This window comes from Sphingopyxis sp. BSN-002, assembly GCF_022024275.1.
Classification (GTDB): domain Bacteria; phylum Pseudomonadota; class Alphaproteobacteria; order Sphingomonadales; family Sphingomonadaceae; genus Sphingopyxis.
Genome location: NZ_CP091804.1, coordinates 1,116,996 through 1,232,338, shown reverse-complemented (window position 1 = coordinate 1,232,338; position 115,343 = coordinate 1,116,996). Strand labels below are relative to the sequence as shown.

At 65.7% G+C, this 115,343-nt stretch carries 103 protein-coding genes, 2 tRNA genes and 1 riboswitch (2 of these 106 cut by a window edge); of the genes, 85 read left to right on the top strand and 20 right to left on the bottom strand.

The features are described 5' to 3' along the window. The 17 genes from L7H23_RS06130 to L7H23_RS06050 all read left to right on the top strand — a co-directional run. On the top strand, positions 1 to 141 hold the 3' end of the coding sequence (locus L7H23_RS06130) for a hypothetical protein (protein WP_237838466.1). The gene continues 1,572 nt to the left of window position 1, outside the view; 141 of the gene's 1,713 nt are visible here — the last part of the coding sequence; its start codon lies beyond the left edge, outside the window; the stop codon is at positions 139 to 141. A gap of 15 nt (positions 142 to 156) precedes the next feature. Then, a complete protein-coding gene (locus L7H23_RS06125; RefSeq protein ID WP_237838465.1) occupies positions 157 to 1,359 on the top strand; it encodes an XrtA/PEP-CTERM system-associated ATPase in 1,203 nt (400 codons plus the stop codon). 45 nt (positions 1,360 to 1,404) lie between these two features. Further along, positions 1,405 to 2,265, top strand: coding sequence for an XrtA system polysaccharide deacetylase (locus L7H23_RS06120; protein WP_237838464.1), 861 nt, complete (start codon positions 1,405 to 1,407; stop codon positions 2,263 to 2,265). A gap of 26 nt (positions 2,266 to 2,291) precedes the next feature. Beyond that, a complete protein-coding gene (locus L7H23_RS06115) occupies positions 2,292 to 3,329 on the top strand; it encodes a FemAB family XrtA/PEP-CTERM system-associated protein (RefSeq protein ID WP_237839134.1) in 1,038 nt (345 codons plus the stop codon). After that, positions 3,329 to 4,534, top strand: a complete 1,206-nt coding sequence (locus tag L7H23_RS06110; RefSeq protein ID WP_237838463.1) for a TIGR03087 family PEP-CTERM/XrtA system glycosyltransferase — start codon at positions 3,329 to 3,331, stop codon at positions 4,532 to 4,534. The genes L7H23_RS06115 and L7H23_RS06110 overlap by 1 nt, the downstream gene beginning before the upstream one ends. Next, entirely contained in the window at positions 4,531 to 6,042 is a 1,512-nt protein-coding gene (gene xrtA / locus L7H23_RS06105) for an exosortase A (protein ID WP_237838462.1), read from the top strand. Before L7H23_RS06110 ends, xrtA begins: the two co-directional genes overlap by 4 nt. Before the next feature lie 11 nt (positions 6,043 to 6,053). Further along, entirely contained in the window at positions 6,054 to 7,949 is a 1,896-nt protein-coding gene (locus L7H23_RS06100; protein WP_237838461.1) for an XrtA/PEP-CTERM system amidotransferase, read from the top strand. A gap of 78 nt (positions 7,950 to 8,027) precedes the next feature. Beyond that, entirely contained in the window at positions 8,028 to 9,212 is a 1,185-nt protein-coding gene (locus L7H23_RS06095) for a GNAT family N-acetyltransferase (RefSeq protein ID WP_237838460.1), read from the top strand. Further along, positions 9,209 to 10,075, top strand: a complete 867-nt coding sequence (locus L7H23_RS06090; protein WP_237838459.1) for a cupin-like domain-containing protein — start codon at positions 9,209 to 9,211, stop codon at positions 10,073 to 10,075. Before L7H23_RS06095 ends, L7H23_RS06090 begins: the two co-directional genes overlap by 4 nt. 80 nt (positions 10,076 to 10,155) lie before the next feature. Then, complete coding sequence (gene infA / locus L7H23_RS06085) at positions 10,156 to 10,374, top strand: translation initiation factor IF-1 (RefSeq protein ID WP_010162480.1); 219 nt, start codon at positions 10,156 to 10,158, stop codon at positions 10,372 to 10,374. Between the two features lie 29 nt (positions 10,375 to 10,403). Further along, positions 10,404 to 10,976, top strand: coding sequence for a Maf family protein (locus L7H23_RS06080; RefSeq protein ID WP_237838458.1), 573 nt, complete (start codon positions 10,404 to 10,406; stop codon positions 10,974 to 10,976). Continuing rightward, entirely contained in the window at positions 10,969 to 11,946 is a 978-nt protein-coding gene (locus L7H23_RS06075) for a ribonuclease (protein WP_237838457.1), read from the top strand. Before L7H23_RS06080 ends, L7H23_RS06075 begins: the two co-directional genes overlap by 8 nt. Continuing rightward, positions 11,936 to 12,121 carry a DNA gyrase inhibitor YacG gene (gene yacG / locus L7H23_RS06070; RefSeq protein ID WP_237838456.1) on the top strand — a complete coding sequence of 62 codons (186 nt, stop codon included), beginning with the start codon at positions 11,936 to 11,938 and terminating at the stop codon, positions 12,119 to 12,121. The genes L7H23_RS06075 and yacG overlap by 11 nt, the downstream gene beginning before the upstream one ends. A 96-nt stretch (positions 12,122 to 12,217) precedes the next feature. Continuing rightward, positions 12,218 to 12,293: transfer RNA gene (locus tag L7H23_RS06065), tRNA-Phe, on the top strand. Between the two features lie 91 nt (positions 12,294 to 12,384). Next, the gene (gene gnd / locus L7H23_RS06060; RefSeq protein WP_237838455.1) at positions 12,385 to 13,368 is read left to right on the top strand and encodes a phosphogluconate dehydrogenase (NAD(+)-dependent, decarboxylating); all 984 of its coding nucleotides are present in this window, start codon (positions 12,385 to 12,387) and stop codon (positions 13,366 to 13,368) included. A 94-nt stretch (positions 13,369 to 13,462) separates the two neighbouring features. Beyond that, positions 13,463 to 14,218, top strand: coding sequence for a Crp/Fnr family transcriptional regulator (locus L7H23_RS06055; RefSeq protein ID WP_237838454.1), 756 nt, complete (start codon positions 13,463 to 13,465; stop codon positions 14,216 to 14,218). A gap of 246 nt (positions 14,219 to 14,464) precedes the next feature. Continuing rightward, on the top strand, positions 14,465 to 17,119 hold the full coding sequence (locus tag L7H23_RS06050; RefSeq protein ID WP_237838453.1) for a TonB-dependent receptor: 2,655 nt from the start codon (positions 14,465 to 14,467) through the stop codon (positions 17,117 to 17,119). 113 nt (positions 17,120 to 17,232) lie between these two features. Here the strand turns inward: L7H23_RS06050 and L7H23_RS06045 are convergent, their stop codons facing one another. Then, positions 17,233 to 20,178 carry a TonB-dependent receptor gene (locus tag L7H23_RS06045; RefSeq protein ID WP_237838452.1) on the bottom strand — a complete coding sequence of 982 codons (2,946 nt, stop codon included), beginning with the start codon at positions 20,176 to 20,178 and terminating at the stop codon, positions 17,233 to 17,235. 437 nt (positions 20,179 to 20,615) lie between these two features. Between L7H23_RS06045 and folE the strand changes: the two genes are divergently transcribed. Further along, positions 20,616 to 21,212: a GTP cyclohydrolase I FolE gene (folE, locus tag L7H23_RS06040; RefSeq protein ID WP_237838451.1), complete on the top strand. Its 597-nt coding sequence runs from the start codon at positions 20,616 to 20,618 to the stop codon at positions 21,210 to 21,212. A 7-nt stretch (positions 21,213 to 21,219) separates the two neighbouring features. Here the strand turns inward: folE and L7H23_RS06035 are convergent, their stop codons facing one another. From L7H23_RS06035 to L7H23_RS06005, 7 genes are all read right to left on the bottom strand, one after another. Then, the gene (locus L7H23_RS06035; protein WP_237838450.1) at positions 21,220 to 21,876 is read right to left on the bottom strand and encodes a Fe2+-dependent dioxygenase; all 657 of its coding nucleotides are present in this window, start codon (positions 21,874 to 21,876) and stop codon (positions 21,220 to 21,222) included. Between the two features lie 8 nt (positions 21,877 to 21,884). Further along, on the bottom strand, positions 21,885 to 22,910 hold the full coding sequence (locus tag L7H23_RS06030; protein ID WP_237838449.1) for a hypothetical protein: 1,026 nt from the start codon (positions 22,908 to 22,910) through the stop codon (positions 21,885 to 21,887). A 92-nt stretch (positions 22,911 to 23,002) separates the two neighbouring features. Further along, positions 23,003 to 23,629, bottom strand: a complete 627-nt coding sequence (gene rplI, locus L7H23_RS06025; RefSeq protein WP_237838448.1) for a 50S ribosomal protein L9 — start codon at positions 23,627 to 23,629, stop codon at positions 23,003 to 23,005. A 13-nt stretch (positions 23,630 to 23,642) separates the two neighbouring features. Continuing rightward, the gene (gene rpsR, locus L7H23_RS06020) at positions 23,643 to 23,867 is read right to left on the bottom strand and encodes a 30S ribosomal protein S18 (RefSeq protein ID WP_037554562.1); all 225 of its coding nucleotides are present in this window, start codon (positions 23,865 to 23,867) and stop codon (positions 23,643 to 23,645) included. A 12-nt stretch (positions 23,868 to 23,879) separates the two neighbouring features. Continuing rightward, positions 23,880 to 24,245, bottom strand: coding sequence for a 30S ribosomal protein S6 (rpsF, locus tag L7H23_RS06015; RefSeq protein ID WP_237838447.1), 366 nt, complete (start codon positions 24,243 to 24,245; stop codon positions 23,880 to 23,882). Positions 24,246 to 24,380: 135 nt separating this feature from the next. Beyond that, on the bottom strand, positions 24,381 to 25,067 hold the full coding sequence (locus L7H23_RS06010) for a hypothetical protein (protein WP_237838446.1): 687 nt from the start codon (positions 25,065 to 25,067) through the stop codon (positions 24,381 to 24,383). After that, positions 25,067 to 26,455: a Mur ligase family protein gene (locus tag L7H23_RS06005; protein ID WP_237838445.1), complete on the bottom strand. Its 1,389-nt coding sequence runs from the start codon at positions 26,453 to 26,455 to the stop codon at positions 25,067 to 25,069. The genes L7H23_RS06010 and L7H23_RS06005 overlap by 1 nt, the downstream gene beginning before the upstream one ends. A 50-nt stretch (positions 26,456 to 26,505) precedes the next feature. On the opposite strand from L7H23_RS06005, the gene L7H23_RS06000 reads away from it, so the two are divergent. Genes L7H23_RS06000 through fabG form a run of 4 tightly spaced genes read left to right on the top strand, consistent with a single transcriptional unit; the run spans position 26,506 to position 29,694 of the window. Then, a complete protein-coding gene (locus tag L7H23_RS06000) occupies positions 26,506 to 27,333 on the top strand; it encodes an LD-carboxypeptidase (protein WP_237838444.1) in 828 nt (275 codons plus the stop codon). Positions 27,334 to 27,378: 45 nt separating this feature from the next. Continuing rightward, positions 27,379 to 28,317 (top strand): ACP S-malonyltransferase, encoded by a 939-nt coding sequence (gene fabD / locus L7H23_RS05995; RefSeq protein ID WP_237838443.1) that lies wholly within the window; start codon positions 27,379 to 27,381, stop codon positions 28,315 to 28,317. 4 nt (positions 28,318 to 28,321) lie between these two features. Then, complete coding sequence (locus tag L7H23_RS05990) at positions 28,322 to 28,900, top strand: hypothetical protein (protein ID WP_237838442.1); 579 nt, start codon at positions 28,322 to 28,324, stop codon at positions 28,898 to 28,900. Positions 28,901 to 28,953: 53 nt separating this feature from the next. Beyond that, on the top strand, positions 28,954 to 29,694 hold the full coding sequence (gene fabG, locus L7H23_RS05985) for a 3-oxoacyl-[acyl-carrier-protein] reductase (RefSeq protein WP_237838441.1): 741 nt from the start codon (positions 28,954 to 28,956) through the stop codon (positions 29,692 to 29,694). Positions 29,695 to 29,752: 58 nt separating this feature from the next. Here fabG and L7H23_RS05980 read toward each other — a convergent pair whose 3' ends face one another. After that, the gene (locus L7H23_RS05980; RefSeq protein WP_237838440.1) at positions 29,753 to 31,822 is read right to left on the bottom strand and encodes a TonB-dependent receptor; all 2,070 of its coding nucleotides are present in this window, start codon (positions 31,820 to 31,822) and stop codon (positions 29,753 to 29,755) included. A gap of 196 nt (positions 31,823 to 32,018) precedes the next feature. On the opposite strand from L7H23_RS05980, the gene L7H23_RS05975 reads away from it, so the two are divergent. The 34 genes from L7H23_RS05975 to L7H23_RS05810 all read left to right on the top strand — a co-directional run bounded on the left by L7H23_RS05975 (position 32,019) and on the right by L7H23_RS05810 (position 67,682). After that, a complete protein-coding gene (locus L7H23_RS05975) occupies positions 32,019 to 32,990 on the top strand; it encodes a cysteine synthase A (protein WP_237838439.1) in 972 nt (323 codons plus the stop codon). Then, positions 32,987 to 33,373 carry a hypothetical protein gene (locus L7H23_RS05970; protein WP_237838438.1) on the top strand — a complete coding sequence of 129 codons (387 nt, stop codon included), beginning with the start codon at positions 32,987 to 32,989 and terminating at the stop codon, positions 33,371 to 33,373. The genes L7H23_RS05975 and L7H23_RS05970 overlap by 4 nt, the downstream gene beginning before the upstream one ends. A gap of 32 nt (positions 33,374 to 33,405) precedes the next feature. Next, complete coding sequence (locus L7H23_RS05965; RefSeq protein ID WP_237838437.1) at positions 33,406 to 34,524, top strand: GldG family protein; 1,119 nt, start codon at positions 33,406 to 33,408, stop codon at positions 34,522 to 34,524. Between the two features lie 300 nt (positions 34,525 to 34,824). After that, positions 34,825 to 35,325, top strand: coding sequence for a division/cell wall cluster transcriptional repressor MraZ (locus tag L7H23_RS05960; protein WP_237838436.1), 501 nt, complete (start codon positions 34,825 to 34,827; stop codon positions 35,323 to 35,325). Then, positions 35,322 to 36,299 carry a 16S rRNA (cytosine(1402)-N(4))-methyltransferase RsmH gene (gene rsmH / locus L7H23_RS05955; RefSeq protein WP_237838435.1) on the top strand — a complete coding sequence of 326 codons (978 nt, stop codon included), beginning with the start codon at positions 35,322 to 35,324 and terminating at the stop codon, positions 36,297 to 36,299. The genes L7H23_RS05960 and rsmH overlap by 4 nt, the downstream gene beginning before the upstream one ends. Next, the gene (locus tag L7H23_RS05950; RefSeq protein WP_237838434.1) at positions 36,293 to 36,886 is read left to right on the top strand and encodes a hypothetical protein; all 594 of its coding nucleotides are present in this window, start codon (positions 36,293 to 36,295) and stop codon (positions 36,884 to 36,886) included. Before rsmH ends, L7H23_RS05950 begins: the two co-directional genes overlap by 7 nt. Further along, entirely contained in the window at positions 36,883 to 38,574 is a 1,692-nt protein-coding gene (locus tag L7H23_RS05945; RefSeq protein ID WP_237838433.1) for a penicillin-binding protein 2, read from the top strand. Before L7H23_RS05950 ends, L7H23_RS05945 begins: the two co-directional genes overlap by 4 nt. Next, positions 38,574 to 40,013: a UDP-N-acetylmuramoyl-L-alanyl-D-glutamate--2,6-diaminopimelate ligase gene (locus L7H23_RS05940; RefSeq protein ID WP_237838432.1), complete on the top strand. Its 1,440-nt coding sequence runs from the start codon at positions 38,574 to 38,576 to the stop codon at positions 40,011 to 40,013. Before L7H23_RS05945 ends, L7H23_RS05940 begins: the two co-directional genes overlap by 1 nt. Then, positions 40,010 to 41,386 carry a UDP-N-acetylmuramoyl-tripeptide--D-alanyl-D-alanine ligase gene (gene murF / locus L7H23_RS05935; protein WP_237838431.1) on the top strand — a complete coding sequence of 459 codons (1,377 nt, stop codon included), beginning with the start codon at positions 40,010 to 40,012 and terminating at the stop codon, positions 41,384 to 41,386. The genes L7H23_RS05940 and murF overlap by 4 nt, the downstream gene beginning before the upstream one ends. Next, positions 41,386 to 42,456, top strand: a complete 1,071-nt coding sequence (mraY, locus tag L7H23_RS05930) for a phospho-N-acetylmuramoyl-pentapeptide-transferase (RefSeq protein ID WP_237838430.1) — start codon at positions 41,386 to 41,388, stop codon at positions 42,454 to 42,456. The genes murF and mraY overlap by 1 nt, the downstream gene beginning before the upstream one ends. Continuing rightward, positions 42,453 to 43,760 carry a UDP-N-acetylmuramoyl-L-alanine--D-glutamate ligase gene (gene murD, locus L7H23_RS05925; protein WP_237838429.1) on the top strand — a complete coding sequence of 436 codons (1,308 nt, stop codon included), beginning with the start codon at positions 42,453 to 42,455 and terminating at the stop codon, positions 43,758 to 43,760. Before mraY ends, murD begins: the two co-directional genes overlap by 4 nt. Positions 43,761 to 43,785: 25 nt before the next feature. Next, positions 43,786 to 45,000, top strand: coding sequence for a putative peptidoglycan glycosyltransferase FtsW (locus tag L7H23_RS05920; RefSeq protein ID WP_237839132.1), 1,215 nt, complete (start codon positions 43,786 to 43,788; stop codon positions 44,998 to 45,000). Positions 45,001 to 45,010: 10 nt separating this feature from the next. Continuing rightward, positions 45,011 to 46,195: an undecaprenyldiphospho-muramoylpentapeptide beta-N-acetylglucosaminyltransferase gene (gene murG / locus L7H23_RS05915; protein ID WP_237838428.1), complete on the top strand. Its 1,185-nt coding sequence runs from the start codon at positions 45,011 to 45,013 to the stop codon at positions 46,193 to 46,195. Beyond that, entirely contained in the window at positions 46,195 to 47,625 is a 1,431-nt protein-coding gene (gene murC / locus L7H23_RS05910; RefSeq protein ID WP_237838427.1) for a UDP-N-acetylmuramate--L-alanine ligase, read from the top strand. The genes murG and murC overlap by 1 nt, the downstream gene beginning before the upstream one ends. Continuing rightward, positions 47,622 to 48,554: a UDP-N-acetylmuramate dehydrogenase gene (gene murB, locus L7H23_RS05905; RefSeq protein ID WP_237838426.1), complete on the top strand. Its 933-nt coding sequence runs from the start codon at positions 47,622 to 47,624 to the stop codon at positions 48,552 to 48,554. Before murC ends, murB begins: the two co-directional genes overlap by 4 nt. Continuing rightward, positions 48,551 to 49,477 carry a D-alanine--D-alanine ligase gene (locus L7H23_RS05900; RefSeq protein WP_237838425.1) on the top strand — a complete coding sequence of 309 codons (927 nt, stop codon included), beginning with the start codon at positions 48,551 to 48,553 and terminating at the stop codon, positions 49,475 to 49,477. The genes murB and L7H23_RS05900 overlap by 4 nt, the downstream gene beginning before the upstream one ends. Then, positions 49,474 to 50,415, top strand: a complete 942-nt coding sequence (locus L7H23_RS05895; RefSeq protein WP_237838424.1) for a cell division protein FtsQ/DivIB — start codon at positions 49,474 to 49,476, stop codon at positions 50,413 to 50,415. The genes L7H23_RS05900 and L7H23_RS05895 overlap by 4 nt, the downstream gene beginning before the upstream one ends. 3 nt (positions 50,416 to 50,418) lie before the next feature. Then, positions 50,419 to 51,675 (top strand): cell division protein FtsA, encoded by a 1,257-nt coding sequence (gene ftsA / locus L7H23_RS05890; protein WP_237838423.1) that lies wholly within the window; start codon positions 50,419 to 50,421, stop codon positions 51,673 to 51,675. A gap of 153 nt (positions 51,676 to 51,828) precedes the next feature. Then, entirely contained in the window at positions 51,829 to 53,298 is a 1,470-nt protein-coding gene (gene ftsZ / locus L7H23_RS05885) for a cell division protein FtsZ (protein WP_237838422.1), read from the top strand. A gap of 95 nt (positions 53,299 to 53,393) precedes the next feature. Then, positions 53,394 to 55,292 (top strand): SPOR domain-containing protein, encoded by a 1,899-nt coding sequence (locus L7H23_RS05880; RefSeq protein WP_237838421.1) that lies wholly within the window; start codon positions 53,394 to 53,396, stop codon positions 55,290 to 55,292. After that, positions 55,289 to 56,461 carry a deoxyguanosinetriphosphate triphosphohydrolase gene (locus tag L7H23_RS05875; protein WP_237838420.1) on the top strand — a complete coding sequence of 391 codons (1,173 nt, stop codon included), beginning with the start codon at positions 55,289 to 55,291 and terminating at the stop codon, positions 56,459 to 56,461. The genes L7H23_RS05880 and L7H23_RS05875 overlap by 4 nt, the downstream gene beginning before the upstream one ends. Continuing rightward, on the top strand, positions 56,454 to 57,098 hold the full coding sequence (locus tag L7H23_RS05870) for an NAD(P)H-binding protein (protein WP_237838419.1): 645 nt from the start codon (positions 56,454 to 56,456) through the stop codon (positions 57,096 to 57,098). Before L7H23_RS05875 ends, L7H23_RS05870 begins: the two co-directional genes overlap by 8 nt. A gap of 59 nt (positions 57,099 to 57,157) precedes the next feature. Next, a riboswitch (glycine riboswitch) is annotated at positions 57,158 to 57,255 on the top strand. Between the two features lie 174 nt (positions 57,256 to 57,429). Continuing rightward, complete coding sequence (gene gcvT, locus L7H23_RS05865) at positions 57,430 to 58,563, top strand: glycine cleavage system aminomethyltransferase GcvT (RefSeq protein ID WP_237838418.1); 1,134 nt, start codon at positions 57,430 to 57,432, stop codon at positions 58,561 to 58,563. A gap of 3 nt (positions 58,564 to 58,566) precedes the next feature. After that, positions 58,567 to 58,938: a glycine cleavage system protein GcvH gene (gcvH, locus tag L7H23_RS05860; protein WP_237838417.1), complete on the top strand. Its 372-nt coding sequence runs from the start codon at positions 58,567 to 58,569 to the stop codon at positions 58,936 to 58,938. 39 nt (positions 58,939 to 58,977) lie between these two features. Beyond that, positions 58,978 to 59,793 (top strand): glycosyltransferase, encoded by an 816-nt coding sequence (locus L7H23_RS05855; protein ID WP_237838416.1) that lies wholly within the window; start codon positions 58,978 to 58,980, stop codon positions 59,791 to 59,793. Between the two features lie 3 nt (positions 59,794 to 59,796). Continuing rightward, positions 59,797 to 61,155 carry an aminomethyl-transferring glycine dehydrogenase subunit GcvPA gene (gene gcvPA, locus L7H23_RS05850; protein WP_237838415.1) on the top strand — a complete coding sequence of 453 codons (1,359 nt, stop codon included), beginning with the start codon at positions 59,797 to 59,799 and terminating at the stop codon, positions 61,153 to 61,155. After that, positions 61,152 to 62,744: an aminomethyl-transferring glycine dehydrogenase subunit GcvPB gene (gene gcvPB / locus L7H23_RS05845; protein WP_237838414.1), complete on the top strand. Its 1,593-nt coding sequence runs from the start codon at positions 61,152 to 61,154 to the stop codon at positions 62,742 to 62,744. The genes gcvPA and gcvPB overlap by 4 nt, the downstream gene beginning before the upstream one ends. Positions 62,745 to 62,789: 45 nt before the next feature. Beyond that, the gene (locus L7H23_RS05840; RefSeq protein ID WP_237838413.1) at positions 62,790 to 63,707 is read left to right on the top strand and encodes a nuclear transport factor 2 family protein; all 918 of its coding nucleotides are present in this window, start codon (positions 62,790 to 62,792) and stop codon (positions 63,705 to 63,707) included. Positions 63,708 to 63,716: 9 nt separating this feature from the next. Continuing rightward, on the top strand, positions 63,717 to 64,061 hold the full coding sequence (locus L7H23_RS05835; protein ID WP_237838412.1) for a hypothetical protein: 345 nt from the start codon (positions 63,717 to 63,719) through the stop codon (positions 64,059 to 64,061). 27 nt (positions 64,062 to 64,088) lie between these two features. After that, a complete protein-coding gene (locus L7H23_RS05830; protein WP_237838411.1) occupies positions 64,089 to 64,535 on the top strand; it encodes an ABA4-like family protein in 447 nt (148 codons plus the stop codon). A gap of 7 nt (positions 64,536 to 64,542) precedes the next feature. Further along, the gene (locus L7H23_RS05825; protein ID WP_237838410.1) at positions 64,543 to 65,049 is read left to right on the top strand and encodes a CcdC protein domain-containing protein; all 507 of its coding nucleotides are present in this window, start codon (positions 64,543 to 64,545) and stop codon (positions 65,047 to 65,049) included. Beyond that, entirely contained in the window at positions 65,046 to 65,681 is a 636-nt protein-coding gene (locus L7H23_RS05820) for a DUF938 domain-containing protein (protein WP_237838409.1), read from the top strand. Before L7H23_RS05825 ends, L7H23_RS05820 begins: the two co-directional genes overlap by 4 nt. 99 nt (positions 65,682 to 65,780) lie before the next feature. Further along, a complete protein-coding gene (locus L7H23_RS05815; RefSeq protein WP_237838408.1) occupies positions 65,781 to 67,340 on the top strand; it encodes a fatty acid--CoA ligase in 1,560 nt (519 codons plus the stop codon). Positions 67,341 to 67,361: 21 nt separating this feature from the next. Continuing rightward, positions 67,362 to 67,682 carry a ribonuclease E inhibitor RraB gene (locus L7H23_RS05810; protein ID WP_237838407.1) on the top strand — a complete coding sequence of 107 codons (321 nt, stop codon included), beginning with the start codon at positions 67,362 to 67,364 and terminating at the stop codon, positions 67,680 to 67,682. Positions 67,683 to 67,707: 25 nt separating this feature from the next. Here L7H23_RS05810 and L7H23_RS05805 read toward each other — a convergent pair whose 3' ends face one another. Further along, positions 67,708 to 68,325, bottom strand: a complete 618-nt coding sequence (locus L7H23_RS05805; RefSeq protein WP_237838406.1) for a glutathione S-transferase — start codon at positions 68,323 to 68,325, stop codon at positions 67,708 to 67,710. Then, positions 68,322 to 69,257 carry a DMT family transporter gene (locus L7H23_RS05800; protein ID WP_237838405.1) on the bottom strand — a complete coding sequence of 312 codons (936 nt, stop codon included), beginning with the start codon at positions 69,255 to 69,257 and terminating at the stop codon, positions 68,322 to 68,324. The genes L7H23_RS05805 and L7H23_RS05800 overlap by 4 nt, the downstream gene beginning before the upstream one ends. Positions 69,258 to 69,350: 93 nt before the next feature. On the opposite strand from L7H23_RS05800, the gene L7H23_RS05795 reads away from it, so the two are divergent. After that, a tRNA-Trp gene (locus L7H23_RS05795) sits at positions 69,351 to 69,426 on the top strand. Positions 69,427 to 69,477: 51 nt separating this feature from the next. On the opposite strand, the gene L7H23_RS05790 is transcribed toward L7H23_RS05795, so the two are convergent. After that, positions 69,478 to 69,921, bottom strand: a complete 444-nt coding sequence (locus L7H23_RS05790; RefSeq protein ID WP_237838404.1) for a VOC family protein — start codon at positions 69,919 to 69,921, stop codon at positions 69,478 to 69,480. 399 nt (positions 69,922 to 70,320) lie between these two features. Here L7H23_RS05790 and L7H23_RS05785 point away from each other — a divergent pair, with 399 nt between their 5' ends. The 7 genes from L7H23_RS05785 to L7H23_RS05755 all read left to right on the top strand — a co-directional run bounded on the left by L7H23_RS05785 (position 70,321) and on the right by L7H23_RS05755 (position 78,574). Beyond that, a complete protein-coding gene (locus tag L7H23_RS05785; RefSeq protein ID WP_237838403.1) occupies positions 70,321 to 70,410 on the top strand; it encodes a potassium-transporting ATPase subunit F in 90 nt (29 codons plus the stop codon). A gap of 12 nt (positions 70,411 to 70,422) precedes the next feature. Next, on the top strand, positions 70,423 to 72,126 hold the full coding sequence (kdpA, locus tag L7H23_RS05780) for a potassium-transporting ATPase subunit KdpA (protein ID WP_237838402.1): 1,704 nt from the start codon (positions 70,423 to 70,425) through the stop codon (positions 72,124 to 72,126). Between the two features lie 12 nt (positions 72,127 to 72,138). Beyond that, entirely contained in the window at positions 72,139 to 74,172 is a 2,034-nt protein-coding gene (gene kdpB / locus L7H23_RS05775) for a potassium-transporting ATPase subunit KdpB (RefSeq protein WP_237838401.1), read from the top strand. Between the two features lie 10 nt (positions 74,173 to 74,182). Continuing rightward, positions 74,183 to 74,773 (top strand): potassium-transporting ATPase subunit KdpC, encoded by a 591-nt coding sequence (kdpC, locus tag L7H23_RS05770; RefSeq protein ID WP_237838400.1) that lies wholly within the window; start codon positions 74,183 to 74,185, stop codon positions 74,771 to 74,773. Further along, a complete protein-coding gene (locus L7H23_RS05765) occupies positions 74,770 to 77,439 on the top strand; it encodes a sensor histidine kinase KdpD (protein WP_237838399.1) in 2,670 nt (889 codons plus the stop codon). The genes kdpC and L7H23_RS05765 overlap by 4 nt, the downstream gene beginning before the upstream one ends. Then, positions 77,436 to 78,161 (top strand): response regulator transcription factor, encoded by a 726-nt coding sequence (locus L7H23_RS05760; RefSeq protein ID WP_237838398.1) that lies wholly within the window; start codon positions 77,436 to 77,438, stop codon positions 78,159 to 78,161. The genes L7H23_RS05765 and L7H23_RS05760 overlap by 4 nt, the downstream gene beginning before the upstream one ends. A 122-nt stretch (positions 78,162 to 78,283) precedes the next feature. Then, entirely contained in the window at positions 78,284 to 78,574 is a 291-nt protein-coding gene (locus tag L7H23_RS05755; RefSeq protein WP_237838397.1) for a hypothetical protein, read from the top strand. A 4-nt stretch (positions 78,575 to 78,578) separates the two neighbouring features. Here the strand turns inward: L7H23_RS05755 and rhaT are convergent, their stop codons facing one another. From rhaT to L7H23_RS05740, 3 genes are read right to left on the bottom strand one after another with little or no spacing between them, the layout of a single operon-like run. Next, on the bottom strand, positions 78,579 to 79,637 hold the full coding sequence (rhaT, locus tag L7H23_RS05750) for an L-rhamnose/proton symporter RhaT (RefSeq protein WP_237838396.1): 1,059 nt from the start codon (positions 79,635 to 79,637) through the stop codon (positions 78,579 to 78,581). 21 nt (positions 79,638 to 79,658) lie between these two features. Beyond that, the gene (gene lldD, locus L7H23_RS05745) at positions 79,659 to 80,801 is read right to left on the bottom strand and encodes an FMN-dependent L-lactate dehydrogenase LldD (RefSeq protein ID WP_237838395.1); all 1,143 of its coding nucleotides are present in this window, start codon (positions 80,799 to 80,801) and stop codon (positions 79,659 to 79,661) included. Continuing rightward, the gene (locus tag L7H23_RS05740) at positions 80,798 to 82,216 is read right to left on the bottom strand and encodes a carbohydrate kinase (RefSeq protein ID WP_237838394.1); all 1,419 of its coding nucleotides are present in this window, start codon (positions 82,214 to 82,216) and stop codon (positions 80,798 to 80,800) included. Before L7H23_RS05740 ends, lldD begins: the two co-directional genes overlap by 4 nt. Positions 82,217 to 82,331: 115 nt before the next feature. Between L7H23_RS05740 and L7H23_RS05735 the strand changes: the two genes are divergently transcribed. The 11 genes from L7H23_RS05735 to L7H23_RS05685 all read left to right on the top strand — a co-directional run bounded on the left by L7H23_RS05735 (position 82,332) and on the right by L7H23_RS05685 (position 101,188). After that, entirely contained in the window at positions 82,332 to 84,443 is a 2,112-nt protein-coding gene (locus L7H23_RS05735) for a bifunctional rhamnulose-1-phosphate aldolase/short-chain dehydrogenase (protein ID WP_237838393.1), read from the top strand. A gap of 21 nt (positions 84,444 to 84,464) precedes the next feature. Further along, positions 84,465 to 85,760, top strand: coding sequence for an L-rhamnose catabolism isomerase (gene rhaI, locus L7H23_RS05730; RefSeq protein WP_237838392.1), 1,296 nt, complete (start codon positions 84,465 to 84,467; stop codon positions 85,758 to 85,760). A 60-nt stretch (positions 85,761 to 85,820) separates the two neighbouring features. After that, on the top strand, positions 85,821 to 86,606 hold the full coding sequence (locus L7H23_RS05725; RefSeq protein WP_237838391.1) for a DeoR/GlpR family DNA-binding transcription regulator: 786 nt from the start codon (positions 85,821 to 85,823) through the stop codon (positions 86,604 to 86,606). Positions 86,607 to 86,815: 209 nt separating this feature from the next. Beyond that, complete coding sequence (locus tag L7H23_RS05720; protein ID WP_237838390.1) at positions 86,816 to 89,461, top strand: TonB-dependent receptor; 2,646 nt, start codon at positions 86,816 to 86,818, stop codon at positions 89,459 to 89,461. Between the two features lie 12 nt (positions 89,462 to 89,473). Beyond that, positions 89,474 to 92,731, top strand: coding sequence for an alpha-L-rhamnosidase (locus L7H23_RS05715; protein ID WP_237838389.1), 3,258 nt, complete (start codon positions 89,474 to 89,476; stop codon positions 92,729 to 92,731). Then, on the top strand, positions 92,728 to 94,194 hold the full coding sequence (locus L7H23_RS05710; protein ID WP_237838388.1) for a carboxylesterase family protein: 1,467 nt from the start codon (positions 92,728 to 92,730) through the stop codon (positions 94,192 to 94,194). Before L7H23_RS05715 ends, L7H23_RS05710 begins: the two co-directional genes overlap by 4 nt. Then, complete coding sequence (locus L7H23_RS05705) at positions 94,191 to 95,054, top strand: alpha/beta hydrolase (protein ID WP_237838387.1); 864 nt, start codon at positions 94,191 to 94,193, stop codon at positions 95,052 to 95,054. The genes L7H23_RS05710 and L7H23_RS05705 overlap by 4 nt, the downstream gene beginning before the upstream one ends. Beyond that, on the top strand, positions 95,051 to 96,649 hold the full coding sequence (locus L7H23_RS05700) for a tannase/feruloyl esterase family alpha/beta hydrolase (protein WP_237838386.1): 1,599 nt from the start codon (positions 95,051 to 95,053) through the stop codon (positions 96,647 to 96,649). The genes L7H23_RS05705 and L7H23_RS05700 overlap by 4 nt, the downstream gene beginning before the upstream one ends. Then, positions 96,646 to 98,322, top strand: a complete 1,677-nt coding sequence (locus L7H23_RS05695) for an AMP-binding protein (RefSeq protein WP_237838385.1) — start codon at positions 96,646 to 96,648, stop codon at positions 98,320 to 98,322. Before L7H23_RS05700 ends, L7H23_RS05695 begins: the two co-directional genes overlap by 4 nt. Continuing rightward, entirely contained in the window at positions 98,319 to 98,660 is a 342-nt protein-coding gene (locus tag L7H23_RS05690) for a hypothetical protein (RefSeq protein ID WP_237838384.1), read from the top strand. The genes L7H23_RS05695 and L7H23_RS05690 overlap by 4 nt, the downstream gene beginning before the upstream one ends. After that, complete coding sequence (locus tag L7H23_RS05685) at positions 98,660 to 101,188, top strand: glycoside hydrolase family 3 C-terminal domain-containing protein (RefSeq protein WP_237838383.1); 2,529 nt, start codon at positions 98,660 to 98,662, stop codon at positions 101,186 to 101,188. The genes L7H23_RS05690 and L7H23_RS05685 overlap by 1 nt, the downstream gene beginning before the upstream one ends. Before the next feature lie 62 nt (positions 101,189 to 101,250). Here the strand turns inward: L7H23_RS05685 and L7H23_RS05680 are convergent, their stop codons facing one another. Both L7H23_RS05680 and L7H23_RS05675 read right to left on the bottom strand, forming a co-directional pair. Next, positions 101,251 to 102,162 (bottom strand): DMT family transporter, encoded by a 912-nt coding sequence (locus L7H23_RS05680; protein WP_237838382.1) that lies wholly within the window; start codon positions 102,160 to 102,162, stop codon positions 101,251 to 101,253. 99 nt (positions 102,163 to 102,261) lie between these two features. After that, on the bottom strand, positions 102,262 to 103,032 hold the full coding sequence (locus tag L7H23_RS05675) for a fumarylacetoacetate hydrolase family protein (protein WP_237838381.1): 771 nt from the start codon (positions 103,030 to 103,032) through the stop codon (positions 102,262 to 102,264). A 141-nt stretch (positions 103,033 to 103,173) separates the two neighbouring features. On the opposite strand from L7H23_RS05675, the gene leuC reads away from it, so the two are divergent. Then, on the top strand, positions 103,174 to 104,592 hold the full coding sequence (leuC, locus tag L7H23_RS05670; protein ID WP_237838380.1) for a 3-isopropylmalate dehydratase large subunit: 1,419 nt from the start codon (positions 103,174 to 103,176) through the stop codon (positions 104,590 to 104,592). On the opposite strand, the gene leuD is transcribed toward leuC, so the two are convergent. Beyond that, positions 104,589 to 105,170 carry a 3-isopropylmalate dehydratase small subunit gene (gene leuD, locus L7H23_RS05665; protein WP_237839131.1) on the bottom strand — a complete coding sequence of 194 codons (582 nt, stop codon included), beginning with the start codon at positions 105,168 to 105,170 and terminating at the stop codon, positions 104,589 to 104,591. The two genes, leuC and leuD, sit on opposite strands and share 4 nt — an antisense overlap. Before the next feature lie 128 nt (positions 105,171 to 105,298). Between leuD and L7H23_RS05660 the strand changes: the two genes are divergently transcribed. Together L7H23_RS05660 and L7H23_RS05655 are read left to right on the top strand one after the other, a co-directional pair. After that, positions 105,299 to 105,805: a MarR family transcriptional regulator gene (locus tag L7H23_RS05660; RefSeq protein WP_237838379.1), complete on the top strand. Its 507-nt coding sequence runs from the start codon at positions 105,299 to 105,301 to the stop codon at positions 105,803 to 105,805. 67 nt (positions 105,806 to 105,872) lie between these two features. Next, complete coding sequence (locus tag L7H23_RS05655; protein ID WP_237838378.1) at positions 105,873 to 106,448, top strand: NAD(P)H-dependent oxidoreductase; 576 nt, start codon at positions 105,873 to 105,875, stop codon at positions 106,446 to 106,448. On the opposite strand, the gene L7H23_RS05650 is transcribed toward L7H23_RS05655, so the two are convergent. Continuing rightward, positions 106,445 to 106,879 (bottom strand): MarR family winged helix-turn-helix transcriptional regulator, encoded by a 435-nt coding sequence (locus L7H23_RS05650; protein WP_237838377.1) that lies wholly within the window; start codon positions 106,877 to 106,879, stop codon positions 106,445 to 106,447. The genes L7H23_RS05655 and L7H23_RS05650 overlap by 4 nt on opposite strands. 148 nt (positions 106,880 to 107,027) lie before the next feature. Between L7H23_RS05650 and L7H23_RS05645 the strand changes: the two genes are divergently transcribed. From L7H23_RS05645 to L7H23_RS05620, 6 genes are read left to right on the top strand one after another with little or no spacing between them, the layout of a single operon-like run. After that, positions 107,028 to 108,662 carry a long-chain-fatty-acid--CoA ligase gene (locus L7H23_RS05645; RefSeq protein WP_237838376.1) on the top strand — a complete coding sequence of 545 codons (1,635 nt, stop codon included), beginning with the start codon at positions 107,028 to 107,030 and terminating at the stop codon, positions 108,660 to 108,662. A 25-nt stretch (positions 108,663 to 108,687) separates the two neighbouring features. After that, entirely contained in the window at positions 108,688 to 109,818 is a 1,131-nt protein-coding gene (locus L7H23_RS05640) for a lysophospholipase (RefSeq protein ID WP_237838375.1), read from the top strand. A gap of 2 nt (positions 109,819 to 109,820) precedes the next feature. Then, positions 109,821 to 110,798: an aminoglycoside phosphotransferase family protein gene (locus L7H23_RS05635; protein WP_237838374.1), complete on the top strand. Its 978-nt coding sequence runs from the start codon at positions 109,821 to 109,823 to the stop codon at positions 110,796 to 110,798. After that, the gene (gene eno / locus L7H23_RS05630; protein WP_237838373.1) at positions 110,795 to 112,093 is read left to right on the top strand and encodes a phosphopyruvate hydratase; all 1,299 of its coding nucleotides are present in this window, start codon (positions 110,795 to 110,797) and stop codon (positions 112,091 to 112,093) included. The genes L7H23_RS05635 and eno overlap by 4 nt, the downstream gene beginning before the upstream one ends. After that, entirely contained in the window at positions 112,090 to 113,010 is a 921-nt protein-coding gene (locus L7H23_RS05625) for an NAD(P)-dependent oxidoreductase (RefSeq protein ID WP_237838372.1), read from the top strand. The genes eno and L7H23_RS05625 overlap by 4 nt, the downstream gene beginning before the upstream one ends. Continuing rightward, positions 113,010 to 113,702, top strand: a complete 693-nt coding sequence (locus L7H23_RS05620; protein ID WP_237838371.1) for an alpha/beta fold hydrolase — start codon at positions 113,010 to 113,012, stop codon at positions 113,700 to 113,702. Before L7H23_RS05625 ends, L7H23_RS05620 begins: the two co-directional genes overlap by 1 nt. A gap of 2 nt (positions 113,703 to 113,704) precedes the next feature. Here L7H23_RS05620 and L7H23_RS05615 read toward each other — a convergent pair whose 3' ends face one another. After that, the gene (locus L7H23_RS05615) at positions 113,705 to 114,757 is read right to left on the bottom strand and encodes a cobalamin-independent methionine synthase II family protein (RefSeq protein WP_237838370.1); all 1,053 of its coding nucleotides are present in this window, start codon (positions 114,755 to 114,757) and stop codon (positions 113,705 to 113,707) included. Between the two features lie 86 nt (positions 114,758 to 114,843). Between L7H23_RS05615 and L7H23_RS05610 the strand changes: the two genes are divergently transcribed. After that, positions 114,844 to 115,343 carry the beginning of a long-chain-fatty-acid--CoA ligase gene (locus L7H23_RS05610; protein WP_237838369.1) on the top strand. The gene runs 1,066 nt beyond the window's last position, so only the first 500 of its 1,566 coding nucleotides appear in the window; it begins with the start codon at positions 114,844 to 114,846; its stop codon lies beyond the right edge, outside the window.

Sequence of the window (115,343 nt, the reverse complement as noted above, 5' to 3'; positions counted from 1 at the left end):
GGTATCACGGCGTCCTATGGACGGCGTTTCTGGCGCGGCCTGACTGGGACAGCCGCTGCCAGCCTGACCGCTTTCGAACAGGATGGCTTCAACAGCCAGCTGATCGGATCGGCCTTGGTGGGACTGCGTTACAACTTCTGATCCGGGGAATACTCGATGTACGATCAATATTATGGTTTCACCGGCCGTCCCTTCCAGCTGACGCCCGATCCGGCTTTCTATTTCGAAAGCGGCACGCACCGCAAAGCCATGTCCTATCTGGGCTATGGTCTGGCGCAGGGTGAGGGCTTCATCGTCATCACCGGCGACGTCGGCGCAGGCAAGACGACGCTGGTCGGCCACCTGATGAACACGATCGACCCCAATCGCCTGACCGCGGTCAAGCTGGTGTCGACGCAGGTCGAGGGCGACGATCTTCTTCGCCTTGTCGCCGAACAGTTCGGGCTCGAATGGGAAGGCCAGAGCAAGGCCGAACTGCTCCGCTCGATGGAGGAATATCTCCGCGAACAGGCGCGCGCCGGCAAGCGCACCCTGCTGATCGTCGACGAGGGCCAGAACCTCGCCATTTCGGCGCTCGAAGAGCTGCGCATGCTGTCGAACTTCACGCTCGGCGGCCATTCGCTGCTGCAGATCTTCCTGCTGGGTCAGCCCGAATTCCGCCAGACGCTCTTCCACTCGCCGACGCTCGAACAGTTGCGCCAGCGCGTGATCGCGACGCACCATCTCGATCCGATGGAGCCCGAAGAGGTCGAGCCGTATATCCTCCACCGCCTGAAGAAGGTGGGGTGGACCGGCAACCCGAGCTTCGCGCCCGAGGCCTATGAGCTGATCTTCGATTACAGCGACGGCGTACCGCGCAAACTGAACGTGCTGGTCAGTCGTCTGCTGCTGTTCGGTGCCGTCGAGGAATTGCATCGCATTTCGGCACAGCATGTCCGCAACGTCATCGCCGAGGTCGAGGCCGATCGCGGCATCGACGAGGCGAGCCTTGCGCCGCTGCCGGTTGAGGAAGTCGTCGCACATGCCGCGGCTGCCGTCGAGGCGCCGGTCGAATGGCCCGCGCCGGTGAAAGATGCGCGCGCGCCCTTCGCGGCGCCGGTCGCCGCGCCGGCTGCCGAATCGGGCGAGGTGTTCGAACTCGCGGCCGAGGCCGCCGTTGCTGCGCCCGCCGTCGCCGCGGTGCCCGCGATCGACGAACAACAGGTCGCCGAGCTCCAGCGCCAGATCGCCAGCCTCGAGGAACGGCTCGTCGAACAGGATGCAGCGCTTCGCCGCGTGCTCGATCTGCTGATCGAATGGGTCGAGCGCGATCCCGACAACGCCCCCAATCCGGCGAAGTCGCAAGTCTGGGCCGCGTGACGCATCAAATATCATCGGCTAAGCTGCTGATGAAGGTGAGGGAAAATGCAGAACGGCCTGTCGGTCGATGTCGAGGACTGGTTCCAGGTCGGCGCCTTTGAGCGCACGATCGGTCGCGCCGACTGGGACGGGCTCGAATGCCGCGTCGAGGCCAATTGCGATGCGGTGCTGCAGATCTTCGCCGAGGCGGGGGTTCGCGGGACTTTCTTCACCCTGGGCTGGGTTGCCGAGCGCTATCCCGCGCTGATCCGCCGGATCGTCGCGGCGGGGCACGAGCTCGCCAGCCACGGCTATGATCACAAGCGCGTGTTCAACATGACCGCCGACGAATTTGCCGCCGACCTGAAGAAGACGCAGGCGATTCTGGAGGACACCGGCGGTACGCCGATCCGCGGCTATCGCGCGCCAAGTTTCTCGGTCGATACGCGCACGCCCTGGGCGCACGCGATCCTTGCCGAGCAGGGCTATGCCTATTCGTCGAGCGTCGCGCCGGTGGTGCACGACCATTATGGCTGGTCCGAAAGCCCGCGCCACGTCTGGCGGCCGCTGCCCGACAGCGATCTTGTCGAATGGCCGGTGACGACCGCGCGGATTGCCGGGCGCACGCTGCCCGCCGGCGGCGGCGGCTTCATGCGGATGCTGCCCTATGGCTTCACGCGCTGGGCGATCGAACGGATGAACCGCGAAGGCCATCCGGCAATCCTCTATTTCCATCCGTGGGAAATCGACCCCGGCCAGCCGCGCGTTGCCGACGCGCCGATCAAATCGAAGGTCCGGCACTACACCGGGCTTGCGGCGATGGCAGGCAAGCTGAAGAAACTGCTCGACGATTTCGACTGGACGCGCGCCGACGAACTGTTGCCCGCGCAGCAAGGCCGCGCCCAGTCGTGGCGCGCCGCGGCGTGAACGCGCCGGTGCATCCCGTTACCGACATGACGACTGCTGCGCCGCTCGACGATGCGGCGGGGTGGGACGCTTATGTCGAGAAGCACGCGCAAGCGACGCCCTTTCACAGCCGTGCCTGGTGTCAGGCGATCACGCAGGCGACGGGGCATAAATGCCATCTGCTCGCGGCCCGCGATGCGGGCGGAGCCATCGTCGGTCTGTTGCCGCTACACCATGTCCGCTCGCCGCTCTTCGGGCAGGCGCTCGTCGCGAGCGGTTTCGCGGTCGACGGCGGCCTGCTCGCCGACGGCGAAGCGGCCGCCCGCGCGCTCGCCGACGCCGCGGTCGCTCTCGCCCGGTCGCTCGGTGTGCCTTCGGTCGAACTGCGCGGCGGCCCGCTTCCCGGAGGCGCGGACTGGCACCGCGAGGAGGGCGTCTATGCCGGCTTCGCGCGCGACCTCGCTGTCGACGACGATGCCGAACTGCTCGCGATTCCGCGCAAGCAGCGCGCCGAGGTCCGCAAGGTGCTGGAAAGCGGCCTGACCGTCTCGACCGGCCGTTCCGGATCCGATCGCCGCGATCATTACCGCATCTATGCGACCAGCGTCCGCAACCTCGGGACGCCGGTATTCCCCAAAAGGCTGTTCGACGCCGTACTGGATGCCTTTGGCGAGGATGCCGATATCCTGACCGTTCGCGACGGCGACCGGCCGGTTGCGAGCGTCCTCAGCCTCTATTGGCGCGGCACCGTCATGCCCTATTGGGGCGGCGGTATCGCCGATGCGCGAAGGCTGCGAGCGAACGAGCTCATGTATTTCGCGCTGATGCGCCATGCGCGTGCGAAAGGCTGCACGCGGTTCGATTTCGGCCGCTCGAAGACCGGTACCGGGCCCTTCGCCTACAAGAAGAACTGGGGTTTCGAGCCGCAGCCGCTCGTCTATGCGCGCTGGCTCGCGCCGGGCGAGACGCCGCGCGACATGAACCCGAACAGTGCCAGATATCGGCTGCAGGTCGATCTCTGGAAAAAGCTGCCGCTGTGGGCGGCGAACCGCATCGGGCCGCTGATCGCACGCGGGCTCGGGTGATGGCTGAGATACTTTTTCTGGTCCATCGCGCGCCATGGCCGCCCGACCGGGGCGACCGGATCCGCAGCTGGCATATGTTCGAGGCGCTGGCGAAGCTCGCGCCGGTTCATGTGGCGGCGCTCGCCGACAATGCGGCCGATGCCGCGATCGCGCGCGAGAAAATGGCGCCGCTCTGCAAGACGCTGGCGATCGAGGTGCGCGAGGTTTCGCGGCCGGTCGCACTGGCGGGCGCCGTGTTGCGCGGCGAGCCGGTGTCGAACCGCCTGTTCCGCAACGCCGCGCTCGCCGAGCACGTCGGCGCGCTGCTCGCACTCCGGACGGTTACCCATATCGTCGCCTTCTCGGGCCAGATGGCGCAATATCTGCCGGCCGATTTCGCCGGCCGCGTGCTGATGGATTTCGTCGATGTCGATTCCGCCAAATTCGCAACCTATGCCGAGCAGGACAAGCGCCAGCCGCTGAACTGGGTCCATGCCCGCGAGGCTAGGAAACTCGGCGCGTTCGAGGCGAAGGTAGCGCGCACGGTCGACGCGAGCCTGTTTGTGAGCGAGGCCGAGGCAGCGCTGTTTCGCCGGCAGAGCGGGCTTGGCACCGACATGGTTCATGCCGTCGAGAACGGGATCGATACCGAACGTTTCGACCCGGCGCTGGCACTGGACGAGGCGGGCGAGGGCGAGGGGCCGCTCGCGGTCTTCACGGGTCAGATGGATTATCGCCCGAATATCGATGCCGTGCAGTGGTTCGTGGCCGAAGTCCTGCCGATCGTCCGCAAGGCGCACCCCGCGGCGCGCTTCGCGATCGTCGGCCGTGCCCCGGCGGACGAGGTACGCGCGCTCGCGGCGCTGCCGGGGGTGAGCGTCACGGGCGAAGTGCCCGACGTGCGGCCATGGCTCGCGGCGGCCGATGCGGTCGTCGCGCCCCTGCTGCTCGCGCGCGGAGTGCAGAACAAGCTGCTCGAGGCGATGGCGATGGCGCGCCCGGTGGTCGCGAGCGCGGCCGCCGCGACGGGGATCGACGCGACGGACGGCGAACATCTGCTTGTCGCCGACGATCCGGAAGCCATGGCGGCCGCTGTCGTACGGCTGTTCGACGAGCCCGCCGCCGCCGCGCAAATGGGCCGGGCAGCGCGCGAACGGATGATCGCGCGCTACGGCTGGGATGCCCGCCTTGCGCCGCTCGCCGGACTGCTGGGGCTGGCGGCATGACGGCAGACGCGCTCTCTACGCCGAAATCATGGTCGCGCTGGCAGCGCCACCTGATCGCGCTCGCCGGTCTGTCGGCGGCAATCCTTGCGATCTTCCATCGCGACGCCACCGACACGATCGGCATCTGGTGGCACAGCTCGACCTTTACGCATTGTCTGCTGATGGTGCCGATGATCGGCTGGCTGGTATCGCAGCGTACCGCGCTGCTGAAGCCGCTTACGCCCGTATATTGGTGGCCGGCGCTGATCTGGCTCGCGGGTGCAGGCTTCGTATGGCTCGTCGGCGAGGCGGCGGGCGTCGGCCTGTTCCGTCAGCTCGGGCTGATCCTGATGCTGCAGGGTGCAGTGGCCGCGACGCTCGGCGAAAAGCTGGTGCGCGGGCTGCTCTTCCCGCTCGTCTATGCGCTGCTTCTCGTTCCCTTCGGCGAGGAGCTGGTGCCGCTGCTCCAGACGCTGACCGCCTATATCTCGATGGCGCTCCTCCATCTGTCCGGCCTGCGCGCCGAGCTCGAAGGTGTGTTCATCACGACGCGCGCCGGCTTTTTCGAGGTGGCCGAGGCCTGCTCGGGCGTCAATTTCCTGATGGCTATGCTCGCTTATGCAGTGTTTGCCGCGCACCTCTGTTTCAAAAGCTGGACACGGCGGGTCGTCTTTGTCCTCGCCGCGCTCGCGACAACGATCGTGGCCAACGCGCTGCGCGCCTATGGTACGATGGTCGCGGCCGAAATCTGGGGGATCGAGGCCGCCGGCGGGATCGACCATGTCTTCTATGGCTGGGTCTTCTTCGGGCTTGTCGTGCTGATCGTGATGCTCGTCGCGAAGCGCTGGTTCGACCGGCCGGCGAACGATATCGCCGTCGATGTTTCGGGACTGAACGGCGCGGTGCGCCATTCCGGTCCGGCCGGGGCCGTGCTGTCCGCCGCAATGGCAATCCCGCTGCTGTTCATCGCCTGGGCGACCCTGATCGGCGGCCGTTCGGCGGTGCTGCCCGATACCATGCCGGTCGCGACGCCCGCCGGCTGGATAGCCGCCTCTTCCGGACAGATGGCCTGGAGCCCGCGCTTCGATGGCGCCGACCAACAGATCGTCCGTCATTTCGCCGATGCCAAGGGGCGCCGTGTCACCGTCGCGATCGGCGGCTACCGGCGTCAGGCCGAGGGGCGCGAGGTCGTCGCCTATGGGCAGGGCGCGGTCGATCCCGACAGCAAATGGGCGTGGAGCGCGGCGCTCGACCCCGTCGACGGCGCCAAGACCGACCGGCTGCTTCACCCCGGCCCGGTGCTTCGCGATGCCGCGACCTGGTACGTCGTCGACGGCGCCGCGACGGGCAGTCCGCGCGCCGCGAAGCTGGCGGGTTTGAAGGCGCGGCTGATCGGCGGCGATCCGCGCGCGCTGTCGCTGATCGTGTCGGCCGAAGAGGCAAGCGGCGGCCGCGATGCGATCGCCGATTTCGTTTCTGCGTCGGGTGGAGCGCAGGCAATGGCTGACCGCGCGCTCAAAACCCGCTAAGCCACAAGAATATGTGCGGGATCGCGGGCATTTATCATGTGGAGACGGCAAAGCCGGTCGACCCCGCGCGCGTCCGCGCGATGCTGCACCCGATGGCGCATCGCGGTCCCGACGGTTCGGGTGAATGGACCGCGCCCGGCGTCGGCCTTGGCCATCTCCGCCTCTCGATCATCGACATCGAGGGCAGCCCCCAGCCCATGGCGAGCGACGACGAGGCGGTCACGCTCACCTATAATGGGGAAATCTACAATTTCCGCGAGCTGCGCGCCGAACTCGAAGATCGCGGCCACCGCTTCCGGACGAGCGGCGATACGGAGGTGATCATCGCCGCGTGGCGGCAATGGGGACCGGAGTGCCTGTCGCGGCTGAACGGCATGTTCGCCTTCGCGATCCATGACCATAGGCGCGGTTGCCTGTTCCTCGCGCGCGACCGGCTGGGCGTGAAGCCGCTGCACTTCGTGCGGCTGTCCGACGGCTCGGTCGCCTTTGCGTCGGAGCTCAAGGGGCTTCTTCGCCACCCGCTGCTGCGGCAGGAGGCGAATTTGTCGGCGGTCGAGGATTTCCTGGCGCTCGGCTATGTTCCAGACGACAATTGCATTGTTGCAGGCGTCGAGAAATTACCCGCGGGACACTTCCTGTTGCTCGAACGCGGCAAGCCGGTTCCCGCGCCGACGCGCTGGTGGGCGCCCGATTTTTCGAAGCGTATCCGGGCGAGCGAGGGCGAGGCGGCCGAACATCTCGTCCACCTGATGCGCGCCGCGGTGACCGATCGCATGGTGTCCGACGTGCCGCTCGGCGCCTTCCTTTCGGGCGGCGTCGACAGCAGCGCGGTCGTCGCGCTGATGGCCGAGGCGAGCGCGAAGGCGGTGAAGACCTGCACGATCGGCTTCGATCAGGCGGCGCTCGACGAGACCGCCTATGCGCAGCAGATTGCCGAGCGTTTCGCGACCGATCACCGCACGCGCACCGTCGCGGCGGGCGACTTCGAACTGATCGACAAGATCGCCGACATGTTCGACGAGCCCTTCGCCGACGCGAGCGCCTTGCCGACCTACCGCGTGTGCGAACTCGCGCGCGAAGAGGTCACGGTCGCGCTGTCGGGCGACGGTGCGGACGAGGCTTTCGCGGGCTATCGCCGCCTCGTCTTCCAGCATCAGGAAGAGCGGCTGCGCGGGATGATTCCGTCCTTCCTGCGCAAGGGCCTCTTCGGCCCGCTGTCGCGCGTGTGGCCGCAAATGGACTGGGCACCGCGTCCGCTCCGCGCGCGCGCGACGCTGGCCAGCCTGTCGAAAAGCGGCGCGGAGGGGTATGCCGGGGCGGTCGGCGTCACCGGCCCGTCGCAGCGCGCGCGTCTGTTCAACGATGCGGCGGTCCATGCGCTCGGCGATCATATCGCCGAGGCGCGCTACTGGAAGGCGATGGCGGAAGCGCCCGCGCGCGAGCCGCTCGACCGCGCGCAATATGCCGATCTTCAGATATGGCTCCCCGGCGACATCCTGACCAAGACCGACCGGATGAGCATGGCGGTCAGCCTCGAGGCGCGCGAGCCTTTGCTGGACCATCGCCTGATCGAATTTGCCGCGTCGCTGCCCGCGTCGATGCGGGTGAAAGGCGGGACGGGCAAGGCGATCATGAAACAGGCGATGGAGCGCTATCTTCCCCACGATATTCTCTATCGCCCCAAGATGGGCTTTGTGACGCCGGTTTCGGCGTGGTTTCGCGGGCCGCTCGTCGAACAGGCGAAGGCGCTCGCGACCTCGTCGACGCTGGCGCGTTCGGGCTGGTTCGACATGGCCGAAATCGAACGCGTCGTCGCGCAGCATCAGTCGGGCAGGCGCGATCACGGGCGGCTGATCTGGCAATTCTTCATGCTCGAAAAGTCGCTGGCGAAGCTGTTCGGAATCTAGACTCCGCTCTCCGGTGGCGGGAGGGAAGCAGATGAATTGCCACCTCATTTTAACACCTCGCTGCTAGGTTCGCCGCCGATGACGGTTCACCCTGCCTTTCCGACCGCCGCTGCCGAGGCCGCGCCGCTGACCGTGCGCGTGGTCGACCCTCTCGCCCTGTCGGAAGAACTGGCGACCGCATGGGACCGGCTGGCCGACGATGCGAGCGAACCGAATCCCTTTGCCGAGCGCTGGTGCCTGCAATCGGCGCTTCATCTGCTCGATCCCGAACGGCATGCGCGGCTGGTGATCGTTCGCGACGGAAGCGCGGGACAGGTGATCGGCGTGATGCCGCTCGCGCCTGCCACACGATACGGGCGGCTGCCGCTGCGGCACGTGACGGGGTGGTCGCACCCGAACCAGTTTCACGGCGCGCCACTGGTGCGCGCGGGGATGGAGAATCTCTTCTGGTCGATCCTGCTTGGCTGGTGCGATGCGTCGGGATGGGCGCATACGCTGGTCCATGTGCCGCGGCTCACCGAGGACGGGCCGCTCCATCGTGCGCTGGTCGACGTCGCACGCGTGCGGGGAAGCGAGGCGGAGGTCGTCCATCGCGAGGAGCGCGCCCTGCTCGAACGCAGCCTGTCGCCCGAAGCCTATTGGGACGAGGCGGTGCGCGCAAAGAAGCGCAAGGAATTGCGGCGACAGGCGAACCGGCTTGCCGAACAGGGCGCGGTTTCCTTCCGCCGGTGGCAGGCAGACGATCCGCTCGAACCGTGGGTCGATGCCTTCCTCGATCTCGAGGCGCGGGGATGGAAGGGCAAGGCCGGATCGGCGCTGGCAAGCCACGGAGAGACCGAAGCGTGGTTCCGGGCCATCATCGCCGGGGCGGCCGAAGCGGGCAAACTCGATATGCGGTCGCTCGACCTCGACGGACGGCCGCTTGCGATGCTGATCAACTTCCTCTGCCCGCCCGGCGGCTTCTCGTTCAAGACCGCGTTCGACGAGGATTATGCCCGCTTTTCGCCCGGGGTGCTGCTCCAGCAGCACAATCTCGATCTGCTGGACGATGATCGCATCGCGTGGGTCGACAGTTGCGCCGCGCCCGGCCATCCGATGATCGACAGCGTCTGGCGCGAGCGCCGCCAGCTCGTCTGGATCAATGCGCCGCTCTCGGGCGGCTCCGATCGTCTGCGGTTCAGGGCGGTGGCGCGGATCGAGAAGATCTGGCGTCGCTGGAAAGGTGACGGAGGCGCGAACAATCAGGTACAGGACATGCCATGACCGCCCGTCAGACAATCGATCAGCCGGTCTTTCCGGCCGAAACCCTTGCAGCGATGGAAGCGCTCTATCCGGCGAAGGCGGGACTGCTGCGCCATCGGCTCCCCGATCACCCGTTGCTGTCGCTCGAGGCGCTGGCGCAATTGGGCGAGGGGCTTCCGGCCGGGCAGGTCGAGTATAATCCGGGGGATGTGCCGATCGGGATCAAGCCGGAGGACGTTCCCTCGAACGGCCTTTCCATCGGCGAGACCATCCGGACGATCGATACGAACCGGAGCTGGGCGGTGCTCAAGAATATCGAGACGGTGCCCGACTATCGCGAGTTGCTGATGGGACTGCTCGGCGAGCTCGAACCCGTCGTCGAACCCCGTACCGGCGCCATGCTGACGCCGCAGGGCTTTGTCTTCATCTCGTCGCCGGGCTCGATCACGCCGTTCCATTTCGACCCCGAGCACAATATCCTGCTCCAGCTTCGCGGGCAGAAGGTGATGAACGTCTGGCCCGCCGGCGACGAGCGCTTTGCGCATCGGGTGGAGCATGAACGCTACCACACCGGCGGCCACCGCAATCTGCCATGGGAAGAAACCTATCGCGAGGGCGCGCAGCAGGTGCCGCTCGCTCCCGGAGATGCAGTCCTGATGCCCGTGATGGCGCCGCATTTCGTCGCCAATGGCGACGCGCCTTCGATCTCGTTGTCGATCACGTGGCGAAGCGAATGGAGTTATCGCGAGTCCGAGGCGCATGCCGCGAACGCTGCGCTCCGCCGGATGGGGCTCGACCCGCAGATGCCGCCGCGATGGCCGAGCTATGCCTGGGCGAAGACGGTCGGCTGGCGTATCGCGAGACGGTTGAAACTCGTCTCCTGACCGCTGTTACAGATTGCTTTCAATTGCGTTGAATTGGCGTTATGGGCGCCCATCCCGATATTTTGAACTCCTGAGGATTGATGGCGAAAGAAGAACTTCTGGAAATGCGCGGCCAGGTGGTCGAACTGCTCCCCAACGCGATGTTCCGCGTGAAGCTGGAAAACGACCACGAGATTCTGGGCCACACGGCCGGCAAGATGCGCAAGAACCGCATCCGCGTTCTGGTGGGCGACGAAGTGCTCGTCGAACTCACCCCCTATGACCTGACCAAGGGTCGGATCACCTATCGCTTCAAGTGAGCGGCGCGGTACAACTTCCCGCGCCAAAAATGCGAAATCTGGTTCTCGCTTCGACTTCGCCGCGCCGGCGCGAATTGCTGGCGCGGATCGGCCTGACGCCGACGCGCATCGCCGCCCCTGAAATCGACGAAACGCCACTGAAGGGCGAGCTGCCGCGCGCCTATGTCGCGCGGCTGGCGGAGAGCAAGGCGCTCGCGGTCGAGCGCGCGGCGCACGAGGTCATCCTTGCAGGCGACACGACGGTGGCGGTCGGACGCCGCATCCTCGAGAAACCCGTCGACGAAGCCGATCTCCGGCGCATGCTTGGCCTGCTCTCGGGGCGGCGGCATCATGTCTGGTCGGGGGTCTGCGTCGTCGGCGCCGACGGCAAGCCGCGCGTCCGCGTCGCTGACACGATCGTCGCCTTCAAGGCGCTGAGCGATGCCGAGATCGACTGGTATGTCGAAAGCGGCGAAGGGATGGGCAAGGCCGGTGGCTACGCGATCCAGGGCAAGGCCGAAGTTTTCGTCCGCTTCCTGTCGGGCAGCCATTCGAACGTCGTCGGCCTGCCGCTCTTCGAAACCCGGAACCTGCTGAGCAGCGCCGGAGTACCGCTTGGCTGAGTGGCTTTACGAGGCCGGCATAGGAGAATGCCGTGCTGCGCTGGTCGAGGACGGCCATATCATCGAAGCGCGGATCGAGCGTGACGGCGAAGGGCCTCGCGCGGGCGCCGTGATTCCGGCGAGGCTGGCCGAGGCGGGAAAGGGCGCATCGGTCGCCCTCGACCTGCCCGGCGAGCCGCGTGCGACGCTGGCCTCCGTCCCTGCGGGTACGTCGATCGGCGCGCGGCTGACGGTCGAGATCACCCGCATGGCGCTGCGCGAACGCGGGCGCGACAAACCGGCACGCGCCCGGATCACCGACGCGGAGCTTACCGGCGGGCCTGATCTGCGCGATCGGATCGCCGCCACCGCCATGCCGGTCACCGACCTTGTCCCGACCGGAGTCGACCGGCTGGAGCAGGCCGGCTGGTCCGAGCTGATCGACCATGTCCGCTCGGGTCATTTCCCTTTCGACGGCGGCGCCCTCTGGGTCGACACGACGCCTGCGATGACGCTGATCGACATTGATGGCGAGGGCGACGCGCTGGCGCTGGCAAGAGCGGGCGCGGAGGCGGCGGTGCGTGTTATTCGTTGCTGCGACATCGGCGGGTCGATCGGAATCGATTTCCCCTCGCTGCCGGGCCGCGCCGAACGACTGGCGATCGATGCGCTCGTCGATACCCTTCTCCCGCAGCCGTTCGAGCGCACCGCTGTCAACGGCTTCGGGCTGATGCAGATCATTCGCCGGCGGACCCGGCCGTCGCTGATCGAGCAGGTGCGATTCGATACCGTGGCAACCGATGCAGCGCTGTTGCTGCGCCAGGCCGAACGGGCGCAGGGCACAGGAAGTCTGAAACTGGTCACACGGCCGGGTGTTGCCGACCATATCGCGGCCCATCCCGAATGGATCGCCGAACTGCAACGGCGCACCGGGCGGCCCGTCGAGATCGTCGCCGACGCGCTGATGAAAGGAGCGGGCCATGCCCAGTGAGACTGCCGCCAAATGTCCGCTCTGCGGCAAGCCGCGCGCGAAGGAATACCGCCCCTTTTGCAGCCGGGGCTGCCGCGACCGCGATCTCAACCAATGGTTCGACGAGGGCTATCGGATGCCCGCGCACGAGGGGCCCGACGGCGGCACCGACGACGACCGGTTCGGCGGCGATTGACGCGTAAAAATAGCGCAACAAAGCCACTGGACAGGACGAAAAGCCCTGCCTATAGCCGCCGCTCGCCAGCAGGCCGACCGGCCTAGCGAAGCCCGTGCCCGGGTAGCTCAGTTGGTAGAGCATGCGACTGAAAATCGCAGTGTCGGCGGTTCGACCCCGTCCCCGGGCACCATTTTCCTCTCCCGAAATCCTCGCACCCGAAGGTGCATAGGCATATCGCCGCCGTTGTGCGAAGGACTGGCTGAAGCGCCGGAGGAGGTCGTATGCAAATCGGAATCGTCGGGTTGGGTCGCATGGGCGGCAATATCGCGCGCCGGTTGATGCGGGCAGGGCATGAGGTCGTCGCCTATGACCGCAACGGGGAAGCCGTGGCCGGCCTCGCGGCCGAAGGGGCGATCCCCGCGGCCTCGCTCGACGATGTCGCAGCGCTGCTTCGGCCGCCGCGCGCCGTCTGGATCATGCTCCCCGCGGGGGATCCGACCGAGGAGACGGTGAGCCGGCTGTCGCTGCGGCTCGAAGCCGGCGACGTGCTGATCGACGGCGGCAACAGCTTCTACAAGGATGACATCCGGCGCGCGGCCGAACTCCGGGCGCTCGGGATCGACTATGTCGACGTCGGTACGTCCGGCGGCATCTGGGGCGTCGAGCGCGGCTATTGCATGATGATCGGCGGTGACGCGCGTACCGTCGACCTGCTCGATCCGGTTTTCGACGCGCTGGCGCCCGGCTACGGAACGATCCCGCGGACGCCGGGACGAAGCAAGCCCGCGAACGACGAGCGGGCGGAGCGCGGCTATATTCACGCGGGTCCGGCAGGCGCGGGTCACTTCGTGAAGATGGTGCATAATGGCATCGAATACGGGCTGATGGCTGCCTATGCCGAGGGTTTCGACATCCTCCGCAACAAGAATTCGGACCGGCTTCCCGCCGATGAGCGCTTCGAGCTGAACCTTACCGATATCGCCGAGGTGTGGCGGCGGGGATCGGTCATCTCGTCATGGTTGCTCGATCTGTCGGCGGCGGCGCTCGCGGGCAATTCCGAATTGTCGCAATATAGCGGCCGCGTGAACGACAGCGGCGAGGGGCGCTGGACGATCGACGCGGCGATGGAGGAAGCCGTTCCCGCCTATGTGCTTTCGGCCGCCTTGCTCGCGCGTTTCCGGTCGCGAACGGACAATACGTTCGGCGAGAAATTGCTGTCGGCGATGCGCGCGGGTTTCGGCGGGCATGTCGAAATACCCCAATAGCCCAAAAACGACGCGTCGACCGGCAAACTTAACCTGTGTGAATGTGAGGTAACGGCGCACCGCACATCACGCCTCTGTAACGGGGGCGTGCAGAGTGACATTTGGCCAGATTTCGAATCAACTGCTTTCACCGCGAGAACGAACGATTTGGGAGGCCAGTCTGGCGCGCAACGCGCGTGACTATCCGAAAGGTGTCGATCTCGTCCGCGAGGGGGAGCGCCCTGCGGCGCTGCGCGTCGTCCTGTCGGGATGGGCCCAGAAATACAAACAATTGCCTGATGGCCGGCGCCAGATCCTGGCGCTCGTCCTGCCGGGCCAGCCGTGCGACCTCGATCTGTTTACAGTGGGCCGGGCCGATCATTCGATCGCGGCGGTCCGGCGCATCACCATTGCCGAAATCGGGCGGCAGGATGCGAACGCGCTGCTCGATCAATGCCCCAACCTCGCGCAGGTCCTGTGCTGGAGCGAGATCGTCGGCGCGGCAATCCAGCGCGAGTGGACGATCAACCTAGGGCAGCGAAACGCGTTCGAACGCGTCGCCCAGCTGATGTGCGAAATCTTCGCGCGACAGCGCGGCGTGCCGGCCTCGGGCGGAGGGGAGTGCGATTTCCTTTTGACCCAGGGACAGCTGGCCGAGGCGACGGGACTGACGCAGGTCCACGTAAACCGCACCGTCCAGGAACTGCGCCGGCGCTGTTCGGTCGAGCTTCGCAACCTGCGGCTGTTCATTCCCGATTTCGCCGAACTAGCGGGGGTCGCAGCGTTCAACGCCAACTATCTGCACCTTGGCGAAACCGGGCTGGCGGCGGACAAGGCGGCAGCTCTGTTCGGGCGTAGCGATAATCGCTGACTGCCATATCGGCCGGCCGGGCAGCGATTGTCGAAGCCGGTAATATTGCACATGGCGTCATCCCGATGACGCCATGCCGTAACGTAAACTGTTGCTATTTAGCCACTAATCTCCAGAAAAATCGGCGATTTCGCGTGCGCGCGCGTTGACGCGGCGCAACGGTGGGGTAGAGCCACCAGTCACCGCGGGCATCTCCCACTCAGGCCTTTGGGCTGCGCCTTCGCGGTTTGGAGAGAGAGTATCATCATGACTTTGCGCAACATCCTGTTGGGCGCCACCATGCTGTGCGCCGCAACCACGCCTGCCTATGCCTTTGCCCAGGACGCCGCCCCCGCCGACGATACGGCGACCGCGACCGACGCCGGCAGCGACACCACCGATTATGGCAACGAGATCATCGTGACCGCGTCGAAGCGTTCGCAGACGCTGCAGGACACGCCGATCGCCGTGTCGGTGACCTCGGCGGCCGACCTCCAGAATTCGCAGATCCGCGACCTCATCGACCTTCAGTCGGCGGTCCCCAGCCTGCGCGTCTCGCAGCTCCAGTCGAGCGCGAACACCAACTTCATCATCCGCGGCTTCGGCAACGGTGCGAACAACCCGGGTATCGAACCGTCGGTCGGCGTCTTCATCGACGGCGTCTATCGTTCACGCTCGGCCGCCCAGATCGGCGACCTTCCGAACGTCCAGCGCATCGAAGTCCTGCGTGGTCCGCAGTCCACGCTGTTCGGCAAGAACGCGTCGGCGGGCGTCATCAGCATCGTCACGCAGAAGCCGCAGTATGAATTCGGCGGTTCGGTCGAGGCGAGCTATGGCAATTATGACGCCATCGTCCTGAAGGGCGACATCACCGGTCCGATCAGCGACAAGGTCGCCTTCTCGATCGGCGGCAACTTCAATCGCCGCGACGGCTATGCGAAGGACCTGAACCTCAACACCGACGTCAACGACCGCAACCGCTGGGGCGTTCGCGGCCAGCTGCTGTTCGAACCGACCGATGCGCTCTCGATCCGCCTGATCGGCGACTATGACAAGATCGACGAGAATTGCTGCATCGCCGGCAACGTCATCGCCGGCCCGACCATCGCGATCACCAACGCGCTCGCCGGCGGCCCCAGCGTCGACGCCAACAACCCCTTTTCGTACCGCGTGTACAACAACTTCCTGTCGTCGAACCTGATCAAGAACTACGGTGGTTCGGGCCAGATCGATTATGACCTTGGCAATATGTCGCTGACCTCGATCAGCGCCTATCGCGAGGTTCGCGCCAACACCAACCAGGATTCGGACTTCACCAGCGCCGACCTGATCGGCCAGAAGTCGGACGATACCGCGATCAACACCTTCACCCAGGAACTGCGTCTGGCGTCGGATTTCGACGGCCCGCTCAACTTCCTGGTCGGCGGCTATTATTTCAACGAGAATATCAAGCAGCACAGCCAGATCTATTTCGGCGACGATTTCCGCGCCTATGGCAACGCGCTGATCCAGGCCGCCAGCGGCGGCGCGCTCAGCGTTCCGCTGCTCGAGGGCACGCTCGGCACGCTCGAGGGCAATCCGGCGAAATATGCGGGCAGCTTCTTCCGCGCCGGCGACGGCATGGACGAATATTATCGCATGAAGAACACCGCCTGGTCGATCTTCGGCACGCTCGATTTCGAGATCACCGACCGGCTGACGCTGACCCTCGGTGGTAACTACACCAAGGACAAGAAGCGCTTCTCGACCGACGTCACCAGCACCGACGTCTTCTCGGGCATCAACCTCGATGCAGCGGCCTATGCACCGTTCCGCAACACGCTGCTCTTCCAGGGCGGTCTGGCGCAGCAGGTCGGTAACGTGCTTGGCCTCGGTCGTTCGGCAACCGCCGCTGAAATCCAGGGCTTTGCCGGCGCAAACCCGGCGGCGTTCGGCCAGATCTCGGCGGGCGTCCAGGCTTTCGCCAACGCCAACCAGAACAACCCGGCAGCGAACCCGCTCAACCCGCTGAAGGCGTTCCAGTTCCTGCCGCCCTTCCTCAACCTTCCCAACGCGGTTGAACCCGGCAAGACCAACGACGGCGACTTCAGCTATAGCGCGCGTCTGGCGTACAAGCTGACCGACACCGTCAACGTCTATGCGACCTATGCGACGGGCTTCAAGGCGAGCTCGGTCAACCTGTCGCGCGACAGCCGTCCGCTTGCCAGCGACCTGCCGGCGATCATTTCGGGCGGGCTCGGCACGACGAACCTCGTTGCCGGTACGCGCTTTGCGGGTCCGGAAGAATCGACCGTCTACGAGTTCGGCCTGAAGGGCCAGTGGTCGGTCGCGGCGGTGAACATCGCGGTGTTCAAGCAGGCGATCAAGGGCTTCCAGTCCAACGTCTTCACCGGAACCGGCTTCGCGCTCGCCAATGCGGGCAAGCAGTCGACCTTCGGTGTCGAGTTCGACGGTTCGGTGCGTCCGGTCGACGGGCTCAACCTGACGCTGGCGGTCACCTATCTCGATCCGAAGTATGACAGCTTCGTCAATTCGGCGTTCGGCGATATCTCGGGCACCAAGCCCGCAGGCATCCCCGACCTGTCGGTCGCGATGGGCGGTACCTACACCCACGAGTTCGCCGGCGGTACCAAGGCGATCTTCCATGTCGACTATCAGTATGAAAGCCCGGTCCGCGTGGTCGAGGGTCTGCAGGGTATCCCGCAGAACATCTCGGACTCGCTGAAGCGCGAAGTGAACCAGCTCAATGCATCGTTCACGGTCGCGCTGACCAACGGCTTCGAACTGGGCGTATGGGGCCGCAACCTCACCAACGCGCAGTATCTGACGACGGTGTTCCCCGCGGTTGCCCAGTCGGGCAGCGTCTCGGGCTATCCCAGCCAGCCGCGCACCTATGGCGTGACCGGCCGCTTCAAATTCTGATACGGTTCCGGGGCGGCCCGCCGCCGCCCCGGCCCGACCGAGGCATAAAAAAGGGCCCGGCCATTCGATCGAATGGCCGGGCCCTTTTTTGTCGGCGTTGCCGTCGGGGCGGTTTAGAATTTCACGCCGGCCGCGATGCCATAGCGGCGCGGTTCGAGCGTGAAGACGTTGGTGTAGTTACCCGACGACTGGTCGGTGATATATTGCCCCGTGACGCTGGCAGAATCGAAGATGTTCTGGATGAACCCCTTCACATACCATTTGTCGTCGGCGCCGTTCAGTTGCAGCTGGGCGTTGACCTGGGCATAGCCCTTGATCCGGTTCACATTGCCGTTGAAGATGCTGCCATAGCTTTCACCGGTATAGGCAAGGTCAAAGCGCGGGACGAGGGTCATATCGCCGAGGTGTGCCGTGTACTGGACGCCGGTGCTGAACTTGTAGTTCGGCGCCTGCGGCAGCTGGTTGCCCTTGATGTTGACGGGGATGCCGGCCGAGAAATACTGGATCCCGCCGAACGCCTGACCCACGGTCGCCGCGGTGGCTTCCATGACCGAACAGATGCTGAAGGCACCGCGCGAAGCGATCCCGCCATCGGACGGGAAGGCCGTCGTCGGCTGCAGGTTCGCGCCGGCGGCGACCCCCGGGATGGCCCCGGCGTTGATCAGCGTCTGGATCTGGTTGACGTAGCCGTTGACCCCCGCGACGCTGCCCGAGGTCGAGGCGACGGCGCAGTTCGCGGCGTTCGTGATGTCCTTGATGATCACCGCATCGGAGCGGCCGCCGCCAAAGTCACGCGGATTGCTGGTGAACTTGTCTTCGCTCACCTTGGTGTGCAGATAGCTGAAGCCAAGGTTGATCACCCAGTCCGGATCGGGGCGGACGATGCCTTCGACTTCGAAGCCGTAGATATTGGCGCTGACGTTGTCGTTGACCGCGGTGCGGGCGACGATCTTGCTGAGCTGCAGGTCCTTGTACTTGTAGTAGAAGGCCGTGACGTTCAGCTGGAGCGCGCCGTTGCCGAAGGTGTTCTTTGACCCGATTTCGAAGGCGTCGACCTGTTCGGGCTTGAACGATTCCGGCACCGCGAAGATCGGCTGCAGCGGCGGGTTAATACCGCCCGACTTGTAGCCGCGCGAATAGGACGCATAGAGCAGATTGTCGTCGGTGATCTTGTAATCGAGCACCGCGCGGCCGGTCAGCTTGTTGAACTTGACGCTGCGTGCCTGGATGATCTGGTTTCCGGGCGTGCCAGGGTCCGCGTCGAAGGATCCGACGAAGGGCGACGCGAAGATGTCGCCCGTCAGGCTGTGCGGAACGAGGAAGCTCGCCAGCGTCGATCGCGCCGTCACGCTCTTCTTGTCGTTGTTGTACCGCAGGCCCGCGGTCAGCTTCAGGCGGTCGCTGAATTCGAAATAGGCTTCGCCGAAGAGGCCATAGGACGTGATCTTGAGATCATCGGTGTTGTTGCGGAAGAACGGCGTCCCGAGGAACGACGGCGGCAGAGGGCCGCTGGCATTCGTCGCCGCCGTGAAAGCACCGAGGACGCCCGTCAGATAGTCGATCGGGAAGGCGTTCACATAATAGCTGTTCTCGGTCAGGTGATAGTCGGCATAGATGCCGCCGAGCAGGAAGTTGAACGGCCCGTCGAAATCGCTGGTCAGGATCGTTTCCGCCGACCAGCTGCTGTTATACTGGTTCGAACGGTCGAACTGGAGCGACTGGTCGCTACAGATCGCGTTCCCGCCATAGACGCCCTGGCCGGTCTCTTCAGCCAGCGATGTGCAGAGCTGGCCGGTCGGACCGTTGGGGATGATCGCCGCCGCTACCGGAGCGAAATAGGGCGTGAACGCCGGGCCAAGCGCCCCGTTGGCGGCCGCCTGCAGCGTCGCAAGGCCGGTAGCATAAAGCGCGCGGTTGCCGACGTTGCTGTTATAGTCCTGCGAGGCGTCGAGCTTGACCTTCTGGTACTGACCCGAAACCTGCAGCGAGATCGGCCCGAAATTATGCTCGATCTGGCCCTGCAGCGTCAGTTCGCTGGTGAAATAGCTCGGCGTATAGGCGGTGTTGACCGTCCGGGCGTCCTTCGGGATCGTCGTGTTGGCGTAGATGTCGGTGCCGTAGAGGCTGCCCAGCGCAAAACCCGCCGGAATGCCACGGATTGCCAGGAATTCGCGCGAGGTCAGCGCCGCGGTAAAGGTCGCGTTGGCGTTGAACGGCGAATTGTCGAGGCGGTTGTTCAGACAGCCGAGGATGCCGGTCGGGTCGCGCTGGCAAAGCTGCTTCTGGATGCGCGTACGCTGGTCGCGTTCGTGGAAATAGGAGGCGAGCAGGTCGACCGTCGTGTCGGGCGTCGGCTCCCAGCGGAACGAGCCGCGGACCGAATAGAGGTCGCGATCGTCGATGCGGGTGTTGAGGAAGGCGTTCTTCGTATAGCCGTCGCGGTTGAGATAGATGCCCGCGACGCGCAGCCCCATCGTATCGCCAAGGGGGATGTTGACCATCGCCTTGCCCTTGATCGAATCATAATTGCCATATTCGGCCTCGGCCGCGGCCTCGAAGGTGCCGAGCTTCGGCTTGGCGGTGATCACGTTGACCACGCCCGACGTCGCGTTGCGGCCGAACAGCGTGCCCTGCGGACCGCGCAGAACCTCGATGCGTTCCAGATCGAAGAATTCGGTTTCGAACAGGCGGGTGGAGAACAGCGGATCGCCGTTCAGGTGGATTGCGGTCGCGCTGTCGCAGGTCGTGCCCACGCAAAGGTCGCCGATACCGCGGATGGTAAAGCTGGCGCCGGTAAAGTTGGTCTTGGTGAAGGTGACGTTGGGCAGCGTCAGCTGAAGATCGGACGGTGTCTTGATCTGCTGGGCTTCGAGGGCCTCCGACGAGAAGGCGCTGACGGCGATCGGCACGTCCTGCAGGCGTTCCGCCTGGCGCTGTGCGGTAACGACGATTTCGCCGCCGAAAGCATCGCGTTCGGTTTCGGCCGAGTCTTGCGCATAGGCAGGTGTCGCCACCGCCATCGCCACGATCGACGATCCGATCAGTCCCTTGAACTTCATCTACATCCTCCCTTTTTCGAACCCGCTTTTACGGGGTCGCCCAAACTGAAAATTGGTCAAAGGGGAGGGGCAGCAACCAGACACGACAAGAGGCGCGGAGCCGGTATGGCCAAGCGCCTGTGGTTATCCCTCTTGCCAGCTGTGCTGGTCATCGTCCTCTCCCACCGGCGTCGGGGAAAAACGCGCGGCATCTCCGGATTACGGTCCGCTTGAGCGAACTCTGTAAGGCGTCAAAGGTGCGCCGAGTTGACGAAAGCGTCAAGTCACTTGTTACGGCTAAAAAAGCGCGGAATTCTGCGCGCGTCCCATTTTGAAAAAAGCACAGATTCCGCAACGTAAACTTGTCTGCGTCACGGAAATTCTTTCCCCGCCGGGGTTGCGCGCGCCGCATTTCGCGCCGAAATGTGCGACATGATAGCAACAGTGGAAGCAGGGTGATGACGAAGGTGGAACTGGGCGCGGACGGCAAGCCGGTCGTGCCCGACGAGGTCCTGGGGGCGGTACGCACCCTGATCGAATGGGCGGGCGACGATCCGTCGCGCGAAGGACTGATCGACACGCCGAAGCGGGTGGCGCGCGCGTGGCTCGAATATTGTCAGGGCTATGCCGACGACCCGGCTATCCATCTTTCGCGCACCTTCGAGGAAGTCGGCGGCTATAACGAGCTGGTGCTGCTGAAGGACATTCCGTTCCAGTCGCACTGCGAACATCATATGGCGCCGATCACCGGCAAGGCCTCGATCGCCTATATGCCGCGCGACCGTGTCGTCGGTATCTCGAAGCTTGCGCGCGTGCTCAATGGCTTTGCGCGGCGCCTGCAGGTGCAGGAGCGGCTGACCGCCGAGGTCGCAAAATGCATCTGGGACAATCTGCATCCGCACGGCGTTGCGGTCGTCATCGACGCACAGCACGGATGCATGACGGGCCGCGGCGTGCGCACGCCTGGGGTCGGTATGGTGACCAGCCGGCTGCTCGGCTGTTTCCTCGACGACGAGCGCAGCCGCAAGGAAGTGCTCGCGCTGATGGGTTATTGACCGGCGGCTAGCGCCGCCATTGCCTCAGCAGCTGATATTGCACCGCCTGAAGCCGGGTGAAATTCTCCGGCGCCATGTTGCCGCCTTCGAGTGCCGCGACCTCGTTGAGTTCGTACATCAGGTTGCGGTGCTGGACGTCGGGGATCAGGCTCTGGATGAAGGTGATCGCGACGAGCCGTTCGCCGCGCGTCACCGGCTCGACCTCGTGCAGCGTATGCGAGGGATAGACGACCGCTACCCCCGGCGCTTCCCTGAAGCGAAGGTCGGCGTTGCCGAGCTGAACATGCAATGCGCCGCCGTCATAATCGGCGGGGTCGTTGATGAAGACGGTGCAGCTGACATCGGTGCGGAGCTGGCCGTCGGGCAACGGGATATAGGCGGCGTCGGGGTGCAGCCCGTAATGCATCCCCGGCGTATAGCGGGTCAGCAGCGGCGGCGCGATCCGCGCAGGGAAAGAGAATTCCATGAAATCGCGGTTCTGGACCATCGCATCGAGCAGGATCTTCGACGAGCGCTCATAGGCGCCGGCATCGTGCAGCTGGAGGTTGTTCTTCACCTTCGAATGCGGGTTGCTGATCTTGCCGTCGACGAATTTGCCGCTGGCCGCGATTTCGCGCAGCGCGCGCACCTGCGTGTCATCGAGAAGCTGGACGAGCTTGAACATTCGGGTTCCTAACGGATCGGCAAATCGGCGAGATGTGTATAGCGCCGCGCGAGCGCTTCAACCCATGCGATGGCTTCGGCGATCGCGGGGGCGTGATCGGATGCCGCCTGCGCCTGCAACTGGCGGCGGAGATCGGGGCTGTAGCCATGTTCGGGCGCTTTGGAATATTGCTGCATGATCGGGCCGGCGATTGCGGCCTCGACGCTGGCGGCATCGACCGGCAGGCCGAAATGCGCGCTCTGCGCGGCAAGCGCGGCGGCGGGGCTGGCGAGCATCGCCTCGAAATCGACCCACAGCGTACGAGGGCCGGCAGGTAGCGTGCGCTGTGCACTTGCCATTTCGCAGAGCCAGCTCATCGCGACGCGCGTCACCGGTGGCAACTGCCACAGGGCATGCGGGAAGTCCGGGAGCAGCCCGGCGAGCCGTGCGATGCGGGCGGGCGCCTGCGCGAGTGTCTCGGTCATCGACGCCTCGCCCGCGAGGATCGTCTCGATGTAGCGCGGCAGGGGAACGTAGAGAAAGAGCGCGCGCCCTTCGGCGCCGGTAAGGTCGTCCGCGATCGCGGTGATGACGCTCGACGCCTTGACGATCGCGCGCTGGCGGGGTGCGAAGCCGCGGCCGAGCCAGCCGAGAACCTGCGCCAGCCGCCGCCGGTACAGGTCGGGTGACCAGACGGACTCGGGCCGGTCGATCCGTTCGGCCACTTGCGCCAGCGAACGCAGCAGCATCGGTTCGCGGAGCGGCAGCGTGTCGCTAGCTGCGGCGAGCAGGCGCGATGCGAGCGTCGAGCCGACGTGGCCGATGTGGAAGATGAAATCGGGGCGGGGTGCGTCGCCGAGGTCGGGCAGCGCGTCCCATGCCAGCCATTCGCGACCGATGCGGTCGGTCAGGAGCCGCTGGTCGAGAAAACTTGCCGAGCGATAGTCATCCTCACTCAGCAGCGCGATCAGGACGCGATCGTTCGCCAGATCGGCCATATGCGGCAACAGACTCGCATCGGCGGCAAAGCGGCGCTGGAAGGGATCGTCGGCCATCGGTGCAGCCATAGGAAAGGGCAGGGCATAAGAAAAGGGCCGCGTCTCCATCCGGAAACGCGGCCCTTTCGAAAGGCGTTGCCTGAGGAAGCTTACGCTTCTTCGGCTTCGTCCGAAGCAGCTTCGGCAGCCGGGGCTTCCGACGGCGGGGTCGCTTCTTCGAACTCGTCTTCGCTGTCGGGTTCGAGTGCCGAGGCAACCGCTTCGGCCTGTTCTTCCTCGAACATGGCGGCGATCACGTCGATGCCCTGCTTCTGCATTTCGGCTTCGTCCGGCGAACGGGCGACGTTGACCGCGACGGTCACGACGACTTCGGGGTGCAGCTTCACCTTGACGTCGAACAGGCCAAGCGACTTGATCGGGCGTTCGAGCTCGACCATCGACTTGGTGACGTTCGCGGCGCCGTCCTCGACCAGCGCGTCGACGATGTCGCGCACCGAGACCGAGCCATAGAGCTGGCCGGTGTTCGACGCCTGACGGATCAGGACGACCTGCTTGCCGTCGATGTCCTTGGCGCGGCCTTCGGCATCGGTGCGACGTTCGGCGTTGTCGGCCTCGATCTTCGAGCGGTTGGCTTCGAAGAGCTTCTTGTTGGCGTCATTCGCGCGCAGCGCCTTGTTGTTGGGCAACAGGAAATTGCGGGCAAAGCCGTTCTTGACGGTGACGACGTCGCCGATACCGCCCAGTTTCTCGATACGTTCGAGCAGGATGATTTCCATCTGTCCGCCCTCCTTACTTCACGATGTAGGGGAGCAGGCCGATGTGGCGCGAGCGCTTGATCGCCTTCGCCAGCTCACGCTGCTTCTTGGTGGAGACCGCGGTGATCCGCGACGGGACGATCTTGCCGCGCTCCGACAGGTAACCCTGAAGCAGACGGACGTCCTTGTAATCGATGACCGGTGCGTCCTTCGCGCTGAAGGGGCAGGTCTTGCGGCGGCGGAAAAAGGGTCGTGCCATGGTGCTTGTTCCTTATTCTTCGCCGTCGCGGTCACGACCGCGGCCACCGCGGCGTTCCTGCTTGCGCATCATCACCGACGGACCCTTTTCGAGTTCGTCGACCTTGATGGTGAGCCAGCGGATGATATCTTCGTTGATCGCGGCCTGGCGCTCGATTTCCGCGATGGCTTCGCCCGAAACTTCGGCCGAGAGCATCACATAATGGCCCTTGCGGTTCTTCGCGATCTTGTAGGCGAGCTGCTTCAGGCCCCAGGTTTCGGTCTTGTGAACCGTGCCCTTGAATTCGCCGATGACGTTGGTGACGGTTTCCGCCAGCGCGTCGACCTGAGCCTGGCTCAGATCCTGACGCGCGATAAAGACATGCTCGTAAAACGGCATGGTGCGCTTCCTTCGATTTGGCCGATCGCTGGTTCCGCGCCAATCGCGAAACCCCTCCGGCTGTCGTCCAGCTTTGCGTATTCGTGCAAAGCAAACGGGGCGATGGCAACGTGGCCTCGCCCCGAATGAGCGCGCCTATACAGATTCGCGGGCGGAAATCAAGGATTGTTGGCGAATATCGGCAGGAGCTGTGGCGCATGGACGATATTGTCGCATACCGATCAGGGTATCGAGGAGCTTAGTCGGCACGTGCACCCGGCGAATACCACTTGACGATGTCTCGCCTTCCAGGATCAGGCAATCCCGGCCGGGCTCGCGGTAAGGTTCAAGTTCGAAGTAGAGGTCCTCGTCAATCGGCACCGTTATTTCCCTGCTGCCGTCGAGTGGCAATACGGTGGCGCTATAGTTCAATGACCGTCGTCCAGCCCCGTCTATGCCTTTTACGACGACCCATTGCGAATAGGACACGGGTTCGCGACCCACGAACATGGCCATCTCGTAAGCCAGGCGGGCATAATAGCTCCCTGCAGTTGCAGCCAACAACGGCAGCACTATAAATGCTAAAATCTGACGTAGTCCGACCTCAAGATTCGGGCGGCTCATGAGACTTCTCGCGGCCAAGATCCCAAATGTCAGCCCGACGGCGGCGGCGGCGGCGCGAAGTATGTCCGGTGGCGGATCGACCAACGCGTGATCATGTAGTGCAAGTTCAAGGGTGGCCGTCACGGAAAACAGCGCAATTACAGCCCAGAACCAGCGTTTTCGGGTCCTTGCAGCCGGATCGCCCGGCTCCTCGGCCCTTTCTAGGCTCGATATTGCCATCAATCTTCAGCAATCCGATCCAGCAATTCGCGGCCGAATTCGGTGAGCGTGTCGTCGCGGGCGCCGAGAATCAGGATGCGGTCGCCCGGTTTCGCTTCGTCGATTATCGCCGCGCCGCATTCGGCGCGGGTGGTCAGATGGACGGCGTTCGCGCCGCCCGCGACGATGTTTGCAACCAGCGCTTCGCTGCCGGTGCTGCGGTCCACCGTGCCGCCGAAATAGACGGGATCGCTAACGAACAGCCTGTCGTCCTCGCGCATTCCCTGCGCGAAGCTGGTGGCGAGTTCCTTGCCCATCTGGCGGAGCGGACCATAGCCGTGCGGCTGGAAGAAAAGGAGTGCGCGGCCGGGCAGTTCGGCGACTGCCGCCAGCGTTGCGGCGACCTTGTCGGGATTGTGCGCGAAATCGTCGATGACGGTAATGTCGTTTGCCTGCCCCAGCACCTCGTAGCGGCGCGCGAGGCCCGCAAAGCCGGCGAGCGCCTCGATCGCCTGCGCGACCGGGATACCGGCGGCGCTGGCGGCAGCGATCGCGGCAAGGGCATTGGCCGCATTGTGGCGGCCGGGCATACGAAGATTGGCCTCATATCCCGTGCCTTCGGCATGGACCATGAAGCGGCAGCCGTCGGGCAGCGCCTCGAAGTCCGCGCCGCGCACGGCGGCGGCGGCGGCGGCGAAGCCGAAGGGCAGCACATTCGCGCCCGTCAGCAGCGGGGCCGATTCCGGGTCGTCGGCGTTCACGACCGCGACGCGCGCCTTGGCGGCGAAATCGCCGAAAAGCCGATGGAGCTCGGCGAGACTCTTGTGATCGAGGCTGATGTTGGTGACGACGGCGACATCGGGGCGATAGAGCGCGATCGAGCCATCGCTTTCGTCGACCTCGCTGACATAGATTGCAGCCTCGCCCACCAACGCGCTTGCGAAGGGCATGTCGGCGTTCGCGAAATTGCGCATCACCGCGCCGTTCATCACCGTCGGCTTGCGGCCCGCGCTTTCGAGAATCCAGCCGATCATGCCGGTAACGGTCGATTTGCCGCTGGTCCCGCCGACGCCGATCGCCGCGTCGGCGGCGTTGAACAGCGCGGCGTTGAGATCGGCGCGCGTCATCCGCGGCAGGCCGAGGGCATTCGCCGCGGCGACGTCGGGTACGCTGTCCTCGACCGCGGCCGAGGCGACGAGAATCTGCCCGACCTGCGGCCCGCTGCCGTCCTGCGGGAAAAAGCGTATGCCTTGCCCTTCGAGCCAGGCGAACTTTTCCGGGCTGCGCCCCTGGTCCCGGCTGCGATCGGAACCCGAGACGGCAGCGCCGCGCGCTGCGACGATCATCGCGAGTGGCAGCATACCCGACCCGCCGATGCCGCAGAAGAAATAGGATTTGTTTTCCGACATGGCGGCGCGATATGGCCTTGGCGAAAGCTTGGCAAGGCAGGGGAGAAGACATGCGTATCGGGATCGTCGCACCGTCGACCCCCATCCTGCCCGACGATGCGGAGGCGGTGCGCGCCATCGCCAGCCTCGGCTATCCCGACGTCGAGCTGGAGTTCGACCCGCAATGTTTCGCGGTGCATGGTCATTTCGCGGGCGAGGACGGGCACCGTTTTGCCGCACTCGTCGAAATGGCGAACCGCCCCGATATCGAGGCGATCTGGTTCGCGCGCGGCGGCTATGGCGCGTGCCGGATCGCCGAGGACGCCGTTGCGGCGATGATGCCCGCCGCGCGGGGCAAGGCCTTCCTCGGCTATTCGGATCAGGGCAATCTGCTGGGCGCGCTTTATCGCGACGGTTTCGACCATGTTGCGCATGGGCCGATGGTGGCGGACATCCGCCGCGAGGGCGGCGACGCGGCGGTTGCGCGTGCGCTCGACTGGCTCGTCGCGCGCGATCCGGCCGCGTGCGAAGGCGGGCTGGAACATGGCGCGCGGCATGCCGCCTTCAACCTGATGACGCTGTCGATGCTGCTCGGCACGCCGCTCGAACCCGATTTGTCGGGGCATGTGCTGATCGTCGAGGAAGTCAGCGAATATCTCTACGCCTTCGACCGTGCCTTCTTTCACGTCGCGACCTGTCTGGCGCCGCGCGGACTTGCCGGCATCCGGCTCGGCCGCGTTAGCGACGTGCCCGAAAACGACCGGCCCTTCGGCATGGAGGCCGAGGAGATTGCGCAGGGCTGGTGCGCGCGCGCCGGCATCCCGTGGCTCGGCCGGGCGGACATCGGCCACGATGCGGCGAACAAGGTCGTGCCCTTCGGCTTGCATCGCGCGGGGTGAGCGAATAGGCGCGGGCCAATTCGAATTTACGCTAGGGGACGCAATATGCGCGCATTCATCTTTCCGGGTCAGGGCAGCCAGGCGGTCGGCATGGGCAAGGCGCTAGCCGATGCCTCGCCGGTCGCGCTCGAGGTGTTTCAGGAGGTCGACGAGGCACTCGGCCAGAACCTCTTCAAGCTGATGAGCGAAGGTCCCGAGGACCAGCTCACCCTCACCGAAAATGCCCAGCCGGCGATCATGGCGAACGCGATTGCCACGCTGCGCGTGCTCGAAAGGGAAGGCGGCGTGACGCTCGCCGCCAAGGCCGACTATGTCGCGGGCCACAGCCTCGGCGAATATAGCGCGCTCTGCGCTGCCGGGGCATTCGACCTGCCGACGACGGCGCGGCTCCTCAAGACCCGCGGACAGGCGATGCAGGCGGCGGTCCCCGTCGGGGTCGGCGCGATGGCGGCGCTGCTCGGCGCCGATATCGACACCGCGCAGAAGCTCGCCGACGCGGCTGCCGAGGGTGAAGTCTGCACCGTCGCCAACGACAACGACCCGTCGCAGGTCGTGATTTCGGGCCACAAGGGCGCGGTCGAGCGCGCCGTCGCGCTGGTCAAGGATTATGGCATCAAGCGGGGCGTCTTGCTGCCCGTATCCGCGCCCTTCCACTGCCCGCTGATGCAGCCCGCGGCCGACGCGATGGCCGAGGCGCTAGGCGCGAACCCGCCCGCAGCGCCGCTGGTGCCGGTGTTTGCGAACGTCACCGCGAGCCCCGTGAGCGATGCCGACACGATCCGCGACCTCCTCGTCCAGCAGGTCACCGGTCGCGTCCGCTGGCGTGAAAGCGTCGCGTCGATGGAGGATATCGGCGTCGGCCAGTTCGTCGAATTCGGTGGCAAGGTTCTCTCGCCGATGGTCAAGCGCAGCGCATCGGGCGAAGTCGAGACGCTCAGCGTGATTTCGATGGACGACATCGAGGCGCTGCTCAAGGCACTTTGATCTCATGGCCAAAACCTTCCGATTGCTCATCGCGTTGGCCGGTACCGCTTTGACCTTCGTCGGCGCGCCCGCATTTGCGGCCGAAAATCTCGTTTGTGTTGATAGCGGATACAGCGTCGCGGATGAGGCGCGAATGGACGGCTTCGTGTCTGGTTTCGACCTGGTCGCGTGGGGCAAGGAAGGGCCGCCCGCCGACATCATGCAGATGATTGTCGCCCGAGCAGATGTCTGTTCGAAACTGTACGGCTGGTCCGACGAAGCGACACGGTACGCCGTGGCGTTCAAAATGGCGCGCGTCGGCTTGGCTGGTTCGGAGCGTAATGGCGTACTGGATAGCAATCAGATTGCCGGACTGCAAAAATCCATTACCCGAGAAGACGTACAAAAGGGGAAGCTGGTATTCGGGCAAATGGCGAATGCTTATCGCCAAGGCTCTACGATGCTGACGGAATCTCCGGATATGTTCATAGGCCGGCTGATTCTGCGATCCGGTGTGCCGGCCGAACGCGCCGCCGCCGCCGGCGGCTGGATCGGCGCGACCATATTGTGTGCCCATTTCACAGAACTATTCGACGCAGCCTGATTCATACGAATTTATCGCGCTCGTACGCCGAGCGCAGGATAGGAGTTAGATAAATGTTCGATCTCACCGGCATGACCGCCCTCGTCACCGGCGCCAGCGGCGGCATCGGTTCGGCTATTGCGCAGGCGCTCGCGGCGCAGGGCGCGCGGCTCGCGGTGTCGGGGTCCAATGCCGACAAGCTGAACGCGTTTCGCGACACGCTCGGCGGCGATCACGTCGCGCTGCCGTGCAATCTCAGCGACGCCGCTGCCGTCGACGCGCTCGTTCCCTCTGCGGTCGATGCGCTGGGACAGCTCGACATCCTCGTCAACAATGCGGGTGTCACGCGCGATAATCTGATCATGCGGATGAAGGACGAGGAGTGGATGGATGTCATCCGCATCAATCTCGAAGCCAATTTTCGCCTCGCGCGGGCGGCCGCCAAGCCGATGATGAAGGCGCGCTTCGGCCGCATCATCTCGATCACCAGCGTCGTCGGCGCCACCGGCAACCCGGGGCAGGCCAATTATGCGGCGTCGAAGGCGGGCGTCACCGGAATGACCAAGGCGCTGGCGCAGGAGCTGGCGAGCCGCGGGGTCACGGCGAACTGCGTGGCGCCGGGCTTCATCGCAACCGCGATGACCGACGATCTGCCCGACGCCCAGAAGGAAGCGCTCAACCAGCGCATCCCCGCCGGCCGGATGGGCGAGGGGAGCGATATCGCCGCCGCGGTCGTCTATCTCGCGTCGAAAGAAGCCGGCTATGTCACCGGTCAGACGTTGCATGTGAACGGCGGGATGGCCATGCTGTCCTGAATATCGAGAGCGGCCGGGTCCGGGCGATCGGACCCGGCCGTCGCCGGGCGGGCGGAGATCAGAAGCTCGCCCGGGCCGTGATCCGGATGTCACGGCCGGCCAGCGGCACATAATCCTTGGTAAAGCTGGCGTGCCTGCGCGCATCGACGTCGAAGATATTGTCTGCGGCGAGCGTCAGCGACAGATTCTTCGTCTCGGGCAGCGGGCGCCAGGTCAGCGAGGCGTTGACTAGGGTGAAGCCCTTGGTCGGCGTTTCGAACGCGGCGATGCGGGTCTGGTCGTCGGTCCATTCAACTTCGGCGCGCGCATCGAGCCGTTCGCTCGACGCCTCGAGCCCGCCACGGATACGGAGCGGAGGAATCCGCGGCACATAGGGGCCATCGACGATTTTCGCGCGCGTCATGTCGGCGGTCGCGTCGGCGGCGATGTGGAAGCCGCCGACCTGCGCGATCGGTGCTGCGCCCTCGAACTCGAAGCCCCAGGTGCGGGCCTTGTTCTGGCGGAATTCGAACAGCGGCAGATCATCGGCGATCAGGCCGGTGTCGGTTTCATAGATGAAATTGTCGAACCAGCTGGCATAGCCGGTGATCCCCGCCGACCAGCCGTCGCGATTGAATTTCAGCGAGGCTTCGCCGCCCCAGCTCGTTTCCTTGTCGAAATCCGGATTGCCGCGTTCATAGGTCAGCGTCGCGGCGTGCGGGCCGTCCGAGAGCAGCTCTTCCGCCGAAGGCGCCCGTTCGCTGCGCGAGACGGAGAAGCTCGCTTTCAGGCCGTCTGCAAGCTGGTAGCTGAGACCGCCGGCGCCAGAAAAGCTGGTGAAGGAGCGGTCGAAGCCGATGCTGTTCGCCGTCACCTGCGACTTTTCGAGCCGCAGCGCGCCTTCGAGGGTGACGGGACCGCGTTCGAGTTCCTGAAGCGTGAAGGCCGCGAGGCGTGTGGTTTCGTTGGCGGGCAGGAACGCCTCGTCGCCGATCGCCGCAAAGTCACGGAAACTGTACTGGACACCGCTCGCGCCGCGCCAGCCGCCGCGGTCGTTCTGCGCCAGCTCGGCCCGGAATTCGATACCGCGATTGGTGAAGCGCGTGCCGGGCTCGCCGTCGTCGAACTCGGTGTGGGCATAATCGGCATAGGCGCCGCGGAAACGCAATTTGTCGAACAGGCCGTCGCCAAGCTCCACCTCGCCGCGGAGGTCGAAGCGATACTGGCGTGCCTTGATCGTCGGCACCTCGTCGATGTCCGCGCGCGGCGGGATGCCGTAATTATCCTCGAGATAGCCGAAGCTGATGCCGAGCGAGCCGCCATCGTCGATGAAGGCGGCGCCCACGCCCGCACTCGTGCTGCGGCTCTGGCTGTTGGGTACCTTGCCGCGGCTGTTTGCGGCATCGGTCAGCCGGGCGGCCTCGTCCGCATCGCCGTCCGCGGTCGCATCCGACGCGAGATCGAGCAGGTGCGCGCGAAGTTCGGGCGCATAGATCAGCCCGCCGACGCGCACATTGTTCGAATCGCGATAGTTGCCGTCGGCGTGGACGACGAAGCGTTCGCCGAGCGGCACGTCGATCGAGGCGCCGGCGCTCTTGTCGTCGGCCGCGGTGCCATAGCTTGCCAGCGCATCGAGGTGGAACGGGCTCTCGGGCACGCTGCGCGGAATGCGGCGGTCGAACACGTTGACCGCGCCGCCGACCGCCTGGCTCGAAAAGAGCAGGACCGACGGTCCGCGCAGGATTTCGATACGTTCGGCGGTGAGCGGGTCGATCGACACGGCATGGTCGGCCGAGGTCGACGAGGCGTCGATCGCGCTCAGACCGTCGACGAGCACGGCAGCGCGCTCGCCCGAAAAGCCGCGCAGGATCGGGCGCGAGGCGCCGGGCGAAAAGCTGCTCGACGAGACGCCGGGCTGTGAAGCGAGCGTATCGCCGATCTGGCCGCGGATATCCTGCGCCAGCTTTTCGCCTTCCATCACCGACACATTGCCGAGAATGTCGAGGCTGCGGACATAGGGTGCCGTCACGACGATCGGCTGGTCGGTGTGATAATCGTCATCGCCGGTCTGGGGCGCGGTGTCCTGCGCAAAGGCAGGCGCGGACAGCACAAGGGCCAAGGTAAAGCCGGCGGTGGAAAGCAGACGCATGGAGGGGAGATCCTGTTCGTTGTGACGGGCTACGGAGGCGGGCAGTAATGATATAATGTCACAATGACAAGCCATGCAGGCCGCAAATGCCGCCGTTCGTCGGCGCTGGTGCCCCGTTGGTCGACAAAGCCCGAACATCGGCGGCGCAAGCGAAGCTGTCTTGCGGGCCAAGGGGCGGCATCCTAGATCAGGGCGCATGACCATTGCCAAAACCAGTCTGGACCTGATCGGCAACACGCCGCTCGTCCTGCTCAAGGGCCCCAGCGAAGCGACCGGATGCGAAATCTGGGGCAAGTGCGAATATGCCAATCCCGGCGGATCGGTGAAGGATCGGGCCGCGCTCTATATCGTCCGGGACGCGGAAGCGAACGGCAGCCTGCGCCCGGGCGGAACGATCGTCGAGGGCACCGCCGGCAACACCGGCATCGGCCTTGCGCTCGTCGCCAATGCGCTCGGTTACCGGACGATCATCGTCATGCCCGACAACCAGAGTGCGGAGAAAATGGCGACGATCCGCGCGCTCGGTGCCGAACTGGTGCTGGTGCCGCCGGCGCCGTTCGCCAACCCGGGCCATTTCGTCCACACCTCGCGCCGTATCGCCGAGGAAACCGACAATGCGATCTGGGCGAACCAGTTCGACAATATCGCCAACCGCAAGGCGCATATCTTCGGTACCGCCGAAGAGATCTGGGAGCAGATGGACGGGCGCATCGACGGCTTCACCTGTGCTGCGGGTACGGGCGGGACGATCGCGGGAACCGGCCTCGGCCTCAAGGCCAGGGATCAGGATATCATGGTCGCGCTCACCGATCCGCACGGCGCGGGACTCTATAATTATTATCAGTGCGGCGAGCTGAAGCCCGAGGGATCGAGCGTCGCCGAAGGCATCGGCCAGAACCGTATCACCGCCAATCTGGAAGGCGCCCCGATCGACACGCAATTCCGCATTTCCGACGAGGAGGGGCTGGCGATCGTCCGGCAGCTTCTCGACGAGGAAGGGCTTTGCCTCGGCCTGTCGTCGGGGATCAACGTTGCGGGCGCGATGGCGCTGGCGCGAAAGCTGGGTCCGGGCAAGCGGATCGCGACTATTCTCTGCGACAGCGGATTCCGCTATCTTTCGACGCTCTACAATCCCGAATGGCTGGCAAGCAAAGGATTGGCGGCATGACGAACAAACCCGCAATTCCGGCCTCGACCGCTCCGGCGCCGGCCCCCGCGAACGATTCGGTGCGGCGGCTGCAGATCGGCATTGCCGGGGTGCTGACCGTGCTGCTGCTTGTCGGCATGGCGGGGCTGATCGGCGATCGCGCCCGCGAAAATGCGGCACAGGACGCGGCGGCGGCACAGGCTGCGGCATCGGGCGACCCGGCGAAGGCGGGCAGCGCCCCGCTGGAGGAGCTGGGCGTCCAGCCGGTGTCGAAGGATCAGAATGCGGCGACCGATATCAAGGCGCAGCAGGCGGCGCCCGCCGCACCGTCGGCGCCTGCCTCGACGGTGCCCGACCTTGAACCCGATCCGGCACTCGCCCGGGCGCGCCAATCGAAACAGTGAAGCGGCCCCTGCGGGAGCGAGCGGCCTTCCGCGTGGCCGCAGCGGCCGGCACGGCGCTGATCCTCGCGTGGTCGTTCGGCGGCCAGATGACGCTCGGGCGGATCGACCCGGCGTTGGCGCTGCCCTGGCTGGCGCTGCCGGCGCTGCTGCTCGCCCGGTTGCAGCGTCATGACACGCAGCCGGCCCGCCGGCGCCTGATCGTCCTGACGCTTGCGGCTATCCTGATCGCACAGGCGCTGCTGGCGTCAGGCCTGTCGGCGCGGCCTCCGTGGTTGCAGCTGGGGCTCGTCGCCTGCGCGTGGTTCGTCGCGGCGGCCCTTGCCGATGCGCTGGTCCAGTGGCGGCGGAGCCGGGCGCACGGACTGCTGTTCGCCCTGCTACTCGTCGCAGGCTGGTTCGCAGGCAGCCATGCGTTGCTTGCGGCGCTGTACCGCCAGCCCGCCGCATCCGGTCCGCCGGCGACGATGCTCACCGGCCTGCCACTCCGCTGGTCGGCGGGAACCGATCTCTCGGCCATGCTTGCGGAGGGGCTCAACGAAGACCCGGCGCTGGCGCGGTTGCGCGCGGAAGGACCGTTGAGGCTGGTCGACAGTCTCGTCGATCATCCGCCGCCGCCGGGTGGAGCGCTGGTCCTCGCGCATCCGCGGGCGCTCGCGCCACAGGAGCTGGTGGCGATCGATACCTATGTGCGGGCAGGCGGGCGGGCCGTCGTGCTGGCCGATGCGCTGACGGGCTGGCCGATGCGCCATCCGGTCGGCGATCCGCGCAATCCGCCGGTGACCAGCCTGCTGACGCCGCTCCTCGATCATTGGGGCGTGACGCTCGCCGCCCCGGACGAGGCCGACCGGCGCGCGGTGCCGGTCGACGTCGACGGCGCGCGCCTGACGCTTTTCAGTCCCGGCCGCTTCATCCGATTGCCGCAAGGATGTGCGGCCTATGCGGATCGCCGCATCGCCCGTTGCCCGATCGGGCGCGGAATGGTGTGGCTCGTCGGCGACGCCGATCTGCTCTATGCGCCGCTCTGGCGGCCGCAGCCCGACCGGGCGGCGCACCTGCGCCAGGCGGACACGATGGAATGGCTCGCGGCGCATCTCTGGGCCGCGCCGCAACCCCTCCTGCAACCGCTCTGGATCCGCGCGCCCGCAAAATAGGCGAGGCTCCGCAAATACTTCCCGGAATCTTGGCGAGGACGCCGTTCCCTTCACCCGCTTCGCCTCTCCGGCGTGCGTTCCGCATGCTCCGGACCCGTTTGCGCGCTCGTTTCACCCCAAAATCACCCTTTTGGGGCGTAATTACCCTATCTTGCCCCAAATTTCCCCTTTTCACCCCGATGGAGTCTTGATAGGCAGGAGTCGGAGAGGGGCAATCTCCACCTGAGTCTTTCGGACCGGAATCGTCGATTCCGGGCGCGGGGAATTATTGCCCGGAGGCGCGAGACGGGGGCTGCATCGATGGCGATTGTTACGCCCGGCCGTTATTCGGGTACCAGCTTCGCCGCGATCGATGGCAAGGGACGCATCGCCGTCCCCTCGCAGTTCCGCAACAATGTGCCCCTCAATGCGGACGGCCAGCGCGTGCTTTGGGTCGGTTTCCACGAGAAATTGCCGTGCCTCGTCGCTTATGGCCAGGATCAGTACGACCGGCTGTCGGACGAGATCGAGCGCGACCGCGACACTGCGCTTGCGCGCAACCTCGACTTTGACGAGGACGAGGCCTTCAAGAAGCGCTTCAGCTATACCGAGGCCTATACGCTCGACGACAGCGGGCGCTTCCTTCCCAACTTTACCGCACGCGATCGCGTCGGCGAAGCGGGCGCGACCGCCTTCGTCGGGTCCGGGCGCCGTTTCGAAATCTGGTGGCTGCCGAGCCTCGCGGAATGCGTCGAGGCCGATCCGGTGCTGAAGCGCCTTGCGACCGCCTGGGAAGACACCAGGGGGAAGGGGCGAAAGTGACCGACCTCCCCCGCGATCCCCGCCACGATCCGGTCCTCCGTGAAGAAGTCATCGCTGCTCTTGCCATCGCACCCGGCGAGCGTCACGTCGATGCGACCTTCGGGGCCGGCGGCTACACCCGCGCGATGCTCGCGGCGGGTGCCGACGTCGTTGCCTGCGACCGCGATCCCGATGCGATTTCCGAAGGGCAGGCTCTTGTCGCCGAAGCGGGCGGCCGGCTGACGCTTGTCCGCGGGCGCTTTGGCGAGATCGACCGGCTGCTTGCCGAGCGCGGCATCGACGCGGTCGACGGCATCACCTTCGATATCGGTGTTTCGTCGATGCAGCTCGACCGCGAAGAGCGTGGCTTTTCCTTCCAGAAAGACGGGCCGCTCGACATGCGCATGGCGCAGGAGGGCGAGAGCGCTGCTGACTGGCTGAACCGGGCCGACGAGGAAGAGATCGCCGACGTTCTTTTCCATTATGGCGACGAGCGCCAGTCGCGCCGGGTCGCGCGCGCGATTGTCGCGGCGCGTCCGCTCGGACGTACTGCCGAACTCGCGACGGTCATCCGCAAGGCGCTGCGGCATCCGCCGGGCGCCCCGAAGGATCCCTCGACGAAGAGCTTTCAGGCGATCCGCATCCACATCAACGGCGAACTCGACGAACTGGTCGAGGGTCTTGCCGCGGCCGAGCGCGTGCTGCGCCCCGGCGGCCGGCTTGCGGTGGTGAGTTTCCACAGCACCGAGGACCGTATCGTCAAGAACTTCCTGCGTGAACGTAGCGGCGGCGATGCCGGCGGTTCGCGTCACCGGCCCGCGCTTCCATCTCTGGCGCGGGCCGCAACTTTCGAGCCGCCGGCGCGCAAGGTCCGTCCCGGCAAGGCTGAAGAAGCGCGCAACCCGCGCGCGCGCTCGGCGACCTTGCGCAGCGCGGTTCGTACCGAAGCGCCCGCGTGGTCCGGCAATTCTGGCAAGGAGGCAATGTCATGCTGATGGCGGCTCGCAAGCTGCAGGGGATCGGCCTGGTCCTGCTCGTGCTCCTCTTCGCGATGGCGCTCTATCCGGTGTCGCTCAAGGTGGCGGCCACGCGCAGCGAACTCGCGCGGATCGAACGCCAGATCGACCGGACGCAGAGCAATATCCGTTATCTCGAATCCGAACTCGCGGTGCGGGCGTCGATGCGCCAGCTCGAACAGTGGAACGCCGAAAGCTTCGGCTATTCGGCGCCGTCGGCGTCGCAATATCTGTCGAGCGAACGCCAGCTTGCCTCGCTCGAAGGCTTGCCGCGCGCGCGGGGCGCCAACGACGTCGCGCCGGTGCTGATGGCCATGGTGTCGCCCGTCGCGGTTGCCGATGCTCCGAAGGAAAGCCCGGTTGCGGCGAAGCCCGCTGCCGCGAAACCCGTGGTTCTCGCGCAGGCCGAAACCGCCGTGCGCACCGACAGCCCGCCGCGCCTCGCCCCGACGCGGCGCCGTGAACAATTGAAGATGATCGAGGATCAGCTCCTCGCGGAATCGACGCTCGCCGACCTGAAGCGCGCTGCGGCACGTGAAGCGAAGGAGGGCAAGTCCGCGCAATGAACACGCTGGTCGTCCGACCGACCCGGGTACGAACCGCGGGAGTGCGTCAGCAGATATTGCTGACCGCGCAGCAGCGTCTGATGATGCTGATGCTGCTGTTCATGGCGGCCTTCTTTCTCGTGTCGATGCGCCTGCTGTTCTTCGCGCTGTTCGACACGTCGTCCGGGAACCACAATGGCTCGGCGGCCTTCGTTCCCGCGCGCGCCGACATCGTCGATCGCAACGGCGTGCCGCTCGCGCGCACGATCGACGGCTATTCGATCCGCGTCGTGCCGTCCAAGCTGCTCAACAACCGGCAATATCTTGCCGACGAACTCGTCAAGATCTTCCCCGATACCCCGCGCGAGGAATTTGTCGCAAAGCTGTCGGGTTCGAAGCCGACCTATATCCGCCGCCGTGCGCTGCCCGACCAGGTCGCGGCCGTGAACGCGATCGGCGATATCGGTTTCGACTTCCCGCGCGAGAAGGAGCGGCTCTATCCGCAGCTCAGCCTTGCGTCGCATGTGCTGGGTTTCACCGATGCCGAGGGGCATGGCGTCACGGGTGTCGAGGGCGCGTTCGACAAGCAGCTGACCGACGCGGCGACGCGCAGTCAGCCGCTCGCACTCTCGATCGACGCGCGCGTGCAGGGTGTGCTCGAAAGCGAACTCTATAATGCGGTGACCAACCTTGAGGCCATCGGCGGGGCAGGCATCATTCTTGACGTCCATACCGGCGAAGTGCTGGCGATGGCTTCGCTGCCCACTTATAATCCGAACAAGCTGGTCGCGGCCGACGCGGGCGCGCGCCGCAACGCCGTGAGCTATAATCTCTACGAACTTGGATCGACCTTCAAACCGCTTTCGATCGGTGCCGCGATCGACGACGGCGTCGTGACCAGCATGGCGCGCCGGTACGATGCCAGCGCGCCGCTGGCGATCGCGGGCTTCCGTATCCGTGATAGCCACCCGGGGCGCTGGTACAATGTGCCCGAAACGCTGATCCAGAGCTCGAACATCGCGACCGCGCGGATCGCCGACGAACTTGGCCGCGAGAAGATGGAGACGCTCTTCCGCAGCCTCGAATTCAACAAGCGTCCGGACATCGAGCTCAAGGAGCGCGCGTTCCCGCTGTGGCCGAAGGACTGGGGCCGGCTGACGACGATGACGACCGCTTATGGTCACGGTATCGCGGTGACGCCGCTGCATCTCGCGAGCGCATATGCGGCGCTCGTCAACGGCGGCATATGGCGCCCGGCGACCTTGCAGAAGATGGGCGACAAGGCGCCGCCGCAGGGCCGCCGCGTGTTCAAGGCGTCGACCAGCGCGCGGATGCGCCAGCTCCTCCGCCTCATCGTCACCGACGGGACCGGCAAGCAGGCCGATGCGCCCGGCTTCCGTGTCGGCGGCAAGACCGGCAGCGCCGAAAAGCCCGGCATCGGCGGATATCGCCGCACGTCGGTTGTCGCGACCTTTGCGGCGGCTTTCCCGATGGACAATCCGCGCTACGTCATCGTTGCGATGGTCGACGAGCCGAAAGGCAATGCCTACAGCTCGGGCCAGCGCACCGCGGGCTGGACCGCAGCGCCCGTCGTGCGCAAGGTCGTGATGCGCGCCGGCCCGATGCTCGGCGTATTCCCCGACGAGACCCGCGACGTCGATGTGTCCGAACTCGTTCCCCTTGTGCGGAGAGACGGGGAGGCGGAATAATGCGCCTTGCCGCGCTGCTCGACGATCATGGTCTGGCAGGGACGGACCCGGTGGTGACCGGGCTCGCGATCGACCATCGCAAGGTCGCGCCGGGTACGATCTTCGGCGCCTTCGTCGGCGAAAAGTTCAACGGCGAAGATTTCATCGCCGCCGCGATCGACGCCGGTGCGATCGCGGTCGTCGCGCGGCCGGAGGCAAGGGTCGAAGGTGCGCTGCATATCGCCGACGCCAATCCGCGCCGCGCCTTTGCGCATATCGCCGCGCGCTTCTTTCACCGTTTCCCGGCAACCTGCGTTGCGGTCACCGGCACCAACGGCAAGACCTCGACGGTCGAGATGACGCGCCAGCTGTGGCGGATGGCGGGCTTCAACGCCGCGTCGATCGGGACGCTCGGCATCACGACCTCGCAGGACAGCGCGTCGACCGGGCTGACGACCCCCGATATCGTGACCTTCCTGTCGAACATGTCGGGGCTTGCGGTCGAGGGGATCACCCATGCGGCGTTCGAGGCGTCGAGCCACGGTCTCGACCAGTACCGGACCGAAGGGCTGAAGGTGAAGGCGGCTGCCTTTACCAACCTCAGCCACGACCATCTCGACTATCACGGGACGATGGAGGCCTATCTTCAGGCCAAGCTCCGCCTGTTCACCGACGTCGTCGAGCAGGACGGCGCGGCGGTCGTCTGGGCGGACGACGACTATTCGGCGCCGGTAATCGACGCGGTGAAGACACGGGGCGTGCGCCTGCTGACGGTCGGCACACAGGGTGAGACGCTGCGTCTGGTATCGCGCGAGCCGACCCAGCTCGGCCAGTCGCTCGTCATCGCGGCGGGTGAGCTGACGCAAAAGGTCAACCTGCCGTTGATCGGCGCCTATCAGGTCGCCAACGCGCTCGTCTCGGCGGGGCTGGTCATCGCGACGGGGGGCGATATCGGCCAGACGCTTGCGAATCTTGCACGGCTCCAGCCGGTGCGCGGCCGCCTCGAGCGCGCCGCGATCACCAAGGCCGGCGCGCCGGTCTATATCGACTATGCGCACACGCCCGACGCGATCGAGGCGGCGCTCGACGCGCTTCGTCCGCATGCGAACGGACGGCTGATCCTCGTCTTCGGCGCGGGCGGCGACCGCGATCAGGCGAAGCGGCCAGAGATGGGCCGGGTTGCGGCCGCCAAGGCCGATGTCGCGATCATCACCGACGACAATCCGCGCGGCGAAGATCCGGCCGCGATCCGCGCCGCGATCGCCGACGGCGCGCCCGATGCACGGATCATCGGCGACCGCCGCGCCGCCATCGCTGCCGCGATCGCCGAAGCGCGCGCCGACGATATCGTCTGCATCGCGGGCAAGGGCCATGAACAGGGACAGATCGTCGGCCGCGGCGACGCCGTGCGCGTCATTCCCTTCGACGATGTCGCGGTCGCGCGCGAGGAGGCGGCATGAACCCGCTCTGGACCGCGCGCGCCATTGCTTCGGCGACCGGCGGCACCGCGAGCGCCGACTTCACCGTGACCGGGGTCGCTTTTGACTCGCGCGAAGTGACGAAGGGCGACCTCTTCATCGCGATGAAGGGTGAATTTGCCGACGGGCACCAGTTTATCGACAAGGCGATTGCTGCGGGAGCAGCCGGGATCGTCTGCGAAACCGGAATCGACCATCCGCACATTCGCGTCGCGGACAGCGTTGCGGCGCTGAACGCGCTCGGCATTGCATCGCGCGCGCGGAGCCACGGGCGGATCATCGGCGTCACGGGCTCGGCAGGGAAGACCGGAACGAAAGAGGCGCTGTTCGCCGCGCTCGACCGCTTCCGCCCCGGCAAGGCACATCGTTCGGTCAAGAGTTACAACAACCACGTCGGCGTCCCCCTCAGCCTGTCGCGTACGCCCTCGACCGTCGATTTCGGCATCTTCGAGATGGGAATGAACCATGCCGGCGAACTCGCGGCGCTGACGCGCATGGTGCGCCCCCATGTCGCGATCGTCACGACGATCGCTCCTGCGCACATGGAATTCTTCAGCGGCGAAGAGGCGATAGCCGACGCCAAGGGGGAGATTTTCGAGGGCCTCGAACCCGGTGGCACTGCGATCGTCCCGTTCGACAGCCCGCATTATGCGCGCCTCCGCGCCAAGGCGGAGCAGCACGCGGCGCATGTCGTGAGCTTCGGGCTGGGCGAAGGTGCCGATGTCCGTGCGGTCGACTGGCTGCCCGACGGGCAGGGCGGTTCGCTGGTCACCGCGCAGGTTCAGGATGCGCTTCTCTGTTTCACCATCGCCCAGGCGGGCGCACATTGGGTGTCGAATGCGATGGCGGTGCTTGCGGCTGTCAAGGCCGTCGGCGGCGACCTGCCCGCGGCGGGGCTGGCCTTTGCCGAAATGGGCGGGCTTGCCGGACGTGGTGCGCGCCACCGTGTCGAGGTGCCCGGCGGACATATCCTCGTCATCGACGAAAGCTATAACGCCAACCCCGCCTCGATGGCGGCGACGATCGGCCAGCTCGGCAGCGAATCCGGCGAGCGCAAGGTTGCGATTCTCGGTGCGATGAAAGAGCTGGGACCCGGCGGCGAGGCGTATCACGCCGGGCTTGCCGCTCCGCTCGTCGCAGCCGGAGTGCAGTTCGCCCTGCTGGTCGGCGAAGAGATGACGCCGCTCGCCAAAGCGCTTGAGGGGCAGGTGGATTTCGAGCATGTGCCCGCCCACTCGGCCGCCTCAGGGCGGCTGAAGGACTTGATCCGTCCGGGCGATACCGTGCTGGTCAAGGGGTCGAACAGCGTCGGCCTGTCGCATGTCGTGACGGCGCTGACCAACGGGGAATATTGATGCTGTACTGGCTGGCGGAATGGCTTGGCTTTCCGGGGGCTCTCAACCTTATCCGCTATCTGAGCTTTCGCTCGGGAGCGGCGGTGGCCACCGCGCTCATCATCGGTCTGTGGATCGGGCCGCGCTTCATCCTGATGCTGCGGATGCGGCAGGGGAAGGGGCAGCCGATCCGCGACGACGGCCCGCAAAGCCATCTCGCGAAGAAGGGCACGCCGACGATGGGCGGGCTGATGATCCTCATTTCGCTGATGATCTCGGCTTTGCTGTGGATGGATCTGTCGAACCGCTTCGTCTGGGCATGCCTGTTCGTTACCGGCGGTTTTGCGGCGGTCGGCTTCCTCGACGATCTCGACAAGGTCACCAAGGCCAGCCACCGCGGGATTCCGGGGCGTATCCGCCTGCTCATCGAATTCGTGATCGCCGCGGTCGCGGTGCTGCTGATCGTGTCGCGGACCGGCACCGACCTGTATCTGCCCTTCTTCAGCGACGTCGTGATCCCGATGGGGCCGCTCTATTATGTCTTCGCGATGGTGCTGATCGTGGGTTTCGGCAATGCCGTGAACCTGACCGACGGGCTTGACGGCCTTGCAACATTCCCGGTGATCATTGCCAGCCTGGCGTTCCTCGTCATCGTCTATCTCTCGGGCAACGTGAAGTTCGCGGGCTACCTCGGCATTCCGCACGTCCCCGGCGCCGGCGAGCTCGCGATCTTCGCGGCCGCGATCATCGGTGCGTGTCTCGCCTTCCTGTGGTTCAACGCGCCGCCCGCGGCCGTGTTCATGGGCGACACGGGCAGTCTCGCGCTCGGCGGCGCACTCGCGACAATCGCGGTCACGGCGCAGCACGAGCTGGTGCTCGTCCTGATCGGTGGGCTGTTCGTGGTCGAGGCGCTGTCGGTGATCATCCAGGTCTTCTGGTACAAGCGGACCGGGAAGCGCGTTTTCCGCATGGCGCCGATCCACCATCATTTCGAGCAGCTCGGCTGGCCCGAATCCACCGTCGTCATCCGCTTCTGGATCGTCTCGATCGTCCTCGCGCTTGCGGGGCTCGCGACGCTCAAGCTCCGGTGATCACCTCGCGCGCCTTCGCCGGCCGCCGCTATGCGGTACTGGGACTGGCGCGCTCTGGTCTCGCGACCGTCGAGGCGCTGGTCGCGAGCGGCGCGGGCGTCACCGCGTGGGACAATCGCGAGGAAGCGCGCGACGAAGCGATGATCCTCAACGCCGACATCGGCGATCCGACCGGGATCGACCTGATCGGCTTCGCGGGCGTCGTTGTCTCGCCCGGCGTGCCGCTCAACCGCCATCCGATCGCGGGCCACGCGCGCGAGGCGCATGTCCCGATCATCGGCGACGTCGAATTGTTCGCCGAGGCGCGCGACGCGCTGCCGTCGCACAAGGTCGTCGGCATCACCGGCACCAACGGCAAGTCGACCGTCACCGCGCTCGTTACCCATATGCTGGAAAGCGCGGGCATCCCGGCGCTGATGGGCGGCAATATCGGCCTGCCGATCCTGAGCCGCGACCCGCTTCCCGAAGGCGGCGTGTACGTCCTCGAGCTGTCGAGCTACCAGATCGATCTCTCGCACAGCCTGGCGTGCGACGTCGCGGTGCTGACCAACCTCAGCCCCGACCATCTCGACCGCTATGACGGCTTTGCCGGCTATGCGGCATCGAAAGCCCGACTCTTTTCGCTCCAGCATCGCGATCAGGTCGCGATCGTCGCGACCGACGACGATCCGTCGAAGATGATCGCAGGACGCATCAATCATCGTCTCCACCGTGTTTCGGCGAAGGATATCGATCCCGCCGATCAGGCGCGCTGGCCGGCGCTGCAAGGGCCGCACAATGCACAAAACGCGGTCTGCGCGATCGCGGTGTGCCGCGTGCTGGGATTGAACGACGAACAGATCGAGCGGGGGCTCGCGACCTATAAGTCGCTCCCGCATCGCATGGAATTGGTCGGCGAAGTCGGGGGGGTCCGCTGGTATAATGACAGCAAGGCTACCAACGCGGCTTCCGCTGCACCGGCGCTGGCGGCATTTCCGCCGGCGCCGAACCAGCGTCTTCACTGGATTGCCGGGGGGCAGGCCAAGGGCGACGGGCTGTCCGCCTGTCGTCCCTGGTTCCCCAACGTCAGGCGCGCCTATCTGATCGGTGAGGCGATGGAGCCTTTCGCGGCCGAGATCGGCGATGCGATTCCGGTCGAGCGGTCGGGCGATATGGCGACCGCAGTCCGTCAGGCCGCTGCCGCCGCGGCGCCCGGCGACGTCGTGCTGCTGTCGCCGGCGTGCGCGTCGTTCGACCAGTTCAAGGATTATGAGCAGCGGGGGGACGTGTTCCGGGGCCTCGTCCGGGCGCTGGGGCATGGATGACGATATGCGTGGGGGGACCGACAATATGGACGCGACCGAACGGCCGGTGATTGCGACGACGCGGACGGTGAAGCGGCGCGGGCCGCGCCTCAGCCGCGCCGACCGCACGCCGCTCGGCCTGTGGTTCTGGGAAATCGACCGCGTCCTGCTGCTGCTCGTGTCGATGCTGATCGCGACCGGGCTCGTCGCCGTCGCTGCGGCGTCGCCCGTCGCTGCACAAAAGCTGTCGACCGCGACTGCCAGCCTCGATCCGCTCTATTATTTCTATCGCCAGCTGATGTGGGTGATGGTCGGCGTGCCCGTGATGCTCGCGGTGTCGATGCTGCCGAAGGCGCAGGCGCGGCGCTTCGCCATCTACGGGACGATCACCTTCATGGCGCTGCTGTTTCTGGTGCCGCTGGTCGGCACGTCGGTGAACGGCGCGCAGCGCTGGATCGGCAGCGGCATGTTCCGCCTGCAGCCGTCGGAGTTCCTCAAGCCCTTTTTCGCGGTATCGCTGGCGTGGATCCTGTCGCTGCGGCTACACGACCAGAGCCTGCCCGTGGTGCCGCTGAGCTTCGTCCTGACCGGCGTGATCGCGGTCCTGCTGATGGGTCAGCCCGACCTTGGCCAGACGATCATCTTCATCGGCACATGGCTGGTGCTGGTGATGGTTGCCGGCCTGTCGATGCGGATCATCGGCCTGCTTGCCGTCGGCGGCGTTGCCGGCCTCGTCACGGCCTATTTCACCTATTCGGTCGCGCACCTGCGCATCAACAGCTGGCTGTTCGGAGAGGGCGACAGCTTTCAGGAGGACAAGGCGCACGCCACGATCACCGCGGGCGGCCTGATCGGTACCGGCCCCGGTGCGGGCCTTGCCAAATTCCAGCTTCCAGAAGCGCACACCGATTACATCTTCTCGGTCATCGGCGAAGAGTTCGGGATTATCGCCTGCATCGCGATTGCCGTCCTGTTCCTTGCCATCATCGTGCGCGTGCTAGTCCGCCTGCTTGACGAAGAGGACAGCTTCCTGATCCTTGCGGTCGCGGGTCTGATCGCACAGTTCGGCGGGCAGGCGACGATCAACATGGCGGTGAATACGCAGCTTTTCCCGTCGAAGGGCATGACGCTGCCGTTCATCAGCTATGGCGGCTCCTCGTTCATCGCGCTGTCGATCGGAATGGGTTTGCTCTTGTCGCTGACCCGGCGGAACCCCTATGCGGCGCGGGTGTCGATGACAGGAAACTGGAACAAGAAATGATCGCCCAAAAATGACCGCGACGCGTCACTTCCTTCTCGCCGCCGGCGGGACCGGCGGCCATATGCTGCCCGCCTTTGCGCTGGCGGGAGAATTGATCGCGCGCGGGCACCGCGTGGCGCTGGTCAGCGACGATCGCGGGCTCCGGATTCCGGGCGCTCCCGGCGAGCTTGAAACGCACGTCCTTCCGGCCGGCCGGGTATCGGGAGGTCCGGTGGGCTGGCTCAAGGCTGCGCTGGCAATCCGCAAGGGTCGGCGCATGGCGATCGACCTGATCGACGCGTTCGACCCCGCCGTGGTCGTCGGTTTCGGCGGCTACCCTTCGCTCCCCAGCCTGCTGGCAGCGGGCGCGACCCGGCGTCCCCGCGTCATTCACGAACAGAACGCCGTGCTTGGCCGCGTCAACCGGCTGATGGCGCCGCGCGTCGACGCGGTCGCGGTCGCCTATCACAATATCCAGCGCTACCCCGCCGGGCATGAGCTGAAGAAGCATATCACCGGCAATCCGGTGCGTGACGAAATCATCGCGATCCGCGAGGATGGCTTTCCGCCGCTTCCGGAGGACGGGATCTTCCGCCTGCTCGTCGTTGGCGGCAGCCTGGGTGCGACGGTCCTGAGCGACGTCGTTCCGGCTGCGATCGCGATGCTGCCGCGCGCGCTGCTCGACCGGTTGCAGGTCGTCCAGCAGTGCCGCGAGGATGATATCGAGTCGGTGCGGGCGAAATATGCAGAACTCGGCGTCGCCGCCGAATGCGCTTCCTACATCACCGACTTTCCGGAACGGCTGCGCTGGGCGCATCTCGTCATCGCGCGGGCGGGCGCCTCGACGGTGGCCGAGCTTTCTTGTGCCGGCCGGCCTGCGATCTTCGTTCCTTATCCGCACGCGATGGACAATCACCAGACCTTCAATGTCGTCGATCTGGTCGAGGCGGGCGGGGCGATTTCGTTCCAGCAGCCCGATTTCACGGCGGCCGAGGTCGCGAAGCATATCCAGCGCATGGCGCTGGAACCCGGCGCGCTCGAAGCGGCTGCCGAAAATGCCGCGAGCTGCGGATTGCCGAACGCGACGCGCGACCTTGCCGATCTGGTGGAATCGCTCGCAGCGCCGCCGATGATGGACGTGATCCGCGTCGGCACACCGTCGCGTGCGGCCGCCGTGGCGTCGGGCGTCGCCGCAACGCGGACGGGAACTCGCTGATGCGCGGCGTTGCGACCGATATCGGCATCATCCACTTCATCGGCATCGGCGGCATCGGCATGTCGGGGATCGCCGAGGTCATGCACAACCTCGGCTATCAGGTGCAGGGCAGCGACATCGCGGACTCCTATGTGGTCGAAGGGCTACGCAAGCGCGGGATCAAGGTCGCGATCGGGCATGAGGCGTCGAACATCGACGGCGTCGCGGTCGTCGTGACCTCGACCGCGGTCAAGCGCGGCAACCCCGAGGTCGAGGCTGCCCTCGCGCACCGCATCCCGATCGTCCGCCGCGCCGAGATGCTGGCCGAGCTGATGCGGCTCAAGTCGACCGTGGCCATCGCGGGGACGCACGGCAAGACGACGACGACCAGCCTCGTCGCCGCGCTCCTTGATGCCGGCGGGATCGACCCCACCGTGATCAACGGCGGCATCATCAACAATTACGGCTCGAACGCGCGCCTCGGCGCGAGCGACTGGATGGTGGTCGAGGCCGACGAAAGCGACGGCAGCTTCCTGCGCCTCGACGGCACGATCGCGGTCGTCACCAACATCGATCCCGAACATCTCGATCATTACGGCAGCTTCGATGCGATCAAGGACGCGTTCGTCGAGTTCATCGAAAATGTGCCCTTCTATGGCGCCGCGATGCTCTGTCTCGATCATCCCGAAGTGCAGGCGATCATCCCGCGTATCCGCGACCGCCGCATCGTGACCTATGGTTTCTCGGCGCAGGCCGATGTCCGCGGCACCAATGTCACGCCCGGTCCCGACGGCAACCGCTTCGACGTCGTCGTGCGCGACCGCGACGGCAACAGCCGGACAATCGAGGGCATCCACCTGCCGATGTCGGGGCGCCACAACGTCCAGAATTCGCTCGCCGCGATTGCCGTCGCGCTGCACATGGGTGTTTCAGACGACAAGATCGTTTCGGGCTTCAACGGCTTCGCCGGGGTCAAGCGCCGCTTCACCAGGGTTGGCGAGATCGCGGTCGAGGGCGGCGTGGTCACCGTGATCGACGATTATGCGCACCACCCCGTCGAGATTCGTGCGGTGCTGTCGGCGGCGCGCGAAGGCGCCGGGGCAGGGCGCGTCGTTGGCGTCGTCCAGCCGCACCGTTTCACGCGCCTGCGCGATCATATGGACGATTTCCAGCAGGCCTTTAACGACGCCGACATGGTGATCGCGCTTCCGGTCTATACCGCGGGCGAGGCGCCCATCGACGGCGTGACGTCGGACGCGCTGGTCGCGGGCCTGCGCGACCGCGGGCACCGCCATGCCTCGACTGTCGCCGATGCCGGCGCGCTCGCGGCGACGGTTGCCGAAGCGGTCCGTGCGGGCACGCTGGGCGCCGGCGATATGATCATCTGCCTTGGTGCGGGCGACATCACGAAAATGGCGGCGGGCCTCGCCGCCGCGGTCGAGACGGCATGAGCGCCGCCCAAACCCTTCCCGCCGTGCGCGGCAAGCTGACGGCGAAGGCGCCGCTGGCTCCGCTCGTCTGGTTCAAGTCGGGCGGCCCTGCCGACTGGCTGTTCGAGCCCAAGGATGCCGACGACCTCGCCGGTTTCCTGCGCGACCTCGATCCCGCGATTCCGGTGATGGCGCTCGGCCTCGGGTCGAATTTGATCGTGCGGGACGGCGGCTTTCCGGGCGTCGTCGTCCGGCTGGGCAAGGCGTTCGCGAAGGTTGAAGTTCTTGACGGAACGACGCTTCGCTGTGGGGGCGGGGCGTCTGGCATCTTGGTCTCTTCCACGGCACGGGATGCCGGTGTGGGCGGCCTCGAATTCCTCCGCTCGATCCCCGGCACCGTTGGCGGTTTCGTCCGGATGAATGGCGGTGCCTACGGGCGCGAGGTGAAGGACATTCTGATTGATTGTGAGATCGTCCTGCGGTCGGGACAGCACAAATTCCTTGGCTTGGAAGACCTCGGCTATACGTACCGCCATAGCGAGTTGCCTGAAGGCGCCGTAGTGGTCGGCGCCACCTTCCGTGGCTACCGCGATGAACCCGCTGCCATCCAGGCCGAGATGGACCGCATCTCGGCGAGCCGAGAAGCCTCGCAGCCTTTGCGCTCGAAAACCGGCGGCTCGACCTTCAAGAACCCCGACGGCCACAAGGCGTGGCAGCTCGTCGACGAGGCCGGCTGTCGCGGCTTCGCCGTCGGCGGCGCGCAGGTCAGCGAGAAGCACGCCAATTTCCTCATCAACACGGGTGAGGCGACGAGCGCCGATATCGAAGCACTCGGCGAGGAAGTCCGCCGCCGCGTCAAGGACAGGAGCGGCGTGGAACTGCAATGGGAGATACAGCGCGTAGGCATTCTTGCCGGAGCGCCAAAGGAGAATGTGGGAGTGGCGAAGTGAGCCGGGGTCCGTGGCATGTTGCCGTCCTGATGGGCGGCTGGTCCGCCGAGCGCGAAGTGTCGCTGATGAGCGGCAAGGGCGTCGCCGACGCGCTGGAATCGCGCGGGCACAAGGTTACGCGGATCGACATGGACCGTGACGTCGCCAGCAAGCTCGCGGCGGCCAAACCCGATGTTGTCTTCAACGCGCTCCACGGCGTTCCCGGCGAGGACGGGACGGTGCAGGGCATGCTCGACCTGATGGGCCTGAAATACACCCACAGCGGCCTTGTCACCTCGGTGATCGCGATCGACAAGGAATTGACGAAGCAGGCGCTGGTGCCGCATGGTGTGCCAATGCCGACGGGGGTGATGGTCGACAGCGAAAGCCTCTTTTCCATCGACCCCTTGCCGCGTCCCTATGTCCTGAAGCCCGTCAACGAAGGCTCGTCGGTCGGGGTCGCGATCGTCAAGGACGACAGCAATTACGGCAATCCGATCGCGCGCGAAGCCGTCGGCCCCTGGCAGGAATTCGACCGCCTGCTCGCCGAGCCCTTCATCAAGGGGCGCGAGCTGACCGTCGCGGTGCTGGGCGATCAGGCGCTTGGCGTGACCGAACTTCGGGTCAAGTCGGGCTTCTACGACTATGACGCCAAATATACCGACGGTCTGACCGAGCATGTCTGTCCCGCCGAAGTGCCCGACGACATTGCGCAGCGGATGAAGGACCTCGCGGTCCAGTCGCACCGCCTGCTCGGTTGCAAGGGAGCGTCGCGCTCTGACTTTCGCTGGGACGACGAGCATGGCCTTGCGGGGATATTCCTGCTCGAGGTCAACACCCAGCCCGGCATGACGCCGCTCAGCCTTGTGCCCGAGCAGGCGCGCGCCATCGGCATGGAGTATGCCGAACTCGTCGAACGCATCGTGGGGGAAGCGTTGTCATGAGCAGTACGAAGATCAAGCGCGGCAAGGCGCCGCCGCGACGTCAGGCGCGGGCGCCGAAGAAACGGCGCAAGGTCCAGCAGTCGCGCCTGAATGCGATCATCAACGCGCTGCCGATTTCGCCGCAGCAGCTTCAGCGCGCCGCCAACTGGACGATCGGGCTCAGCCTTGTCGCGTTGGCGGGTCTTGTGGCGCAGGCAACAGGCGTGACCGCGAAGATTCATGAGGAATATGCGCAGGCGGTCGGCCGCGCCGGATTTCAGGTCCGGAAGGTCGAGGTCGTCGGTGCCGACCGGATCGACCGCCTGAAGGTCTATGATATCGCGCTCGCGCAGAAGGACCGCTCGATGGCGGCGGTCGATCTGGAAGATGTGCGCCACGACCTGATGCAGTACGGCTGGATCAAGGACGCACGCGTGTCGCGGCGCCTGCCGGACACGCTGGTCGTCGACATCGTCGAACGTTCGCCCGCGGCGATCTGGCAGCATTCGGGCCGCCTGTCGCTGATCGACGAAAAGGGCGTTGTACTCGAACCCGTCAGCGTTGCGACGATGCCCGACCTGCCGCTCGTCATCGGACCGAAGGCGAACCAGCGCGCGCAGGATCTCGACAGACTGCTGGCCGAAGCGAGCAGCCTCAAGGAATTGCTCGCGGGGGCGACCTGGGTCGGCAATCGCCGGTGGGATCTTCGCTTCCGCAGTGGCGAGACGCTGTCGCTTCCGGAGGGCGAAACCGACGCGAAGGCGGCGCTCGCCAAATTTGCGCACATGGATGGCGCCAACCGGTTGCTCGGGCGCGGTATCTTGCGTTTCGACATGCGCGACCCGTCGCGTTTCGTGCTACGCTTGCCCCACGAAGGGCAGGTGGCACCCGCGAAGCTCGACGAAGCGCGTGATGCGGTCGACGCTGTCGCGGCAGCCAGCTCGGCGGAAAAGGGATAAGGCATGGCGCCGCCGCGCATCGAAAAGATCATTACCGCGCTCGATGTCGGCTCGTGGAAGGTGTGCGCGCTCATCGCCGGGCAGACCGCCGACGGCCAGCTTCACGTCCTCGGCACCGGTCAGCGCGAGAGCCGCGGCGTCCAGCGCGGCTATGTCGCCGACATGGAGCAGACCGAGCACATCGTGCGCGAGGCGATCGAACAGGCCGAGCGCATTGCCGGGCTGAACATCGACGACGTCTGGGTCAGCTTCTCGGCAGGCGGACTGCTCAGCGATGTCGCGCCGATCGAAAGCGAGCTTGGGGGGCACCGGATCGAGCAGGAGGATATCGACGACCTGCTTGCGGCGGGCCGCGCGGGGATCGACCCCGAGGGCCGGATGATCCTGCACGCGCAGCCCGCGCTCTACACGCTCGACGGGCTCAACGGGGTCAAGAATCCGATCGGTCTCCACGCCGACCGGCTGGGCGTCGACATCCACATCATCATGGCCGACGGCGCGCCAGTGCGGAATCTGGAGGCGGCGGTCCGGCAGGCGCATCTCGACGTCAACGCCGTTGTCGCATCGCCGATCGCCGCCGGGCTGGCCTGCCTTTCGGACGAGGAGCGCGACCTTGGCGTAGCGCTTGTCGAGCTTGGTGCGGCGGTGACCACCGTGTCGCTCTACGCGGGCGGGATGCTGGTCGAGATGGCGTCGCTTCCTTTCGGCGCGAGCGATATCACCGACGACATCGCCTCGGCCTTCGGTATCCGGCGCAGCCAGGCGCAACGGCTCCAGAGCTTCTACGGCTCGGCATCGGCGAGCCCGCGCGACAATAATGATATCATCGAACTCGATCCCGGCGCGCCGGCGGGCAGCGATTCCCCGCGGATCACGCGTGCGCAGCTGGTTACCGTAATCCGGCAGCGTCTCGATGCGATGATGGGAGAGGTCGGCAGGACTTTGAAAGACCTGCATTTCGTCGGGCCGATCGGGCGTCAGGTGGTGCTTGTCGGCGGCGGAGCGGACCTGAAGGGCATCGCCGATTACACGCAGGTCGCACTGGGCCGGGCGGCACGCGTCGGCCGGCCGCGAGGCCTGCACGGCCTGCCCGATGCGCATTCGGGGCCCGCTTTCGCGACGCTGGCAGGTCTGGTTCTCTATGCGGCTTCCGACCCGGTGGACCTTCGCGATCTGCCGGCGATGGCACAGGATGTGTACCGGCCCAAGGCATCGGGGATTATCAACCGTCTGATGGCGGCACTTAAAAGCAGTTTTTGATTGCCAGAGGGGCAAAAGGGTTAATTTTTTGGGTGATTCCGAGGTCACAATAGTGCAATGCAGTACCAGAAACCCGGACGGTGGGACTAACGTCCGGGTGGGTCGCAAGGTGAGGGAAGCGGCGCTGGTCCGCCGCTGCAGGGAGATGAGTTGATGAGCATCAATATTGGCCCGCCGCAGGTCGATGAGCTGAAGCCGCGCATCGCGGTGATCGGCGTTGGTGGTGCAGGTGGCAATGCCATCGCAAACATGATCGCGGCACGGGTCGAAGGCGTCGATTTCGTCGTCGCCAACACCGACGCGCAGGCGCTGAACGCTTCGCCGGCCGAACGGCGTATCCAGCTGGGGACGCAGATCACCCAGGGTCTGGGTGCAGGTTCGCGGCCCGAAGTCGGTCGCGCGGCGGCCGAAGAGAGCATCGCGCAGGTCGAGGAAGCGCTGAACGGCGCGCATATGTGCTTCGTTGCGGCCGGTATGGGCGGCGGCACGGGTACCGGTGCGGCACCGGTCATCGCCAAGGCCGCGCGCGACCGCGGCATCCTGACTGTCGGCGTCGTGACCAAGCCCTTCACCTTCGAGGGCAACCGCCGCATGCGGTCGGCCGAAGCCGGCATTGCCGAGCTGCAGGATCATGTCGACACGCTGATCGTCATTCCGAACCAGAATCTCTTCCTGGTCGCCAATCCGAACACGACCTTCAAGGAAGCGTTCACGATGGCCGACGAAGTGTTGCAGCAGGGCGTCCGCGGCATCACCGACCTGATGGTCATGCCCGGCCTCATCAACCTCGACTTTGCCGACGTGCGCAGCGTGATGCGCGAGATGGGCAAGGCGATGATGGGCACCGGCGAGGCCGAAGGCGATGGCCGCGCGCTCGAGGCGGCGCAGAAGGCGATCGCGAATCCGTTGCTCGACGGCGTGTCGATGGCCGGCGCCAAGGGCGTCATCATCTCGATCACCGGCGGCGAGGACATGCGCCTGATGGAAGTCGACGAGGCCGCGAACCATATTCGCGAACTGGTCGATCCCGACGCCAACATCATCTGGGGCAGCGCCTTCAACGACAATCTGGACGGCAAGATCCGCGTGTCGGTCGTCGCGACGGGCATCGACGGAACGGGCGAGCACGCACAGGCGGCGCCTGCGACGCGCAGCTTCTCGTTCCAGCCTGCGCGCACCGCACCGCCGACGCCGGTCGCCGAAGAGGCGATCGAGCCGGCCGTCGAGGAGACGCCGGTCGAGGCGGTGGTCGAGGAAGCCGATCCGACCCCGGGCTTCTCGCTGTCGAGTCCCGAACCCGAAGCGCCTGCCGCCACGGCGCAGGCCGACGAAGAGCCGATGGAGCTGTCGACGGTTGCCGCGAGCTATGACGACACCAGCGACGAGCTGGTGCTGAGCGAGCCCGAAGCGCCTGCGCCGACCTATGGGTCACTCCCGGCATCCGGGGCAGGCCCCCACGCGGCGCCTGCGACCGAAGAAACACCGGCGCGGTCGATCGGCGGCGGGACGCTGTTCGAGCGCATGTCGCGACTGTCGCGCGGCTCGGCAACGCCCGAAGCCGACGAGGACAAGGGCGACGGGGTGGATATCCCGCGCTTCCTCGGACGGCAGAACAACCAGTAACAGGGCGTTGAACGGCCGCCGCACGGGCGATGCGGGTCGGAACGGGATGGTGTGACTTGCCCCTGTGGCGATCGAAATCAGAGCGGCAAACTCCGTTGACCGCCAGCTACGGACGCGCGCGGTGTTATGCCGCCGCGTTCGGTGCGCTGTTGCTGACGACCGGCCTCTGCGCGCCGGCGCATGCCTTTCAGTCCACTCCGCCCGATGCGGCGACCAAGGCCGCGATGGAGCGGCGCACCGCATCGCGGGCGCTGCTGTCCTCCGCGCTCGGCCGTCTTGCGACCAACGGCAACGACACGATGGCGTTGCTCGATGCCGGCCGGGCCTCGATCGACCTTGAGGATTATCGCGCCGCGATCGGCTTTCTGACGCGCGCCGAACAGGCCAGCCCGCGCGACGGTGCGATCAAGGCGGCGCTCGGTTCGGCAATGGTTCACATGGAGAACCCGACCCGGGCCCTCGACTATTTCGGCGAGGCGCAGTTGCTCGGTGCGCCGGAACGGCTCTTCCTTGCCGATCGCGGCCTCGCGCGCGATCTGCTGGGCCAGCAGGACGCCGCGCAGCGGGACTATCAGCTCGCCCTGTCGCTCGTCCCGAATGACGAGACGACGCGCCGCTATGCGTTGTCGCTCGGGATCAGCGGCGAACCCGACCGCGCGGTGCAACTGCTCACACCGCAGCTCCGGGCGCAGGATCGCGCCGCGTGGCGGCTGCGCGCGATGATCCTCGCGATGAACGGTCGCGATGCCGAAGCAACCGAAATCGTCAACGCGACGATGCCACCGGCGCTGGCGCAGAATATCCTGCCATATCTGACGCAAATGGACCGGTTGAACCCCGCACAGCAGGCAGCGGCGGCGCACTTCGGGCGTTTCCCGTCGGGAGAGCTGGGGCCGCGCAGGAAGCCCGTGCAAGTCGCTGCGGTTGCGCCCGCGCCGGCGCCTACCCCCGCACCGGCGGCGACCGGAAAGCGCGGCAAGCCTTCGGGCGCTGCATCGAAGCCGACGCCTGCACCCGCGCCGGCGGGTCGCCTTCCCGGTCCGGCCTATGCCGAGCGACGCGTTCCGGCTGTCACGCCTGCGCCAAAGCCCGCGCCCGCAGCCACGCAGCCCGCACTCGCGGCGAGCAGGCCGACGGCGGAGAATCCCTTTCCGTCGGCGGGTGGGCCGGCGCCCGTCGTCGTTCAGGCCGGGCCTACGGCTGCAAATCCGTTCCCGTCGGCCGGTGGGCCGTCCCCGACGGTCGTCCGGATGGATGGTCCGGCGACGCCTGCAGCTTCCGGGGCGGTCGCACCTGCTTCGGGGCCGGCGCCAACGCCGGCGGCGTCTGTTGCCACGCCTCCGTCGACCGGAGCCGGTCCGGTGCAATCGGCCGAACCTGTCGGTCCGGGCTTCTCGATCGCCGACATCGGCCGCGATTCTCCTGCAGCGCCTCCGCCTGCCGCTGCGCCGCCGACGGTTGCCGCCGCGACGCCGCAGCCGCAGGTCAACCCGGCCGCGCCGTTGGCGTCGCTCGCCGCCATTGCCGATTCGATCGAGATTCCGCCGGAAGAACTGGCGCCGACCGACAATGCGATCGGTGCCGATACCCTGGCGAAACTCCGCGACGACAAGAAGCGCGCCGATGCGGCGGAAGCGGCAAAGCGCGTGAAGGACGACGCCGCGGCGAAAGCGAAGGCCGAGGCAGACGCGAAAGCGAAGGCCGAAGCCGCCGAAAAGAAGGCCAATCCGGCTCGCATCTGGGTGCAGGTTGCAACCGGCGCGAACGCGAAGGCGCTCGCAACCGACTTCGGCAAGTTCGCGAAGAAGAGCCCGGCCGTATTCAAGGGCAAGTCCGGCGCGACCACCGAATGGGGCAAGACACGGCGTCTGCTGGTCGGGCCGTTCAAGGACCGCAAGGCGGCGCAGGACTGGCTTGGCGACTACAAGAAGGCGGGCGGGGACGGTTTCCTGTTCAACAGCGAAGCCGGCCAGGACGTCGACCCGGTCAAGTGAGCACCGCCGACTGCGCCAGCAAACCGGAAAACAGTCGCGGGCGTTTCCATGAAGAGCGCGGCCGCGTCGTGCGCGGACCGCGCGACGTCTTCCAGCGCGACCGCGACCGCATCATCCATTCGATTGCGTTCCGCCGCCTGCGCCACAAGACGCAGGTTTTCGTCGCGCCCGACGGCGATCATTATCGCGTTCGTCTGACCCACAGCATCGAGGTGGCGCAGATCGGCCGCGGGATCGCGCGCGCTCTGGGACTCAATGAGGATCTGACCGAGGCGCTCTGTCTTGCCCATGACATCGGCCATCCGCCGTTCGGCCATGCCGGCGAGGATGCGCTGAAGGCCGCCATGTTCGAGCATGGCGGCTTCGATCACAACGGGCATACGCTTCGTACGCTTGCGCGGCTTGAATGCCCTTATCCGCTGTTCGACGGGATCAACCTGACGTGGGAAACGCTGGAGGGGCTTGCCAAGCATAACGGCCCCGTCCGGCATCCGGGCTGGGCGCTGGCCGATATCGACACCGAATTTCCGCTGGACCTCCGCAGCCATGCGAGCCTCGAGGCGCAGATTGCGGCGGTCGCCGACGACATCGCCTATGACAATCACGACATCGACGATGGACTGCGCGCGGGTTTGCTGACCCTCGACCAGCTGATGGAGCAACCCTTCGTCGCGGCCAATTTCCGCGAGGTCGAGGCGCGTTTTCCGGCCGCGCCGCGCGACCGCCTGCTCCGCGAACTCGTACGCGACCAGATCGGCGTGATGGTCAACGACGTTATCGCCTCGACGCAGGCGAACGTCGCCGACGCCGGCGTGCGGAGTGCCGGCGAGGTGAGGGCCGCGGGCCGCACGCTCGGCGGCTTCTCCGCCGGCCTCGCGCGCAAGGAGCGCGACCTCAAGCGGTTCATGTACGCCAATCTCTACCACCACCCATCGCAGATCGCCGCGGCAGCGGGCGCCAGGGATGTTATCGCCCGGCTGTTCGAAGCCTATGCGAACGATCCGCGGCTGATGGGCGACGACTGGTCCTCGCGGTTGCCTGGCGAAGAATGCGCGACAGTGCGCCATATCGGCGACTATATTGCCGGGATGACCGACCGTTATGCCACCGATCGCTATGCCGAAATCTTCGGACGCGATGCGGTACCGGAGGCGCTTGCCCATGTCTGACACGCTGATCGTCGGGGCGACCGGGCTCGTCGGCCAGTCGGTCGTCGTGCATGCTGCGGAGCCTCTGACGATCCTTGCACGGCGTGAGATTGCCGATCTTCCGGCGCGTCACCGGCTGATCGTCGCCCCGCCCGAGCGCTGGCCGGATATTGTCGCGGCCGAAAAGCCGGCGACGGTGATCTCGTGCCTCGGGACGACGATCCGGCAGGCCGGTTCGCAGCCGGCCTTTCGTGCGGTCGATCACGATCTGGTGCTTGCGGTCGCCGAGGGGGCGAGGAAAGCTGGCAGCACCCATCTGATTTCGGTGAGTTCGGTCGGAGCAAATGCGAAGGCCGGTAATTTCTATCTTCGTACCAAGGGCGAGGCCGAGGATGGTCTGCGCAAGCTGGGTTTCGACCGGCTTGACTTGCTGCGTCCGGGGCTGCTGACGGGCGACCGGCAGGGGCCGCCGCGGTTGGGTGAAGGGCTTGCGATGATCGCCGCGCCGCTATCCGATGCGCTGCTTCACGGATCGCTACGGCGCTACCGTTCGATTCCTGCGGAAAAGGTCGCAAAAGCGATCGGCGCTCTGGTCGGCAATCCGGCGCCGGGCGCGCATATCCACGAAAACGACGCGATCCGCGCGCTCGCCGATTGACTCCGCAAAGGCGCAGCGCCAAGGCTCGGGCGTCTGTCGGACCTCCACAGGGAGATTCGACCGGACGCGCGGGAGAGCGCGGGGCAGGGCAACCTGATCCGCCACCGAAGGAGCAACCGCCCCGGAAACTCTCAGGTACCTGGACCGCGCGGCTGGAACGGACACTCTGGAAAGCGTTCCGGCCATTTGCCGGAACCACCGAAGGGGTAACCCCGGCGCCGATATTCGGCCGACGGGGGAAAACTCTCAGGTTCCCGTGACAGAGGGGGCATGGCGGAAACCGCGGCGCACGGCCGCGCGTTCGCCATGTCAACCGCGGGAGACTGACGACATGACCGAAACGGAATTTGCAGGCGAAGAGGCGGTCGAGACCGCGACCCTGCCGCTCGATGCCTGGCACCGCGCCAAGGGCGGCCGCATGGTCGAGTTCGCCGGATACTGGATGCCGATCCAGTATGAAGGCATCATGGCCGAGCATCTGTGGGTCCGCGAAAACGCCGGCCTGTTCGACGTCAGCCATATGGGCCAGTTGGCCATTTCCGGCGAGGGCGCTGCCGACGCACTCGAAACGCTCGTCCCCGGCGACATCTCGGCGCTCAAGCCGGGCCGCATGCGCTATTCGCTGCTGCTGGCCGAGGACGGTGGCATTCTCGACGATCTGATGATCACCAATGAAGGCGACCAGTTTGGAATCGTCGTCAATGGCGCGGTCAAGTGGGAGGACATCGGGCACCTGCGCGAGAATCTGCCCGACGATATCAACCTCAATCACAATGAGGATTATGGCCTGCTCGCGCTGCAGGGGCCCAAAGCGGTCGATGCCCTTGCGCGGCTGGTGCCCGAGGCGGCAGGGCTGGTCTTCATGCAGGCGGCGCGCGCGACCTGGAACGGCCATGCGATCGGCCTTAGTCGCTCGGGCTATACCGGCGAGGACGGTTTCGAGATTTCGCTGCCGAACGAGGCGCTCGAAGCTTTCGCCGACGCGCTCTGCGCGATGGAAGAGGTCAAGCCGATCGGTCTCGGCGCCCGCGATTCGCTCCGCCTCGAGGCCGGGCTGCCCCTTTATGGGCACGACCTCAACGACGAGGTCGATCCGGTCGAAGGCGACCTCGCTTTTGCGATCAGCAAGCGCCGCCGCGAGGAGCATGGCTTCCCCGGCGCCGCGCGCATCCTCGGTCACCTCGAGGACGGCCCGCCGCGCAAGCGCGTCGGCCTGCTTGTCGACGGCAAGCTGCCCGTGCGCGAGGGCGCGAAGCTGTTCGACGGCAACACCGAAATCGGCGTCGTGACCTCGGGCGGTTTTGCTCCCAGCGTCGGCGCGCCGATCGCGATGGGCTATGTTCCGCGCGATCATGCCGTACCCGGCAAGGCGATCGCTGCCGAGGTTCGTGGCAAACGGGTGCATTGCACCGTCGCCGCGATGCCCTTCGTTCCGCATAATTATGTCCGCAAACAGGGAGGCTGACCCATGCCGCGTTATTACACCGAAGAACATGAGTGGATCGACGTCGACGGCGATGTCGCGACGGTCGGCATCACCGACTTCGCGCAGGAGCAGCTTGGCGACATCGTCTTCGTCGAGGTTCCCGACACCGGCGCCGAACTGAGCCAGGGCGGGGACGCGGCCGTGGTCGAATCGGTGAAGGCCGCGAGCGATGTCTACGCCCCGGTCGACGGCGTCGTCACCGAGGGCAATGGCCAGCTCGAGGAAGATCCCGCGCTGGTGAACAGCGATCCCGAAGGCGAAGGCTGGTTCTTCCGCATGACGCTGACCGACAAGAGCCAGCTCGACGCGCTGATGAACGCGCAGGCTTACAAGGATTTCATCGCCGACCTGTGATCGCTGGTCCCTTCTGCGGGAGGGAGGAGGATGGTGCCGATGACCGACGCCGCGCTTGCCAATTGCCGCCTGATGGTGGCGACACCGATCTATGAAGGCGCGCAGGGGACCTATGTCCGCGCGGCGCTCGCGCTCGCGCTCCGCGCGCAGGCAATCGGCCTGTCGGTGCGTTTCGAATTCATCCTCTACCAGCCGTCGATCACGCGGGCGCGCAACGTCCTGACCGCAATGTTCCTCGCGAGCGATTGCACGCACATGCTGTTCGTCGATGCCGATATAGATTTCGCGCCGGACGACATTTTTTCGCTGATCCGGGCGATGGATGCGAATCCCGAAGTCGGGGTGCTCGGCAGCGCCTATCCGCGGCGGATGATCAGCTGGCACAATGTCGCGCGGGCGGTCGAGGCAGGGCTGGCCAAGGACAATCCCGCCGAACTCGCGCGCTATGCGGGCGAGTTCGCGCTGCACTTCCTGAACCCGAACCAGAATTTCAAGCTGACCGAGCTTGTCGAACTGTCGCGGCTCGGCACCGCGATGATGCTGATCCGCCGCGAGGTGCTTGAGGGACTGCGCAAGGCGTTGCCCGAGCTCGTTTTCCGGCCCGACCCGCTCGAGCGACAGACGCACGGCATCGGCGAGCTGGAAGCGGCCTTCTTTTGCCCGCTGATCGAACCCGAAAGTCAGGCTTTGCTGTCGGATGACTATGCCTTTTGTCGCCGCGTTCGGGATGCGGGCTTTCGCATCTGGCTCGCACCATGGGTCCGGACCACGCACGCGGGTCCGACGGTCTTCACCGGATCACTGGCCGATACCGCCCAGATTTTTACTGCCAAACCAGCTTCTTCTCCGGAGTAGTTCATGCGTTATCTTCCCCTGACCAGCGACGACCGGACGGCGATGCTCGCCGCCGTCGGCGCGTCGTCGATCGACGATCTGTTCGTCGACGTGCCCACCGAGGCGCGGTTCGACGGTACGATCCCCGGCCTGCCGAACCATGCGAGCGAGCTTGCGGTCGAGCGCCATATGGCGGCGCTGGCACGTCGCAACGTGGCGGCGGGCGACGGCCCCTTCTTCCTCGGCGCCGGCGCGTATCGCCATCATGTGCCTTCGAGCGTCGATCACCTGATCCAGCGCGGCGAGTTCCTGACCGCCTACACTCCCTATCAGCCCGAGATCGCGCAGGGCACGCTGCAGATGCTGTTCGAATTCCAGAGCCAGGTCGCCCGCCTGCTCGGCACCGACGTCGCCAATGCGTCGATGTACGACGGCTCGACGGCCTGCTGGGAAGCGATCGTCATGGCGCGGCGTGTCACCAAGCGGGGCAAGGCTTTGCTCTCGACGGGCCTCCATCCGCACTATCGCAGCGTCGCGCGGACGATGGCGAAATATACCGGCGATGTGCTCGTCGACGGTGACCCCAGCCTTGAGGCCGGGACCGACTGGGCGGCGCTGGCGCAGGCGATCGACAAGGAGACGAGCTGCGTCGTCGTCCAGTATCCCGACATTCTCGGCCGTATCGACGACATGACCGCGCTCGCGAACGCGTGCCAGTCGGCAGGCGCGCTGCTGATCGCCGTGGTCACCGAGCCCGTCGCGCTCGGCCTGATCAAGGCGCCGGGCGAGATGGGCGCCGACATCGTCGTCGGTGAAGGCCAGTCCATCGGCGTCGGTCTGCAGTTCGGCGGACCTTATGTGGGCCTCTTCGCGTGCAAGGCGAAACATGTTCGCCAGATGCCGGGGCGTCTGTGCGGCAAGACGGTCGATGCGAATGGCAAGCGCGGCTTCGTGCTGACGCTCTCGACGCGCGAGCAGCATATTCGCCGCGAGAAGGCGACGAGCAATATCTGCACCAATTCGGGGCTTTGCGCGCTGGCCTTCAGCATTCACATGACCCTGCTCGGCGAGGCGGGCCTGCGCCAGCTCGCTGCGATCAACCACAACCGCGCGAAGCTGGCTGCCGCCGAACTGGCCAAGGTTCCCGGGGTGTCGGTGATGAACGGCGGCTTCTTCAACGAATTCACGCTGCTGTTGCCGACGGCGGCGCGGCCGGTCGTTCATCAGCTTGCCGAAAAGGGCGTGCTTGGCGGTGTGTCGCTCGGGCGCCTCTATCCCGGCAATGACGGTCTCGCGAACGGTCTTGTCGTCGCGGTGACCGAAACGGTGACCGAAGAGGATATCGCCGCCTTTGCCGCGGCGCTGAAGGAGGTGCTGGCATGACCGCGCTCAACCGCGCCGGCTGGCGCCCCGAAATGACTGCCGGCGGCGCCGACGACAATGTCACCTTCACCGGCAACCGCGCGCTGATGCTCGAAGAGCCGTTGATCTTCGAGATCGGCTCGAGCGAGACGACCGGCGTCGATTTCGACGAGGCCGCGCCGGCAGCAGATATCGGTGCTCTTGCGCGCTCGGCCCCCATCGGTCTGCCCGGGCTCAGCGAGTCCGAGACGGTGCGCCATTACACCCGCCTGTCGCGCCAGAATTACGCGATCGACCTTGGCCTGTTCCCGCTTGGCAGCTGCACGATGAAGCACAACCCGCGCCTCAACGAAAAGGTCGCGCGGATGCCGGGCTTCGCCGACGCGCACCCGCTGCAGCCACAGGAGACGGTGCAGGGCGCCTATGCCGTCATCCACGAACTCGCCGAATGGCTGGTGACGCTCACCGGCATGCACAGCGTCGCGATGTCGCCCAAGGCGGGCGCGCATGGTGAGCTGTGCGGCATCCTCTGCATCAAGGCGGCGATCGAGGCGCGCGGCGAAGACCGTCGCGTGCTGCTCGTGCCCGAAAGCGCGCATGGCACCAACCCCGCGACCGCGGCCTTCGCGGGCTTCACGGTCGAGGATATTCCGGCAACCGCCGAAGGCCGCGTCGATCTGGCGGCGCTCAAGGCGCGTCTCGGCCCCGACGTTGCCGGCGTGATGGTCACCAACCCCAATACTTGCGGCCTGTTCGAACGCGACATGAAGGCGATCTCGGACGCGGTCCACGCCGCGGGCGGCTACGTCTATTGCGACGGCGCGAATTTCAACGCGATCGTCGGCCGCGTGCGCCCCGGCGACCTTGGCGTCGATGCGATGCACATCAATCTGCACAAGACCTTCTCGACCCCGCACGGCGGCGGCGGCCCCGGCTCGGGTCCGGTCGTGCTGTCCGAAGCGCTCGCGCCCTTCGCTCCCTTGCCCTTCGTGACGAAGCAGGCCGATGGCGGCTTCCGCCTGATCGAGGAGGAAAGCGCCGGCGAGGATCATCCCGAAACCTTTGGGCGGATGACCGCCTTCCACGGCCAGATGGGCATGTTCACCCGCGCGCTGACCTATATCCTCAGCCATGGCGCCGACGGGCTGAAGCAGGTTGCCGAGGATGCGGTGCTCAACGCCAACTATATCCTGCGCAATCTCGACGACGTGCTCGACGCGCCGTTCGGTTTCTCGGGGCCGTGCATGCACGAGGCACTGTTCAGCGACAAAGGGCTCGCCGAGGGCTTCTCGACGCTCGACGTCGCGAAGGGGCTGATCGATGAGGGCTATCACCCGATGACGGTCTATTTCCCGCTCGTCGTCCACGGCGCGATGTTGGTCGAACCGACCGAGACCGAGTCGAAGGCGGTGCTAGACCAGTTCATCGGAGCGCTTCGCAGCATTGCGCTGCGCGCGAAGAACGGCGACCCGGCACTGAAGTCGGCGCCGCACTTCGCACCGCGCGCGCGGCTCGACGAGACGAAGGCCGCGCGTAACCCGGTGCTGGCGTGGAGCGAACCCGCGGTCGCGCCGGGCGTGCCGGTCGCGAGCGAAGTCGGGGGCGGCTGACGGGACTTTTCCCTTCAGGGCCACCGGCCGGAAGGAGAAATGTCCATGTCGCCTCTTCTGTTCTGGTCGATCCTTGTCACGGCGGTTCCGGCTGCCGCGCAAGCGGGCGAGCCCGTTGCCGCTGTCGCAACCAGCCCGGAAGCGCAGCTTGCCGAGCTGGTGGCAGTCGACAAGGCTTTCGCCGAAAAGGCGCGCGACTTGCCGTTCCCCGATGCGGTCGCCGCAATGCTGGCGCCCGATGCCGTGCTGCCGGCACGCGGAGCCAAGCCTTTCCTGCGTTCGCGCGACGAGATTCTCGCCTATCTGAAGGCAAATCCGACGGCGGCCGAGGCGCGCGCCGAATGGATACCGGTACGTGGCGGCATTTCGGCCGATGGCAGGCAGGGTTTCACTGCGGGCTATCTCACGATCACCCAGCCCGATGGGACAAAGCAACCCGGAAAATATATGACCTATTGGGGCCGCACGGCGGAAGGCTGGCGCGCGCTCGCCTACAAGCGCGCGCCGCGGCCCGAGGGGGCGGTGGAAAGCCTGTTCCGCCCTCTGGGACTGCCTGACGCCGCGGCATGGCGCGGCGCGGCGCAGCAAGACGCCTTGGAAACATTGCTTGCCGCCGAGCGCGCCTTTGCGGCGAAGGCGCAGGTCGTCGGCGTCGGTCCGGCCTTTGCCGAATATGGCCGCGTCGACGCGATCAATATGGGCGCGGGCGCAGGCTATACCGAAAGCGCTGCCGCGATCGCCGCCGGCTTCGACCCCGAACCCGTGCCCGGCCTGTCGATCGACTGGGGTCCGGACTTCGGTATCGTCTCGGCCGCCGGCGATCTTGGCGTCAGCTTCGGCCGGATCACGCCGAAGCAGCGCCCGCCCGGGCTTGCGCCTGACGCGCCGATCCCGTCATCACCCTTTTTCACGATCTGGCATCGTGATACGCCGACCGGTCCGTGGCGCTATATCGCCGAGTAGGGGTATCAGATGACGGGGTCCGATCCGGCTGGCAACGAGACCCGGAACAGTGTCGGAGGATGCCTTGCAGGCGGCGCGCTGTTCGCGGTCGTTTTCGTCGCGGTATGGCTTGCAGCCATCACCCTGTACGGGCTCGTCGTCGAGCAGTGGGAGATGGTCAGGGTCCGCCGCGAGTTCAGCTATGACTGGGCGTTCCTTTACGGGCCGCTGCTCGCATTCGGCTTCGGCCTTGCCGCCGCTTTCCTCGCAACCCGGCGGCTGCCTGCAGCGCGCCTTACGTTGCTGATCGTCGCAGTCGGCCTGATCGCCCTGTTCGGCGGCATCGTGGTCTTCGGACTCGGCGGGCTGATCTAGAAGCAAAAAAGGGGGGAGGGAGACATCATGGGTTGGAACAGCGTCTATCTGGCGGCGAATTACTGGGCTTTCGCGGGCTGGGCGCTGCTCGCCTTCGCACCCCGCAGCCCGCGGATATTGTCGGCGATCATGTATGCGGGCGTGTTCCTGCTCTGCCTTCTCTATCTGGTGCTGATCGCCGGCTTCCTTTCGGGCGGGATCGATCCGGGCGGCGCGAGCGGCGGCGACTTCTCCTCGATCACAGGCGTGATGAAGCTGTTCGACACGCCGGGCGGGGCGACGCTCGGGTGGGTGCATTACCTCGCCTTCGACCTGTTCACCGGCATGTGGATCGCGCGTGACGCCGACGCGAAGGGCTTCAGCCGGATCGTGCAATTTCCTTTTCTGTTCCTGACGCTTATGGTCGGGCCGGTCGGCCTGTTCCTGTGGCTGATCGTGCGCGAACGGCGCGCTCGGGCGCAAGCGAAGGGATGACGAAACCATGACCGCGGTCGCACAATATGCCATTCCGGGGACGATCATCGCGGTGGTGCTTTTCTTCCGCCTGCGCTCGGTGGGCAAGGCGCGGCGCCTGCGGCTCGAGCGGTTGTGGATCCTCCCCGCGTTTTACGCGGCGATCGTCGGCTTCGTGTTCTGGAGCGCGCCTCCGCATGGCCTGACCTGGCTGTGGTGCCTCGTCGCACTCGCTGTCGGGGCCGGTCTCGGCTGGTGGCGCGGCAAGCTGATGCATGTCGCGGTCGACCCCGAAACGCACGAACTCAGCCAGACGGTTTCGCCCGCAGCGCTGATCTTCATCGTCGCGCTCATCGCGATCCGCAGCGGCTCGCGCGCGATGGCGGTGCAGATGGCGGGGCCGGGGCATGCGGGGCTGATGGCCGCGACCGACATATTGATGGCGTTCGCGCTTGGGTTCATCGCTTTCCAGCGGATCGAAATCTTTCTCCGCGCGCGCCGGATGCTCGCCGAAGCGCGCGCGAAGCGGCTGTGACCGGACCCTGGACGCCCGGCGAGGGCGGTGCCGATGCGAAGCGCCACGCACCTGCGACGCTGCGCAACCGCGACGCTATCGCGGAGGTGCTGGCCGACTGGCTGCCGCCATCCGGCACGGTGCTGGAGATCGCAAGCGGATCGGGCGAGCATGCCGTCCATTTCGCCGCAGCCTTTCCGCGGCTCATATGGCAACCGAGCGACCCCGATCGCGATGCGCTGATTTCGATCGCCGCGTGGAGCGGGGAGGCCGGGCTTGCCAACATCGCGCCGCCGCTCGCGCTCGATGCATCGGCCGCCGACTGGCCGCCGGTCGCGGCGGATGCCGTTCTTTGCGTCAATATGGTCCATATCAGCCCATGGGCCGCGACGACGGGGCTGTTCGCAGGAGCCGTCCGCCTGTTGCCGGCCGGAGCACCGCTGATCCTCTATGGCCCCTATGTCGAGGCCGACGTCGCGACCGCCGAAAGCAACATCGCGTTCGACGCCAGCCTGCGCGCCCGCAACCCCGAATGGGGTTTGCGCGATACGCGGGACGTCGTCGCCGCAGCGGCAGAGGCCGGCTTTGCCTTTACCGAACGCCGCGCCATGCCCGCGAACAATCTGATGCTGCTCTTCCGCAAAGCAGGCTGACAGTCGTGGCAGGTCGGCCAATCGCGTCTTTACCTGACCGAGCCAGTTGCTAGCCTTGCCGGAACGCGCGGAAAGGCGCGATTCGAGGAGAGCGATGCAATGGCCGCGGATGTTTCGGACCTGTTTACGTTCGACGAGTTCATTACCCATTGGGCGGAGGATCGGCCCGGACGTCTTGCGATGCGCGAGGAGGATCGCGTCTTCACCTATGGCGAGCTCGAGGAGCGCACCGCGCGGGTCGCCTCGGCGCTGCTTGCCGCAGGCCTGCAAAAGGGCGACCGCATCGCGTGGATCGGCAAGAACAGCGACCTGTATTTCACGCTCTTCTTCGGCGCGGCGCGTGCGGGCATCGTGATGGCGCCGATCGGCTGGCGTCTCTCGCCGACCGAGTGGGCCTATGTCGTCAACGACACAAAGGCGAAGATCGTCTTCACCGGCCCCGGTTTCGAGGCCGTGCCCGGGCAGCTCGCGGGCAAACTGCAGCATGATCCGCAGATCATCGGTGCCGACGAGGCGCGGGCGCTGATCGAGCGCACCGCACGCGCGCCGTTCGAACCCGCCGACGGCGATGACGCGGTGCTTCAGCTCTATACCTCGGGCACCACGGGCAATCCGAAGGGCGCGGTGCTGTCGAACCGCAACCTCTTCGCGCTGCGCAAGCATTCGGCCGACAGCGACCTTGCCTATACCAAATGGGACGATGACGAGGCGGTGCTGGTTGCGATGCCATGTGCGCATATCGGCGGCACCGGTCTTGGCGTCATGGCGCTCGTCTCGGGGCTGCCCGGCGTGATCCTGTCCGAATTCAACCCCGACGGCGTGTTCGACGCGGTCGAGCAGCATGGCGTGACGCGCTTCTTCATCGTTCCGGCGGCGCTGCAGATGCTGCTGATGCATCCGCGCTGCGCGAGCGTCGATTACAGCCGGCTCAAATATATCCTCTATGGCGCCGCGCCGATCCCGCTCGAACTGCTGCGCCAGAGCATCAGGATGTTCGGCGCCGACTTCATCCAGGCCTATGGCATGACCGAGACGACGGGCACGATCTGCATGCTGCCGCCGGAGGATCATGATCCCGAGGGTAATGCGCGAATGCGCTCGGCCGGCAAGGCGCTGCCCGGTGTCGAGATCCTGATCCTCGGTCCCGACGGCAGGAGCGTGCCGACGGGCGAAGTCGGCGAGGTCGTCACCCGCTCGTCGAACAATATGATCGGGTACTGGAACCTGCCCGATGCGACCGCAAAGACGATGACCGGGGATGGCTGGATCCACACCGGCGATGCGGGCTATCTCGACGAGGACGGCTATCTCTTCATCCACGACCGGATGAAGGACATGATCATCTCGGGCGGCGAGAATGTCTATCCGGCCGAGGTTGAAAGCGCGATCTTCGGCCATCCCGCGGTGCAGGAGGTCGCGGTGATCGGCATCCCCGACCAGAAATGGGGCGAGACGGTGAAGGCTGTCGTCGTGCCCAAGCCCGGGATGAGTGTCGAGGAAGCCGACATCATCGCGTGGGCCCGCGAACGCATCGCCGCCTTCAAGGCCCCGCGCAGCGTCGACGTGATCGAGGCGCTGCCGCGCAATGCCTCGGGCAAGATCCTGCGCAAGGATCTGCGCGCCCCCTATTGGGAGGGCTATGAGCGGATGGTGAATTGAGCGGGGGCAGTCAGGTTGGATATGTCGCTTCTCGATGAAAATACTTCGATTCTGCAGAGGTTAGCCGAGCGCGGAGACGATATGCATCGAGCGCGTCCGGTAGATTTTGCTCATATTTTCACTGACAGATCCTCTGCCGAAAGATTTGCGGATCGTGCGCGGCAGGCTGGTTTTCGGGTCAATGTGGTCGCAACCGAGGATGGCGAAGCGCCTTGGGACGTAATCGTCACCAAGGAAATGGTCCCTTCTCCGGAGGAAATCACCTCTACCGAAGCATCGCTGGATGCCCTCGCCCGGAACGAGGGTGGTCAAGCCGACGGATGGGGCTTCTTTCAGGTTTGACCTTGGTCAGGGCTTAGGGCGGCGGCTAAATCTTCTGCCGCTCGCGCGCCCGCTTGAACCCGTCGCGCGCCATGCACCGCTCCAGCCACGCCTTGGTTGCAACGCCCAGCACATCGCTCGCGCCCAGCGTCGTCGCGAGAAAGGCGGCATAGCCGATCACGATGTCCGCTGTGGTGAAGCGCCCCGCGACCAGCCATTCGCGCCCATCCGCCAGCGCCGCCTCGATGCTCTTCGCGCGGCCGCCGAAGAAGGCCTTGTAGTCCTCGACGGCTTGCGCCAGCCGCCGCTCCTCGGGCTCGACACGTGTGTAACGGATCATGATCGCGAGCGGGAATGTCAGCGTCGCGTCGCTGCGGTGCAGCCAGTTCCGCCAGTCCCAATAATCGGCCTCTTCGCGGCGTACCTCGAGCGGCGTGCCCTCCGCGATCCGCTCGCAAATCGCGGCGGACTCGGTCATCAGCCGGCCGTCCTCGACCCAGCCCGGGATCGTCATCAGGGGGTTCACCGCGCGATAGTCGGGCTCGAACGCGCGCGGCGGGAATCTGAGCAGGCGCAGGTCGACGTCGATCCCGGTCTCCTCGACCGCCCACAGGCAGCGGAGTGAGCGGGCGTCGGCGCAGTGGTACAATATGGGCAACGTCACGCGGCAACCTCCTTCGGTCGGTCGATATGGCGGCGATGCTCGCGCCAGGCGATGAACAGGCCGCTCGCGATGATCAGCGGCGCGCCGATCCAGGTCGTGTCGGCGGGCAAGGTGCCGAAGAACCACCAGCCGCACGCGATCGACCAGAGCAGCGCCGAATAATCCATCGGGATGACGACCGCGACTGGCGCTAGTCGCAGGGCGCCTGTGAGCGACATCTGCACCACCGCCCCCGAAAAGCCGAGGCCGATCAGCAGCAGCCACTCGTGCGCGCTGTGCGGTGTATAGACGAAGGGCAGGGCGATCCCGAGCGGGATCATCGAGAGCAGGCTGAACCAGAAGACGATCGTCGCCGCGGGCTCGGTGCGGCCGAGGTCACGCACCGCGATCGTGATCAACGCTGTCATCACAGCGCCGGCGAGTGCGATCAGCGTGCCCATGCCATGCTCGCCGCCGAAGCCGGCGGCAAAGCTGGCGCCGGGGTTGAGCACGACGAGGACGCCGACAAAGCCGACGATCACCGCGCTCCAGCGCTGCCACCCGGTCCGCTCGCCGAGCAGGATTGCCGCGAAAATAACCGCGAAGATCGGTACCGACAGGTTGATCGTCGTCGCCTCTGCCATCGGCAGGAAGATCATCCCGCCGAAATTGCACGCCATGCCGGTGAGGCCCATCGCCGCGCGCCGCGCGTGCGCGCCGATGCGCTGCGTTTTCAGCGACGCGAAGCCGCCGGTCGTCGCGCGAATCCAGACAAGCAGGATGGGGACGACGAGGGCCTGCCGCCAGAACAGGCTCTCGGCCAGATGGATGCCCGCCTGGTCGATATATTTGACGAGCACGAACATGAACGACAGGCTTGCCATCGCAAGCAGGCGCAGCGCGATGCCGCCCAGATAGTGCTGCGGCGGGCCGGAAGGGGAAGCAGCGGTCATGCCGGCTTCGCGCATAACAGGCGGGTTGCAATAGACAACCCGTCATACCCCTTGCTCCAGCCCGGCAATCGGGCTAGGGGCGCACTCCGGCCTAGGGGTATAGCTCAGTTGGTAGAGCATCGGTCTCCAAAACCGAGGGTCGCGGGTTCAAGTCCTGCTGCCCCTGCCAGGCCCTTCCACGACTCCCGATTTCACAGGCGGACGACCGGTTGCCGCCAGCTCAGGCCGACGGATTCGTAGCTGCTTCGCCGACTGCCCACACATAGCCGTCCGGGTCGCGAACCATTGCCTCGCGCCATCCATGCCCGCGAACGGACACCTCCCTGAACAGGCTATTCGTTGCGCGTGCCCGTTCCGCGAGTTCGTCGGGATTCATGCCGAACAGGCGGAGTTCGGCGCCCAGACCTCGCGCTTCGCCAGTTTGCAGGCGGTCCGCCCACGGGCTGTTTTCGTAGGTGTGGTCGGCATGCAGCATCAACTCGGTCCCCAAAATGCGAAGCGCCGCAAAGTCGGGATCGGAATAGTGAACCTGGGCATGAAGCACCTCCCGGTAAAAGCTCAGGGAGGCGGTAATGTCCCTAACAACGAGGTTCGCCGTGAACCGGGGGAGCCGCACGCCATAATCCGGCGCGGGAATCCAAGGATCGCCAATTCGCTTTTTCATGGGCCTCGTCCCGCCGGGCGCCGTCAGCCGCCGGAAAAAGACAAACCCGCGGCGCGCTCCCCGGCATCGTAACCTTGTCGGCGTGGTTCGCAAGAAGCGGACCGTCCGGTATCGGTTGATGGCCGATTGACGCCGGAGCCTGCGATCGGTGGGCCCGCGATGACCAAATCCGGAAAATCATATGGAAATACTATGCGAGGCGGGTTTTCGCGCTCTCGAATTCAAACGCGACCCTCTCCTATCTGACGCTCCGCAGACGACTCGCGCCGCATCCCGCGGCCGGCGCCTTGCCGGAGCAAATCCATGCAGGACCTCTTCTGGATCGGCATCGTCCTGATCCTTCTTGCCGCGAGCCTCGGCTACGCGCGCCTGTGCGACGACGCATAAGGATCGATCGTCATGGCACTCGACCTCTGGCTCGCGGGCATCACCGCGCTTGGCCTTCTTTCCTATCTCGTCGCCGTGCTTGCGCGGCCCGAACGCTTCTGAAGGAGGCGCCCCGTGACGTTTCAGGGATGGCTTCTCATCGCCGCCTTCGTCGGCATCCTGCTGTTGCTCACCAAGCCGATGGGGCAGTGGCTCTTCGCGCTCTACGAAGGTCGCCGTACCCCGCTGCACCATGTGTTGGGACCGGTCGAGACGGGCTTCTACCGCCTGTCGGGGATCGACCCGACCGAAGAGCAGGGATGGCGCCGCTATGCGGTCCACATGCTGATCTTCAACGCGGTGCTGCTGCTCTTCACCTATGCGGTGCTACGCCTGCAGGGTGTGCTGCCGTTCAATCCGCTCGGCTATGACGGAACCAGCGCCGATCTCGCGTTCAACACCGCGGTGAGCTTTGCCACCAATACCAACTGGCAAAGCTATGGCGGCGAATCGACGATGTCGAACCTCAGCCAGATGCTCGGCCTGACGATCCACAATTTCCTGTCGGCGGCGACGGGCATCGCGCTCGCCTTCGCACTGTTCCGCGGCTTTGCGCGGCGCGAGATGAAGACGATCGGCAATTTCTGGGCCGACATGACGCGCGTGACGCTCTATCTGCTGCTGCCGCTCTGCATCGTCTATGCGATCTTCCTGATCGCGAACGGCGTGCCGCAGACGCTCGCCGGCTCGGTTGACGTATCGACGCTCGAAGGCATGAAGCAGACGCTCGCGCTGGGGCCGGTCGCGAGCCAAGAAGCGATCAAGATGCTCGGCACCAACGGTGGCGGCTTCTTCAACGCCAACTCGGCGCATCCGTTCGAAAACCCGAACGCGGTGACGAACCTTGTCCAGATGCTCTCGATCTTCGCGATCGGCTTCGGGCTGACCTGGACTTTCGGCAAGGCCGTCGGCAACCCGCGTCAGGGATGGGCGATCCTCGCCGCGATGGTGACGATCTTCCTCGCCGGGGTCGCGATCACTTACTGGCAGGAAGCCGCGGGCAACCCGATCCTCCATCAGCTCGGCGCCGCCGGCGGCAATATGGAGGGCAAGGAGGTCCGCTTCGGCATCGCCGCCTCATCGCTTTTCTCGGTGGTCACCACGGCGGCTTCGTGCGGCGCGGTCAACGCGATGCATGACAGCTTCACGGCATTGGGCGGCCTGATCCCGCTGTTCAACATGCAACTCGGCGAGGTCGTCGTCGGCGGTGTCGGCGCGGGCATATACGGCTTCCTGCTTTTTGCGATACTCGCGATTTTCGTCGCGGGGCTGATGGTCGGACGCACGCCCGAATATGTCGGCAAGAAGATCGAGGCGCGCGAGGTCAAGCTTGCGGTGCTCGCGATCGCGGTGCTGCCGCTGATGATTCTCGGCCTGACCGCCATCGCGTCGGTGACCGAAGCGGGTCTTGCCGGCCCGCTAAACAAGGGTCCGCACGGCTTCTCCGAAATCCTCTACGCCTTCACCAGCGCCGTCGCCAACAACGGCTCGGCCTTTGCGGGCCTCACCGCGAACACGCCTTTCTACAACGGGCTGCTCGGCGTCGCGATGTGGATCGGCCGCTTCTTCATCATCGTTCCGATGCTGGCGATCGCGGGCAGTCTGGCAGCGAAGAAATATACGCCGGCAACCGCGGGCAGCTTCCCGACCACCGGGCTGCTGTGGACGGGCCTTTTGATCGGCATCGTGCTGATCGTCGGCGGCCTGACCTTCCTGCCCGGCCTCGCGCTCGGTCCGATCGCCGATCATCTCGCGATGATCAACGGCCAGCTTTTCTAAGGATTATCGAAAATGACTCGGTCTGAAACCAAGTCCCTCTTCACGGCTGACCTGATCGTCCCGGCGATCGGCGACGCCTTCCGCAAGCTCAACCCCAAGGAGCTGATCCGCAATCCGGTTATGTTCACCACCGCGGTCGTCGCGGCGCTGCTGACGGTGCTGCTCGTCGTCGGCCACGACGGTCTCGCGACCGGCTTCAAGCTGCAGCTCGTGATCTGGCTCTGGCTGACGGTGCTTTTCGGCACTTTCGCCGAGGCGCTCGCCGAAGGGCGCGGCAAGGCGCAGGCCGCCTCGCTCCGTGCGACCAAAGCCGATCTCACCGCCAAGCGGCTGAAGGACGGCAAGGCGTGGGAGGACGTGCCCGCGAGCGCGCTCAAGGTCGGCGATGTCGTGCTCGTCGAAACGGGCGACCTGATCCCCTCCGACGGCGAAGTCGTCGCGGGCGTCGCGTCGGTCAACGAGGCCGCGATCACCGGCGAAAGCGCGCCGGTGATCCGCGAGGCGGGCGGCGACCGCAGCGCAGTGACTGCGGGTACGCGCGTCATCTCGGACGAGATCCGCGTCCGCGTTACCGTCAATCCGGGGCAGGGCTTTCTCGACCGTATGATTGCGCTCGTCGAAGGCGCCGAGCGGCAAAAGACGCCGAACGAGATCGCACTCACGCTGTTGCTCGTCGGGCTGACGATTATCTTCCTGATCGCGGTCGGCACCATCCCGGGCTTTGCCTCCTACGCGGGCGGCAGCATCCCCGTCGCGATCCTCGCGGCGCTGCTGATCACGCTGATCCCGACGACGATCGCGGCGCTGCTCTCGGCGATCGGCATCGCGGGCATGGACCGCCTCGTGCGCTTCAACGTGCTCGCCAAGTCGGGCCGCGCGGTCGAGGCCGCGGGCGACGTCGACGTGCTGTTGCTCGACAAGACTGGCACGATCACCGTCGGCGACCGTCAGGCGACCGAATTCCGGCCAGTCGGCGGCCAGTCGATGGCGGTATTGTCGGAAGCCGCCCTGCTTGCCAGCCTTGCCGACGAGACGCCCGAAGGCCGCTCGATCGTGGCGCTGGCACGCGAGAAGTTCGGCCAGACGATGACCGACCTGCCCGCGGGGTCCGAGGTCATTCCCTTCACCGCACAGACGCGCATCTCGGGTATCAAGCTCGGCGACAGCGTGATCCAGAAGGGCGCGGTCGACTCGGTGCTGCGGGCCAATCCCGGCGCAGGGGCGACGGCGGCGGCGACCGAACTCCGCCGCATCACCGATGAGATCGCACGCGCCGGCGGTACCCCGCTGGCGGTCGCGAAGGACGGTCAGCTGCTCGGCGCGATCTTCCTCAAGGATATCGTCAAGGCGGGGATCCGCGAACGCTTCGGCGAACTGCGAGCGATGGGCATCCGCACGGTGATGATCACCGGCGACAATCCGCTCACCGCGGCGGCGATCGCCGCCGAGGCCGGGGTCGATGATTTCCTCGCGCAGGCGACGCCCGAGGACAAGCTGGAGCTGATCCGCAAGGAACAGCAGGGCGGGCGCCTCGTCGCAATGTGCGGTGACGGCACCAACGACGCGCCGGCGCTCGCGCAGGCCGACGTCGGCGTCGCGATGAACACCGGCACGCAGGCGGCGCGCGAGGCGGGCAATATGGTCGATCTCGACAGCGACCCGACCAAGCTGATCGAGGTCGTCGGGCTCGGCAAGCAGTTGCTGATGACGCGCGGGGCGCTCACGACCTTCTCGGTCGCCAACGACGTCGCCAAATATTTCGCGATCATCCCGGCGATGTTCATCGTGCTTTATCCGGGGCTCGGCGTGCTCAACGTCATGGGGCTGACCAGTCCCGAGAGCGCGATCCTGTCGGCAATCATCTTCAACGCGCTGATCATCCCGCTGCTCGTGCCGCTCGCTCTGAAGGGCGTCACATATAAGCCGATGGGGGCGGGACCGCTGCTCGCGCGCAACCTTGCCATCTATGGCCTCGGCGGTCTCGTCGCGCCGTTCATCGGCATCAAGCTCATCGACCTGGCCGTCGGCGGCCTTGGTCTGGTCTGAGGACAAACATATGAACAAGGATCTCATCACCTCGCTGCGCCCCGCGCTCGTCATGACGTTGCTCTTCGCCGCTTTGCTCGGCCTCGCCTATCCGCTGGCACTCACCGGCGTCGGGCAGGCGCTCTTCCCGAACCAGGCGAACGGCAGCGTCGTCGAGGAGAATGGCAAGATCATCGGCTCGACCGTCGTCGGCCAGGCCTTCACGTCGGAGCGCTATTTCAACACGCGACCGTCGGCGGCGGGCAAGGGGTATGACGGGCTCGCCTCGTCAGGCTCGAATCTCGGCCCGACCTCGCAGGCGCTTGCTGATCGCGTGAAGGCCGACGTGGCCAGACTTTCCGAAACGGCGCCAGGGGCCAATGTCCCGCCTGACCTGGTGACGACCTCCGCCTCGGGGCTCGATCCCGATATCAGCCCCGAGGCGGCTTTTTATCAGGTCGATCGCGTCGCAAAGGCGCGCGGCCTCGATCCGGCGGCGGTTCGCGGGCTGGTCGAGCGGAGCGTCGAAGGGCCGGTTCTGGGCTTCCTTGGCGAGCCGCGCGTCAATGTGTTCGAGCTCAATCGACGACTCGATGCCTTTGGGGCTAAACCCCCCGCGTGACCGGAAACGACCGACCATCTCCCGAGGCCTTTCTGCGTCAGGCGGCGCAGGAGGGCCGCGGCCGTCTGAAAGTCTTTCTCGGCGCCGCGCCCGGCGTCGGCAAGACATGGGAGATGCTGACCGATGGCCGTCATCGCCGCGAGGCCGGGGTCGACGTCGTCGTTGGCGTGGTCGAGACGCACGGGCGGCGCGAGACCGAGGCGCTCGTCCACGGGCATGAGGTCATCGCGCGGCGCCAGGTCGAGCATCAGGGGCACAGCCTCGGCGAGATGGACATCGACGCGATCCTTGCGCGGCATCCGCAGCTCGTGCTCGTCGACGAGCTCGCGCACACCAACGCGCCCGGCAGCCGGCATCCGAAGCGCTATCAGGACGTCGAGGAATTGCTCGATGCCGGAATCGACGTTTATTCGACGCTCAACATCCAGCATGTTGAAAGCCTCAACGACGTCGTCGCATCCTTCACCCGCGTCCGCGTCCGCGAGACGGTGCCCGACTCGATCCTCGAAAATGCCGAGATCGAGGTCGTCGACATCCCGCCCGACGAACTGATCGAGCGCCTCCGCGACGGCAAGGTCTATATCCCGCAGGAAGCGAGCCGCGCGCTTACCCACTTCTTTTCCAAATCGAACCTGACCGCGCTGCGCGAACTTGCGCTCCGCCGTGCGGCGCAGGCGGTCGACGCGCAGATGCTCGACCATGTGCGCAGCCATGCGCTGGCCGGCAGCTTCGCGGTCGGCGAGCGGATTGTGGTGGCGGTCAGCGAGCTTCCGGTGGCCGCGGGGCTGGTTCGCGCCGGCAAGCGTCTGGCCGATGCGCTGAAGGCGCCGTGGACGGCGGTCTATATCGAGACGCGGCGCAGCCAGAGCATGACCGACGAGGATCGCAGACAGCTTGCCGACACGCTCGCGCTCGCCTCGCGCCTCGGCGCCTCGACCGCGACGGTGCCGGCGGCAAGCGTCGTCGAGGGACTGCGCGCCTTTGCCGAGGATGCCCGGGCGACGCAGATCGTGATCGGCAAGTCGGCGCGGCCTTGGTGGTTCGAGATGCGTCACGGCTCCGTTGTCGACCAACTGGTGCGAACGATCGACGATGTCGCGGTACATGTCCTGCCGGGCGAGTCCGATGCGCGGGCGGTCCAGCGCCGTGCGGCCGCACTGCCCGGACGCTGGGGCAAGCCCGCGCATTATGTCGTGTCGCTCGCGATGGTCGTCGCGATGACCGTACTCGGGCGCCTGCTGCTCGAAGCGATCGACCTTGGCAATATCTCGCTTCTGTATCTCGTGCCGGTCATGTTCGCCGCCGCGACCTTCGGCGTGCGCGCCGGGCTGTTCGCGGGGCTCGCGTCGAGTCTTGCCTATAATTTCTTCTTCCTGCCGCCGACGGGCACGCTCACCGTCAACAATCCCGAGAATGTCGTCAGCATTCTCGTGCTGCTCGGCGTCGCGGTGGTCACCAGCCAGTTCGCAGCGCGCGTCCGCGCGCAGGCCGATCTCGCGCAATCGAGCGCGCGCCAGAATGCCGCGCTCGCCAGCTTCTCGCGCCAGCTGACCGCCGCGCCCGATCAGGACACGCTGATGCAGGCGATCTGCGCCGAGGTCGGCCGGCTGCTCGATGTTCGGACTGTGCTGCTGCTGCCCTCGGCCGACGGTCCTATGCTCCGCGCGGCGGTGCCGCCCGAGGACCGGCTCGAGCAGATCGAGCGTGCCGCCGCGCAATGGGCGATGGACAATGAACAGCCTGCCGGACGCGGCTCGGCGACGCTGACCGCTTCGGATTGGCTGTTCCACCCGCTCCGCACGACGCGCGGGGTGCTCGGCGTGCTGGGGTTGACCCGCGACGATGCGCACGAACCGGTGCGGTCGGATCAGGTGCCGCTGCTGATGAGCCTGCTCGACCAGGCGTCGATCGCGCTCGACCGCATGGAACTGGAAGAAACCTCGCTCCGCGCGCGGCAGGTCGACGAGCGCGACCGGCTACGCACGGCCCTGCTGTCGTCGGTCAGCCATGACTTGCGCACGCCGCTCACCACGATCCTCTCGGCGGCGCAGGAGATGCGTCGCCACCCTTCGTCCGAAATGGCCGAGACGATCGAGACCGAAGCGCTGCGCCTCAATCGTTTCGTCTCGAATCTGCTCGACATGGTGCGTGTCGAGGCGGGTGCGCTGCCGATGAAGGTGGAGGCGACCGAATTGTTCGATGCCGCGGCGAGTGCCGCGCACGACACGCGCGCTTCGCTCGCGGGGCATGAGGTCAGGATCGACATCGCCTCGACCATCCCGCTCGTCCGGGTCGATCCGGTGTTGCTCCACCATTGTCTGATCAACCTGCTGGACAATGCGGGTCGCTACGCCGATCCCGGCACGCCTATCACGATCCGCGCCAATCGTACCGCCGACGCGATCCTGCTGTCGGTGATCGACCAGGGGCCCGGCATTGCGCCCGGCAACGAAAAACGCGTGTTCGAGACTTTCACGCGCCTTGAAGGCAGTGACCGTGCCAAGCATGGAACCGGGCTCGGCCTCGCGATCGTCAAGGGCTTCGCCGAGGCGATGGGGCTGTCGGTCGAGGCGGGCAACAACAGCGATCCCCACGGCGCCCGCTTCACCATCCGCATTCCCGAACCATTGCTCATCACGGCGCCGGCCGGCAGGGATATCCCATGAAAGTGCGCCACAAGATATTGGTCGTCGATGACGAACTCCACATCCGCCGCCTGATCCGCGCCGCGCTCGAACGCGCCGACTATGCGATCGTCGAGGCCGAAAATGCGCGCGAAGCGGCCGAGCGGCTGCGCGCCGAGCGTCCCGACATCACCTTGCTCGACCTCGGGCTGCCCGATCGCGACGGGCTAGAGCTCGTGCCCCTATTCAAGCAGCAGTCGGACACAACCCTGATCGTCGTTTCGGCGCGCGATGCAACCGACGAGAAGGTGGCCGCGCTCGATCTCGGCGCGGACGATTATCTGACCAAACCGTTCGACACCGACGAACTGCTCGCGCGCGTCCGCGTTGCCTTGCGCAATCGCCTGACGCGCGACGGCGGAAACCTTGGCCTGACCGTTGGCGACGTGACGCTCGATCTTGTCGCGCATACCGTGACCAAGGGCGGCAAGGAGGTTCATCTGACGCCCAAGGAATATGCCGTGATCGCCCAGCTCGCCCGGTTTCCCGGCCGCGTCATCACGCACAACCAGATCATGAACGAGGTCTGGCCGCACGAGCATGAGCATCATGTCGAATATCTGCGCGTGCTCGTCCGGACGTTGCGTCAGAAGCTCGAATCGGATCCACAGCGGCCGCAGATCATCTGTAACGAACTTGGCATCGGCTACCGGTTGAAGGTCGAGCATGAAACTCCGACAGAAGGGCGCCCGGTCGTGCGGTGAGGCCGGCGGCGGCGTCACCGAAATTGCGCCGATCCTATGCAATCTCAACGCCGGATGCCCTTTCCCGCTCTCGAATTCCTACGGCACGATGCGTAGGTGAATGACCTCCTCCGGAGGTCCAGATGAAGAGATGGTACGCGAATCCAGTCCCCGACTTCGGCCTGCGCATGGTCGGGGTCGCCCTGCTTGCGATCGGCTGGGCGATCGGGGAGCGGCTCCATCAGGTCGCGACGGGCATATCGGCGCGCGATGCGTCGTTTCCCATGATGCTGCTCGCAGCGATCGCCTTTCTCTGTAGCAGCGGGGGCAGCGCATTGTTTTTCGTCGGGGCCGGTCTGGGCGAACCGGTCGAGGTGTCGGAGCGATGGCGCCGGCTGCCACCGCCCGACATCGACGTGTCCCGGACCGGCTAGCGGCTCAGGCCAGGCTGTTGCCGAGGCCGATCACCACCGTCGATGCCATCAGCACCGCGATCCCGAACCAGACGAGCGCGCGCGTGCGCCGGCCGGCAGGTGCCCATTCGCGGAGCGCAAAGCCCCAGAGCGTCGAAAAGAGGATGATGCTCGCCATGTGCAGGGTCCAGCTCGAAAAGCCGAAACGGCCCATCTGACTTTCGCCCATCGTGTAGAAAAAGAACTGGAAATACCACAGCGTCCCGCCGAGCGCGGCGAGCCCGTAGTTGAGCGCCAGCGGCGGCTTTCCAGTTGCGCCCGGTGCGGCTGCGCCGGCAAACTGCCGCACGCTGCGGTTGCGCGCGATCAACAGACCGCACCAGATGAGGTTGGTGGTCAGCCCGCCGAGCAGCACGACGCACAATACGGGAAGGCCCTGCCACAGCGGATCCGTCCCCGCCGCCAGCGTCAGCTCCCGGATCGGCGCGCCGGCGTCGAGGCCCCAGGCGAAGCAGCCCGACATGATGCCGGAGAAGACCGCGATCGCGAGCCCCTTGCGGAGATCGAACTCCGAACTTTCGGGCGCGGCCCGGTCGTTCATCTCGCGCTCCTTGCGCCGCCCGGCCTGCGCGACGATGACGATGCCTGCCAGCGTGATCGCGATGCCCAGAAACACCGTCTGTCCGCTCGTCGTCGCGAACAATTCGCCGAGCGTGCCGCGAAATATCGGGGGGCCCATCGTGCCGATCACCGTCGTCAGCCCGAGTGCGACCGCCATGCCGAGCGAGAGGCCGAGGTAGCGCATGGTGAGCCCGAACGTCAGCCCGCCAAGCCCCCACATCGCGCCCCAGAACCAGCACCAGAACCAGATGTCGCCGGGCGTGCGGCCGAGGACGCCGATCAGGTCGTGCGTCTGGATCGAGGCGAACAGCCATGGCGCGATCGCCCACGAGAAGATGCCGCCTGTGATCCAGAAAATCTCCCACGACCATGCGCGGATGCGTTTGTACGGCACATAGAAACTCGCCGACGACAGCCCGCCCAGCCAGTGAAAGAACACGCCGAGCAGCGGGTTCGCATCCATCCCTTTTCTCCCTCGTTCCGGTCAGGCGGCCAGTGAAGTCGCCTTGATCCGGTCCACAGTCGTCATACCTGTCAGCGCCATCGCGACGCGCATTTCAGCCTCGATCAGGTCGAGCACATGCCGCACGCCGGCTTCGCCTGCCGCCGCAAGCGCAAAGGCCCACGCGCGGCCGAGCAGGACGCCCTTCGCGCCGAGCGCAAGCATCCGCACAACGTCGAGCCCCGAGCGCACTCCGCCATCGGCCAGCACGGTCAGCCGGTCGCCGACCGCATCGGCGATCGCCGGCAGCGCCCGCACCACCGACGGCACACCGTCGAGCTGGCGCCCGCCATGGTTCGATACGATGATCCCGTCGACTCCCGCCTCGGCGGCACGGCGCGCATCCTCGGCGTCGAGGATGCCCTTGATAACGATCGGCCCGTTCCAGTGGGCCCGCACGAAATCGAGATCGGCCCAGGTCACGCTCGCGTCGAAATTATCCTTCATCCAGCCGAGGAAGTCTTCCAGCCCCGACTTCGGGCCGAGCAGTGGGGCTACATTGCCGAGCTGATGCGGCCGGCCGCGAAGGCCGACGTCCCATGCCCAGCCGGGTCGCCGCATAGCCTGTCCGACGCGGCGGGCTTGTCCACGCAAGCCGGGGGCGCCCGAAAGGCCCGAGCGAAGGTCGCGATACCGCGCGCCGGGAAGCGGCATGTCGACGGTAAAGACAAGAACGGGGCAACCGATGGCGTTCGCGTCTTCGAGAAGCGCGCGCAGGAAGCCGCGATCCCGTACCATGTAGAGCTGGAACCAGAAGGGAGCGGGCGAACCGCGCGCAACTTCTGAAAGCGAACAGGCGGATACCGTCGACAGCGTGAAGGGCACGCCCTTCGCGGCCGCCGCGCGCGCCGCCTGCACTTCGCCGCGGCGCGCGGCCATTCCCGCCAGCCCGATCGGGCCGAGCGCAACCGGCATCGCCAGTTCTTGTCCGAACAGCGTCGTCGTCAGGTCGATCGCCGACACGTCGTTCAGTACGCGCTGGCGTAGCGCGATATCCTGTAGATCCTCGATATTGGCGTTCAGCGTACGTTCGGCATAGGAGCCGCCGTCGAAATATTCGAACAGGAAATGCGGCAGGCGCTGCCGCGCCGCTTCGCGGTAATCGCCGATCGATGCGGGTTTCACGCGGCGGTTTCCATCCGTTCGCTCTCGCGCCGCCATCGCGCGCGATAGGCGGCGAGGTCGGCGTCGAGCGGCTCCACCTGCTCGAGCGGCTCGACGGGCGGCAGCGCGGCGTCGAGCAGGCGCAGTGCACCATAGGACACATCGTTGTGCGCCTTGCCGACATAGACGCGCAGGTCGGGGCGCAGCGCGGCGAGCGCGCGTACGAAGACCTGTCCTTCGGCAAAGCGCCCCTCGATCAGCAGCCGCTCGCGTGTGCCGATGAGGTCGAGCGCCGCGTCGGCGAGGAGCGCGGCATAGAGCGATACCGCCGCGCGACGCCGTTCGGATCCGGCAGGTTCGGCGGTCCAGCCTCCGCGCCCATGCGGGAACGGGCCGTAGCCGGGAGCGAAGGTCGGCAATACCATCGTGCCGGCTGTCAGGACTTCGGGGAGGGCGGCGAGCAGTGCCGGCTGGTCGGGCGCGATGTCGATCTGCCGCGTGTCGAGGCCGATCAGAGTCTCGATCTCGCGCCCCCCCATGAAGCGGGCCGACGGAACGGGTTTGCCGAAAGCATCGACGTTGATCAGGCAGTCGCGTCGCTCGTCGAGGCGACCGGTGTCGACCGACGCGGCATCCTTTGGCGATCGCATGGCGACGAACCAGGTGCCGGTCGAAAGCACGGTGGATTCATTCCCGGCAATTTCGGCGAAGCCGCGTGCCGCGAGCAGGGCCGCATTCGAATCATGGAGCCCGCAATGCACTTCGGTATCTGCGGGCAAACCCGTGATCGCGGTCCAGTCCGACGACAGCCTGCCAAGGGTGTCGCCAGCGCGGCGCAACGGCGCGAGTCTTTTTGCCCAGCCGCGCCGTTCGGCGAGCTGCGATGGCGTCCCGGCGATCGGGTTCCACAGGTCCGAGTGGCAGCCGAGACTGGTGACCTCCGATGCGGCGACGCCGCTCAGCCGCCAGCTCCAATATTGCGCCCATGGCAAGATCCGGGTGCCGTGCGCCAGCGACGGATCGAGATGCTCGAGGCGGAACAGCTGGGCGCCAAGGTTGAGGCCGTCGGGCAGGCATGGCGAGCCTGTTTCCGCGAAAGTCCCGCGTTCGGCTTCATAGGCTGCGCGAAGATGGACCGGCATTGCCTCTTCATAGTCGGCCGGAAGGCAGGCGAGCCGGTCGTCGCGGATGATCGCCACGCCCGCGCCATGACCGACCGGGATAATCGCGCCGACGTCGGCGAGGGTCCCGAAATGGCGAAGCACTCCGGTCGCCCAGAGCTCGATGCCTGCGGTATCGAGCGCCGCATAGCCTGCCGCCCTGACGCGTTCGTTCGGGCGCACGCGCCGTTCGATCAGCGCTCCGTCAGGCGACCATAGGCTGAGCTTTGCCAGCGTTTTCCCGACGTCCAGGACTATGGTTGCGCGACCTCTCATCCCTCTCCCTCTTGCTTCGTTGCGACCGAATTTGATCGAACTTTATCGAAACTGATTGCAGAGTGCCAGCGATTTCGATACAAGCCGCTCAACGACGAAACAACGAGTTTCCTTCATGCCCGATCTTCTGGATGTCACGCCTGAATCCCGCGCCGCGCTGCTGTTCGCCATTCCGGCGAATCGCTGGTCGGACGAGGAGGCGAGGGACAAGATGCCCGAAGATCTGCTGCTTTACCGGTCGAACTGCCTTGGTTCGGACCTGACGGTCACCAATTTCGGCGGCGGTAATACCTCGGCCAAGCTCGACGGGCTCGACCCGCTGACCGGTGAAACGGTCCCGGTTCTGTGGGTCAAGGGATCGGGCGGCGATATCGGGTCGATGAAGCTCGACGGCTTTTCGACGCTCTATCTCGACAAGTTGCTCGGCCTCGAGAGCCTCTATCGCGGCCACGCGCACGAAGACGAGATGGTCGGCTATCTGCCGCATTGCACCTTTGCGCTCAATCCGCGCGCGGCGTCGATCGACACACCGCTCCACGCCTGTCTGCCCTTCGCGCACGTCGATCACGTCCACCCCGACGCGATCATCGCACTCGCGGCGTCGAGCGAGGGGGAGGCGGCGACGCAGGCGATCTGGGGTGGTGCGGTCGGCTGGCTTCCCTGGCAGCGCCCGGGTTTCGACCTGGGATTGAAGCTTCGCGATCATGTCGCGGCCAATCCGGGGCTGCGCGGGGTGATGCTTGCGGGGCACGGGATCATCTGCTGGGGCGACAGCGCCCGGGCCTGTTATGACAACACGATTGCGCTGATTGCAGATGCGGCCCGATATCTGAATGCCAGGCTGGCTGATGCCCCTGCATTCGGGGGAGAGGTCGTCGCGGCACGTCCTGCCGCCGAGCGCACGGCCGTGGCGGCGAAGCTGATGCCGGCGCTCCGCGGCCTGATGGGGGGGCGCCGCGTGGGCCATTTTGCCGACGACGCCGAGACGCTTGAATTTGCCGGCAGCCGCAATTTCGCGAAGCTCGCGGCCATCGGGACATCCTGCCCCGATCATTTCCTCCGCACCAAGATTGCGCCGCTTGTGCTCGATCCGGCGCGGTTGGAAGATGCCAACTACCTCGCCGAGCGGCTGGAAGCCTATCGCGCCGGTTATGCGGCCTATTATCAGCGATGCGCCCGCGCGAATTCGCCGGCGATGCGCGACCCAAATCCGGTCGTGGTGCTGGTTCCCGGCATCGGGCGCATGACCTTCGCCGGTGACAAGACGACCGCGCGGCTTGCGGGCGAATTTTACGCGAATGCGATCAATGTGATGCGAGGAGCCGAAGCAATCGGCGCCTATGTCGGGCTGGACGAACAGGAAGCGTTCGACATCGAATATTGGTTGCTTGAGGAAGCAAAGCTCCAGCGCATGCCAAAGCCCAAGCCTCTCGCGGGTCGGATCGCGCTCGTGACGGGCGGCGCGGGCGGTATCGGGGCGGCCACCGCCGAGCGGCTTGCCGCCGACGATGCGTGCGTGCTTCTCGTCGATCGCGACGCCGACGCGCTGGCCAAGGCGACGCAGGACCTCGAAGGCCGGTTCGGCCGCGACCGTATCCGCTCGGCCGTATGCGACGTTACCGACGAAGCGCAGGTGGCGGCAGCTTTCGAGGTTTGCGCGCGCGAATTCGGCGGACTCGACGTCCTGGTCGCGAATGCCGGTATCGCCTCGTCGGCGCCGATCGAGGACACGACGCTCGAGCTGTGGCAGCGCAATTACGATGTGCTGGCGCAGGGCTATTTCCTGACCGCGCGCGCCGCCTTTCCGCTGATGAAGGCGCAAGGCTGCGGCTCGATCGTGTTCATCGGATCGAAGAATGGCATCGCGGCCGCGACCAACGCTTCGGCCTATGCGTCGGCAAAGGCGGCGGCGTTGCATCTTGCGCGCTGCCTTGCACTCGAAGGCGCGCCTTCCGGTATCCGGGTCAACACGGTCAACCCCGACGCGGTGATCAAGGGATCGCGTATCTGGGACGGCGACTGGCGGCGCGAGCGCGCAGGCGCGCACGGTATTGATGCGGGCAGCGAGCTCGAGGAACATTATCGCAACCGGTCGATGCTCAAGCGCGACGTGCTGCCCGAGGACGTTGCCGAAGCGGTCTATTTCCTTGCGAGCGATATGTCGGCAAAGTCGACCGGAAACATGATCAACGTCGACGCGGGCAACGCGCAGGCTTTCACGCGATAAGACAAGGGCAGGAGAGATTTGATGGCCGGCAACCTGCCGCTCGCACAGGATGATATCGAGCGACTGAACGTCGGGCTGGCCGGCGCACTCGACGACGATTACGACAGCCTTGGCCGGCAATTGGGGCGGCGCGGGATCGACATCGACGCCGTGAAGGCAAAGGTTGCGGATTTCTCGGTCGCGATACCGAGCTGGGGTGCCGGGCGCGGAGGCACGCGCTTCGCGAAATTCCCGATCCCCGGAGAGCCGACCAACATTCACGAAAAGCTCGAGGATTGTGCTGTCGTCCAGCAGCTCGGCCGCGCGACCCCGCGCGTCAGCCCGCATTTCCCGTGGGACAGGGTCAGCGACTATCGCGCCCTGCGTGAAGAGGCTGCGGCACTGGGTCTCGGTTTCGACGCAGTTAACAGCAACACGTTTCAGGATCAGCCGGGTCAGGCGGCCAGCTATGCCACGGGTTCACTTTCCTCGACGCGTGCCGAAGTGCGCGAGCAGGCGGTCGCCCACAACATCGAGTGCATCGAGATCGGCAGGGAACTCGGCGCGACCGACCTTACCGTCTGGGTCGGCGACGGCACCAATTTCCCGGGGCAGCAGGATCTGGGGCGCAGCCTCGACCGCTATCTCGATGCCGCTTCGCAGGTCTATGCGGCGCTTCCTTCCGGCTGGCGCATGCTGATCGAACACAAGATGTTCGAACCTGCCTTCTATTCCACCGTGATCTCCGACTGGGGCAGCTCGATCCTGGTCGCACAGGAACTGGGTGACAAGGCGAAGTGCCTCGTCGACCTCGGCCATCATGCGCCGAACGTGAACATCGAACAGATTGTCGCACGACTGCACCGCTTCGGAAAGCTCGGAGGTTTCCACTTCAACGACAGCAAATACGGCGACGACGATCTCGATTCGGGGTCGATCAACCCGCATCAGCTGTTTCTGGTCTTCAACGAACTGATCGAGGCCGAGATGAATCCGCGCGGCGATTTCCGCCCCGCCTATATGATCGACCAGTCGCACAATGTGACCGACCCGATCGAGAGCATGCTCTCGTCGGCGGAGGCGATCGTTGCGGCCTATACCAAGGCGCTGCTCGTCGATCGCGAAGCGCTGCTCGCGGCGCAGGAAGCCAATGACACGATGATGGCGTTCCAGGCGTTGCGCGCGGCCTATCGCACCGATGTCACCCCGGTTCTCGCGATGGCGCGCGCCGAAGCGGGCGGGGCGATCGACGCGATTGCGGCCTATCGGGCCAGCGGGTGGCGCGGACGCAAGGCGCAGGAGCGCGAGGCAGCCGGGGCGGCGGCGGGGATCGTCTAATCATTCGATTGCAACTCGGCGCAGCTCCCGTCAAATAGACGCAATCAGACAGGGACCCCGATGCACGCAGCCGAACGCGAAAGAATGATCCTCGACAGCCTTGGCGAGAGCGGTTTTGTGTCGTTCCGCGATCTGGAGGCGCGTGTCGCGGCATCCCCCGCCACGATCCGTCGCGATCTCGACCGGCTGGAGGAGGCCGGTGTTATCACTCGCGTGCGTGGCGGCGCCAAGCGGGTTGGCGGCAGTGCCGGCGGGCCGGCCGCCGCCGAGGAAGGGCTGTCCGGGATTCCCTTTCACGAGAATATCGGCCGCAATCGCGCCGCCAAGGAAGCGATCGGGCGCGCCGCGGCTGCGCTCTGCATTCCGGGCGAGGGCGTGATGATCGACGGCGGCTCGACGACGCTGCAGATGTGCCCGCATCTCGACGGCCTGAGCCTGCAGGTCCTGACCAACTCGCTTCATATCGTCAGCGCGCTGCTGCCGCAGCCGACGACGCGAATTCTCGTCCCCTCCGGGCAGGTGTTTCGTGAACAGAATATCGTTCTGTCGGCCGCCGGCGACGACGGAATGCCGCGCTTTCATGCGCCGAAGCTGTTCATGGGCGCGGCGTCGATGGGGCCGGCCGGGTTGATGCAGGCGGATGTGATCCTCGTCGCCGCCGAGCGTCGCCTGATCGAGCGCGCCGACGAGATCATTGTTCTGGTCGACAGCTCCAAATTCTCTGGTCCTTCGGGCAACGTCGTCTGCGCGCTCGACGAGATAGACGTGGTCGTCACCGATTCGGCGATCGATCCCCGCCATGTGGCGATGATGGAAGCCGCCGGCATTCGCATCATCATCGCCTGAATCCGCCAAAACCCTTGAGTAAGAGCTTCGGCTGGCCTTTGCCTGCGGGCAACGTTGATTGAATTTGATCATTGACGTGATCGTTAAAGACAAATAATGAGCAGTGATGCAAAAACGCTCGTCGAAGCGTGGCATCGGAGGAAGAATATTGCCGGACAGGCGCCTCCGCCAAAAGGGACTACTCGCAAGGCGAGTGCAGGGAGGATGCGATGAAGGCAATGACGGCTGCGGGTCTGGATCTGGTTGCGCGGCGTCGCGCATGGCGACGGGGTATTTCGGCGATCGCATGCGCGGGCGCGCTGCTGGGCGCGAACGCGGTTCATGCGCAGGAAGCCGAAGCCGAAGCGCCCGGCGATGCCGATATCGTCGTCACCGGAACCCTGCTCCGCGGGGTTGCGCCGGTCGGGACCAATGTCGTCGCTGTCAGCGAGGCTGACGTTGTTGCTTCGGGCGCGGCGTCGGCGAACGACCTGCTCGCATCGATTCCGCAGGTTGGCAATTTCGGCACGGTGCCCGCGGGGCTCGGCAATTTCGGCAATCCGATCGTGCGCCCCAATATCCGCAACCTGGGCGCGAGCGGCGGCTCGACGACGCTCGTGCTTGTCGACGGCCATCGCATGGTCGGTGCGGGCATCCTTCAGACCAGCTTCGATCCCTCGGTGATACCGCCCGACGTGATCCAGCGTGTCGACATCATCCCCGACGGCGGTTCTTCGATCTATGGTTCGGACGCGATCGGCGGCGTGATCAACTTCATCACGCGGGACCGCTACAACGGGATCGGCGTCAATGCGCGCTATGGCTTTGCCAAGGACTACCAGACGATCGATGCCAGCGTCATCGCGGGCAAGGACTGGGGCACGGGGTCGGTCTTCATTTCCTATTCCTACGCCTGGCACGACGATCTGATCGGCCTCGACCGGGGCTATGCGACAGCGAACCAGACGGCGCGCGGCGGCGGTGACTTCCGCAGCACCGCCTGTGCGCTCGCGAACATCACCGTCGGCGCGACGACCTATGCGCTTCCCGGCAGGACGCCCGGGGTCAATCGCTGCGATCAGACCGATTATGCGGCGATCTATCCGCGCGAGGAACGCCACAGCGTCTTTGCGGGCCTGACGCAGGATCTCAGCGATTCCGTCGCGTTCAAGCTGTCAGCCTATTGGTCGAAGCGCGACACGCTGCATCGCAGCGCGCAAAGCAGCATGAGTAGCACGATCACCGCCGCGAATCCCTTCTTCCAGCCGATCGGCACCGAGCTCGCACAGACGGTTTCCTTCGCGTTCGACAATGTGTTCGGGCCGAGCAACGACAGCCCGTCGAGCTTCTCTTCCTATGGTATCACTCCCAGCTTCGAATTCGAGCTGGGGGGCGGCTGGCAACTTCGAACCCTCGCGAACTTCGGGCGCAGCGAGAATGAATCGACCGAACGCTCGTTCAATTCGACCGCCGCGACGCTTGCACTGAACGGCACGACGACCGCGACCGCGCTCAATCCCTACAATCTGTCGGCGACATCGCCCGCTGTTCTCGCGGCGATCGACGATTTCGTGAACTATGGCGAGGCGACGCAGGAACTGGCTGAAGGCCGCGTCGTGCTCGACGGCCCGATTACCGCGCTGCCCGGCGGTGACATCCGCCTCGCGGTGGGGGGCGAATATCATTACGAGAATATCCGCTCGTTCACCGGCAGTGGCCCCGAGGCGGCAGTCACCGGATCGAATGCCTATGCGGCGCGCAATGTGAAGTCGCTGTTCGGCGAACTGCTCGTGCCGATCTTCGGCGCCGACAATCGCGTGCCCGGTTTCTACAGCCTCGAGTTGTCGGGTTCGATCCGCTATGACGATTACAGCGACGTCGGCAGCACGACCAATCCCAAGATCGGGGTGACGTGGCGGCCGTTCCAGGCGCTGACGATCCGTGGCAACTACGGCACGTCGTTCCACGCGCCGAGCCTTGCCGACCTTGGCAATTCGGTCGACGCCCGCGTCCAGGTGCTGCCTTTCAGCCCCTTCCGTGCGCCGACCAGCTCGCCGTTTGATGCGCTGCGCCCGACGATCGCGATCGCCGGCGGCAATGCCAACCTGAAACCCGAACGCGCAGATACCTGGTCGCTCGGCTTCGATCTGAAGCCCGCGGCGATCGAGGGGCTCGTCGCCAGCGCGACCTATTTCAACGTGAAGTTCAAGGACGCCATCGCGGTCCCGCCGTTCACCTCGCCCCTGTTGTTCACGACGCCGGCCTATTCGGATTTCTATATCCTCAATCCGACGCTGGCACAGGCACAGGCGGCGGCGGGCAACCTGCGCATCGACGGGGTTCCGAACCTTGCGACGCTGTTCGCGATCAGCTCGCCCTATGTGCTGTTTCTTGCGCAGCGGGCGAATCTCGGTGCCGTGAATATCGACGGGATCGACTTCAACCTTGCCTATAATCGCCCGACCGGTTTCGGTTCGGTGAGTGCGAATTTCGCGGGCACCTATCTCCTGAACCGCGAAACGCAGGTCGTGCAGGGCGGGCCGGTCAATGACGACCTCAAGAACGGGACCGGGCGCTTCCTCTTCACTGCGGGGCTCGGGGCCACGGTCGGTGATTTCACGGCGCGCGCGACGCTCAACCATCGTAGCGGCTATCCGGTTATCGGCCTTGCGCCGCAGGAGCGCGTCTCGGCGTTCGACACCGTCGACCTGTTCTTCAGCTATGACCTTGGCGACATGCTCGCGAACACGGTGCTGACGCTGAACGTCGATAATGTCTTTGACGCAGACCCGCCGTTCCTCAACAGTGCCTCGGGCTATACCAATGGCAGCACGCTCGGCCGGCTGGTATCCTTCGGTATCCGCACCAAATTCTGACGGGAGGTTGGGTTGCCGCTGATCGGAAGCTTGCGAGGCCTGTTGTGGGGCGCGCTCGCGATGGTTGGCGTTGCAACCACGCCTGCTCATGCGCAGGACGACGCCCCGGCGGAGCTGCGTACCGAATATGCCGCGTCGCCGCTGGGTCTCGACACCGCCGCCCCGCGTCTTGCGTGGCGCTCGCCGGTGGTCCGTCAGACCGCCTATCGTATTCGTGTCGCCACCTCGGAAGCCCGCCTCGAATCCGCGCCGCTGTGGGACAGCGGCCGGGTCTCATCGGGCGACAATGTGCAGATCGCCTATGCCGGCCCGACGCTTGGATCGCGCCAGCGCTACTGGTGGCAGGTGCAGGTGTGGGATGCGGACGGCAAGGCCTCGGACTGGAGCGCGCCTGCCTGGTGGGAGACGGGGCTGCTCGACGCATCGGACTGGCAGGCGCGCTGGATATCGGGGCCCGTCCGGCGTGACCATGTCTGGGGCGACCTGACGCTCGATGCCGACCTGACGCTGACCGGCAAGAGCGTCGATATCCTGTTCCGGGCGCTGCCAAACGGCAAGACCTATGGCGATGCCTATGTCTGGACGCTCGCCGACGACAAGAATGGCCCTGAACTGATCCAGACGATCCGCCGCTATCCCGGCGGGACGAGCCCCGCGGTCAAGATGGAACGGCTGGGGCAGGTCAGGCTGCCCGCTCCGCTGAAAGGGCGGCGCATCGGATTGTCGATCGAGGCAAAGGGCGGTCACATCGTCACACGCATCGACGGTGCCGTCGTGGCAACGATCGACAACGACCTGCACGCGCATGGCACGATCGGGTTTGCGGGCAAGGAAGCTACTGCTGCGCTGGTCCATTCGGTTCGTGTTTCGGGCAGTCTGAGCCCCGCCGTCGCTTTCGATTTTGCAGGCGGCGACAATCCCTTCACCGGGGGCAGTATTGCGAAAGACGGGCTGGTTGTTGCCAGCGGCGTGCCGGGTGTCGACATCGTACTACCGGTCGAAGCGCCCGCGCCGCTGGTTCGCCGGGCTTTTCGTGTCACAAAGCCGGTTGCGACCGCGCGGCTCTACTACGCCGGCGCCGGTATGCCGCGCCTCTCGATCAACGGCTCGCAAGTCGGATCGCCGCTCGGTGCGGGGTACACCGCCTATGACAAGCGCGTCCTCGGCTATGCTTATGACGTGACCGGACTGCTCCGCCGCGGCGAGAATGTGATCGGCGCCGAACTCGGACGCGGCTGGTACGGGCTGACCGACCCCAATGAATGGTATTTCCACGCAGCCCCTTGGCACGGCGAACCCGCGCTGAAGGCGCAGCTCGAAATCGTCTATACCGACGGCACGCGGGGGACGGTCGCGACCGACGGGACCTGGCGTGCGATCTCGGGCCCGACGCTGAACGATTCGGTGCACCGGGGTGAGCGTTTCGACGCGCGCCTTGTGCCGACGGGCTGGGATCGGGCGGGATTCCGGGATCGCAAATGGGCGGCGGCGCCCGTTGTCGCCGGCCCGGCAGGGAAGATTGTCGCTGCCAACAGCGAAGCGATCGAGGCGGTCGAGGATATCGCGCCGGTCGCGGTGAAGGAGGTTGCGCCGGGGGTGCGTGTCTACGACTTCGGCCGTATCATCGCGGGCCGGCCGGTACTGAAAGTCGAGGGGCCGCGTGGTACGACCGTTTCGATGGTGGCCAGCGAGCGCGTTGCCGACGACGGCAAGGTCGTTCCCGCCGCCGGGTTGATCGACGCGCAGCTTCAGACCGACCGCTACACGTTGGCAGGCAAGGGCGTGGAACAATGGGAGCCGCGCTTTGGTTATCGCGGTTTCCGCTATGTACAGGTCGAAGGCTTTCCGGGCGAACCGCCGGACGGGGCGCTGACCGCACGGGTCGTCCATTCGGCGGTTGCCCGCACGGGCAGCTTTGCAAGTGCCGACGCGCTGCTGAACCAGATCGACTTTGCCGCGACCGCGTCGATCCTCAACAATCTCCATGGCTTCCAGACCGACACGCCGACCTACGAGAAGAATGGATGGACCGGCGACGCGCAGGCTTCGGCGGGCGCTGCGGCGCGCAGCCTCGACATCGTCCGGGTCTGGACCAAATGGCTCGCCGATTTCCGCGACGCACAGTCGGACAAGGGCGAGCTTCCCGAGATCGCACCGACGACGCCCTTTTACGGTTATGAGAATACCCCCGGCTGGAATGTGATCTGGGGACCGACGACGCCGTGGGATGTCGCGGCGATGATCCTGCCATGGGAGCTTTATACGACCTATGGCGACACGCGCGTTCTCGCCGACAATCACGAGATGCAGCGCCGGCTGGTCGACTATACCGCGACCTACATCAAGGCGCCGGACTATCAGCGCTCGGCAGGCCTGTCCGAATGGGCTTCGGCGGGCGGAATGGATTATAGCAATGCGCGGGGCGGCGGCATCGACGCGGTGACGACGGCCTATTTTTTCCATGAGGCCGATTTGCTTGCCAGATCCTCGGCCATCATCGGCCGCACGGACGATGCGGTGCGCTATGCGAAACTCGCCGGGGATATCCGCGTTGCCTATAATGCGCGCTATTGGGACGCGGCGAACGGCTGGTATCGCACCGTCGATGCGAAAGGCGTCGCCGGACCGCCGACCCAGGTGCAGAATGTCCTTCCGCTCGCCTTCGGTATGGTGCCCGATGGGCGGGAGCAGGGCGTAGCCGACGCGATCGCGAACGACGTGGGCCGGCAGGGGCTTCGTACCGGTGTATTCGGTGCGCGCTATCTGCTCGAAATCCTGAGCGACCATGGCCATGCGAACCTTGCCTACCGCGTCGCGACGCGCGTGGAGGAACCGGGCTGGGGCTGGTGGATTGCGAACGGCCACAAGACGATGTTCGAGACCTGGAGCCTGAACAGCCGGTCGCGCGATCATCATTATTTCGCGTCGATTTCCGACTGGATGCGCCAGCGGCTCGCGGGGCTGCGCCCGGGCGCTCCGGGGTACAAGATCGTGCTGGTCAAGCCGGCGATCCCTGACGGGCTCGCGAGCGCCGAGGCCGCAATGGACACGGTATATGGCCGCGCCTTTTCGGGCTGGAAGGTTGAAGGCGGCAAGCTGACGTTGACTGCCGAAGTACCCGCGAACACGGCGGGCGAAATATGGGTGCCGACGCGCTTCGGTGCGATCGCGGCTCCCGCCGGCGCCGAACCGGTGCGGCAGGAGACGGGTTTCGCCGTCTACAGCACCGGCCCCGGCCGTTTCATTTTTACCACCGGAGGCGCGCAATGATCCGCGGAATACTGGTTTCGGTCGCTCTTCTGGGGACACCCGTGACCGCGCAGCAAGTGGCGACGGACAGCGGCCCGATTGCCGGCGCGACCGTCGACGGTATCACGTCGTTCAAGGGCATTCCCTTTGCGGCGCCGCCGGTCGGCGACTTGCGCTGGCGCGCGCCGGCGCCGGTCGCTTCCTGGAGCGCGCCGCGCGACGCGACGGCCTATGGCCCCGACTGCATGCAGAACCCGCTGCCGGGGATCAAACCGGGCGAGCGTCCGATGAGCGAGGATTGCCTGACGCTCAACGTCTGGACGCCGAAACCCGTCAAGGGAGCGAAGCTGCCCGTTATGGTCTGGATTCACGGGGGCGGCTTTGTCGGCGGGTCGGGGACCTTGCCCGAAACCGACGGCAGCCTGCTTGCCAGGCGCGACGTCGTGGTCGTCAGCTTCAACTACCGGCTCGGCCGTTTCGGCTTCTTCGCGCATCCGGCGCTGGGGCAGGGCGGCAACTGGGGCCTGATGGACCAGATTGCGGCGCTCGAATGGGTCCGGCGCAACATCGGATCCTTTGGCGGCGATCCGGCGAAGGTCACGATTTTCGGCGAAAGTGCCGGCGGGGAATCGGTATCGCGCCTGATGGCGTCGCCGGCCGCGAAAGGCCTGTTCACCCGCGCGATCGTTGCCTCGGGTGGCGGCCGCGACGACTGGCCGACACTCGCCGATGCACAAGCGAAAGGGCAGGCGTTCGCGGTCCGCGCGAACGCTCCCGACGCGCCGGCACTGCGTGCGCTGTCGGCCGAAACGGTGCTTGGCAGCATTGCGCTGATGAGCAAGGAGGACGACCGCTACGCCGGCCCGATGACCGACGGCACGATTGTTCCGGCCGGCGCCGAGGCGATTTTCGCCGAAGGCAAACAGGCCCATATTCCCTATATCGTCGGCAGCAACGACGACGAACTCGGCTTCATCCCGGTGCCGTTCCGCGCAATGGTGAACGGTCCGGTGGAAAAGGCGCTTGGCGCCTCCGCAGCCATGGTGAAGGCCGCTTACGCCAGCGAGGACGAGGCGAACCGACGGCTTGGCGGGGATGCTATCTTCGCTGAGCCGGCGCTCGCTTTCGGCCTGCTGCAGGCTCGTGCGGGGGTGCCAACCTTCCTCTATCGCTTCGGCTATGTCGCCGAGGGGCAGCGCAAGCCCGACGTCGGGGCGGTTCATGCATCGGATGTTGCCTTCCAGTTCGGCAACCTGCCTGCGGATGCGACCGCTGCCGACCGTGCCGCGGCAAAGCAGCTTGGCGACTACTGGACCAATTTTGCGAAGACCGGCGATCCGAACGGGGCGGGGCTGCCCGTCTGGGCGCGGCTTGATCCCGCGGCGCCGCAGCTGCTGTCGATCGGTATCGAGGCGACGACGATGGCGCAGGCGGCTACGCCCGCTCTCACCGCCATCGCCGCAGCGCGGAGCGAAAAGAAATGAAAGTCCTGACCATGCGCCTCTCCGCCGTTATCGCCGGCGCGCTTGCCATCGTGGCGATCCCCGCTTGTGCATGGGAGGCCATTCGCCTGTCGTCCGATCCGGTTCCCGCGACGTCGAAGGAGGTACGCGAAACCGGCCCGTTCGGAACGATCGTGCGTAATGTGTCCGACGCGACGCTCACGCCCTATGTCCCCGAAAAACCCAATGGCACGGCGGTGATCGTCGCCCCCGGCGGCGGTTTTCACATGCTGTCGATCGACAATGAGGGCGAGGCGGTCGCCAGATGGCTGAACAGCCAAGGCGTTACCGCGTTCGTGCTCAGATATCGCCTGCTAGAAACCGGCGCGGACTTTCCCCTGCAGATGATGCGCTATCTTGCCAATCTTCCCGCGCTACGTACCGCGGTCGAACCGCTGCGTCCGCTCGCGACCGCCGATGGCGAGAATGCGGTCAGGTGGGTGCGCAAGCATGCCGGCCGCTATGGCATCAAACCCGATCGCGTCGGGCTGATGGGCTTTTCGGCAGGCGGCGCGGTGACGGTCTGGACGCTGGCGGCGAACAAGTCCGCGAGCCGTCCCGATTTTGCGATCGCCATCTATCCGGGGCTGCTACCCGACACAATCGCGGTGCCGAAGAAGGCGCCGCCGCTGTTCGTCGCGGCCGCCAAGGACGACAAGCTGGCCTACGACGACAGCGTCCGCCTTGCCGCGGCGTGGAAGGGAGCTGGCGCGAGCAGCACGATCGTCACTTACGAGAGCGGAGGTCATGGTTTCGGCATGAAGAAGAGCGGCAAACCGAGCGACGCATGGACCGACGCGATGAGCGGCTGGATGCGCAGCCAGGGACTCGTCGGCAAATGAGGGGCGCGTCGTTTTTCCTGCTCGCCGGCGGGTCGTTGCTCGCTGCCTGCACTGCGAACGAGCCGGCGCCGACGCCTGCATCGTCTGCGCAGAAGGTCGGGAGCTGCGAGGCGCTGACCGGCATGGCGCTGAAGGATGGCAAGATCGATGTCGCGACCTCGCTGGCCGGCGGAGCGATGGTCAATCTCGAGGCGGGCAAGCCCGGCCTGCCGGCTCCTGCGGCCTTCTGCCGCGTGCAGGCGACGCTCTCGCCGGTAGCGGGATCGTCGATCAAGGTCGAAGTCTGGCTGCCCGAACGCACCGGGTGGAACGGCAAGCTGCTTGGCGCGGGCAATGGCGGCTTTGGTGCCAACATGCTGTTGCCGTCGCTCCTGATGCGCGGTGCGGTGCAAAAGGGCTATGCGACGGTCGGTACCGACATGGGCCATGTCAGCGAAAGCGATGTCGATGCGAGCTGGGCACTGAACGCGCCCGAGAAAATCCGCGACTATGGCTGGCGGGCCAATCATGTCGGGGCGGAGGCCGCGAAGCAGGTCATCGCCGCCTATTATGAAGGCCCGCTCGCCGCGAGCTATTTCCACGGCTGCTCGGACGGTGGTCGGCAGGCGCTGATGCTCGCGCAACGATTCCCCGCCGACTATGACGCGATCATTGCGGGCGCTCCGGCGATGCCGTGGACGCGCATGGCAAGCGCCTTTGCGAACAATGCGGTCGCGGCAAGCAAGCCCGGCGGCGACCTGCCGATGGCGAAGCTGAAACTGTTGCAGGCGGCGTCGCTCGGGCAGTGCGACGCGCTCGACGGGATAAAGGACGGCGTGATCGACGATCCGCGATCCTGTCATTTCGATCCCGCGAAGCTTGCGTGCAAGGGCGGTGACGGCACCGATTGCCTGACCGCGGGCGAGGTCGCGACGGCGAAGCTGTTCTATGACGGGGCGAAGGGCTCCGACGGCAAGAGCTTCTATCCTGGTTTCTCTCCCGGCGCCGAGGCGGAAGCGGGGACATGGTCGCAGTGGCTGACCGGAAAGACGTCGCAGCATGTGAAGTTCGGCACCGCCTTCTTCCGCTATTTCGTTCATGCCAATCCCGACTGGCAGCTTGCCGATTTCAGCCTCGAGCGCGATTATGCACTCGCAAGGGCACGTGTCGGCGGCGATCTCGATGCCGACAGCACCGACCTCCGCGCCTTCTACAAGCGGGGCGGCAAGCTGATCCTCTACCATGGCTGGAACGATGCCGGGATCCCGGCGCAGAATACGGTCGATTATTACGAGCGCCTCGTCGTGGAGAATCCGCGCGCGGCGGCAAGTTCGGTCCGCCTGTTCATGGTTCCCGGCATGTCGCACTGCCTTGCCGGGCCCGGGCCCAATAATTTCGATCCGCTGACCGCGATCGATGGCTGGCGGCAGGGTGGTCCGGCACCCGAACGGATCGTCGCGACCAAATATGACAATGACCTGTTCGCCTACATCGGCTTGCCGGCGAAGGCCGGCCGGACCCGTCCGCTCTGCTCCTTCCCGAAGGTCGCGAAGTGGGACGGCAAGGGATCGACCGACGATGCCGCGAGCTTTGCCTGCGAGGCGCCGGGGAAATGACGAGCCATGTCAGGGGAGCCACCGAGCCGCCGCTGATCGGCCACACGATCGGCACCGCGCTTGCGCTTGCAGCCAAACGCTGGGGCGATCGCGATGCGCTGGTGTCGGTCGGACAGGGCATCCGCTGGACCTTCGCCGAACTGCTCGAACGCGCCGACGCGGTTGCGGCAGGGCTGCTCGCGCTCGGACTGAACCCGGGCGACCGGATCGGCATCTGGGCGCCGAATTGCGCGGAATGGGCGTTGACCCAGTTTGCGGCGGCGCGCGCGGGGCTGATCCTCGTCACGATCAACCCGGCCTATCGCCTGTCCGAAGTCGAATATACGATCAACAAGGTCGGCCTGTCGGCGCTCGTCGCCGCGACGAGTTTCAAGACGAGCGACTATCCCGCGATGATCGAGGAACTCGCGCCCGAAGTCGCCGCAAGCGCGCCCGGTCAGCTTCGCGCCGCGCGGCTGCCGACGCTGCGCTCGCTGATCCTGATCGGCACGGATGCGCGGCCCGGCTGGCTGCGCTTCGACGATGCGGCTGCGCTCGCGACTGACGCCGACCGCCAGCGTCTCGCGGCGATCGGCCCGATGCTCGATCCGAACGATGCGATCAACATCCAGTTCACCAGCGGCACCACCGGCCTGCCCAAAGGGGCGACGCTCAGCCACCGCAACATCCTCAACAACGGCTATTTCGTCGGCCGTACGCAGGGGCTGGGCGAGGACGACAGGATCTGCATTCCCGTGCCGCTCTATCATTGCTTCGGTATGGTCATGGGCAATCTCGCCAGCATCACCCATGGTGCCGCGATGGTATATCCGTCCGAAGGGTTCGATCCCGACGCCGTGCTGCAGGCGGTCGAGTCCGAGCGTTGTACGGCGCTCTACGGCGTGCCGACAATGTTCATCGCGGTGCTCGCACACCCCGATTTCGACCGGTTCGACGTTTCGTCGCTCCGTACCGGATGCATGGCCGGCGCGATCTGCCCCGAGCCACTGATGCGGCAGGTCGTCGAGCGCCTGCACATGCGCGATGTAACGATCGCCTATGGCATGACCGAAACGAGCCCGGTGAGCTTCCAGACCGCGCCGGACGATCCGTTCGAGCGCCGCGTGGGTTCCATCGGCCGGGTGCAGCCGCACCTCGAGTGCAAGATCGTCGATGGTGAAGGGAATATCGTGCCCTCGGGCGAGCCCGGCGAGCTGTGCACCCGCGGCTATTCGGTGATGATCGGCTATTGGGACGAAGCCGGGCGTACGGCGGAGTCGATCGACGCCGACGGCTGGATGCATTCGGGCGATCTCGCGACGATCGATGCCGACGGCTATGGCAATATCGTCGGACGCCTCAAGGACATGGTCATCCGGGGCGGCGAGAACATCTATCCGCGCGAGATCGAGGATTTTCTTTTCCGGCATCCGGCGGTCGAGGATGTCGCCGTTGTCGGCATCCCCGACGAGCGCATGGGCGAAGAGCTTTGCGCATGGATACGCCTGAAAGCGGGAGCGGACCTTGATCCCGGGCAGGTCCGCGAATTCTGCCGCGGGCAGATCGCCCACTATAAAATCCCTCGATATGTGCGCATTGTCGAGGAATTCCCCACGACGGTGACGGGGAAGATCCAGAAATATCTGATCAGAGAAGCAATGGTCGCCGAATTTGGAAAGGAAGAATCCCGATGAAATATCTCCTGCTTGGAACCCTGTTGACGCTCGCATCGCCTGCGCTGGCGCAGGGCACGCCGGCGCCTGCCGCCGACGCGAGGCCGGCGCCCGCTGCTGCGCCTGCGTCCGCCCCCGCGGCCGATGCGAAGTTCTCGCTAGACACCCCGCTGCAGGACATCGTCGCCGACGAGAAGGGCAAGGCGGTGATCGAAAAGCATTTCCCGGGCATGATCGCACTGCCCGAATATGAGATGTTCAAGGCGATCAGCCTCACGCAGCTTCAGCCCTATGCCAATGGCAAGATCACCGACGAGATGATGGCCGCGACGGCCAAGGATCTGGCGGAGATCAAGTGATGAAGAGCCGGACAGCCTATCTGGCGGCAACCCTGCTGTCCCCGACGGTGGCGCTGTCCGGCGCGCAGGCGCAGGATATGATCTACAAGGACACATCGGCCCCGGTCGAGGCGCGCGTCGAAGACCTGATGGGAAGACTGACACTCGACGAGAAAATCCTGCTGCTTGCGGGCGAAAGCTCGATGACGCTCAACCCTGTCGAGCGGCTCGGTATCCCGTCGATCCGCATGACCGACGGACCGACGGGCGTGCGCTCGCCCGATGGCAAACCCGCGACGGTTTTCCCCGTCGGCGTTGCGATGGCGGCGACGTGGAACCCTGACTTGACCGCGAAGGTCGGCGCGGCGATCGGCAAGGAAACGATTGCGCACGGCGCCGACGTGCTGCTCGCACCGACGGTCAACATCGTGCGCACCCCGCGCTGGGGACGCAATTTCGAGACCTATTCCGAGGATCCGTATCTGGCTGGCCAGATCGGGCTCGGCTATGTGCGGGGCGCCCAGGGCGCCGGGATCGGCGTCTCGCTCAAGCATTTCGCCGCGAACAACCAGGAAACCAACCGCTTTATCGTCGATTCGGTCGTCGACCAGCGGACGCTGCGCGAAATCTACCTCCCTGCGTTCGAGACGGTGATCAAGGGCGCCGATCCCTGGTCGGTGATGGCGTCGTACAACAAGATCAACGGGACGCATGCCGCCGAGAACCGCTGGCTGCTTACCGACCTTCTGAAGGGCGAGTGGGGGTATAAGGGGTTTGTCGTATCCGACTGGGGGGCGGTCCATTCAACCGCGCCGACGGTCAATGCCGGAATGGACCTCGAGATGCCCGGGCCGCCGAACCATTTTGGCGCAAAGCTCAGGAAAGCCGTCGATGAGGGCAAGGTCACGACGGCGCAGATCGATGACAATGCCCGCCGCATGGTGCGGCTGATCGTGCGCAGCGGAGCAATCGAGCGCGGAGTAGCGCGGCCGGTCGCAGACGTGACGCCGCGCAATGCCGCCCTTGCGCAAAGCGCAGCCGAGGAGGCGATCGTGCTCCTCAAGAACAATGGCGTATTGCCGCTCCCGGCGTCGATCAAATCGCTCGCGGTGATCGGACCGAACGCGGATGTGGTGCGCATCCAGGGCGGGGGCAGTTCGGCGGTGGTGCCGTTCGAGACGAGTACGCCGCTGGCGGCGCTGAAAGCTGCGCTTCCGGGCGTGAAGATCGTCTACGCGAGGGGCGTCGACAACGAGGAAACCCCGCCGGGGGCCAATCCGAAGCTGTTCAGTCCCGGCGCCGACCGCAGCGTGGCGGGGCTCGCCGCGACCTATTACGCCAATGCCGACATGAGCGGCGAACCGGTGAAACGCGAAACCGCGACCAGCTTCCTGAAGCGGATCAGCGGCAATATCGCCGGGCCGCAGGTCACCGGCTATTCCGCTTTCCGCTGGGAGGGGCTGTTCTGGCCTGAAAAAAGCGGGACTTACGAATTCAGCACGCGCGGTACCGGAAATGCGACGATCACCCTCGACGGCAAGACGGTGCTGTCGAAGGAGAGCGCGGCGAAACCCGATATCCGCGACGTGCTCGGTTTTCCGATCCCCCGACGGACCGTTTCGGTCGAGCTCGAAGGCGGGCGCAGCTATCCCGTCCGGATCGACTATGTCACCGGGCAGACACCCTATGAATATCTGAGCTTTGGCATCCGCGAGCCGTTGCCCTCGTTCGACGAAGCCGTCGCCGCGGCGCGCAATGTCGATGCGGTCGTCGTGTTCGTCGGGTCTTCGTCGACGACCGAAGGAGAGGGGTATGACCGCACCTCGCTCGACCTGCCGGGCGACCAGAACAAGCTGGTCGAGGCGGTGATCGCCGCCAATCCGAAGGCTGCGGTCGTGGTGAACGCTGGCGCAGCAATGACGATGCCGTGGGCCGGTAATGCGCCCGCGATCGTGGACATGTGGCTGCCGGGTGAAGGTGGCGCTGCGGCGCTCGCGAACGTGCTCACCGGGAAGGTCAATCCGTCAGGTAAACTGCCGGTGACTTTCCCGGCGCGAACCGAGGACGATACGCTCAACCTCAAGGGAGCCAAGACGCCCTATTCCGAGGGGTTGCTCGTCGGCTATCGCGGCTATGCGGCGAAGGGCGTGAAACCGCTCTTCGCCTTCGGTCACGGCCTCAGCTACACCAGCTTTGCCTATTCGGGGCTTTCCGCCCCCGCGCGAACGGACGGGAAGAAGGGCCTGCCGGTCAGCCTGACGCTGCGCAACGAAGGCAAGCGGGCCGGCAAGGAGGTTGTCCAGCTTTACGTCGCCGCGGTCGCGCCGGGCGAGGGTGATGCGCCGATTGCGCTTCGCGGGTTCGCGAAGGTCGATCTGGCGCCGGGCGCGCGCCGGAAGGTCGCGGTTACGCTCGATCCCCGGGCCTTTTCGCGCTTCGATACGGCGAGCGGCGAGTGGCGGGTTGCTCCCGGGCGCTACAGGATCATGGCCGGGGCGTCTTCCGCCGATATCCGGCAAGTCCGGGAGATCGAGGTGGTTGCCGACTGAAGGATCGGGCGAACATGATTGCTGCTGCATAGCCTGGCCGCACGTTGCGCGGCGGCGTTCGCTCATGCGGCAGCGATGAGGGCCAGAATGACGCCGGCGGCGACGAGCAGCAGGCCCAGAACCTCGTGCCAGCGTACGGTATCGCGCAGATAGAAATGCGCGAAGGCGATCGTGAAGATCACCTCGACCTGCCCGACGATGCGTACGAGCGCGGCGGGTGCCGCCGCAAATCCGGTGTACCAGCAGGCCGAGCCAAGGGCCGAGAGCAGTCCGACCTGACCCGACGTCCGCCACGATCGCCAGACGCCGCGCAGGGTTTCGCGATCGCGGGCCACGATCCACGCGAGGTGCAGGACGCTTTGGATCGCCATCACCACAACGAGCGTGACCAGCGCGGATCCGATCGTATCGACCCCCTTCAGTTCTGCGGTCGCAAGCTTGATCGCGATCGCGGCGCAGGCGAACATCGAACCCGCGCCAAGGCCGCATAGCGCGGCGGGCTGGCGCAGGGCTTGTCCGATCTGGCGGGCGGTAATGCCCTGTCCCGCGAGCGCCAGTATCAGCACGCCCGCGACGCCGACGACGATGCCGGCCCACGCGAGCAGGGGAAGATGCTCGTCGAGAAACAGCGCGGTTACCAGCGCGGCCTGGATCGCCTCGGTTTTCGAGAACGCCGTGCCGACGACGAAGCCTCGATGGCCGAAAGCCATGATCAGCAGGATAGTCCCCGCCATCTGCGTGATGGCGCCTGCGGCCGAAAAGCCGAGGAATTGCGTTGTCGCTGCCGGAACCGGGGTGCCGGGAATCCCGAGCCACAGGACCGCGAAAGCGAATGCGAAGGGAAGCCCGTAGAGATAGCGTACCAAGCCCGCGCCGCTGACGCTGAGTTCAGACCGCAGGCGCTGCTGAAGCGCGGTGCGCCATGCCTGGAAAAGGCCGCCGAGCAGCGAGGCAGGGAGCCAGACGGGATTCATGCCGGGCGCAACCTCCGGCTGCCTGGTTCATGGTCTTGCGGAATCGTTCGTCTCCCCTCGCGAGCGGCCGCCCGCGCCGTTCCCGGCAAACCGTATCGGCTATCGGGCAAATGTCACGCCGATGCCGCCGATGCCTTCAATCCCGGCCTCGAAGCGGTCTCCCGGCGTTGCGGGGACCATCGGACCCAACGCGCCCGAAAGAATGATGTCGCCGGCCCTGAGCGGTTCGCCGCGTACGATGCGCATCGAGACGAGCCATTCGAGCGCGTTCAGCGGATTGCCAAGGCAGGCCGCGCCGCTGCCCTGCGATGCCACAGCTCCGTTTTTTGCCATGGTCATCGTGCATCCGGCAAGGTCGAGGCCGCCGATATCGACGGGTTCGGTGCCCAGAACGAAGAGTCCCGACGACGCGTTGTCGGCGACCGTATCGACCATCCCGATGTCCCAGTCGGCGATGCGGCTGTCGACGATCTCGAGCGCAGGAAGCGCATAGGCGATTGCTCCGGCCAGTCCGGCCGGATCATCGCCGCTCGCGGTAATGTCGCGGCCGAGAACGAAGGCGATTTCGGCCTCGACCTTCGGTTGCAGCAGGCGGCCGGGAGTCACCGTATCCAAAACCTGCATGTCGGCGAACAGCACGCCGAAATCGGGCTGGTCGACCCCGAGCTGCGTTTGCACGGCTTTCGATGTCAGGCCGATCTTGGCGCCGACGATCGTTCGCCCCTCCGCCACCCAGTGATCGCGATTGAGCGTCTGGATCGCGTACGCGTCCGTCAGGGTCGCGTCGGGCTCGGCATGGCGGATCGGGGGGAGGGTACGGCCCGTGTAGGCGGCCCGGATTCGCGCGGCGCAGGCTTGATGATCAACCAAATTATGCCCCTAAAGATATGAAAAAAATGAATAATGATGACTGATGTCGAGCGCTGGCGTTGAAAGTCCTTGCCCGTTTCGGGCGGTGCTGACTATAAGTTAGTTATCTAAGTATTTTCAGGCGCTACGCAAGACCATTCGATGACACGGCCCTTTCCGCGCACACTCTATGACAAGATATGGGATGCGCATGCCGTTGCGGACGACGATGGCGAGACGATCCTCTATATCGATCTGCATCTGTTGCATGAAGTCACCTCGCCGCAGGCGTTCGCCGGACTGGTCGCGGCAGGACGGCCGGTCCGCCGGCCCGAACTGGCGCTGGCCCTTTCCGACCATAATGTGCCGACCGCCGGGCAGGCGGCGGGAACTGCGGGTGTGTCCGATCCGGAGGCACGGGCGCAGCTCGAGGCGCTTGTCGACAACACGCGCCGGTTCGGGATCGAGAATTTCCCGCTGGGCGATCCACGGGGCGGGATCGTGCATGTCGTCGGGCCCGAGCAGGGGCGTTCGCAGCCTGGGATGACGATCGTTTGCGGCGACAGCCATACCTCGACCCATGGCGCGTTCGGCGCGCTGGCCTTCGGGATCGGAACCTCCGAGGTCGAGCATGTGCTGGCGACCCAGACGATCCGGCAGCGCAAATCGCGCAACATGCGCATCCACGTTGAGGGGCGGTTGGCCGCGCACGTCCATGCCAAGGATCTGGCGCTCCATCTGCTGGCGGTGATCGGGGTCGATGGCGCGACGGGACATGTCATCGAATATGCGGGGCCGGCTGTGCGGAAGCTGTCGATGGAAGGGCGGATGACGCTGTGCAACCTCAGCATCGAAATGGGCGCGCGCGCGGGACTGATCGGCCCCGACGACACGACATTCTCCTATCTGGAGGGGCGTCCGGCGGTGCCCGCGGGCGCGGCGCTGGCTGCGGCGCTGACGCGCTGGAGCGGCCTCCCGACCGATGCGGGCGCGCTGTTCGATCGCGAAGTCCGCGTTGACGCCGCCGCCGTGCGACCGATGGTAAGCTGGGGCACGAACCCGTCACAGGTTATCGCCGTCGATACTCCGATTCCCGATCCCGCAACATTTCCGGACGCCGAGGAACGTGCCGCTGCCGAACGCGCCCTCGCCTATATGGACCTGATGCCGGGGACGCCGATCGCGGGCACGCGGCTCGATCGCGTCTTTATCGGAAGCTGTACGAACAGCCGCATCGAGGATCTGCGTGTCGTCGCGGATATCGCCCGGGGGCGCCGCGTCGCACCGCACGTCAGGGCGATGGTGGTGCCCGGTTCGGGCCTCGTCAAAAGGCAGGCGGAAGCGGAGGGGCTCGATCGGGTCCTGCAATCGGCGGGCTTCGACTGGCGCGAGCCCGGATGTTCGATGTGCGTCGGGATGAATGCGGATCGTCTGCAACCGGGCGAGCGGTGTGCCGCGACCTCGAACCGCAATTTCGAAAACCGGCAGGGACGGGGAGGACGGACCCATCTGATGAGCCCGGCCCTTGCCGCGGCAAGCGCGATCGCGGGATGCATCGCCGATCCCGCCAGCCTCGGCTAGGCCCTTTCGAAGCGTGCGATTGCGGTCTCGTGCCGCATCGTCCGCGCTATGTCGTCGAGACCCTCCAGCAGCGTCCGCCGGTCGTCGGGGTCGACTTCGAACATAATCTCCTCGGCTGACGCCAGCGTGATCCGCTGATCGACCAGATCGATAGTGACCGGCGCGAATTGCGCGAGCTCCACCTCGTTGCGAAGCTGTTCGCACAGCGCGTCGGGAAGGCGGATCAGGAGCAGGCCGTTCTTGCGCGCATTACCCGAGAATATGTCGCCGAAACTCGGCGCGACGATGCATCGGATCCCGAAATCGGCGAGCGCCCAGACGGCGTGCTCGCGCGACGACCCGCACCCGAAATTGCGATCCGCGATCAATATCTGTGCCTGGCGGCAAGCGCCGCGATTCAGGATGAAATCGGGGCGCTCGCCGCCAGCGGCGTCATAGCGGAGTTCCTGAAACAGATGCCGTCCGAGTCCCGCGCGCGTCAGGGCTTTCATGAAGCGGGCCGGTATGACCATGTCGGTGTCTACATTGGCGAGCGCCAGCGGCGCGGCGACTGCGGTCAGGCGGGCGAATTTTTCCAGGGACCTGCTCCTTTAACTTAGTATACTAAGTATAATCGGTCAGCCGCCTTGTCCAATCATATCGGTGTGCCGAAGCATATTGCCGCCTGAATCATAGGGCTCTAAGGTTCGGACAAAGGGGAAAATCTTTGGCAAAGAAGAACGAGGGCTTCCGGCATCCGGCGGAATATTACACGAACCCGGAAAACAGCATCGGCTATCTCGCGCGTATCGTTTTCCGTTCCTTTTCGCGGCTGCTCGAACGCGGAACGCTGACGCACGACGTCTCGGCGGGGCAATGGCGCTTTCTCCGTCAATTGTGGCGCGAGGACGGGATCACCCAGCGCGAACTCAGCGAGCGGGTCGGGATGCGCGAGCCGACGACCGTCGTGGCGCTGAAGGGCCTTGAAAAGGCGGGGTTCATCACACGCAAGAAGACCGAGGACGATCGCCGCAAGACCTTCATCTATCTGACGCCGCATGCGAAAAAGCTCGAGCTGGTCCTCGCCCCGATGAACGCCGAGGTTCATGAGGTCGCGACACGCGGAATGACCGATGCGGAGGTCGAGACGCTGCAGAAGCTGATGCGGCGCGTGATCGACAATCTTGCCGACGAGACCGCCAAGCTGTCGACGCTGTCGGATATCAAGGCCTGAAATCGGGGCCCCTTGCACTCCGCGTGCAATAAGTTAGTATTCTAACTATATTGCAGGGGAGGGACCATTGATCAGGATTGCCGTCGTCGTCGGGAGCGTGCGTGAGGGGTCGTTCAATCGCGCGCTGGGGAAACTGGCGATCGAGGCGCTTGAAGCGCAGGGTGCCGTCGTTACCGACGTCGACCTCGCGGGCTTCGATCTGCCGCTCTATTCGGCCGCCCTTGAAGCCGACAATTTTCCGGCCGACGCAGGACGGCTGAAGACGCTGTTTGCGGCGCAGGACGGGCTGCTGTTCGTCTCGCCCGAATATAATGGCTCCGTTTCGCCCCTGCTCAAGAACGCGATCGACTGGGCGTCGCGTCCCACCGGCGAGGAATCGCTCGTTGCGCTCAGCGCCTATCGCGGCAAGGCGAGTGCAGTCATGTCGGCATCGATCAGCCCGTTCGGCGGCCTTCGCGGTCTGATGCACCTTCGTCAGATTCTCTCGACCATTCAGACGATCGTGATCCCCGAACAGGTCCTGATTCCGAATGCGCATGCGGCTTTCGACGAAACCGGAAAGCTGAAGGATGCGCTGCCGGCCTCGTTGGTCGACATGACGGCGAGCCGACTCGTCACCGTCGCCCGGGCGCTTGCAACCTAGGGCTTGCGCTCGATATTGTCGCCCCAGTCGGCTTCGAGCGTTGCGAGCAGTGCATCGAAGCGGTCGTGACCCAGCCGCTCGGCGAGCTGGTCGGACAGTGCATCCATCGCGCGCTGGGCATCCTGCCGCATCCGCGCGCCCGTTTCGGTCAACGACACGATCATGTGCCGCCGGTCGTCGGGGTCGGGTGCGAGCTTGATCATGCCGAGCCCGACCATCTGGTTGATCGTGCTGTGGATTGCCTGACGCGACACGCCAAGGTTGCGCGCGATGTCCGAAGGGCGAACGATGCCGCTGACGATATTGGTCATCACCATCGATTGCGGACGACTTACATCGGGCCAGCCGCGGTCATGGAGCCGCGCCTGCAAGCCCTCGTCGAGCCAGCAGAAGCGCTGGAAAAGCGCGATGATGAGTTGATTGGTGCGCATGTTACGCCGACGATAGCCCCTGTTTGCCGGCAGATCGCCGACACAGGCACGCTATAAGAGCGGCGCGAGCGAGGCAAGGCGCGGGGCGTTGCATTGTCGAAATGCTTAGTATACTATCTTTCTGGAGAATGAGGGAGAGGCCCGCCGCATGGACGGTTTGATGCAGAATGTGCCGCTGACGGTCGACCGGATCATCGACCATGCGGCTGTGTGGCACGGCGAACGCGAAATCGTCTCGCGCGATGCCGAGGGGCGGGTCACCCGATCGACCTATGCCGCCATTCACGCCGATGCGAAGCGGGTTTCGAACGCGCTGGCCGCCGCCGGCATGAAGCGCGGTGATCGGGTTGCGACGATGGGCTGGAACAGCGCCCGGCACCTGGCGGCGTGGTACGGCGCGGCCGGGATGGGGGTTGTCCTCCACACGCTCAACCCCCGGCTGTTCCTCGAACAGATCGCCTATATCGCGAACCACGCCGGAGACCGGCTGCTGATCGCCGATCCGGCCACCGCCGATCTGGTCGAGGCGTTGTTGCCCCAGGTGCCGTCGATCGAGAAGGTGATCTTCTTTTGCGATGCCGCGTCGATGCCGGAAACGAGCTTCGAGGCCGTCGCATTCGATGACTGGATCGCGGGTCAGCCCGCCGGATATGTCTGGGGCGGCTTCGACGAGAATGCCGCGTGCGGGCTTTGCTACACCAGCGGAACGACGGGGAACCCCAAGGGGGTCCTTTATTCGCATCGCTCCAACTACATCCACGCGCTGATGACGCTGCAGCGCGATGCGCTGGCACTGTCGGCGCGCGATACGGTTCTGCTGGTGGTGCCGATGTATCACGCCAATGCGTGGGGTGTCGTCTATTCGGCGCCCGCGGTCGGTGCGAAGCTGGTGCTGCCGGGGCAGCGGATGGACGGCGAATCGATCTACAACCTGATCGAGCAGGAAGGCGTGACCTATTCGGCCGCGGTGCCGACCGTCTGGCAGATGCTCCTCCAGTACATGCAGGAAAACGGCAAGCGCTTCACCACGCTGGAGCGCGTGACGATCGGCGGGTCGGCCTGTCCGGAATCGATCATCCGGACCTTCCGCGACGATTATGGCGTCGATGTCATCCAGGGATGGGGGATGACCGAGACGTCGCCGCTTGGAACCGTGTCGGTGCCTAACGCCTCGGTCGCGGCGAAGGCCGACGACGAGCAGATGGCATACAAACTGAAGCAGGGGCGGCTGCTTTGCGGGCTCGAGATGAAGCTGGTCGACGATGCCGGCAACCGGCTGCCCCACGACGGCCGGACGCCCGGGCGACTGATGATCAAGGGGCCGACGATCGCGGGCGCCTATTTCGGCGGCGAGGGCGGCGATGTTCTCGACGAAGAGGGCTTCTTCGACACCGGCGACGTCAGCACGATCGACGGCGAAGGCTATATGCAGATCACCGACCGGGCGAAGGACGTCGTCAAATCGGGCGGCGAGTGGATCAGTTCGATCGAGATCGAGAATATCGCGATGGGGCACGAGGCCGTGGCCAACGCCGCCGTCGTCGGCATCGCACATCCCAAATGGGATGAGCGTCCGATTCTGCTCTGCCAGCTGAAACCGGGCGCCGCGGCCTGCGCCGATGATCTGAAGGCCTATCTCGACGGCAAGATCGCGAAATGGTGGATGCCCGACGATGTCCTTTTCGTCGAGGAGGTGCCGCTGGGGCCGACCGGCAAGATCGACAAGAAGGCGATCCGCGCGGGGCTCGAGGGGTACAGGCTGCCGTTCGAAGTTACCCGCTGAAACATACCGACAATCAGGAGAGACGATGATGGACCCCAACGGGATCGAGGGACTGGACGCGCAATTTATCGGGCGGGCGCCGCCGACGGCGCCGCGCATCCAGGCTGGCGGACATCCGTGTCAGGGGATCTACTGGACCGAAAGCGGCAAGCGTCCGAAGGTCGCCATCATCGCGACCCACTATAATGTGGATTTCTCCGAACATTATATCGCGCCGTATTTTGCACGGCAGGGCTTCGGTTTCCTCGGCTGGAACACGCGCTATCGCGGGTTCGAGGACCAGTTCCTGCTCGAGCACGCAGTTCTGGATATCGGCGTCGGCATGAAGTGGCTGAAGGAAGAGGCCGGGGTCGAACAGATCGTCATTCTGGGCAATTCGGGCGGCGGCTCGCTGATGGGCGCCTATCAGGCCGAGGCGATCGCGCCGACCCTGACCGACCGGCTACCCCCGATCGGACAGGATGCGCTGGCGCAACTGATCAAGGGCGATCTCTATATCAGCTTCAACGCGCATCAGGGACGCCCCGAAGTGCTGACCGACTGGATGGACGCGTCGGTGATCGACGAGAATGACCCGGTTGCGACCGATCCCGAACTCGATCCATTCAATCCCGACAACGGTCCGCCCTATTCAGATGCGTTCATCGAAAAATATCGCGCCGGCCAGCGCGCGCGCAACCAGCGGATCACCGATTGGGCAAAGGCCGAGCTCGCGCGTCTCAACGCGGCGGGGATTCCGGACCGCATTTTCCCGATGTTCCGCTGCTGGGGCGACATCCGCTGTGTCGATCCGGCGATCGATCCGTCGGACCGCAAACCCAACTGGTGCTATCGCGGCGACCCGAAGATCGCCAACCGCACGCCGAGCATCGGCCGCGCCAACACGCTGAAGACCTGGCTCAACATGTGGAGCCTCGAAACCTCGCCGTGTCAGGGGCAGCCGCATCTGGCGAAGCACGACACGCCCGCACTCGTCGTGCAGGGCCTTGCCGACACGGGTGTATTCCCGAGCGATGCGCGCAAGATTTTCGATTTCCTGGGATCGGCCGACAAGAGGATCGAACTGATCGAGGGCGCACATTATTTCGAGGATTCGATCCGCGAGCGCCAGAATGCCGCTGACCTCGTCGGAGCCTGGATCAGGGAGAAGCTCTGAGCATGATCGCCACGGCCGACATCGTCCGGGAATTGCGCGCCGCCGGGTTGGCGGGCAGGGAGGATGTCGTGCTCGAACCGCTGACCGGCGGGGTATCCTGCGACGTCTGGAAGGTCGATACGCCCACGGGTCCGATCGTGGTCAAGCGTCCGTTACCGCAACTGCGGGTCGCCGCCGAATGGCTCGCGCCGGTCGAGCGCGGGACGAGCGAGGTGCGCTGGCTCCGTCGCGCGCGCGCCGTCGACCCCGCGATCGTGCCCGAAGTGCTGGCCGAACTGCCGGGGCATGCCTTCGCGATGCGCTTTCTGCCGGGTTGCCCGGTGTGGAAAGACGAACTGACCGCCGGAAGGGTCGATATCCGCTTTGCGGCGGAAGTCGGCCGGTCGATCGCCGAGGTTCACGCCGCCACCGCCAATAGCGCCCACGACCGTGACGCTTTTCCGAACGATGCGATGTTTCGCGCACTGCGCGTCGACCCGTTCTTTCTGCACGTCGCGCAAAAGGACACGGAGCTAGCGCCGGCGCTCTATGCGCTCGCCGACGACCTTGTGTCGCGCAAGGTCGCGCTCGTTCACGGCGACGTCAGCCCGAAGAATATTCTGGTCAACGCGGGCGCGCCGGTGTTCCTCGACGCCGAATGCGCGGTCTATGGCGATCCGGCATTCGATCCCGCCTTCTGCGTCACCCACTTGCTGCTGAAGGCGGTCTGGCTGGACGACATCCGGCTGGTCGAGAGCGCGGCTGCACTGGTCGCGGCGTATCGCGCCGGCATTTCATGGGAAGTCGCCGACGACCTGTTGCTGCGGGCGGGAAAGCTGACCGCCGGCCTGCTCGTTGCACGCGTCGACGGAAAGTCGCCGGCGCCCTATCTGACCGATGCCGCTCACCGTCGCATCGTGCGCGATCAGGCGCGCGCGCTTATCCTTGCGCCGCAGCCGGTGGACGTGCTGGTCGCAAACTGGAAAAGGACTGATCCATGACTTCGCGTATCGCCTCCGTCACCGGCCGCCAGCTCTGGGATTCGCGGGGCCGGCCCACCGTGGAGGCCGAGGTAATGCTGGAATCGGGCGTGGTTGGCCGCGCTATCGCACCCGCGGGCGCTTCGCGTGGCGCACATGAAGCGATCGATCTGCGCGACGGGGGTGAGGCGTTCGGCGGCTTTGGCGTCAATCGCGCCGTGGCGGGTATCGGGTCGGAGATCGCGGCGACGATCAAGGGCATGGACGCACGCGAGCAGGCGGCGATCGACGCGGCGCTCTGCGCGCTCGACAATAGTGCAAACAAGGGACGGCTCGGCGCGAACGCCGTGGTGGCGGTATCGATGGCGGTGCTCCACGCGGCGGCGGCCGACGCCGGCGAGCCGCTCTGGCGCTATCTTGCCGTCGGGCGAAAAGTGCGTGTGCCGCTTCCCGAAATCCAGATTTTCGGAGGCGGTGCCCACGCCGGGCGGCGCACCGACGTGCAGGATTTCATGATCATGTGCCCGAAGGCGGGCAGTTTCCGCCGCGCGCTCGAAATCACCGACGACGTCTATCGCGCCGCGGGCAGGCTGATGGAGGCGAAGGGGCCGCTGTCGGGGGTCGCCGACGAGGGCGGCTGGTGGCCGAACTTCTCCTCGAACGAGGACGCGCTCGACACGTTGACCCGGGCGATCGAGGCGAGCGGGCACCGTGCGGGCGACGAGGTGTTTATCTCGCTCGACATCGCGGCGAACGAGCTGGGCGATGCCGATGGCTATAGCCTCGCGCTCGACGATCGCCGCCTTTCGGGCGAGGAGATGGCCGGACGCATCGTCGAATGGGCCGGGCGCTATCCGATCCTGTCGATCGAGGATCCGGCCGGACAGGACGACTGGACGACGATGGCGGCGGTCACGGCCGCCATCGGCGACAGCGTCCAGATTATCGGTGACGACGTACTCGTCACGAACGCCGCGCGCGTCGAACGCGCGGGCGATGCCGCGGTGTGCAATGCGGCGCTGATCAAGGTCAACCAGATCGGTACGGTCACCGAAGCGAAGGCCGCACTCGACGCTGCCGTAGCGCGCGGTTGGGGAGCGATCGTCTCGGCGCGCTCGGGCGAGAGCGAGGATGTGACCATCGCGCATCTCGCGACCGGCTGGAATGCCGGACAGCTGAAGGTCGGCAGCTTCACCCGCTCCGAACGGATGGCGAAGTGGAACGAGATGCTGCGGATCGAGGAGGCGCTGGGCCCCGATGCGGTCTTCGCGGGCTTCTCGGCATTCGCCGGGTCGATCGGGGCGGTTGCCGCATGATCGTTCTCCACGCACGTCCAAGCCCGGGCTTTCGCGAAGCGGTCGATGCAATCTTCGGCGCGGACAATGTCGTGCATGTCGACGAGGCGACGCCGCTCGACGCCGTGGCGTCCGACATCACCGCGCTGCTTCATGTGCTGACGCCGGTGACGCCGGATTTTATTGCGTCGGCGCCGAAACTGAAACTGATCCAGAAGCTTGGTGTCGGTGTGAATACCATCGCGCTCGATGCGGCACGCGAACATGGCGTTGCGGTGTGCAACATGCCGGGTACCAACAGCCAGGCTGTCGCCGAGATGGCGCTGTCGCTGATGATGGCGGTGCTCCGGCGCACCTGCTTCTTCGATGCCCGCACCCGTGCCGGAGAGGGATGGACCGCCGATCCGTCCGAGCTCGACAGCGTCGGCGAGATCGGCGGGCGGACCGTGGGCCTCGTCGGTTTCGGCAATTCGGCACAACTATTGGCGCCGGTACTGGCGGCGCTGGGGGCGAAGGTCGTCTATACCGCACGCAGTCCCCGCGACGTGCCTTATGAATTTCTGCCGCTCGACCGCCTGCTGGCGGAAAGCGATATCGTCTCGCTCCATATCCCGCTGACCGACGGGACGCGCGCGAGCATCGACCCTTTCGCGATGAAAAAAGGGGCGGTGCTCGTAAACACCGCACGCGGCGAACTCGTAGATCAGGCCCGCCTTGTCGAGGCGCTGACCGGCGGTCATCTGCGCGGCGCCGGACTCGACGTCTTCGCCGAGGAGCCGCTGTCGCGCGATAATCCGTTGCTCGGCCTGTCCAATGCGGTGCTCGCACCGCATATCGCCTGGCTCACGCCGGAAACGCTCGTGCGCAGCCTCAGGGTCGCGCACGAAAATTGCCGCCGCCTCGCAGCAGGCGAAGCGCTTCTTCATCGGGTGATCTGATGCCGCTTCCTGTTGTTCTGATTACCGGCCAGCTTTTGACCGATGCCGTGTGGCGGCCCTTGCTCGACGCATGGGGCGACCGCGAGGTAATCGTCGCCGACAACCGGAGTGATGACACGATCGGCGGTTTCGCGCAGCGGCTGCTCGACAGCGCTCCTCCGACGTTCGTGCTGGTCGGCCATGCGATGGGCGGCTTCGTCGCGTTCGAGGTGATGCGCCGCGCACCGGGGCGTGTTGCGAAGCTGGCGCTGATTTCCACGCTCGCTTCGGCCGACGGTCCGGCGCAGACCGCGCGGAGGCAGGGCTATATCGACCTTGTCGAAAGCGGCCAGTTCGATCAGGTCGTCGAGGAACGCATCCCGATCCTGTTCCCCGAAGAAAAGCGCAATGACGCGCGCCTGCTCGGCATTGCGCGGCAGATGGCGGCCGATACGGGGGCGGAAACCTTCCTCGCGCAACAGCGCGCGATCATGGCGCGGATCGACAGCCGCCCGCGGCTCGGCGAGATCGCGGTTCCGACTTTGCTGATCTGGGGCGAGAAGGACGGAATCACCAGCCGTGCGCACCACGAGGAGATACTGGCAGCGATCCCCGGCGCTCGGCTCGAGGTGATCGCCGGGGCGGGGCATCTGCCGACCGTCGAGGCGCCCGAAGCGGTTGTGCCGCTGCTGGACGCCTTCATCGACGCATAGGCTTACTTCAATTCCGCGCGCACCAGCGCCGTCCCGTCGACCATGGCCTTCAGCTTGGCTTGGCTATGCTCGCGGCTGTGGTACTTCATCCCGCAGTCGGGGGCGATCCACAGCCGCTCGGCATCGACATAGCGCAGCGCCTCGCGGATGCGGCCGGCGACCACTTCGGGCGTCTCCACCTCGGGGATCGACAGGTCGAGGACGCCGTACATGATCGTCTTGGTCGGCAGCTCGGCGAGGATTGCGGGATCGAGCCCCGGTTGCGCCGCTTCGATCGAGATCACGTCGATCGCCGAGGCTTCGAGCTCCGCGAGGAAATCATAGGCCTTGGGCTTCGGGCCCGTCGCGCCGGCACCGTGGTGCACCATCGCATAGCCGAAGCATATGTGGAGCGCGGTCGTGCCGCCGACACCGTCGAGCGCGCGGTTGATCGCCTCGATCGCATAGGCGTTCGCTTCGGCGGCACGCGCCTGCAGATAGGGCTCGTCGAGCTGGACGACGTCGACTCCGGCAGCGAACAGGTCTTTCACTTCTGCATTCACCGCGTCCGCATAGTCCATCGCGAGCGATCTCGCGTCGGGATAATAGCCGTTCTCGGCTTGCTGCGTCATCGTGAACGGGCCGGGCAGGGTCAGCTTTACCGGTTTTGTCGAATGGCGGCGGAGGAAGGCGGCATCCTGTGCTTCTATAGGCGCCACCCGCCGGATCGGACCTGAAACGAGCGGCACCGGATTGGCGTTGCCGGTGCGGTCGATCGCGGTCCCGTGCTTCTCGGTATCGATCCCCGACAGTGCGGTCGCAAGTCGGTTCGAATAGCTTTCGCGGCGCATCTCGCCATCGCCGACGATGTCGATGCCCAGTTCCTCCTGATCGCGGATCGCCATCAGCGTTGCTGCCTCCTGCGCATCGGCGAGCCAGGGATCAGGAATGCGCCACAGCGTCTCGGCGCGAACGCGGGGAGGCAGGCTGGCCTTCAGTCGCTCGCGGTCGATCAGCCAGTCGGGCTGGGGGTAGCTTCCGACGATCGTCGTGGGCAATATGGGGTGGTCGAACAAGGCCGGTCCTCTCGAATTTTTAGCTGGCCAAGCATTTGCTTAGTATTCTATCTAATTCAAGTCGAAACGACGATTGGGAGAGCAAAATGATCGATCTGGAGGCTATCCGGACGCTGGCGGATATTCCGGCGGCGCAGGCCCGCAAACGCGGGGGCGCGGTGGCCGTGAAATTCGGGGCGCGCGAGACGAGCTTTGCCGAGCTTGACGCGGCGTCGAACCGTGTCGCCAACGCACTCCTTGCGGCGGGCGTCGTTCCGGGCGATCGCGTGTCGGCCCTCACCAAGAACCATGACGGCTGGTACCCGCTCTTCTTCGGAACCGCGCGCGCGCGCGCCTGTCTGGCGCCGGTCAATTGCCGCCTTGCGGCCGGCGAGATCGCTTTCATTCTCGGCGATGCCGCGCCGAAGCTTTTGTTCGTCGGCGAAGATTTCTTCGACCTCGCACTCGCCGCGGTGGAAGGTCTCGCAGAGCCGCCGCACGTGGTGGCGCTTTATGGCGCGCACCCGGCGTTCGAGAGCCTGGAATCCTGGCTCGGCGGGGCGTCGGCGACTGCGCCTGTGGATGAGCCGCAGCTCTCCGACGACGT

Coding starts and splice junctions, on each gene's coding strand:
- L7H23_RS05680 (WP_237838382.1), bottom strand. CDS start 102,162: ATGAATCCCGTCTGGCTCCCTGCCTCGCTGCTCGGCGGCCTTTTCCAG.
- L7H23_RS05825 (WP_237838410.1), top strand. CDS start 64,543: ATGACCGCGGTCGCACAATATGCCATTCCGGGGACGATCATCGCGGTG.
- L7H23_RS05650 (WP_237838377.1), bottom strand. CDS start 106,879: ATGCGCACCAATCAACTCATCATCGCGCTTTTCCAGCGCTTCTGCTGG.
- L7H23_RS05960 (WP_237838436.1), top strand. CDS start 34,825: ATGGCGATTGTTACGCCCGGCCGTTATTCGGGTACCAGCTTCGCCGCG.
- L7H23_RS05920 (WP_237839132.1), top strand. CDS start 43,786: ATGGACGCGACCGAACGGCCGGTGATTGCGACGACGCGGACGGTGAAG.
- L7H23_RS06115 (WP_237839134.1), top strand. CDS start 2,292: ATGACGACTGCTGCGCCGCTCGACGATGCGGCGGGGTGGGACGCTTAT.
- gnd (WP_237838455.1), top strand. CDS start 12,385: ATGCAAATCGGAATCGTCGGGTTGGGTCGCATGGGCGGCAATATCGCG.
- L7H23_RS05755 (WP_237838397.1), top strand. CDS start 78,284: ATGAAGAGATGGTACGCGAATCCAGTCCCCGACTTCGGCCTGCGCATG.
- L7H23_RS06045 (WP_237838452.1), bottom strand. CDS start 20,178: ATGAAGTTCAAGGGACTGATCGGATCGTCGATCGTGGCGATGGCGGTG.
- rhaI (WP_237838392.1), top strand. CDS start 84,465: ATGGCCGGCAACCTGCCGCTCGCACAGGATGATATCGAGCGACTGAAC.
- L7H23_RS05785 (WP_237838403.1), top strand. CDS start 70,321: ATGGCACTCGACCTCTGGCTCGCGGGCATCACCGCGCTTGGCCTTCTT.
- L7H23_RS06090 (WP_237838459.1), top strand. CDS start 9,209: ATGACCGCCCGTCAGACAATCGATCAGCCGGTCTTTCCGGCCGAAACC.
- L7H23_RS06080 (WP_237838458.1), top strand. CDS start 10,404: ATGCGAAATCTGGTTCTCGCTTCGACTTCGCCGCGCCGGCGCGAATTG.
- L7H23_RS05635 (WP_237838374.1), top strand. CDS start 109,821: ATGATCGCCACGGCCGACATCGTCCGGGAATTGCGCGCCGCCGGGTTG.
- fabD (WP_237838443.1), top strand. CDS start 27,379: ATGCGCGCATTCATCTTTCCGGGTCAGGGCAGCCAGGCGGTCGGCATG.
- L7H23_RS05790 (WP_237838404.1), bottom strand. CDS start 69,921: ATGAAAAAGCGAATTGGCGATCCTTGGATTCCCGCGCCGGATTATGGC.
- kdpC (WP_237838400.1), top strand. CDS start 74,183: ATGAACAAGGATCTCATCACCTCGCTGCGCCCCGCGCTCGTCATGACG.
- ftsA (WP_237838423.1), top strand. CDS start 50,419: ATGGCGCCGCCGCGCATCGAAAAGATCATTACCGCGCTCGATGTCGGC.
- rpsR (WP_037554562.1), bottom strand. CDS start 23,867: ATGGCACGACCCTTTTTCCGCCGCCGCAAGACCTGCCCCTTCAGCGCG.
- L7H23_RS05645 (WP_237838376.1), top strand. CDS start 107,028: ATGGACGGTTTGATGCAGAATGTGCCGCTGACGGTCGACCGGATCATC.
- murC (WP_237838427.1), top strand. CDS start 46,195: ATGCGCGGCGTTGCGACCGATATCGGCATCATCCACTTCATCGGCATC.
- L7H23_RS06030 (WP_237838449.1), bottom strand. CDS start 22,910: ATGGCCGACGATCCCTTCCAGCGCCGCTTTGCCGCCGATGCGAGTCTG.
- L7H23_RS06050 (WP_237838453.1), top strand. CDS start 14,465: ATGACTTTGCGCAACATCCTGTTGGGCGCCACCATGCTGTGCGCCGCA.
- L7H23_RS05720 (WP_237838390.1), top strand. CDS start 86,816: ATGAAGGCAATGACGGCTGCGGGTCTGGATCTGGTTGCGCGGCGTCGC.
- L7H23_RS05975 (WP_237838439.1), top strand. CDS start 32,019: ATGACCATTGCCAAAACCAGTCTGGACCTGATCGGCAACACGCCGCTC.
- L7H23_RS06100 (WP_237838461.1), top strand. CDS start 6,054: ATGTGCGGGATCGCGGGCATTTATCATGTGGAGACGGCAAAGCCGGTC.
- L7H23_RS05815 (WP_237838408.1), top strand. CDS start 65,781: ATGGCCGCGGATGTTTCGGACCTGTTTACGTTCGACGAGTTCATTACC.
- L7H23_RS06010 (WP_237838446.1), bottom strand. CDS start 25,067: ATGGCAATATCGAGCCTAGAAAGGGCCGAGGAGCCGGGCGATCCGGCT.
- L7H23_RS05830 (WP_237838411.1), top strand. CDS start 64,089: ATGGGTTGGAACAGCGTCTATCTGGCGGCGAATTACTGGGCTTTCGCG.
- L7H23_RS05990 (WP_237838442.1), top strand. CDS start 28,322: ATGGCCAAAACCTTCCGATTGCTCATCGCGTTGGCCGGTACCGCTTTG.
- L7H23_RS05725 (WP_237838391.1), top strand. CDS start 85,821: ATGCACGCAGCCGAACGCGAAAGAATGATCCTCGACAGCCTTGGCGAG.
- L7H23_RS05870 (WP_237838419.1), top strand. CDS start 56,454: ATGTCTGACACGCTGATCGTCGGGGCGACCGGGCTCGTCGGCCAGTCG.
- L7H23_RS05855 (WP_237838416.1), top strand. CDS start 58,978: ATGACCGACGCCGCGCTTGCCAATTGCCGCCTGATGGTGGCGACACCG.
- yacG (WP_237838456.1), top strand. CDS start 11,936: ATGCCCAGTGAGACTGCCGCCAAATGTCCGCTCTGCGGCAAGCCGCGC.
- L7H23_RS05710 (WP_237838388.1), top strand. CDS start 92,728: ATGATCCGCGGAATACTGGTTTCGGTCGCTCTTCTGGGGACACCCGTG.
- L7H23_RS06000 (WP_237838444.1), top strand. CDS start 26,506: ATGCGTATCGGGATCGTCGCACCGTCGACCCCCATCCTGCCCGACGAT.
- xrtA (WP_237838462.1), top strand. CDS start 4,531: ATGACGGCAGACGCGCTCTCTACGCCGAAATCATGGTCGCGCTGGCAG.
- L7H23_RS05735 (WP_237838393.1), top strand. CDS start 82,332: ATGCCCGATCTTCTGGATGTCACGCCTGAATCCCGCGCCGCGCTGCTG.
- L7H23_RS05625 (WP_237838372.1), top strand. CDS start 112,090: ATGATCGTTCTCCACGCACGTCCAAGCCCGGGCTTTCGCGAAGCGGTC.
- L7H23_RS05970 (WP_237838438.1), top strand. CDS start 32,987: ATGACGAACAAACCCGCAATTCCGGCCTCGACCGCTCCGGCGCCGGCC.
- infA (WP_010162480.1), top strand. CDS start 10,156: ATGGCGAAAGAAGAACTTCTGGAAATGCGCGGCCAGGTGGTCGAACTG.
- mraY (WP_237838430.1), top strand. CDS start 41,386: ATGCTGTACTGGCTGGCGGAATGGCTTGGCTTTCCGGGGGCTCTCAAC.
- L7H23_RS05950 (WP_237838434.1), top strand. CDS start 36,293: ATGCTGATGGCGGCTCGCAAGCTGCAGGGGATCGGCCTGGTCCTGCTC.
- rpsF (WP_237838447.1), bottom strand. CDS start 24,245: ATGCCGTTTTACGAGCATGTCTTTATCGCGCGTCAGGATCTGAGCCAG.
- gcvH (WP_237838417.1), top strand. CDS start 58,567: ATGCCGCGTTATTACACCGAAGAACATGAGTGGATCGACGTCGACGGC.
- L7H23_RS05740 (WP_237838394.1), bottom strand. CDS start 82,216: ATGAGAGGTCGCGCAACCATAGTCCTGGACGTCGGGAAAACGCTGGCA.
- L7H23_RS05620 (WP_237838371.1), top strand. CDS start 113,010: ATGCCGCTTCCTGTTGTTCTGATTACCGGCCAGCTTTTGACCGATGCC.
- L7H23_RS05690 (WP_237838384.1), top strand. CDS start 98,319: ATGAAATATCTCCTGCTTGGAACCCTGTTGACGCTCGCATCGCCTGCG.
- murF (WP_237838431.1), top strand. CDS start 40,010: ATGAACCCGCTCTGGACCGCGCGCGCCATTGCTTCGGCGACCGGCGGC.
- gcvPA (WP_237838415.1), top strand. CDS start 59,797: ATGCGTTATCTTCCCCTGACCAGCGACGACCGGACGGCGATGCTCGCC.
- L7H23_RS06110 (WP_237838463.1), top strand. CDS start 3,329: ATGGCTGAGATACTTTTTCTGGTCCATCGCGCGCCATGGCCGCCCGAC.
- L7H23_RS06120 (WP_237838464.1), top strand. CDS start 1,405: ATGCAGAACGGCCTGTCGGTCGATGTCGAGGACTGGTTCCAGGTCGGC.
- kdpB (WP_237838401.1), top strand. CDS start 72,139: ATGACTCGGTCTGAAACCAAGTCCCTCTTCACGGCTGACCTGATCGTC.
- L7H23_RS05760 (WP_237838398.1), top strand. CDS start 77,436: ATGAAAGTGCGCCACAAGATATTGGTCGTCGATGACGAACTCCACATC.
- rplI (WP_237838448.1), bottom strand. CDS start 23,629: ATGGAAATCATCCTGCTCGAACGTATCGAGAAACTGGGCGGTATCGGC.
- L7H23_RS06035 (WP_237838450.1), bottom strand. CDS start 21,876: ATGTTCAAGCTCGTCCAGCTTCTCGATGACACGCAGGTGCGCGCGCTG.
- eno (WP_237838373.1), top strand. CDS start 110,795: ATGACTTCGCGTATCGCCTCCGTCACCGGCCGCCAGCTCTGGGATTCG.
- L7H23_RS05800 (WP_237838405.1), bottom strand. CDS start 69,257: ATGACCGCTGCTTCCCCTTCCGGCCCGCCGCAGCACTATCTGGGCGGC.
- folE (WP_237838451.1), top strand. CDS start 20,616: ATGACGAAGGTGGAACTGGGCGCGGACGGCAAGCCGGTCGTGCCCGAC.
- gcvPB (WP_237838414.1), top strand. CDS start 61,152: ATGACCGCGCTCAACCGCGCCGGCTGGCGCCCCGAAATGACTGCCGGC.
- L7H23_RS05640 (WP_237838375.1), top strand. CDS start 108,688: ATGATGGACCCCAACGGGATCGAGGGACTGGACGCGCAATTTATCGGG.
- L7H23_RS05700 (WP_237838386.1), top strand. CDS start 95,051: ATGAGGGGCGCGTCGTTTTTCCTGCTCGCCGGCGGGTCGTTGCTCGCT.
- fabG (WP_237838441.1), top strand. CDS start 28,954: ATGTTCGATCTCACCGGCATGACCGCCCTCGTCACCGGCGCCAGCGGC.
- murG (WP_237838428.1), top strand. CDS start 45,011: ATGACCGCGACGCGTCACTTCCTTCTCGCCGCCGGCGGGACCGGCGGC.
- L7H23_RS05980 (WP_237838440.1), bottom strand. CDS start 31,822: ATGCGTCTGCTTTCCACCGCCGGCTTTACCTTGGCCCTTGTGCTGTCC.
- L7H23_RS05695 (WP_237838385.1), top strand. CDS start 96,646: ATGACGAGCCATGTCAGGGGAGCCACCGAGCCGCCGCTGATCGGCCAC.
- murB (WP_237838426.1), top strand. CDS start 47,622: ATGAGCGCCGCCCAAACCCTTCCCGCCGTGCGCGGCAAGCTGACGGCG.
- leuC (WP_237838380.1), top strand. CDS start 103,174: ATGACACGGCCCTTTCCGCGCACACTCTATGACAAGATATGGGATGCG.
- L7H23_RS05895 (WP_237838424.1), top strand. CDS start 49,474: ATGAGCAGTACGAAGATCAAGCGCGGCAAGGCGCCGCCGCGACGTCAG.
- L7H23_RS05705 (WP_237838387.1), top strand. CDS start 94,191: ATGAAAGTCCTGACCATGCGCCTCTCCGCCGTTATCGCCGGCGCGCTT.
- L7H23_RS05940 (WP_237838432.1), top strand. CDS start 38,574: ATGCGCCTTGCCGCGCTGCTCGACGATCATGGTCTGGCAGGGACGGAC.
- L7H23_RS05810 (WP_237838407.1), top strand. CDS start 67,362: ATGTCGCTTCTCGATGAAAATACTTCGATTCTGCAGAGGTTAGCCGAG.
- L7H23_RS05840 (WP_237838413.1), top strand. CDS start 62,790: ATGTCGCCTCTTCTGTTCTGGTCGATCCTTGTCACGGCGGTTCCGGCT.
- L7H23_RS05685 (WP_237838383.1), top strand. CDS start 98,660: ATGAAGAGCCGGACAGCCTATCTGGCGGCAACCCTGCTGTCCCCGACG.
- L7H23_RS05835 (WP_237838412.1), top strand. CDS start 63,717: ATGACGGGGTCCGATCCGGCTGGCAACGAGACCCGGAACAGTGTCGGA.
- L7H23_RS06125 (WP_237838465.1), top strand. CDS start 157: ATGTACGATCAATATTATGGTTTCACCGGCCGTCCCTTCCAGCTGACG.
- L7H23_RS06095 (WP_237838460.1), top strand. CDS start 8,028: ATGACGGTTCACCCTGCCTTTCCGACCGCCGCTGCCGAGGCCGCGCCG.
- gcvT (WP_237838418.1), top strand. CDS start 57,430: ATGACCGAAACGGAATTTGCAGGCGAAGAGGCGGTCGAGACCGCGACC.
- L7H23_RS06005 (WP_237838445.1), bottom strand. CDS start 26,455: ATGTCGGAAAACAAATCCTATTTCTTCTGCGGCATCGGCGGGTCGGGT.
- L7H23_RS05945 (WP_237838433.1), top strand. CDS start 36,883: ATGAACACGCTGGTCGTCCGACCGACCCGGGTACGAACCGCGGGAGTG.
- ftsZ (WP_237838422.1), top strand. CDS start 51,829: ATGAGCATCAATATTGGCCCGCCGCAGGTCGATGAGCTGAAGCCGCGC.
- rhaT (WP_237838396.1), bottom strand. CDS start 79,637: ATGGATGCGAACCCGCTGCTCGGCGTGTTCTTTCACTGGCTGGGCGGG.